Source organism: Mucilaginibacter sp. JRF (assembly GCF_015223065.1).
GTDB lineage: Bacteria > Bacteroidota > Bacteroidia > Sphingobacteriales > Sphingobacteriaceae > Mucilaginibacter.
This window is the reverse complement of record NZ_JADFBY010000001.1, coordinates 1095104-1210446: the sequence shown is the minus strand read 5'-3', so window position 1 is coordinate 1210446 and position 115343 is coordinate 1095104. Positions and strand designations below refer to the sequence as shown.

Here is a 115343-nt window from a genome sequence, read left to right as displayed (position 1 = left end):
TAGCTTCGCCAGGTCCGCCGGGTCTTAATGTCTTTCTTGCTTTATCAAAATCCGCATATTTATCAAAAGTTACACCCGGGTTAGATGGTAAACTCAAATTACTTAAAGTTTGCTCAGTAAGGCCAAAATAAAGATTGGCAGGGTTTTGTTGTAGTTTCAGATCTACCCGGAAACGCCAGCGAGTGCCTTTATAATAAGGTATATCCAGGCCCAAAACTAATTCCCGGGCATTTGAGGTATAATAAGCGGCATTAGCCTTTAACTTCATCAGATACGGCGTATATGGAAACAGCGGATTATTTCGCTGCCCGTTAAAGAACACATTGGTACGTAGCCCAAATCCAAAACCAGTTACCGGGTCGGATGACAGATCGGGCAAACCCGTTATAAAACTGCCCTCTTTCTTTTTCTCCAGATCAGCATCAGACATGCGTTTTGACTTGATGAATGACAGGCTGTCGATTGTTTGCGCGCTAACCAAAATAGGAATGGTCAGGAACATGATCAGTGTAAAGTAATTTTTCATAGGAATAATAATTTATCCTAATCTGCCGGTCAATACTGGAGAAATTCTGAATTATGGTACTTTTATTAATGATTTTGTAAAATATACTTACATTGATTGTAAGTATTAAAAAATTACTAGAAATTATTAAGAAAATAATAAGAATTCGATTTTTAAGTGGATAGTTGAATTATGATAATATTCGACCTGCTATTGCCTTGTTTCTATAAAAACCAATTCAAAATTCATACAGATTTATGATATATCTTTGATTTTATGAAGATACTTGTGCTGGAAGATAACCGGGAGCTTGCGGATAGCATACTCAACTTCTTTTCGTCCGAAGGGTATGTTTGCGAGCTTGCGCCTACTTTTAGCGAGGCGAAAGATAAACTCATATCATTCTCGTACGATTGTATTTTGCTGGATATTATGCTGCCCGATGGTAACGGTATCGATCTGTTGAAGTTTATAAAGGACGAGAATATAGAAAGTGGCGTACTCATCATCTCGGCAAAGGATGCGCTTGACGATAAGATAAAGGGCCTCGAAACCGGTGCCGACGATTATATAACTAAACCCTTCCATCTCTCTGAACTTCATGCCCGCTTACGTGCCATATATCGTCGTAAAAAGCTCAATGGCAATAATACTGAGCTGATCAGCTATAATGAGATCAGTTTGAACACAGCTACTTTTGAGGCATTTATAAATGGTCAGCTACTTGATATTACCCGCAAGGAATTTGAGTTGTTGATGTACTTTCTGGTGAACCGTAACAGGGTATTGTCAAAACAAGCCATTGCGGCACACCTTTGGGGTGATTATACTGATAATTTAGCTAATTTAGATTTTGTATATCAGCATGTTAAAAATCTTCGCCGTAAAATAAACCTGTTGAATGGCAACGATTATATTGATACCATTTACGGTTTAGGCTATAAATTCCGCTCGGCGGATGCAGTGTTATGAAATTAGTAGATAAACTTACCCTTTGGCTGGTGGTAGTGTTGTTTTTGGCGACACCGCTCAGCATGGTCATATCATACAATAGTATTCGCGGTAATATTTATAACTCCGAAGTGGAGCGCATGACGGATGTTAATGATAAGGTTGCTCAGCAATTAAAGGCCGGCCAGCCTCCTCACCGTTATATGCTCGACAGGCCGATAGCCATTAATAAGGTGCGAAGCATGCCTGCTCAAGCCACCAAAACAACCAAGTTCTGTTTCTACAATAAACACCTCAAACGCGACGAAACCCGGTTAGATGTAGCATCATTTTATAAAATTAATAATGATGTTTACCGCGTATCAACCTATAATTACATTGCACCGGGTGAGTTGATCATCAGCGGGATGTTAAAGGCGCTTTTTTGGAAGATGCTGCTCATTACCGCATGTGTGGCTTTAACCGGCAGATTGATCTCAAAACTGGTGCTGTCATCATTCCAAAAAACATTGCATAATATTCAGAATTTTAGTCTGCATCAAAAAGAGAAATTAGAGTTCGCGAACACCAATACCAAGGAATTTAAGGAGTTGAATTTCTTTCTGAAAAAAATGACCGACAAGGCTATTGAAGATTATGGCCACATGAAGGAGTTTAGCGAAAATGCCTCGCACGAAGTGCAAACCCCATTAGCCGTTATTCATAGTAAGCTTGAGTTGCTGGCCGATACCCCGATAAATGAGAACCAGGCCTTGCTGATAAACGATATGCAGAACGCTATTGATAAATTAGTGAAGATAAATCGCTCGTTATTATTGCTTTGCAAGCTTGATAATCAGGAGTACGAAACGCAGGAGAATGTGCGTTTCTGCACCATCACCAATTCGGTTATCAGCCAGTACGAAAACTGGATTCAGCTGAAAAACCTATCGGTTACTAAAAATGTAGATAAACGGGTTTATGTACAGATACATCCTGTACTGGCCGAGATATTGGTAAGCAACCTATTAAGCAATGCTATACGTTATAATATTGATAATGGCGATCTAAGTATAACACTTACCAAAAACAGCCTTACTGTAAGCAACACCGGTTTACCACCAGAAGCGGAACCCGAAGAATTATTCCAGCGGTTTAAAAAGAGTAATCAAAGCGCCGATAGTATTGGGCTTGGCTTATCTATTGTTAAACAGATATGTGCTGTAAATAATCTGGACGTTACCTATACATATTTGGATGGAATACACACCCTGCATGTGGTATTCGCTGAACCCAGCATGGTAATAGAAGAACAGTCGACAGAAACGGAGATCGTGTTTGATAAAAACACAGCAATTGCGTAATATTTTTGTCAGATTGATAAATGGGTAGTCAATTTGGTATCAAGCTTCAAATTTGCTTCAAAAACGTAAAGTAACCTTGCTTAAGGATCAACCTTGATTCCGCAATTGGTTGCTTTACATGAATATCACAAGATCACTGTTAATTTTTATGGCCATGCTTTTGGCCATCCGGGCATCAGCCCAACAAAAACTCACTTTAAGGGATGCCCTGCAACAAGCCGTAGCCAACTACGGTACCATCAAGGCCAAGGCTAACTATGCCGATGCCTCAAAGGCAGGTGTTGCACAGGCTAAACGCGAGTACCTGCCCAACTTAAACATTGGTGCCCAGCAGGACTATGGAACTGTTAACGGACAAAATGGCCCATTGTATGGTTTTGGCGGTTTAGGTGTAGCCTCATCGGGCTTACCACTCGCCAATCAAAACTGGAATGCCGCTTTTGGTGCCTTGTACCTGGCTAACGTTAACTGGGATTTCTTTGCTTTCGGTCGCTTTAGCGAGCGTATTAAAACCGCACAGGCAGTTGCACAGCGCGACAGTAACGATTTAAAGCAGGAAATTTTCCAGCACCAGGTTAAGGTTGCCGGGGCTTACTTAAACCTGCTTGCCGCACAACGCCTTACAAGTTCGTACCGAAAAAATCTAAGTCGAGCCGATACCTTCAGACAGGTTGTTGTAGCCCGTGCCAAAGGTGGCATGATAGCCGGTGTTGATTCATCGCAGGCTAATGCCGAAGTGTCAGGCGCGCGGATTGTATTACAACAAGCCGTTGATGCCGAGCAGGAGCAGGCCAAGCGTTTGGCTGTATTGATAGGCAGCGATAATCAGGATTTTGCACTGGATACCGTTTTTGTTGGCCGTATACCACAAGGCCTTTCAGCTACTAACGGGATAAACGGTACTGATGCCGACGAGAATCACCCTTTACTAAAATGGTATAAAAGTCGTGTTGATGTAAGCGACAGGCAGGCGGCATATTACCGTACATTCAATTATCCTACATTTTCGTTAGTTGGCGTATTCCAAACAAGGGGCTCAGGTTTTTCAAGTACTTACGCATCCGATCAGAGTGTTTATACTACTAATTATTACGATGGTATCAAGCCTGTTCGGTCTAACTATCTTATTGGTGTAGGTGTTACCTGGAACTTAACGCAGCCATTGCGGGTATCAAAGCAGGTAAAAGCGCAGCGTTTTATCAGTCGTGGCTTGCAGGATGAGTATAATTTGGCCAGGCAGGAGATAAGCGCGCAGCTTTCCCTGTCCGACAAAAAAATAGTTAACGCCCTCACTAATTACCGCGAAGTACCGGTGCAGATCAAAGCCGCATCAGATGCCTGGCTGCAAAAATCAGTGATGTATCGTAGCGGATTATCAAATCTGGTAGATGTTGTGCAGGCTCGATACGCGTTAACCCGTGCTGAAACTGATCGCGATATCGCTTACAATAACGTGTGGCAGGCACTATTACTAAAATCAGCCGCCAATGGAGATTTCAACCTGTTTTTAAATGAACTTTAATATATACTGATGAATTTAATTCGTTTTGCGCTTCGTAAACCCATCACTATTATGGTGCTTGTGGCCGGGCTGCTGTTTTTCGGCATCAAATCGGCTACTACCATAAAGGTTGATATATTCCCAAAGCTTGATCTGCCGGTTATTTACCTGTCGCACCCGTTTTCGGGCTATACTCCATCGCAAATGGAGGCCATGTTTGGTAAGCAGTACATTAATATATTGCTGTTTGTAAACGGTGTAAAAAGCATCGAAACCAAAAATATACAGGGTTTAACCCTCATGAAGATCAACTTTTACCCAGGCACCAATATGGCGCAAGCCGCTGCCGAGGTAAGCGCTTTTGCCAACCGTATTCAGGCTATCTTCCCACCGGGATCAAACCCGCCATTTATCATTCGTTTTGATGCCTCAACATTGCCGGTAGGGCAGTTGGTATTGAGCAGTAACAAACGCGGTAATAACGAGTTGCTCGACCTGGCTAACGTATACGTAAGGGCATCATTCACTACAATTCCGGGTTTGGTGGCGCCACCTCCGTTTGGTGGTAACGTGCGCACAGTGGTGATCAAGGCCGACCCGGAGATGCTGCGCTCACACAACATGACCACTGATCAGTTGGTTGAAGCATTGCGGGTAAATAACTTAACAGCGCCATCGGGCAACGTTCGTATTGGCGATAAAAACTATATCACCCCAACCAATACCACCGAGCATACAATTAAGGATTTTGAGAACATACCGCTGTTTAAAGGAGGCGTACAAAACCTTTACCTGCGCGATGTTGCCAAGGTTGAGGATGGTGCCGACGTTACCGTAGGCTATGGCTTAGTGAATGGCAAGCGTTCGGTTTATCTTAACGTAGCCAAAAGTGCTGATGCCTCTACCTGGGAGGTGGTTCAAAATCTTAAAAAAGCCATTCCTCGCATCCAAAGTCAGCTACCGGATGATGTTAAAGTAAGCTACGAGTTTGACCAGAGTACCTACGTGATCAACTCGGTGAAAAGCCTATTGAGCGAGGGAGCCATTGGCGCTATACTTACCGGCTTAATGGTATTGCTGTTTTTGGGTGATGTTCGCGGTGCCTGTATCGTGATATTGACCATACCTATCGCTATTATTTCGGCGGTGTTGTTCTTGAGCTTGTTTGGCCAAACCATCAACATCATGACGCTTAGCGGACTGGCATTGGCCATCGGTATTTTGGTTGATGAAAGCACAGTTACTATCGAGAATATTCACCAGCATTTTGATATGGGTAAACCCAAGGCCTTAGCTATATGGGATGCCTGTAAGGAGATCGCTTTCCCTAAGTTGCTCATTCTGTTCTGTATTTTGGCGGTATTCGCGCCTGCGTTCTCAATGGGTGGTATACCGGGTTCATTGTTTTTGCCGTTAGCGCTGGCTATTGGTTTCAGTATGGTTGTGTCGTATTTTTTGGCGCAAACCTTTGTGCCGGTAATGGCCAACTGGATAATGACAGTTAAGCACCACAAAAAACCATCAGGTGAGGATATGACCGATGCTGAGGAATTCGCTGCATCCGGATTGAACGGTGATGGCGAACACGATACCTGGGCGCAAAAAGAACAGCTGTTTAAGCACAACGAGGGAGAAAAAGTAAGCCGGTTTGAGCGTATCCGCCAGCGTTATATGAGCTTTATTGAACGAATACTGCCATACAGGCGCAGCATAGTTATCGGCTACCTGCTTATCTCCATTTTAGCCGCAGGGCTAATGATGGGCAGCATTGGTCGTGATGTGTTACCAAAGGTGAACGGCGGGCAATTTCAGGTTCGATTACGTGCCGCCGAAGGTACCCGTATCGAAACAACCGAGAATAAAACCCTCAATGCCATTAACGCTATAAAGAGCATTACCGGCCCTGAAAATATATCCATAACATCTGCTTACGTGGGTACGCACCCGTCGTTGTTTTCTATAAGCCCGATATTTTTATGGATGGCACAACCGCACGAGGCTGTAATTCAAGTGGCATTAAAGGAGGACTATCACGCCAATTTGGATGAATTGAAAGAAAAGATCCGCGCCCGTATAGGTAAGGATATGCCCGAGCTTAAACTATCATTCGAGCCGATAGAACTTACTGATAAGATTCTGAGTCAGGGTTCGCCAACACCGGTTGAGGTACGTGTATCAGGTCGAAACAAAACACTTAATGAGGCTTATGCCCAAAAGGTGATAGATAAGCTGAAGCAAATTGAATATCTGCGTGATGTGCAGCTGGGGCAATCAACCAAATACCCGTCAATAAATGTAGAGGTTGATCGTGTACGTGCAGCCCAGTTAGGGGTTGATATGAATGATATCTCACGTTCGCTTGTCGCTTCAACCTCATCATCCCGTTTTACCGAGAAAAATATATGGGTTGATGAAAAATCGGGCTACAGCTACAGTGTACAAATACAAGTACCCGAAAGCAAAATGAGCAGCCTGACCGATATTGGCGAAACTCCATTACTAAAAAATGCAGCCCGCCCGGTACTAAGCGATGTAGCTACTATTACACCAAGCACTACTTATGGTGAGAATGACAACCTTGGTGCTATGCCGGTACTATCAGTAACAGCAAACCTGAATGATAAGGACTTAGGCCATGCTACTAAGGATGTTCAAAAAGCCATAGCATCCCTTGGCGAATTACCTCGTGGTTTGAATGTGGAAATGATAGGCCTTAGCCAAACCCTTACCGATACTATGGATAGCTTAGAAAGTGGTTTGATAGTGGCCATTGTGGTTATCTTTTTAATGCTGGCCGCCAACTTCCAGTCCTTTAAAGTATCAGCGGTGGTATTGGCTACCGTGCCCGCTGTAATTTTAGGGTCGCTTGCATTGCTGATGCTTACCGGGTCAACACTTAACCTGCAATCGTACATGGGTATGATCATGTCGGTAGGTGTATCTATATCAAACGCGGTACTGCTTATTACCAATGCTGAGCAGTTGCGTAAACATAATGGCGATTCGACAAAATCAGCTCTCGAAGCCGCCGCCTTGCGTATGCGCCCCATCCTGATGACAGCACTGGCTATGGTGGTGGGTATGATACCAATGGCTAGCGGATTAGGTGAAGCGGGCGATCAATCGTCGCCATTGGGCAGGGCGGTAGTAGGCGGACTTATCGCTTCGACATTCGCAGCCTTATTTATACTACCACTGGCATTTGCCTGGGGGCAGGGTAAGGCAACTACCCAAAGCGTATCGCTCGACCCTGAAGATGAAGAAAGCAAGTTTTATGTAAACACCAACAAAGCCAACAACAACACAATATGAACAAGTTAAAAGTATTAAATATAATTAGTTTCCTGGCGTTTTCCGTGGCTGTACAGTCCTGCGCGTCGCATGCTACCGAGGAGAAAAAGGAAGGCGCTACTGAAGAAGCCGCAACGCAGGAAATAGTATCATTAAAAAAAGGCGTACTCAACAGCTCATTCTCTGTACCGGGTGAACTGGTGGCCTACCAACAGGTGGACCTTTATGCCAAGGTAAGCAGTTTTATCAAAAAGCTTTATGTTGATATAGGTTCAGAGGTTAAGGCGGGACAGTTATTAGCTGTGATGGAAGCACCGGAATATAACTCGCAACTATCCGGGGCCCAATCACGCCTGCGCTCACAGGAGGCGGTTTATCAGGCCAGCAAAGCTACTTATGAGCGTTTGCTCGAAACCAGCAAAACACCGGGCACGGTATCGCCCAATGAGCTTGATCTGGCATTAGCAAAACAAAACTCGGACCTTGCACAGCTTGAATCGGCCAAGGCAGCTTATCGCGAGGTGGGCGATAACCGCAACTATTTACAAATACGCGCCCCTTTTGATGGTGTGATAACCGCGCGTAATGTTAGCGCGGGTGCCTATGTAGGCCCATCAGGTAAGGGATCGGAATTGCCTGTGTTTACTTTGCAGGAGCAAGGCAAGTTACGCTTAGCCATAAGCGTGCCCGAAAGCTACACCGGTGCTTTGGCCGGTAAAAGCGAGGTTAGCTTTACCATTAAGGCATTCCCCGGCGAAACATTTACAGCTAAAGTAAGTCGCCTTTCGGGCGCTTTAGATGCACGCCTGCGTGCCCAACGTACCGAGATGGACGTGATCAACAAAGACAAAAAGCTATTACCCGGTATGGTGGCCGAGGTGCATGTGCCACTAAATGGCACCGAAGCTTTTATAGTGCCTACAAAGGCGGTGCTTAATTCAACCAAAGGTGTTTATGTAATACGTGTATCAGGAGGTAAAGCTTACTGGGTGCCTGTTGAAACCGGTAGGGAAGCTAATGATCAAACCGAGGTTTTTGGCAGCCTTAACGCGGGCGACAATATCATTAAAACCGCGTCAGAAGAATTACGTGATAGCAGCGAGGTAAAGATAGCCTCGGCAAAATAAAATACAGAAAGATAAACCAACCTGTAAATATGTTGGCGTTGTGTGTTGAATCTCCGGTAGGCAAGTTCTATCCGGAGATTTTTTGTTTGTGGCGATACTTGAGTATTAAAAAGGAAAAGCATTTTAGCATTGAGCAAGCATCAAATAATTATATTTGGTAGATACTCTCCATTATCTATCTAATTTATAACCTAATATGCGCTTCAAAAACCGGCTCATTATCTCATTATTTGTTGCATTTCAAGTTATACTAACCGCCTACACATTATTCGCACAGGTTAGCCCCATAGTGCCACCAGCTGCGCAGCTTAACAGCGCTTTTAGCGATAATGATAAGATTGCCTTTCGCTCGCCCGATAAGGTTTATTATCCCGAAACCTGGTTTCACCTGATAGGCGGGAATGTTTCTAAACCGGGCTTAACGGCTGATCTGGAGGCTATCCAACGGTCGGGTATTTCGGGTATACAACTCTTTCATGGTCAGTTTGGTGGCCCCTGGCCGGGTGTTACACCTCAGATAGCTTGTCTTAGTCCGTTGTGGGAGGATGCCATTCACCATGCCGCGGTAGAGAGCCAGCGTTTAGGCTTACGGTTTACTATGCAAAACTGCCCGGGTTGGGCTATGGCCGGTGGCCCGTGGATAAAACCGGCCAACGCTATGCGCCATCTGGCCTGGAGCAGAACCGACATAACCGGAGGCAAAGGTGTGTTAACCATTCATTTAGATAAACCACAACCCAGTACCGAAGCCTGGCGCGATTATAAGGATATTACCGTATTGGCTTTCCCGACACCCGCCGGAGATTCAGGCAAACCACTTATGCCACAACAGGCACAGGGTAGCGGCAACATTGCATGGGCCGATGTACTAACAAGCAGTACCGAAAAAACTGTACGCCTGGCTGCTGCCGAAAACGGGGAACCATATACAGCCGAGGCCACATTTGCCGATACAGTAACTATCCGTACCATTGAATTGCCCAGTGTGAACAGCATGAGCCATGCCTGGAACTATGCTCCCGGCGTCAGGATAAAGGTTGAAGCTTTGCTGGCTAATGGCAAAACAGCACAGATGTTGAGCACCGATGTCCCGGCGGCTAATTTTCAGGATGGGCAGCCGGTTACGCTTGCCTGTTCGGAAACAAAGGGAGTTAAGAAAGTTAAAATATGGATAGAGAACAAGCACGATATGACGCTTAAGTATATCCGTTTCTTTTCGGCATCACGCAAAAACAACTGGGAGGCCGAGGCCGGGTGGACGCTGCGAAACATTGACCGCGATGGCGTAAAATATAATCAATCGAAAAAAACATATATCGACCCTGCGCAGATCATCGATATAACTAAAATGACCGATACCGACGGCAACCTGAAATGGAAAGCCCCGGCAGGGAAATGGACAATACTGCGCATAGGCCACGTAAACACAGGTAAGCAAAACGGTCCCGCGCCGCCGGAAGGTACCGGATGGGAATCAAACAAACTTTCGGAAGCTGGGGCAAACGCTCATTTTGCAGGGTACATTGGTAAGCTTTCGGGTAATAATGGTGCCTTGAGCGGAGGTTTGTTAAAGGGTATGCTGATGGATAGCTGGGAATGCGAAACACAAACCTGGACGGATAATATGGAGGCTGAGTTTAGCCGCATATCGGGCTATCAACTAAGGAAGTGGCTGCCCGCTATATTTGGCTATGTGCTAAAGGATCAGGAAACCACCTTTCGTTTCTTGCACGACTGGCGCTATACCATCAACGATCTGTACACCAATAAGTTCTACGGGCGTATGTCGCAATTGGCCAAAGCCAACAACCTGGCCGTATCCTACGAAACAGCCGCGGGAGATGTTTTTCCTGCCGATATTTTAGAGTATTATAAGTTCGCTGATGTGCCCATGTGCGAATTTTGGCAGCCCTTTAACAATTACTTTGTAGGCTCGCTCAACTTTAAACCTATAAAACCGGCAGCATCGGCAGCGCGCATGTATGGTAAACCCCGCTTAGGTGCCGAAGCATTTACCTCATTTGAACTTACCTGGGATGAGCAGTGGCCTATGCTGAAAGAGGTGGCTAACATTAATATGGTTGAAGGAGTGACGCATTTAGTTTATCATACCTACACCCACAACCCCAAAGCCGATTCGCTCAAGCCGGGTACATCTTTTGGATCAAACATCGGCACACCGTTTTTAAGGCAGCAAACCTGGTGGAAACATATGCCGCAACTCAACGCGTATTTTGCCCGTTGCAGCTATATGCAGGAGCGGGGCAAGCCGGTATCAGATGTGCTTTGGTATCTGGGTGACGAGATCGGCCATAAACCCGATCAGCATGCGCCTTTTCCGGATGGTTTTAAGTATGATTATTGTAATCCTGATGTTTTGCTTAACAGGCTTAACGTAGCAAATGGTATGCTGGTTACTCCCGAGGGTATACAATACCGTGTATTGTGGCTGCCCGAAACAACGCACATGCTACCCCAAACCCTCGAAAAGCTGTATGACCTGATACGTGCCGGTGCAACTGTAATTGGCAATGCTCCAAAAGAATTAGTAACCCTTAGCGGTGGCATCAAAGCTCAGGTGCGATTTAATATTGCTGTAAAAAATATTTGGGGTGATACAAAAACAACAGGTATGCGACGGATAGGCAAGGGGGCGATATTCTCCCGGATGAGCTTAAATGATGCATTAGTAAAGTTAAATATCAGCCCTGATGTTACAGGAGGCAATGCGCTTTGGACGCACCGCAAAACAGAGGGTGCCGACTGGTATTTTGTGACCGCGCCTAAAGGAGGGCCATTCACCGGAACGCTCAGTTTCAGAAACACCGGAAATATTGAACTATGGGACCCTGTGACGGGCAAGGTAACTCCACTCGAGAGTAAAGTAAACGGAGATAGAACATCTTTGCAACTTGATCTGCCGCAGGCGGGTTCTTGCTTTGTTGTTTTTGACCATAATTCCAAATCAGGCAATATCCGGAATTTGAAAACGGCCTCCGTTATAAAGTTTACAGATGGTTGGAATATCGCTTTCCCGGATGGATGGGGCGCGCCAAAAGCTATACAAGTGAATGAATTAAAACCTTGGAAGGATATGGATATGTCAGCCGAAGCTAAAGCATTTTCGGGTACGGCAGTCTACTCAACAACCTTTAATGTACAAGCGGATCAAAAGGCAGATCATTATTCAATTGACCTGGGCAATGTTGCCATGATAGCTAAAGTAACCCTGAACGGAAAGGATATGGGCACGGTATGGTCGGCACCTTACCGGTTGGATGTTAGCGATGCCATTGTTAACGGCAAAAACTCATTACAGGTTGAAGTAACCAGTACCTGGTTCAACAGGTTGGTTTATGATGCCGCCCTGCCCGAAGATCAACGAAAAACATGGACCATAAGCGGCCCCGATAAAGCTGCACCGCTAAGAAACAGCGGATTGCTTGGCCCGGTAACTATATCGGTTGAAAAGTGATCAAACGAAGAACCCTTCAAGTTATCGCCTGAAGGGTTCTTCGTTTATGGAATTGAGTTGCTTATTCTTCTTCCTTTCTTCCTGCAATTCATCTTCTTTCTTACCTCTGCCCAAGCGTATCTTAGGTTTTTCCTGAGTTCCGGTAATGGTCATCGGTATGCCTAATATACCAAAGGGTGGTAAGCCAAGCCTGAATTTAAGGTTAAGGTTACCGCTGAAACTTATCTGTCCCTCAATACGCGGACGGAAACCTGCCATGCGCATCTTGGTACGTTCAATGGTGATTATATTGTTGGCGATGGTTGTTTTAACATCCACCTTGGTTATATCGCCACGACCTAAACTATCGCGCCCGGTTTTTTTGCCCACCGCGCTGAATAGTTTAAACCCACGCACCTTTACCTTTTTTACTGATAAGACACCGCCACCTTTTAATGATGGGTATATCGGCATCATATCGCCATTAAGCTTACCGCTTAACTGGTAATTTAATGATACTATACCATGCACATAAGCCGCTGATGAAGCCATATCATGAAACAATTTTACCTCGCGATATGCTCTTTGTATATCAAATTCTTTGGCATCAATATGGTAATCAAAATGTGCTTTTTGCGGACTAAGGCTGCCATAGGTTGCATCCATCACTACCGGTGCGCCTATCATTGTAAAACCTGTTTCTTTAAGCATCAGCTTACCGTTGCTGATGTTCATCTGGCCTTTGGCATCGTTAATATCAAGTCCGTTGTATTTAACTTTCTTTACGTTGGCGGTAAAACCAAGATCAAGGTTTTCAGGTATTAAAATAACACCTGTGCCGTTTGTCTTGCTCGGCTTCTCTGTAGCTGGTGTCCCTGCAAAAGCCATAAAATCATCGGCTATAATTAAATCGCTGTTTAGCTTAAATTCGCCCTTAAGTGGCGATTTAGGTTGAAGTGCATAACCAATAACATTTGACAAGGCACCGTTAAGCACCAGGGTTGATTTACCATACTTAGCCCTGAACTGGTCAAAGTTCATTTTATCCTGGTTGAAGCTAAATACTCCTGTTTTTATAACGAATGGTTTAGGGAACAATTCCGATCGTAATGTAATGTTACGCACCTTCATGCTGCCCGAGTTATCAAGCTTATCGTATCTCCCCGCTGTGGCATCGCTTTGTTTGCCTTTTAACGAAAAGTTGGTGCTGATGAAACCCTTAACATCATAACCCTTCATGGCGAATACTCGATATATTTTACCAATATCAAGGCTACCCCTTGAGCTAAGCTGATAGTCCAGATCATCAAAGTTGCGGAGGTTGGCTCGCAGTAAAAATGGCTGCCCCTCAAAATTGAATGATACTGGTTTGATGTTAACCTTTAAGCCTTTCAACGAGCCTGTATTGTTATAAATATCAGTATTTACCTGTATGTTTTGTACCGGGTTTGGGTAGTATTGAGTTTTAAAATAACCGTTAACCCATGCAATGTGAGCATTAGTAACCGGGAATACTCTACGAGCCGGAATGTAATGGCCTTTAGTTTGCAGATCGGCATTAATATCACCCCGTACGTCTATACTCTTATCCAGCGGATAGAATTTTTTAATATCATCCAGTTTAAATTTGGCTTTGATGCCCGCGTTAATAAGTGCACCCGCTTTATTGCTAAAGTTGAGATAGCCTTTAATGTAATTATTAAGCGCTTCGGCATTCAGGCTGCTTATCTCAACTTTGGCGTTTGAGATATCATTATCGGGGCAGGATGCATTAAGGTCAAAGCTGATATTCTTTAGTGCTTCGGGGAGTATGGTGTATTTAACGTAGCCGTTTCTGAACTTTGAACGTATTGTGAATTTAGGAATGCTGGTTATTACGGTGTCCACCTTTTGCCTTAAGCCTGTTCGTTTTATGCCGGTGGTGTACTTGCCATCGGCCAATAGATGCATACCAAACCGACCCTTAACCTGGAACGGTTTAATGCCAAACGCCTTATACCATTGCTCCAGATCGATCTCGGTATTTACCTTGGCAAAAATATATGGCGATTGTATACCTCTCACTTTTAATACCGAACCAAAATAATCTTTACCGATGTTGAAGTAGATCGAGTCAACATTCAGGTTCAAGCTATCAGGGTTTAAGGCGGGTAGCTTAACATCCATATTAAGGTACAGGTTTTTAACAGGGGCAGGAGTGCTTTTATTGCCCACGTAACCATTCCTGATGTTCATACTCAGGCTCAGATCGGGCATAATGTTTTTGGCGGCTATGTATTTACCGATAAGGTTGAGTTGAATAATTCCATTACCTCTAACATCAATTCCGTGGGCCAGTTTGGCGTACTCATCGGGTATGGCGGTGAAAATATCGCTCAGGTTGTTTTGGTCAGATCGTATCTTGAAACTCATATCGTAACCATCCTTCAAAAACTCGAACCGCCCCTTGAAATTCACCGGAAGCTGGTTGATCAGCAGGTCATTCTTTTGAAATGCAAACGCTAAAGATTTGGTATTGATGCTGGTTACCAGATCGGCGTTAACCTTTTTGTTGAGCACGTAAGCCTTGCCGCCATAATAAAAATCAACAGATGTGGCATCGGTATGTGAATACAGGTCGAATACGTCTTTACTCAGATCGCCATTGCCTTTATAGTTAAAGCCTCGGGCATTGATCTGCATCGGCATAGAGCGGTCATTATATACCAAACGACTATTCTCAACCAATATCTGCTCTATTCCTAATGATGCGCTCGCCGTATCAGCCGGGTTATTAGCTTTAGCCCCGGTTGATTTATACACGTTGTAATTGGCATTGCCGGTGCTATCAACCTGAATGTTAAACAACGCGTTGCTCAGGTATATTTTGTTGATGTTGATCTTGCTTTTAAATACCGATGAAATATCAATTGCCAATGATATTTCCTTCGCCGAAACCAATGTGTCCTTTGTGAACGGAGCACTGCCGTTCAATACAAAATCATTCAGCGTAAGGGTTAACGATGGGAATTTTTTAAAGAATGACAAGCGTGTGTCGGTAAATGATATTTTACCGTTGATGCTGTTGCCTGCCCATTGTTTTATTTTCTGCGTAACCGTTTCAGGAAACAGGTAGGGCAGCAGAAACATCAGAGCCAACAAACTTACAATAGTGATAGCGCTTATTTTAAGCGTTTTTAGCAGTATTTTTTTTACAGGCACCGGCATATATGTAATTGCAAAAAGGTGCATGAAGATACTGATAAATGCCAAATGCTATGCACATGAATGCCTGTTGTTTTATATTTTGTAACCCTTAAGCTTTATTTGCTGGTGCCAATTCATCAGAAAACCATTATTTTAGGCAACAAACCAAGTTCAATAAAACCAATTAAACTAACTTGTTAAGTACAGCATTTACCAGGGCTGCCAGCAACAAAAACTATACGCTTATGAAAAAAATATTACTTCTGTTATCACTTACATGGCAAGCAAACTTATTTGCACAGCAGGTTAAAATTGATTCTATTAAATGGGATTCAAAGATACTGGTGAATAACGAGCCCGTTTTTACAGATGCTGGCAATGTAAAGGGTGCCAATGGCGCTAATATCCGTCGCCATGGTATGTATGGTTCGCAATACTGCCGTTTGTTGCAGCTTAAGGATGGCAGATGGATAGCCGGGTATACCATATCACGCAATAATGGTTATAAAAATGACCCTAAAGGGGGGCTTGAGTTACAGTTTTCAGAAAGTAAGGACAATGGGCGTACATGGAAACCCGTCAGCATAATATCAGACCCGGGACGTGATCTGGACAATGCCCAGATGATAGAACTTCCTAACGGGAATATCCTGCTGTCATGTCGGTCAGTACGTTGGCAGGAATCGTATGTGTTGCCTAGTTTACAAAAGTACCGATAAGGGCAGGCACTGGAAAAAACTGAGTATTATTGATGAAACACATGGCAAACCCGGCGAACTGGGTAAACCCGATAAAGGCATTTACGAACCTCATTTTTATTTTTTAGCTGATGGCAGATTGGCCGTAATGTACGCCAATGAAAAACATGTGGTTGAAAATCCATCATATAGCCAGATCATCTCGCAAAAAATAAGTCCGGATATGGGTAAAAGCTGGGGTAATGAAATTTGGGTAGCCCACACGCCGGGTAACAGTGCTTCAAGGCCGGGCATGCCGGTGTGGACAAAGATGAAAAACGGCAAATACATTGTTGTGTATGAAATATGCGGCCCCGAAGCTTGCAACATATACAGCAAAATAAGTGATGATGGTTTTAACTGGCCGGTAGGCTTGGGCGATAAGATTGCTGATCAGCTTGGTGGGCCGTATGTGCTTTCGCTTAAAAGCGGTGCTTTAGTGGTGACATCAAATTCAAGCAATATATCCATAAGTAATGATCTTGGTAAAAGCTGGAAAACCGTAGCCCCGGCCTGGGACAAAACATTATGGCCCGCGTTGTATGAAATTAACGAAAACGAAGTAGGTGCCGTCAATTCCGTACACCGTGCAGAGGGAGGCAACAACATCCAGATACGCCTTGGGAAGACTGCTCAGTAACATAATACCCTTATAACGACGCCCGCAAATTCACGGTAAAAGGTATAGCGTAGCGTGTTTGCTCATTGTTGAGGATGGTTTCGGCTGTTTTTTCGCCAAGCATCCTGAAATTGGTTGAGATGGTGGTTATGCCATTTAATATGATCTGTTTTATAGCGGTTTCATTATAGGATATGATGCCTATATCTTCACCAATTTTATGATCGGTTTTTTGTAGCCGTTGGATCAGTAGAACAAGGTCATCCTCAACAATATTGATGTAAACCGTCCCCGGCTTAAAAACCTCATTCTCAATACCGGGTATTACCTCATGTGCAAAATAATGATCCACACAAAAATTCTTAAACCCACGAATAATGCCTTCCGAATAATAGGTGCTCTCCGGAAAGATGATCTTGATAGTTTCGTACTTTGTAAGCGCGCTAAGTAATTCGGTTAGGGCGTTATAAATATCTTGTTCAAAATCCTCATAAACTGCTGCGTACTCACCATTAAGGTTGGCTATCAGTTTATCCATAACAACCAATTTTTCTTTAGGTATCGAGTCTATTAATTGGGCAGCCTTTTCTTCGTTATCTAAAAAATACGGCACCACTACTATCTTGTTATAATCCTTATCTATCTTATCGCTCAGTATCTTTTTGAATAGTAAAAAATCGTTGTTATATACATAAAAATCTATGGCCGCGCGTTCATGCAAGGTTTCAGCAAAGGCATCGTATATGATTTTTTTGTGGGCACTCAACTTGTTGAATAGCAAAAGTATCTTCAACTTATGGTGCAGTGTAAGGTCGAGTACAAATGCGCCTTTGCCCGGTACGGTGCCAATGATGTTGTTGCGCTTTAGTTCATTATAAAAACGTTCAATAGTATTCCTGGAGGCATCAAGCGCAAAACTCAGATCGTTGATAGAGGGCAGCACATCACCGGGTTGTATCAGTCTGGCTGTAATGCCGGCAATAAAGCCATTTACCAGTTGCAGGTATTTAGGTGTAATGCTGTACTCGTCAATAGTAAGTATTTTAAGATAGTTGCGCATTAATTATAGGTTATATTGGTTTGGTGCAGGGCAAAGTAATAAATAAAAAAGTGAATGTAAACCATCTATTGGGGACAGTTAAGGATAGTTGGCATATTTATTAAATTTACCTTGGCATTGTGCCTTTAACCGGGGCATACCTATTAAAATCAATTTATACCTAACACTACATGCAAATTATCTTCGGTATTATTTACCACTTTATAGGTGGTTTTGCTTCGGGAAGTTTTTACATCCCTTATAAAAAAGTAAAAGGCTGGGCCTGGGAGAGTTTTTGGATAGTAGGAGGTATATTTTCGTGGTTAATAGTACCACCCATAGCAGCATGGTTAACCATACCCAACTACAGCCAAATAATAGCGCAAACCAACGGACAAATACTTTTCCTGACTTACTTTTTCGGCCTACTATGGGGTATAGGTGGCTTAACGTATGGTTTAGGTGTACGTTATTTGGGGGTATCATTAGGCAGCACTATAATATTAGGGCTATGCGCGGTATTTGGGTCGATAATACCATCGTTATATTATAACATATTCCCGGAGGAAGACAAAACCAGTATCACCGAAATGATCAATACGCATTGGGGCCAAATGGTGCTGCTGGGTATACTGATATGTGTATTGGGCATTATAATTTGCGGCAGGGCAGGTACGTTAAAAGAGCGTGACCTGAACGCAAAAGGTCAGGTTGATTCTGGTAATAAAGAATACCGTTTTGGCCTGGGAATATTGGTAGCCATTGTGTCGGGCGTATTAAGTGCCTGCTTTAACTTTGGTATTGAGGCCGGTAAAAGTATGGCCGATGTAGCCAATGCCGCATGGCAGTTGCAGCACCCCGGGGAGGGCAACTTTTTATTCTCAAACAATGTTACTTATATAGTGATTTTGTGGGGAGGTTTAACCACCAACTTTATATGGTGCATGATATTGAACACCCGTAACAAAACATTTTCAAATTATACTGATAGCAATACGCCGTTATTTAAAAACTATCTTTTTTCGGCCCTGGCAGGTACAACATGGTTTTTGCAATTCTTTTTTTATGGCATGGGCGAAAGTAAGCTGGGTAATGGAGCCAGTTCGTGGATATTGCACATGGCATCAATTATACTGATAGCCAATTTATGGGGCCTTGCCTTAAAGGAATGGAAAGGCGTAAGTAAAAAAGCCGTAACAACATTGGTAGCCGGTATACTAACCATTGTTATATCGGTATTATTTGTTGGTTACGGTAACTCATTAAAATAAATAAGTAAAATAAAACAATACAGAATATATGTCGATCAGCACAACTCAATTTAAGCATGTAAGTTATTTATGGGACGAAGCCGAGGCCGCTAAATTGGCCGGGGATGAAGTTGCCCTTTTAATATATCGCTCCAACCTGTTAGGGGCCGATTTGCGGCTTACCAATTATGGTGGCGGCAATACATCGTGCAAGGTTATAGCTAAAGATCCGCTAACGGGTGCCGATGTAGAAGTGATGTGGGTTAAAGGTTCGGGCGGTGACCTGGGCACATTAAAGAAAAGCGGACTGGCCGCTTTATATGTTGACAGGTTACGTAGCCTGAAAAATATTTACCGTGGTGTTGAATTTGAGGATGAGATGGTTGAATTGTTTAACCATTGCATATTTGATCTGTCATCAAAAGCTCCGTCAATTGATACACCGCTGCACGGCTTTTTACCGTTTAAACATATTGACCACCTGCACCCCGACGCAGCAATTGCAATCGCGGCAGCAAAGGATGGTAAAAAAATAACTGAAGAACTGTTTGGTGGTACCATAGGCTGGGTTGAGTGGAAAAAACCCGGTTTTGAGCTTGGCTTGCAACTTAAAGCCTGCCTTGATGCTAACCCGGGTATACGTGGTATAATGCTTGGCTCGCATGGTTTATTTACCTGGGGCGATACCGCTTACGAAAGCTATATCAATACCCTTGAGGTAATTGAAAAATGCGCTGAATATCTGGAGCAGAACTACGGCAAGAAAGGCCCTGTTTTTGGTGGTCAAAAAATTGAAAGTTTGGATGAGGCTGATCGTAAAAAACAGGCTGCTGCATTAGCGCCGGTATTACGTGGTTTTTGCTCATCAAAAACATGTATGGTTGGTCATTTTACTGATGACATACGTGTGCTGGAATTCATCAACTCAAATGATCAGGAACGTTTAGCGCCGCTGGGTACCAGTTGCCCCGACCACTTTTTACGTACCAAGATAAGTCCGCTGGTACTGGAACTGGACAAAACAGCCGACCTGAGCGATGTGGAAGCCATAAAGGCTCAACTAAACCCGGCGTTTGAGGCTTATCGCCAAATGTATACCGATTACTATAACACCTGTAAGCACGACAATAGCCCGGCCATCAGAGATGCTAACCCGGTGGTTATATTATACCCAGGGGTGGGTATGTTCACCTTCGCTAAGGATAAGCAAACCGCACGCGTTGCCGCTGAATTTTATATCAATGCTATTAATGTGATGAAAGGAGCGGAGGCTATTTCTGAATATACCTCACTGCCACGCCAGGAAGCTTTTGATATTGAATACTGGTTGCTTGAGGAGGCAAAGTTGCAGCGTATGCCTAAGCCAAAAATATTATCAGGCCGTATAGCGCTAGTTACCGGTAGCGCGGGCGGTATAGGCAAGGCTATAGCCAAAAAGTTTGTGCAGGAAGGAGCCGTGGTGATCTTGAACGACATGAATGCCGAACGCCTTGATGGTGCCGCTGAGGAATTTAAAACCCAGTTTGGCAAGGATAGTTATGCTACCGCCGTTATGGACGTTACCGCAGCCGACCAGATACAGGCCGCGTTTGATACCGCTGCCCTTGCATTTGGCGGGGTTGATATTGTGGTGAACAATGCCGGCCTATCCATCTCAAAAACCATAGCCGATCATACCGAAAAAGATTGGGACCTGCTGTATGATGTATTGGTAAAAGGCCAGTTCTTTGTTACACAGGCGGCCGTTGCTGTTATGAAAAAACAAGCCATAGGTGGCGATGTTATCAATATTGTAAGCAAAAATGCTTTGGTTAGCGGCCCTAACAACGCGGGTTATGGCAGCGCCAAATCGGCACAATTGCATTTAAGTAGATTGAATGCTGCCGAACTGGGTGCCGACAAGATACGTGTGAACGTGATAAACCCCGACGCGGTTATAAGCGACAGTAACATTTGGGCAGGCGGCTGGGCCGAAGGTCGTGCCAAGGCCTATGGCATTACTGTAGATGAGTTACCGGCTTATTATGCTAAACGTACCTTACTTAACGAGGTTATATTGCCTGATGATATTGCCAATGCCTGTATTGCCATTACGGGCGGTTTGTTAAATAAATCAACCGGGAATGTGATCAATGTTGATGGTGGCGTGGCTGCCGGTTTTGTGCGTTAAATTGTAAATTACACCGGGCAGAACCACCAATTTTCTGCCCGGCTAATATTCTAATAAATACCTATATGCAATTAGAGAAGCAAGTAATACAAGATATGAATAGCGATGCGCTCTCCGCGCATCAGCGTAAATACAATTATATATCGGGCGAGATTGCCAATGCCGCTAAAGTTGTTGAGAAACTCGAAGCATTTAATATCGCTATACCCAGCTGGGCGCTTGGTACGGGCGGTACACGTTTTGGTCGTTTTTCGGGAGGGGGGGAGCCTCGCAGTTTGGAGGAAAAAATTGAGGATGTGGGTTTGATACACGCCCTTAACCGTTCAAGCAATTCTATATCATTGCATATCCCTTGGGATATTCCGGATAATGCATCGTCAATAAAATTCCTGGCCTCGCAGTTAGGCCTGCATTTCGACGCGGTAAACTCCAATACCTTTCAGGATCAGAAAGATCAGGCGCTGAGTTATAAATTCGGCTCACTGCATCATGTAGATAAGGCTGTACGCAGGCAGGCGGTTGAGCATAATATAGAGGTTATAAAGTACGGTGTTGAGCTTGGCTCAAAAGCACTTTCAGTTTGGCTGGCCGATGGTTCAAACTTTCCGGGTCAGTTAAATTTCCGCGGGGCGTTTCAAAATACTTTCGAAAGCTTGCAGGAGATATACGATGCACTGCCCGATGACTGGAAGGTGTGGATAGAATACAAACCGTTTGAACCCAACTTTTACTCAACCACTATTGGCGATTGGGGGCAATCGTACCTGTTAGCAAACAAGCTTGGCCAAAAGGCAAGTACGTTGGTTGATCTGGGTCATCATTTACCTAATACCAATATCGAGCAAATAGTATCGCTATTACTGATGGAGGGTAAGCTGGCAGGTTTCCATTTTAACGATTCAAAGTATGGCGATGATGATTTGACCGTAGGTAGCATCAACCCATATCAACTATTCCTGATATTTAACGAATTGGTTGAGGGTATGGATGCACGCGGATTAGATCACGCAACAGGTATAGGCTGGATGATAGATGCATCGCACAATGTTAAAGATCCTATTGAGGATCTGCTACAATCAGTAGAAGCTATCAAGATAGCTTATGCGCAGGCATTACTGATTGATCAGGCTGAACTTAAAGCTGCTCAGCAAAATAATGATGTGGCCAAAGCGCAGGAAATATTACAGCAAGCCTATCGTACCGATGTGCGCCCATTACTTGCCGAAGCTCGTTTGCGTGCAGGTGGGGCTATTGATCCGATAGCGGCATTCCGTAAGCTGAGTGTGCGCGATGAACTGGTGAAAGAAAGGGGATTGAAAACCGTAGCTACCGGCCTATGATAAAGCAGCCGCAACCTGTTATAGCTATTTTTGACATCGGCAAGACCAATAAAAAGCTCTTTCTGTTTGACGATGACTATAAGATTGTACATGAGCGCTGTGTAAAGTTTGACGAGATCACGGATGAAGATGGTATGCCATGCGAAGACCTTGCACGTTTGCGCCAATGGGTAACTATCTCTTTGCAGGATGCGCTAAGCTTACCCGATTTTGAGATAAAGGCCGTTAACTTTGCTACCTATGGCGCCAGTTTAGTTTATATAGATGAACAGGGCGCTCCTTTAACCCAGCTGTATAACTATCTGAAACCGTTTCCGGATGAATTAAAGGAGCGATTTTATAGCACTTATGGCGATGAAGACCAATTAGCTGAGCAAACGGCTTCACCGGCATTGGGTAGCCTTAATTCAGGTTTTCAACTGTATCGCTTTAAACATGAGCAGCCGGAGTTATTTGAACGTATGCAATATGCGTTGCATCTGCCGCAATACATGAGCTATTTGTTAACCGCTAAACCGGCAACGGATATGACCAGCATTGGCTGCCATACCGCCTTATGGAATTTTGCTGATGATCAATATCATGATTGGATTTATGCGGAGGGCCTTGAAGATAAACTCGCGCCGATATTACCCGGCGATAAGATTTTTGATACCACATTTCACGATCATAATATTAAAACCGGCATCGGTTTGCACGATAGTTCATCGGCGTTGATACCTTATCTGGTAAGCTTTAATGAGCCTTTTGTACTGCTTTCAACAGGTACCTGGAATATCTGCCTCAATCCTTTTGATCATACACCATTAACAGCGGAGGCTTTGCATAATGATTGCCTTAATTACATACAGTATGAGGGTTTGCCGGTAAAGGCATCTCGCTTATTCGCCGGGCACGAGTGCGAGGTGCAAACACAGCGTATAGCCAAACACTTTGGCCAATCAGCAGATAAATATCAAAATATAGCGTTTGATACAGATCTGGTAAATCAGTTAAATAAAAAGGTTCCGGTTGAAGCGGATCAAAATGGTAATGTTAACCCAATAGCCTTTAATGATCGTGATTTGGAACAATTTGCTAATGATATAGAGGCCTATCACCAATTGCTGATAGATATAATGCAACAGCAAACCGCGTCAATAAAATGGGTGATGAATGGCGCGCCGGTTAAACATATTTTTGTGGATGGCGGCTTCAGCAAAAACCGGGTATTTATGCAATTAATGTCTATGGCTTATCCTGATATAAAAGTTTGCGCGGCATCGGTTGCACAGGCTACGGCATTGGGGGCAGCCTTATCAATACACCAACATTGGAATAGTAAACCGCAACCAAACGGACTTATCGCCATAAAGCAATACAGTGTTATTGCTGATGATGCGATAAAAATGACTACGTAACGCAAAAAGTTTTTACAGGAAAATCTGAGAAGATTTGATTGGAATTGGTGGACGATGGAGGCGCATCCGAACCAAATCAGTGCGCCTCATCTAAGCTCTCATAAGCACAATACTGACATAGAACACCAGTAATCGAGGAAAGTTTGATGGTTCGAAAATTAAATTAACAATTGTTCAAATTGTAGTAATTCAAAGTAATTCTGTAAGCGAAAGATTACTGCTACAAATTGAAAGAATAGTGCTACTGTACAACTTTGCCGGGCGATAACTTTGGTTTGTTAATTAAAACCAAACCCAGTTATGAGTATAATAGCACGTCCATCCTTTAAGGATAAGTATGACAATTTTATTGGAGGCAAATTTGTTCCGCCTGTTAAGGGAGAGTATTTCGATAATACATCGCCCATTGATGGTAAACTGATAGCCAAAGCTGCTCGCTCAACAAAAGAGGATGTTGATTTGGCTTTGGAAGCCGCGCATCAGGCGTTTGCCACATGGAGCAAATCCTCACCGGCTTACCGTAGTGGTATATTGAACAAAATAGCTGATACCATTGAGGCCAACCTTGAATACCTGGCCGCTGTAGAAACTATTGATAACGGCAAACCCGTACGCGAAACCCTTGCCGCCGATCTGCCGCTGTGCGTTGACCATTTCAGATACTTCGCAAGCGTTATCCGTGCCGAAGAAGGTACCATAAGCGAGCACGACGAAAATACTATCAGTATAGTATTACATGAGCCGATAGGTGTTGTAGGGCAGATCATCCCGTGGAACTTCCCGCTGCTAATGGCCACATGGAAAATAGCTCCGGCAATTGCTGCCGGTTGTTGTACCGTGGTTAAAGCCGCTGAGCAAACTCCGGTATCTATCATCGTTTTAATGGAGCTGTTGCAGGATGTTGTACCTCCCGGTGTTATCAATATAATTAACGGCTTTGGGGTAGAGGCCGGTAAACCATTGGCTACATCGCCACGTATCTCCAAGGTATCATTCACCGGCGAAACAACAACCGGTCGCCTGATTATGCAGTATGCCGCCGAAAACATAATTCCGAGTACAATGGAGCTTGGCGGTAAATCGCCTAACATCTTCTTTAAATCAGTTGGCGATGCCAATGATGCATTCTTTGACAAGGCTATTGAGGGGGCTGTAATGTTCGCGCTTAATCAGGGTGAGATATGTACTTGCCCATCGCGCATTTTAGTGCATGAGGATATTTACGACAAATTCATCAGTCGGGTTATTGAGCGTACAAAGGGCATTAAAGTAGGCCATCCGCTCGATAAAACTACCATGATAGGTGCACAGGCCAGTAACGATCAGTACGAAAAGATACAATCGTACCTTAAAATTGGTAAAGAAGAAGGTGCTGAATTGCTAACCGGTGGCGAGATAAACCGCCTGGAAGGCGAACTTGAGGGAGGCTATTACATACAGCCAACCATATTTAAGGGCAACAACAAAATGCGCATTTTTCAGGAGGAAATATTTGGCCCGGTGGTGTGCGTTACCACCTTTAAAACTACCGAGGAGGCTATCGAAATAGCTAACGATACACTGTATGGTTTAGGCGCCGGTGTTTGGACACGAGATGCGCATGAACTATATCAAGTACCCCGAGCCATTAAGGCAGGCCGTGTGTGGGTAAACAACTATCATGCTTACCCGGCACATGCGCCGTTTGGCGGCTACAAAAAATCGGGCTTTGGTCGCGAAAACCACAAGATGATGCTGGAACACTATCGCCAAACCAAAAACATGCTGGTAAGCTACGATAAAAACAAACTGGGCTTCTTTTAATTAATATATAGCTGTAATATCAACATGCCGCAGGTGTATAACCTGTGGCGTGTTATTTTTTAATAATTTACTATGGAGTATAACCGAATTGATGTTACACCGAAAGCTGTAGCGCTGATAGCCGAATTAAAAGAACGTAATGGCGAACTCATGTTTCACCAAAGTGGCGGTTGTTGTGATGGTAGCCAGCCCATGTGTTTCCCGAAAGGAGATTTTAAATTGGGCTATAGTGATGTTTGCCTGGGCGAGATAGAGGGCTGCGAATTTTGGATGAGCCGCGATCAGTTTGAGTACTGGCAGCATACGCATCTTACCATTAACGTGGTTGATGGGCGGGGAGCCAGTTTTTCGCTGGAGATACCTATGGGCAAACGCTTTATTATCGAGTCGCGGTTATTTACCGAGGAGGAGCAAGGCAACCTCACTCCGTTACGATACATCGAAGAATAATATTAACTAAGATGCCTGTGTGTTGCACAATAGCTGATATTGCTTTGGCGTAACACCCTCATGTTTTTTAAACAGACGGATAAAGTAATTACAATCCTTAAATCCGCTGGTAAAGCAAACTTCATTAATGCGTATCGCCGGGTCTTTCAATAAGTTTTTGGCGAATCTCAATTTCTCCGTCAATACAAATTCCATCGGACTTACACCCAGTTCGCGCTTAAAGTATCGGTATATTGATACGCTGCTCATACACGCCTTTTCGCTGATGCTCTTAAGGTTGATGTTGTCGGTTATATGATCACGTACAAATTCGCCTATGGTATGTACTAATCCTAATTTATTACCCGGCGCTGATTGTGCCGCCTGGCTTTGAATAACGCGGACCAATAATTCGCTCAATGTAATATCAACCAACGCATCTTTAGCTACCGAGTTACTCATGCACTCATAAGTAAGCTTATTAATGGTTGTAGCCAGATGGGTGTTATTATACAGATAGTATTTATCAAAATTAAGCTCCCAATGTGAACCGTTTTGTTTTGGATAACGCTCGTTCAAAAAGTTGAGTGTAGCTATTATCTTTTCAGGACTTATGGCTAATGCCAGGCATTGCGTAGGGTTTTGTTCGGTAGCTTCGGGGAAGTCTATCTCCATGCCTACATTGCCGGGTATCAGCACACTTTCGCCGGGTATGTATTCAAAGCCCGGTTCATCAAACAAATGCATCACCTTTTTACCACGCAGCATGCTGGTGATAACCACGTCATTAAATTTAAGCGGCACAAGCAAGCCATGCTGGTAAGTTTCAAACAAGTTTAGTTCGCACTTATCCAGGCAATATACTGTCCGGTTTTCTATTAACGTTTTAAGAGAGTTCTTATCGGTTAATTTAGGTGATCTGAGGGGAATTCTGTTACTATTCATCCATGATCTTGGTTAGTCAAATGTATCGTACCTGATCGTAATAATCAAGAGCGATATTGAAGAAACCGATAAATATGCCGCAATGTTTAATCAACTCACAGCTTAATACCTGATGTTCGTCATAGTATTAAACTGTGCAGCGGCAACTTTATTTTACAAGATGTTTTAATAATATTCAGAGCGCTGATCAATCCGCCTCGACAGCCACATGCTCAAGTATAGTTTTTTCGCTTGTTCTGCGTTTTATCAGCATTACAGCGAAACCCACACCACACAAGGCCATCACCATACCAACTAATGATGGTGTGGCATAACCCAAACCTGCCGCAATAGGTAAGCCACCGAAGAAAGCGCCTAATGCGTTACCAATGTTAAAAGCAGCTTGTGTAACCGCGGCACCCAGCATTTCGGCACCTTTGGCGGTGTTGATCATGAGTATTTGTATTGGCGATGCCAACGCGATAGATAATGCACCGGCAATAAATGTTAATGCCAATGAAAGTACTTGATTACCCGAGAAGAAATAAATACAAAGCAATGTTAAAGCCATAGCGGTAAGCAACCATGCGCAGGCTTTTACAGGCTGAATTCTGTCGGCCAGCCAGCCGCCGATTATATTACCTACTACCATACCAAAGCCAGCCAATACTAATATACCCGATACGCTGCCGCTCAAGAAGCGAGAAACTTCTGTCATTAGCGGCGCTATATAACTTATCCAGGCGAACAAGCCGCCGGTGCCAATGGCTGTAATGAGGATGATCAGCCAGGCTTCAGGATTTTTGAATAGCTGCATTTCTGATCTGGTATCGCCGCTTCTGTTAACAGAAAGTGGAGGTAACCATATAGCGATGAACAGCAATGTTATTAAACCAATGGCGGCAACTATACCAAAGGTGTATCGCCATAAAAAAGTATGCCCAACCCAGGTACCCAGCGGCACCATAGCCAAATTAGCGATAGTTAAACCGGCAAACATCATAGAAATAGCCTGAGCCTGTTTGCCTTTATCAGCCAACCGGCTTGCTACTACCGAACCTACACCAAAAAAGGCACCGTGTGGTAATCCTGCAAAAAAACGGGCAAGTAACAAGGTAACATGGCTTGGCGCGAAAGCCGAAACAGTGTTAAACACCGTAAAAATTAGCATTAAAGCAAGCAATACTTTTTTAGGCGGATAATTGCTACTCATCATAACCAATAGGGGAGCACCAACTACCACACCCAACGCGTAAGCTGATATAAGGTGACCGGCCGATGGTATGCTGATGTGCATGTTTGCGGCAATATCAGGCAGCAAGCCCATCATTACAAATTCGGTAGTGCCTATACCTAAACCGCCAAGCATTAAGGGGAATAAACTCTTTTTCATCAGTGGGGCTAATTTTATCATCCCAAAAATAGCGGTTTAAACATCATGTTTTGCCAATAAAGTGTAAAAAACACACTATTTGTTTTTTTGCAAATGGGCATTACTTTATCTGATAAATTGTAGGTATAAGATCGATTATTGATTTCTAATAATTTTCTAATTCTATTTCACTGAAAATTAAATTTCATAGTATACAAGTTACACGATTGTGTATCACAATATGTCATAATGATTAATTGTTGAGAAATGGGCAATAATTATGTACCTGTTTGTGTGATGGACTCATCTCGCCTCTCCGTGCTAATTGTAGTATTTTCACTTCTGATAAAATAATTAAATATTTTACCAGCCGGTTTTGTGAAAATTGCAACAGAAATCCGGATAAAACACCACTATCTAAATGATTAGCAAACCAACATTGTCAGGTAATCGACTCCAATGGGTTGATTATTCAAAGGGTATAGGTATTATACTCGTAGTTTATGGTCACGTACTCAGAGGACTAAACAGCGCGGGTATGGTGAATGCCTCTTTCTTTGATATCTCAGATACCTTTGTTTATAGCTTTCATATGCCGCTGTTCTTCATAGTATCCGGACTGTTTTTTGAAAGCTCATTCAGGAAGGATAGCAATGGCTTTATGCTGAAAAAAGCAAAAACGTTGTTGCATCCATTCATCATCTGGTCGCTTATTCAAACCATGGTTCAGGTAGTGCTGAGTAATTACACTAATGATAAGGTACCGTTTTCAGCGCTATTTACCTGTCTGATCATTCCCCGAGCACAATTCTGGTTCTTATATACATTGTTCTTTATCAATGTTATTAATTACCTGATATACCGGTTTGCTCCTAAATTCGCCTTGCTAATATCATGCCTGGTATGGTTGGTTAGTTATGTGATACATGCTGATATTGATCCATTTACAACTGTATTCCAATACCTTGCCTTCTTTAACTTTGGTATAGCTATCGGCCAAAACAAAGATCAATTAGCAAAACTGGCAAGGGGTAAATGGGCGTTTCCGTTGGTAGTTTTGTTTGGCGTAGCCGAATACTTTTATTTCATCAATCAGCATACAACAGCTTATGTAACCGATCTGCTTTTGGTGTTTACAGGCATTGTCGGTACATTATTGATCGCTCAAATATCATACAGAGCTCAAAAGATTAGGATGTTCAACTTCTTAGAAGCATATGGCAAGGCATCCATCGGTATATATTTGATGCACATTTTGGTGGCCAGCGGTTCAAGAATAGTACTGAGCAAATTTTTAAAGATAAGCGATCCCACTATCCATATTGTTGCAGGTACCGTTTTAGGATTGGTGATACCTTATTACGTATATCAATTCTGTATGAAAAGCGCTTACCTGTCATGGTTCTTCCAGGTTAACGATAAAAGGGACGAACGCCAGAAAGCTCAGGCTTTGGCTTAAACTTCAATATTGACACAACTATTTGAAACATAAGTATTAGCTCCAATTAAAGGGTTAATACTTATGTTTTTTTTATGGATGAAATTCTGATGCTATAAAGCGGTTTCAAAGCTTTTCTTTTTTGATAAGCTTATCAATTTTTTACCCATGTAGATGAATGGTTTTTCGATCAGGAAATAACTGATTGAAGATGCTGTTAAAACACATATCCAAAAACTTATTATAAGTATATATGGATGATCCTGAAGATAAGTCTTTGGCCATATTTTAAGGGGCAGGATGATACCAAATACAGGGTGCAATAAATACATGGAATAACTTATCGATCCTAAATAGATCAATACCCTGCCGGGATAATTTACTAATGAAAATAGTTTGAATACGGCCAACGCAGTTAGGTACGATACATAGTAGCTGTACCAAGTTTCATTATTCCCGAAGTTTTTAGAGTACGCCAGTATTGATATTGGTAGAAAAGCGGCAATAAATGCGAATATGGCACTACTCAATACATTGTCTGAAATAGTGTTACTTGCACCCGAGTCATTCTTTCGCCAAAGCATACCTAAAAACATGATCGTTAATCCTGTAAATAACGATACGGGTAATTTTACATGCAAAACAAATCTTAACGCAGCCATAACAATACTTAGCACCAACAGAATGTAATAGGTTTTTAGTACGAATTTACTGTTTCGTAAAAGATTATAGTGATGTAGTGTTATACAAATGATGTAGAATACCAGCTCGATTTGCAAGGTCCAGAATACTCCAATAATATCTTTCACCCCAAAAAACTTTTGGAACATGGTGATATTAAATAGCAACTTTTCAAATGAGGGTGATGTTGTAGACAATACACAAAAGCACAATATTGATACCCAGTATGCCGGATATAGCCTGAACAAGCGATTGATTATAAAATTCTTGTTATTCGATCTGTATAAGCTTTGAGGTATAACATAGCCACTGATCAGGAAGAAGATGACGACGCCAATCTTACCCCAATTAAAGAAATCTGTTACTATAAAGTAATAAGCCGCAGAGGGGTGAGTGACAATACTCTCTTTAACAAATAGCGATAAATGAACCACAGCGACCATGATCGCGGCGATACCCCTTAAGGCATCTATCCACTGTAGTCTTTTACCCGCTTGTTTTGTCATTTAAGTTTAAACAGGTAGTACCAAAAGCCAAGTTTAGCTTTTGGTGTTGTGACAGGAGGAGAAGTACTTACAAACTCTGCAATTTTACTTTTGCAGCGGCAATTGCATCTCGCAGTTTAGGCAAATCCTTAGCGGCCATGTAGGCTTTTGAGCCTGATCTGTATTGTTTAAGTTGTAACACCAGGTAGCCAGTCATTTTATTGCCTGACTCGTTAAATGTAGTAGCTAAAAAGCCGCCTTTTGACATGTAGCAGCATTCGCCGTTGGCAAAAGTGTTGGTTTTGTCAATTGACTCTGTTGTCAGGTTTTCAATTACTTTTTGCAGTTCATTCAGTTCATCCATATCTAAAACAGTATTGTACGAGCTCCTTGAACCTCCCGAACCTAAACGGGCAGCAATGCGTAATCCGGCCTTATAATCGTTGTTTGTTGTGTTGGTTAACTTGAGCACCTGGAAATCAATACCCCTCACGTTGGCCACATCAAATATCTCCTGCTTTATCTTATTGCCCGCTGTTTCCGAAAAGTTTTCGAAACTACCTTTAGGTGCTTCAACTGCTGTTTTGGCGGTTTGAGCATGTGCAAATTGAATGCTCAATATAGCTGCTGTGAGTAAAACTAACTTTTTCATTGTGACCGGGGTTGAATGAATACTGTACAAACATAACTACCTTAATTACATGTATATAGTACCTATGCTCTGTTGGTAATTAATTGTGTAACCAATGTGAAATTTTGATGGATTTAGTCTGTGCATTTTTCTCGTGAAAGTTATATTTCGTCAATTTTATCTGCTTAGGATTAAGTCAAGTGAATTTTACTCAAGGAGGCATATTTGTGGGCAAAACAGTTGTAGCCACATTTGTGAATAGATGATTTTGATTTAAACATTAGGTTTGCTTTAACCAATAATTACAAACCAAATAACCAGTTAAAACCTAAAATTGTATCGCTATGAAAAACAATCTGTTGATCGCGCTCGCGATCGTTACTTTTCTATTTGTAACATCATGTAAAAAAGATGGTGCAAACAAGGTCGCTACATCAGATGAGGAAGGCCCGCTTATTCCTGTCGACCCTGATGTAAACATGTCTGATGTGCTTTATGCCCACGCGCTCACCCCGGGTCAATACCGCATCATTGCCGGTCAGGCCGGTCAGTATGGTAGTGTTGATGGTAATGGCGCTAATGCACGCTTTGCCGGGCCTTACGGCATATTTGTTAAAAGAGATGGTTCGTTACTTGTGGCTGATTTTGATGGGCCTGTTCGTCATTTAAAGAATGATACAGTTGTTACATCAATCAACTTTCCGCCCAATGCTGATGGCTTAGTTTACCGGGAAGGGCGTGATATTGCCGCAACTAAAGATGGCAGTATTGGTGTACAAGGTGAAAATGATTACTGGGTTTATCGCCCTGATGGTACATTGATACACTCCTGGGCTGATATTCATGATAAGTTTGGAGGAATTGATGTAGATCCCACCGGAAATTATTTTTGGCGCGCGGTATTTGGTGGACTAACCCCGCAATATCCAAACGGAGATGTACCACCTTATCCACCATTTACAGTACCAAGCAGCGCTACTGTTGTTGATGCAATAAGTGCCGCAAACAATGGCGTTAAATACTTTGCCACTTATCACAGTATGTATAAGCTTACCAAAACAGGCGTGTGCCAGCAGATATTTACAAATTTTACCTTTACTAATATATCTTCAATTGTAAGTAGTCGCGATGGTTATAAAATATATGTTGTTGATAGTGGCGATATCAAGGTGATCGCTAACCATCCTAATTATCCTAAAACCATTACTACATTATTATCTAACCCTAAAGCTGCTTGTATAGCACTATCAAACAGCGAGAAGTATATATACTTTACTACAACCCAAAGTACAGTTGGTAAGCTTGCGCTTTAGATCATAAAAAAGCAGCCGGAACATATAGCCCCGGCTGCTCATTTATTATATGATGGTGAAATTATAGTACTTAGAATGCGTTTGTGGCACCTTTGTTAGCCCATGTTGTGTATTGAGCTGTCCATTTGTACAAACCGTAGTTTGACTCCTGGTAGCTTTTGTAAGGCTCATCAAACAACTCGTAAGTCATGGCAACTTTTACCCTTGGGTTATTGCGGCATTTTGTTACAAAATTATTGATGAAAGTATTTTGATTTGTTTCGTTAACGCTAAGGCTGTTTGTTGATTTGTAGCGGAAACCGTACTCAGTGAACCAGATCTCTTTAGTAGGGAAGGTATTAGCAAGGGTTACAGTGATATCGCTTATGCTGTAACTTTTTGCAGCACCTTCCATATCAGAGTACCAGTGGTAACCAATAGCGTCGAAATTTACACCATAGTTAGCGCAGAAGGTTAAGAAACCCCAGTGTAACCAACCGGCATCAATCATGGTTTTGGCACCCGGGTCTTTCTCTTTGATACCTTCGTCCATACCTTTAAGGTAGGCAGCTACCGATTGGCTTTTTGCTACATCGTAATGTGATGCTTCACGACCGGTTTTGCCAGCTAATAAAAGGTCAAGTTCAAGGTCATTACCCAGGTCATAGTAATCAAAGTAAGCGCCATATTTTCCGGCGAAGTTAGCGCCCAAGGTACGGCCTTTCTCGTACGATGAATCAGGAGTATCATCTTCATCCAGTGTTCTGGTGTGAAGCATTGGCAGCAGGTTAAGCGAACCATTTTTAGCAGCATCACGCAATGATGTCCACAAGCTTGATGACGAAGCTGAGATAGTACCATCAGATGTAGTGATCACGTTGATGCGGTACCAGTTCATACCCATACCTTTTATCAACTGTACTTGCTGGGTTGCGGGTGTGGCCAGGTAAGGTGCATCGCCAAATGGGTGACCGTTGATACCGGTTTGCAGGGTAGAAGCTGCCGCGGTTTTTAAAGTTGTTTGTGATTGATTTGAAGCTACAGCTTCAGCAGGAACAACATCATTTTGCTTTGAGCAAGAGGCGAAGATGAATCCAGCAGCGCATACCGCAACTGCTAAACTCTTGGTGTAGTTTTTAATCATTAGGTGTTTTTTAATCAATAGTTATGGTCTTTTACGCCGGTGTTTCGTAATGGTTACAACTTTTAGCTATATTTTTTGAAAATTTTTTAATGGGATAAAAACATTGCGTTTACAGCAAATAATGGCGCTTTTTAAAACGAAAAAAAATTACCGTGAGAGATAGTTATTGCACACTTTGGGAAATTAGTACCATCATTATACTCAATTAAACTATTAGTATAATATCATTTCAGCTTAGAAATGTCAATGGAACACTATTCGCATATGTTATTACGAAACATTTACGAGTACCTAATTTATCAATCAATGAAAATACAATGGAGTTATACAAAAGATCTTTTCGGCCTGCCGGATTTTGTGCCTAACGAACTACTTAATCAAAAACACGCTTTAAACAACTACGGCGAAACGCTTGAAAAAATAGATGAACGCGGTGGGATGAATATTGATGAAATAGTATGCAACATAATGGGGCTATCGCTTGAGGTGAGATTAGTGATGCAGGAAAACACTTTTGCTGATCTGCTCAAAAAATATCTTCATCTAAAAGGATTGTTGGATAAGGCTGATCTGAATGGATAAACCTTTGTTGTAATCGAAATAGCATAAAATAAAAAAATCCTTAGGACCACTCGCTGCTCATAAGGATTTATAACTATTGATTAAAAAACTTATTTCTGATTATTCAATCTCTATACCAAAAGCCATTTTAATAAATTCAAGATTTGTTGTAATTGGTAAATCATATATAATTATCTCTTTTTCAATTACATGTGTTTTTTGATCAAGATGTAGTATTGGTTAAATTATTGCATCAATGCCCAATAAAATGTACTTTATTCTGAATATTGTATTATTTAAAAGACATTTTTTTAATTATCAGATTATAAATTCTAATATTGTCTTTTCTGTAGAGTTCGTTTGACAAGTCGAATAAAGATCAACCCCGAATCCAACGCTAATACACCAAAAAAATCTTTTTGTTTTATCTGATTATCAACTGTGGTTTTTAAGATATGTTAAAAACTAAATAAGTGATGTTCAACACAATTTAAGGCCTAATAGTGTTCATTTGTGGACTGTTTATGTGTATTTGATACACATTTTCATAATGTATGAACACATTATTATCATCATAAATCCGGGCCTTATTAAAATGGATAAACATTTACAACAACATGGTCAGCTGGTTGAAGCAGCTGTACGCAGGCGGGGGATAAACCTTAGCGACCTGGCAAAAGAATTGGGCGTAAACAGACGTACCATTTACAATTGGTTTCAAAGCCCCAACTTAAAACGAGATGTCATTTATAGGATAGGCTTGAGGATCGGGCATGATTTCTCAGTTGAATTCCCTGAACTGTTTACATCAGATATGTTCAGTAATGAGCGTATGCGAACCCTCGCTTATTCAAACACAATTACAGGCAATGAAGGCAGTGATTGGAAAGAAAAGTACATCACGCTGTTAGAAAAATACAACGAAATTTTGTCGCAACAATTACGCTAAAGTTCTGTGCTTTGCTACTTCAATATCAATCCGCAACATAATGTGCCGGAAATTGATATTGAAGTTATATTAAAGCTATCTCGCTAAACTGCCCGCTGTAGCAATTTAGTTGACCAATAGGATAGCCTGCTAAGCAGATCGTCAGTTTTCAATGGTTTTGAAAGGTAATCGTCCATACCTTTTTCCAAACATTCATCTTTATCTCCACTTAGGGCGTTAGCGGTAAGCGCTATAATTACAGGTTGTTTAAGCTCACTTTCTCTGATCAATGCCGTGGCCTCAAGCCCATCCATGTTAGGCATTTGAATATCCATCAGTATCAGGTTATAATTACCCGCCATAACCGCGGCTACCGCCATAACGCCATCGCCTGCTATACCCGCGTCATACCCCAGCTTTTTAAGCATGTGTAATATCACTTTCTGATTGATCTTATTGTCCTCAGCAACCAATATGCTCAAAGGGTACAAGGTGGCAAAGTTCTCAGGTATCTTACTGATCACTTTGGCCGAGTTATCAGTACGTTTTGGAGCCTTAAAGCATGACAGGATATATTTGATCAATATCTGATGCTTTATAGGCTTGGTCAGGATATGATCGAACAGGTTAAGATTTTCAGCCTGACGTTCTTCACCCACCGAGCTTAACAGAATAACAGGAATTGAAGGATGATTAGCCTTTATTAAACGAGTTAGTTCAACGCCATCCATTTCAGGCATTTGGTAATCAGTAATGATCAAGTCGTATTTAGCGCCGCCTGCTAACAGGTCGATTGCTTCAGGCCCTGATGCCACGGTTTCGGGCACCAGCCTCCAGGCATTTAACTGATACATCAGTATGTTGCGGTTGGTCAGGTTATCATCAATTATTAATACCCTTTTACCGGCATAATTCAGCATATCCTTTTCAAACAACGGCTCAGATGCTGTAGCCCCAACAGGCGCGATAACGGTGAACGCGAAAATAGAACCTTTGCCAACCTCGCTGGTCACGGTGATCTCGCCACGCATCAGGGTCACCAGTTTTTCGGATATAACAAGACCTAAGCCCGTACCGCCATATTTACGTGTGGTTGATGAATCAACCTGGCTAAAGGCTTTGAACAGGCGCTCACGTTTTTCAGCAGGAATACCAATACCTGTATCCTGAACTTCGAATTTCAGTTTTACTTCGTCGCCGGCATATTGATCGCGACTAACCCTTACCACAACTTCACCTTTTTGGGTAAACTTTACTGCGTTACCTACCAGGTTAGTTAATACTTGTTGCACACGTATCTTATCGCCTTTAACACTTGGCGGCACATCTTCAGCTAATATGTAAGCTATCTCGATGCCGGTATCGGCTATGCGGGTGCCAAATATATCCAGCACTTCTTCAATACACTGGCGCAGGTTAAAGTCGGCTGCTTCCAGTTCCATACCACCGGCCTCTATCTTCGAGAAATCAAGAATGTTATTGATAACGTTCAGTAGGTTATCACCGCAATTGGTAATGGTATCAGTATACATACGTTGCTGATCGGTCAGCGCTGTTTCTGATAATAACGACGACATACCAATAATGCCATTCATCGGTGTGCGTATCTCATGGCTCATGGTAGCCAGGAAAACACTCTTGGCCCGGTTGGCTTTTTCAGCCTCGGTACGAGAAAGATCAAGCTCGGCATTTGATACCATCAACTCCTCGTTCAATTCTTCTAATACCTCCTGGTTTCGTTTGCGCTCAAGGCTCAGGGCAGCTTCCTGTTGCAGCTCTTTCATGGCCAAGGTTTGCTTTATTTGCCATGTACCCGCTTGCTTAAGCTTGTGCGACCATAAACCCGATACAAAATATATCACCGTTGTAAGCAGCAGGTGTATGATCAGGGTTTGCAGGTCAAAGTAATCTAACTGGGTAAAGTAAACACCTTTTACCCCGGTATTTTGCAGATAGCTAAATATGGCATGGTGAATACCTACTACAATTAATATGGGTAGCTGCAAACGCCAGTTGCGGTATATAATAAGTATAGCCCCGCCGATGAATGCGAAAAAGTGCATCTCGAACAAGCCATGCATCTGGTAAATAAACAGCGCCACAAATACTCCCAGTATCACACTCAGTACATATTGATACAGATCAGACTCCGGTAACAATATCTTGGTGGAGTAATAGGCCAATAAACAAAGGCTGCTTACTGATAGGGCGATGAACCAGGTATCGTAAAAAAGAGCCAATATCATACTAACCGCAAAAAAACAGCCCAGGAAATAATCCATAGTGCGGTCGGCGTTTTTGCGTATAGCTTTCCAAAGGGCTATATCATACGTAAGTTCATCGTTATTTAAAAAGTTGATCGGAGTCATATTGTTACTATTTGTCGCAGTTTGGCAGACTACAGCCATATGCGGTAAGCGCGAGCGCGTTAAATTTTAAGGGGTTATGTTTTTGCAATAAGGCATCCAAGGCGATGCGTGCAAATTCAGTTTTTGTGTTGGTGCAGTACCTGCTTGTATTATAATTACCGCGATAGTACAAGCGGCCACGTGTATCAATTACAGCGGCCTGCGGGGTTGAGTATACACCACAAGCCTCGGCCATTTTGGGGGCGTATAGCACGGGTACATTCAGGTCGAATTTATCTTTTACTTCTTCAGGAGTGTAGTTTTCATCCATTAGTATCACCATAAAATCAGCTTTGTCACTATAGGTTTTAACAAGCTTTTTAAAATGATCAATATTAAAGCGGGAGCAAGGGCATTTGGGGTTGAAAAAGTGCAGTAGCATCGGCCGGTCTTTTGCCATTGTTACACCGGGTACCGCATGTATTTGCTGACCGATGGCTACGTCCTTGTAATTATCTGGCACCGGAGTAGGTAAGGTATACCTGTACTCATTATACCAGAACAAGCAACCAACTACACCGAATAGCAAACATAACCATACAATGGTCAGTATTTTTTTCATTTTGTAATGTGATTTAAAAGCACTTAGTTCATTCTCAATAGTCCGTCAATACCACGGAATGATTTTCCGGAAAAGCAAAGAATACAATTAAGGCGCAAATTATATTCCCTGCGCACCGAAAGCAAAAAATACCTTATAGCTTGTATGTTTATTGTTTGTTTATGTGTTTGATAATCAGAAATTACCGATAGCTATATTTGAGTGTAAACTATTTATAGATGTAAAAAATATGAATAAGTAAATCGATTTAAATTTAAATAAACGGGGTTTTTATTGCTCACAACGGGGCTAAAATTGCACTTGGGATAATACTGGCTTAATTAAACAGTTTAGCAGTTTCTTTAAAGTTAGAATCAATTAGTTTTAAGGCAGGCCCGGTCATGCAGGTGGTTATAATGGCCATAAGCACAAGCATGGTGAAAATTTGCGGAGTGATTACGCCCAGCTCATAGCCGATATTAAGCGCTACAAGTTCCATTAATCCGCGCGTATTCATTAACGCGCCAATGGTAAGGCTTGATCGCCAATTTTGCCCCACGGCCCGGGCGGCTAATGCGCTGCCTAAAAATTTACCGGTAATGGCTACTAATAGTATTAATAGTAATATAACCAATTGCCCGCCGCCATTCAATAAACCAATTTGAGTGCGTAGGCCTGTAAAAACAAAAAACAGAGGTAACAATAGGTTCATGGCTACATCTTCGATTTTGTTCTTAAGCGTATCTCTTAACTGGCCGTCATTAGGCATAATAACACCCGCCATAAAGGCACCAAAGAGTGCATGAATGCCAATAAGTTCGGTACAATAGCCTGAAAGTAACAGGATGAGAATACACAGCGCAGTATTTAATTTAGGTGATCGATGCAATATCGGTCTTACTATCTTCAACATCACCAATACATAAATTATTGAAAGGCTGATAGTGTATAATGCCGACAACATTGATCCTGCCTTAACCAAACCTACCACAGCGGCAAGTATGCACCATGCGGTAATATCATCAGCAGCGGCGCAGGTAATGGCCAGAGTGCCCATAGGGGTACTGTCTAATCCTCGCTCTTTTAGTATGCGTACTAATACCGGGAATGCCGTTATACTCATGGATATACCCAGGAATAAAGCATACGATGTAAAATTGACTCCCGCGGGCGACGTATGCTCATAAATAAAATAAGCAAGTGCCACACCAAGCATAAATGGCATAACAATACTGGCATGACTGATCACTACTGCCTGACTGGCTTTGTTTTTCAGCATATTAAAATCCAACTCCAAGCCTACAATAAACATAAACAGCAGCAGGCCCAACTGACTCATCATCCCTAAATTACCTAATGATGCCTTTGGGAAAAGTATGCCTGAAACTTCTGGCAGGTAATTACCTAACAGCGATGGGCCTAACGCTATGCCCGCCAATATTTCACCAATAACCCGTGGCTGGCCAATCTTGGTACATAAATAACCCAATACCCTTGCCACAAGCAGTATGGTTACAATTTGCAGTAATAATGTACTTAATGGCGATGAAAAGCTTTCGGCAAGGCCATTTAAAAATTGTGTTGCAGCAGGGAGAGGAATAGTGGCAGCCTCTGTTATGTTGTGAGTGTTTAAGCTTTTGCCTGCTATAAGTAACGATATGATTATTAGCAGTGTGCTGCTTATAAATAGTATATAATAAAAAAGCCTGCGCTTATTGTTCATAAAAATTAAGGGAGTGGATGTTATTTTTTGCAAATGTGATCAAATAGTCTTGTAATTTTGGTGCTCATCGTCACTTTTACAGCAACGAATATTTTATTCATGAGAGAACAATTAATTACGCTTATCAACGATTTGAAAAACAACGAGATAAGCTTTAAAGAAGTTATAGAATTTATAGAAACTTACTACCAGCATCAGCCTACAGCATTTAAAAATGGTGATGCTTATAACGAGGCTACACAAAATCAGGGCAGCGCTAAGGTATTTGCATTCGCGCAGCTTAATGAGCTTAGCGAGGCTGATACGCTGTATCTGTTTGCCGAACATTATCAGGCCGTACTGAATACTCCGGATGGTACCGACCACCAAAATATCAGGCAGTTTATGGCCAATGGCTGGGCGGGTATCAGCTTTGAAGGACAGGCGTTAACAGCTAAGTAATATTTAAGGGCGCTAAACAAAGCGCCTTTTTTTATTAGGAATTAAATCACCGTCGTCACAAATTCCGAAGGCCGCATACCTGTAACCTGTTTAAAGGTAGAGCTAAAGGCCGCCAAACTATTATAGCCACTCTCGTAAGCTATCTGGGTAAGATTAGCGCCGCTTTGCATCATCATTTCCATAGCCTTAATAATGCGGCGTTGTTTAAGGTACTGCAAAAAGGATATACTTAATTCGGACTGAAACAACCTGAGCATTGAGCGCTCGCTCATGTTAAACCGACTGCTTACCTTGCCCAAAGTAAGCGGTTGAGATAGGTTATCGGTCAAAAAATCGATCACCGGCCTCAGCCTGATGTTGTGCGTAGTAGGCAATACAAAGGGCAAACTTATTTTACTTACCCGCGGCAGCAAATTCTTTAAGCTGGTTAAAAACTGGTAATCGTTGGTATCGGGTTTGTTTTCGCCGTTAAAGTTGCTGGTGTATATGATCATTTCGTGCAGTAAGGCCGTGATGGGATAGATACCCAGTTTGGAGTAGAATGCATCCCGGTCATCATCCAAACTATAAAAATAAATGCTGCGAACGGCTGTGGCTGCATGACGTACCTGTAAACGATGCTCAATGCCCTGTGGTATCCATATATAATGGCGGGCGGGTATCACATACGTTTTATCGTTAATATGCAAGTAGGCGATACCACCCTCAACATAAGTGAGCTGCCCTTTTATATGCCGGTGCATGGCAAATTTCCTTTCCTTTTTTTCGTGCAATACAAAAACCGAATCAGGTTCGCTGTCGATTAAAAGTAGGTAAGCTTTATCTTCTTCGTTCATGCGTGGCGGGATTCAGCTAATTTAAGTCAATTTTCATAAAATACGAAAGCTGCCGTGTTACGAAATTTGTAGCCGTAATGAAACATATAATTTTTTTGGCACTTCCGCTCGGTATATCTCTGTTACCGCGAGCGGCAGTTGCGCAGGATGCACCGCACATTGCCCATCCTTTCACTCTCGCCCAGGTATGGGAAAAAGCAATACAAAACAACAAGAGAATACAAATTCAGCAATTGCAAACCGATGCAAGCGATGAAGAAGTAAAAGACGCTGTTACCGACAGGCTGCCCGAAATAACCGCCGACGGCGAGTATGCCCGTGTAAGCAAAATGCCTATTTACGAAAAAGGCCTGTTCAACGCGCCGGCGCAATACCCTGTATTGCATTCAACCTATGGTGTGGGTATTGATGCCTATTTGAATTTGTACAATGGCAACAAAACCAATTTAAACATAGCTCAAAAAAAGACGACCGCCAAAATGCGCCGACTGCAAACCGCGCAAACAACGGCCGATGTAAAGCTGGCCGTCGCGGTGGCATTTTTGCAGTTAAAGCGAAGCCTTGTTTTTAAGGATCTATTGCTGAGTGATATTATATCGCAACAAAAGCAACTTGCTAAAATTGAGCAATTACGCAAAAATGGTGTGGTACTTAAAAGCGATGTATTGCGGGCACAGTTGCAACTATCGCGTCAGCAATTACAGTTAAATACTATTGATAATGATATTGCCATAGCCAATCAGCGCCTGGATGTAGCTATTGGTGAGCCTGATGATTTCAGCATAACCCCACAGGGCGATGTGCAGGCCGATTCGGTTAAGGTTGATACTTACGATAACTGTTTGGTGCAGGCTAATGCCCATGCTTACAAGGAGAAAATATCCGAAGAAGAAACACACTTGCATGAGTTACAGCTTAAACAGGCCAAAGGTGCGTATATGCCAAAAGTGGGGCTGTTTGCCAACTACACCTTTTCATACCCGCAAATATTGTTTTATCCATACTCACCATATCTGTACAGTTTCGGCATGGCGGGGGTAAAGGCCTCATTCTCCATATCGGGGTTATATACCAATAAACACAAGGTAAAGGCCACCGAAATCGAGCTTAAACAGCAGGAAATTGAGCATCAGGACACGCGCGATGCGATAAGTTTGAGTGTAAATAGTTATTACCTGCGCTTGCAGGAAGCTATGCACCGCGTAAATGTAGCCCAAACCAATGTGCAGCAGGCTATCGAAAACTCACGCATTGTAAACAACACTTACTTTAATCAAACTTCGCTTATTACCGATCTGCTTGATGCCAACAACGCCTTGTTGCAAACCCGCTTTGAGCTGGCTTCAGCCAAAATTGAGGTGCAGATACAATACTATCAACTACAAAACGCCATAGGAAACTTATAATGAAAAAGACCGACCATATATCAAAAACCGATAAGCTGATAACGCGCATTTCTGCCGGCATAGCTTTAATAGTATTAGCAGCCCTTGCGGTTTGGGGTATAATATTTTGTTACGATACTTATAAGTACGAAGAAACTAACGATGCCCAGGTTCAGGAGTATATTAACCCGATCACATCAAGGGTAGGTGGCTATATCACCAAAATATATTATGATGAAAATCAGGATGTAAAGCAGGGGGATACATTGCTGGTGATAGACAATAGCGAGTATGAATTGCAAAAGCAGGAGTCGGCAGCGGCATTGGCTAACGCGCAGGCTCAGCTTAGCGCGCTGGGCAGCAATGCGGAAACTTTGGAATCCATGTCGCAGGTTAGCCATTCGGCTATAGCGGCCGCTAAAGCCCGATTGTTGAACAAGCAACAAGAATATGATCGTTATAAAAGATTGTACGATGTAGAATCAGCCACTAAACAACAACTGGAAAATACCGAAGCCGCGCTTGCCGTAGCACGGTCGGAGTATGAGGCATCGATACAAAGCTACGAATCATCCCTATCAAAGGTTAATGATGTAAAAGTGCAGCGTGCCGTTATCAATGCCGAAATAAAAAGGCGTCAGACTCTGCTTAAACGCAGCAATATCGATCTGGGCTATACCGTTATCCGTGCGCCATATGATGGTAAGATGGGGCGCCGAACTATACAGCAAGGTCAATCCATACAACCCGGCCAAACGCTGGCTTTTATTGTAGATAAAGCTTCGGGAAAATGGGTGGTGGCCAATTTTAAGGAAACTCAGCTGGCCGACATGAAAGAGGGCGACGAAGCTGCTATTTATGCCGATGCCTATCCTGATAAGCAGTTTAAGGGAACCATCGTTTCCATATCAGGGGCAACAGGTTCAAGCTTTTCATTACTACCGCCCGATAATTCATCAGGTAATTTTGTAAAGATTGTGCAACGTGTGCCGGTACGTATCAGGCTTACTGAGGATGGCTCAATAACCGGCCCGCTGCGGTCGGGCATGAACGTGAATGTGGCTATACCTAAACATCATGGCAGCAGAGGGTAATCAGCAGGTATTTAAATCGTGGGTGCCTGAATGGGGTGCCCGCGGACTGATATTTCTGGTAATGCTGCCATCGTTAGGATTGTTCGGCCTGTCAATGGCCAACAGCAGTGCCGCAGCCGGTTTTTATGGCATTGAACCTACCGATGTGCAGTATTCCATGATACTATTTTATGCGGCGGTGGCAAGCTTTTACAGTTTTGAAACACGCATATTTAGTTATATCGATGTAAAAACCTATCTGATCATAAGTACCCTGGTCGAAATCGTTACATCATATATATGCTACAGTACGCATAATATTATAGTGTTATTTATATTCAGGTTTATACAGGGCCTGGGTAGTTGCGCTTGTACAAGTATCAGTATTAGTTTAATATTCAGTCGTTTAAAAAGTGAAAGGGCGAGGGAGATAGGCTATTCTGTATTTTATGGCGTTTTGCAACTGATCGCGCAGTTTACAACACTTATATCAGCCCCAGTTATTGATGCTGCGGACTATAATGTGCTGTATAAATGCGTCATATTTTTATACTTACCCGGAACCATAGCGCTGTACTTCATCCTTAACAATGTGAGATTACAGAAGCGCATACCACTTTATGGCTTAGATTGGGTGAGCTTTGTGTTGTACGCGGCAGCTATTGCATTAACCGGTTTTGTGCTTATTTATGGGCAGCAACGCTATTGGTTTCATGATAAATTGATCAGCATGGCTGTGCTTATGTCCATATTTATTTTTATAGTTTATGGATTCAGGCAACGTAGTTTGTACAGGCCTTATCTGTCATTAAACATATTCAAATACAAAAACTATTGGGCAGGGGTAATACTGTTGTTCGTATTATACCTGTGTCGTGGCGCGCTTAATGTAACAACGGGTTATTTTGCCGGGGTGTTGGGGCTTGATCCGCAACATACAGGTTATATGCTAATCAGTAATATTATCGGGGTGATTTTGGGCGTATTGGTATCATCCCGACTTACATTAATGAAACTTAACATCCGCTTTGTATGGATGGTGGGTTTTGTAATGCTGCTGACTTTCCAGTTATGGATGATGACACTCTTTACAACGCAGGCCAATACCAGCGAATTTATTATTCCGCTGTTATTGCATGGCTTTGGTGCCGGTATACTGATGGTGCCTATTATACTGTTCATGGTATCATCAGTACCCAAAAAACTGGCTAAGGATGCTTCGGGCACAGGGGTACTGATACGGTTTGCCGGGTTTTGTACAAGTATAGCCTTAATAAATATTTATACCGATTATGGTAAAAATCAACATTACAATCGCTTTTTGCAAGGTATTGAAGCCGGTAACGTAAATGTTGGTCAGCGCATCGCGGCTTATACCAATGCGGTGCAAGCACGAGGATTATCTGCCGACCGTGCCGGTCAGGCGGCTAATGCTATCTTATATAAAAGTATGAACGTACAAATGCAGATCAGAACAGCGATGGAATACTATCAATGGTTAAGTTGCCTGGTATTGGCGGTACTTATTTTCATTGCTATTTATCCGTACGTAAACCGAACCACTATCAACGTAAAACAAGCCGAACCGGCATCGGCAGGCATATAATGTTGTTGTTTTAAGCGCCGATAAATCTAACCTGTGAATTATATTTGTGATGCCGTACAACCAGTATGGCATCACAAATACTATGAACAAATTTTACCAGTACTTTATCGCCACGGTATTTGCCGTTACTACCGTATCATGTTTAGCGCAGGATGTAGTTATCAAGAATAACGATCCGCATATACTTTATACCGGCAGGGTAGCGGTTACCGATAGCAATACCATGCTATCGTGGACGGCAACCACCGTAAAGCTGAACTTTAAAGGTACCGGTGTTAAAGTACTTTTAAATGATGAGGCGGGCGATAATTTCTACAACGTAATTATTGATGGTAAAATAACCTCTGTTCTGCATCCCGAAAAAGGTAAAAAGGAATATATACTCGCTGCTGATCTGCCAAACATTAAGCACGATCTGGAATTGTTTAAACGTACCGAATGGTCAATGGGGCGCACCTGGTTGTATCAGTTCTCGTTTGATAAGGGTACATTAGTATTAGCTGCTCCGAAATCTAAAAAACGCAAGATAGAAGTGTTTGGTAACTCTATTACCTGTGGTTACGCGGTAGAGGATTCAACAGGGCAGGATAGGGGCACCGCTCCTTATGAAAATGGTTATATCAGCTATGCTGCCATAACAGCCCGTCATTTTAATGCCGATTATTATAGTACATCCAAAAGCGGCATAGGTATTACCATAAGCTGGTTCCCGTTGGTCATGCCGGAGATGTATGATCGTTTGTATGCCAATGATGCCGCAGTAAAATGGGATTTTTCAAAATACACGCCTGATCTGGTGATCATCAATCTTTTTCAAAATGATTCGTGGCTTACACAGCGACCTGAACATAAGGAGTTCATATCTCGCTTCGGTACTACAGCGCCGACACCCGAACAGATCACTACGGCTTACCTTGATTTCTTAAAATCGGTACGTGCCAAATATCCAAAGGCTGATATTATTTGCGCCCTTGGTAATATGGATGCAACAAGGGATGGTTCGCCATGGCCGGGATATATAAAAAAAGCAGCGGAGGCTATCAATGACAAAAAAGTTTACACCTGCTTTTTTCCATACAAAAAAACACCGGGGCACCCTAACCCTGCCGAGCAACAAGCTATGGCCGATCAGCTGATAAGCTTCATCGAAAAAACCATTAAATGGTAATAAATATTGATTATGTGAAATAGTGCACATATATTGTGGCATGTAGTGTGTAACCATTTTATGTGCATATTAGTATAAGGTTCTATCTACTCGATAAAATTTTAACTCAATGATACTATTTGGGGATGCTTTTCTTCCGAGCCGTATTTATTTGTTCTATATTGAACCGTTTTTTTCTATAATTTATATGTTGTTTTTCCCGCAAAACGCTTCAAAGCCATTCATCTTTAACGCCCATTCATGAGAAAATTATACACATTCAAGATATTCTTATTCCTTGTAGCTATATTTTTTTGTAGTGTTGACGCGCGTGCGCAATATGCTATTGGTGGAGAGGCAGGTACAAATCTTGTTAATTCAGTTTATTGGCTTACCTGGGACAGAACCCAGACCGGCAGTACTTTAGTTACTGCACCTACCGGTGCCGATGCTCAGCATATACTGGCTGGTAATTACGTTTGGCAGTTTTCGCCAACCGTACAGATCAGGGCTACCATCAGTAACCTTACTACTACTGATAGCCAGCCTATGCAGTCATATACTCCGGGTAGCTATGCCAGCGACGGGCTCGATCTGATGTATTCGGGCAATAATCAGCCTAAGCCCAATTCACGTGGTGTGGCTGCCTCAGCTATAGTAACACCATACGGTGGTACTGCTACTTTTGATATCGATATTAAGGTATTTATACTAATAAATGGTACTTGGACTGATGTTGTTTACCCGGGTATGATCATTGCCGACGCCGAATCAATTGACGCGGGCGGTGAATATATCTCGGCTAACACACCAAATCCTATAGCCTGGCAATTATTGAATAAACGTACGCAAAGTAACGCGGCCGATAACGAGTACAAATTGCAGTTGAGTAATAGTGGTCGTTCGTTCAGGTTATTCGCTAACCTGGCGCCAGGTAACTTTGGTGTACAGGCCGTAATGTTTGCACGTGGCGCTCGCAATCTTACCAATGTAAGTATGAAGGGCTCCGGTTTAACAGCTATGGCCATTGGTTTTGTACTTCCGTTTGACCTTGGTGATGATCCGTTGAAATATGGTAATACCGGCCATTATATGGATGATTTTCAAATAACTAACTATTTTGATGGTGATGGTACGTTCGCTGTGGTGAATTATCCAACCACGCCCTTAGTTGCCAAAGCAACCGTATTTATAGGTGAAGATAATGTTGACCCCGATGGTGAACCTAAAGGCACCGTAAATGCTGATAGCGATGATGCAACCGGTAATAACGATGAAAACACCATAACTCCGGCTAACTTACCGGCTGTAAAGGTAAATCAGGCTGGAAATATCGTTTTCAGCGTACCGGTAACTAACCGGAAATCTGTAGCTGCTACCTTACGTGTATGGCTTGATTTTAATGGCAACGGTATTTTTGAACCTAATGAAATGGTGAGTGCCAATGTGCCGGCAAATACCAATAACCAAACACTTACCATAACATTCCCTAATTCGCAATTCGCTGGTATAATCAGGGTTGGTTTGCTGTATGCCCGTATGCGTATAACTACCACTGAGTTAATAGATGATACCTCAACACCGGTTGACGAACGCAGCACCTCATTCGCTGCCGATGGTGAAACTGAGGATTACAGGTTGCAGGATATTACAGGTATTTCCATCTCAGGTACAGTATTTAACGATGGCAATGGTGGCAATAACGGGCAGATATCGGGCAATCCCTTACAGCAGGTTTCCGGCTCGCCATTGTATGCTTACCTGGTTAACAGAAATGCAGGTACAGTGGTACAAAAAGTTGCTGTAGGCACTAACGGAGCTTATTCGCTTAGTAATAATAATAATGGCGCTTACATAGTGGCCATATCAACCAATAATGTTGATTCGGGGGCTACGCTAACTGCTGTTGCAGCTAACTTACCTGCAAACTGGAAACCATCCGGCGAAGCCTATGGTACCAACAACACCAGCGGATCAGGTATTGAAACAGGTACGCCAAACCTGCAAGTAAATGTTACTACGCCTGGCACAAGTCTTAATATTAGTGGAGTTAATTTTGGCATCAATCAAATACCGGTAGCTGTAGCTGATGCCGGAACCACTACCGCTGGTGTAGCGATCACGCTCAATATCCCGAGTAATGATACGGATGCTGATGGTACCATTGACCCCACTCAGGTTTTTCTGGTCGATCCGATAGATAATACTAAGAAACGCACTGTTACCGTATCAGGACAGGGCACGTATGTTGTAAACGTTACAACAGGCGCTGTAACCTTTACCCCGGTAGCGTCTTTCGCAGGTAAGGCCATTCCGTTAAATTATACTATTAAGGATAATTACGGGTCAGAAAGCTTACCGGCCTTAATATCAATCACCGTGAAACCTACAGGCGTAAACGATACTGATAACACAGCCATCGGCACACCGGTAACCACAATAGTTAAAGCTAATGATGGCGATGATGCTGTAGCAACTATAATTACAGCTACCAACGGCACACGTGGTACTACTACGGTTAACGCACAGGGTGCGGTTACTTACACGCCACAGGCCGGCTTCGCGGGTACTGATACCTATACTTATATACTAACTACAACAGACGGCATAGCATCTGACCCTATCACGGTAACTATCAATATTACTCCGGATGGCGCTGATGATATTGCGATAACTAATATAAACACGCCTATACCCACCAATGTTAAGGCTAATGATGGTTCGGCGGCTACCGGTGCTACTGTTACCCCAACAGCGGGTACGCATGGCACCACAACAGTTGATGCGCAAGGCAATGTTACTTACACCCCGGCAACCGGATATATAGGCCGTGATACTTATACCTATACACTAACCCGTGATGGTATTACATCGGCGCCTATAACCGTTTATGTTACAGTAAAACCGGTACCGATTAGCGATGTTGATATTACCCCGGTAAACACTCCGGTTACTACAACCGTAAAATCTAACGATGGTGCAAGCGGCACGGGTACAACGGTCACCAGCACTGCCGGTCAGCATGGTGTAACAACTGTTAATGCGCAGGGGCAGGTTGTTTATTCTCCGGTATCGGGCTATACGGGTGTTGATACCTATACCTACACGCTTACCACGGCTGATGGTGTGGTGTCTGATCCGGTTACCGTAACCATTACCATCTACTCAACATCAGTTAACCTGACCAAGCGTGCCAACAATACAGGCACCAAGGCGGGCGATGTGATCAACTATACCTTAGTGGTAACCAACACAGGCCAAACACCGCTTACTAACCTTGTAGTTACAGATGTGGGTGCCGATGCAGGCAGCATATCACCGGCAACTATACCTACTTTAGCGGCAGGTGCATCGCGCACGGTTACAGCAAGGCATACGCTTACCCAGGTTGATGTAAACAACCGCCGTTACAGTAACCAGGCAAGTGTAAGTGGTACCGACCAAACAGGCAGAACAGTTAGCGATAATCAATCAGACGACCCGACGACACCAGCGGCTGATGACCCTACCATTGTTGAAATTAACCCGATAGGTGGCATCACTTTAGATAAAACAGGTGTTTTCACTGCCAACTACATTACTTATACGTTTACCATCACCAACACCGGTAACGCAACATTAACCAATGTAACGCTTACAGATACCAACCTTGGGCTTACCAATACGGCGGTTACCATACCTACCGGCGGATTGATTCCCGGCGGAACGGCAACGCTTACCTTCAGGTATACACTTACACAGGCTGATAAGAATGCCGGTAGCGTAACTAACAACGCGTCAGTTAACAGTACAGATCCGGTAGGTAATGTAATAACCGATAACGCGAGTGTTGTAGTTCCGGTTGATCCGGCTCCGATAGCGGTTAATGATAATGCTTCGACACAAAGGAATGTACCGGTTACTATTGATGTTGACCGCAATGACCTGCCGGGCAATTCAAGCTTCGATCAGCAATCAATCGAGATACTTACCCAGCCATTGCATGGTACGGTACAGGTAGGCGCTGATGGTACGGTAACCTACACGCCAAATGATGGTTATACTGGTACCGACTCATTTACTTACAGGATAAAAGATCTGTATGGTTACTACACTAACCCGGCTACAGTTAACCTGACCATAAATGCCAACGCGCCGTTTAAAATACCAACCCTGTTTACACCTAACGGCGATGGTATTAACGATGTATTTGAGATACGTGGCATTGAACAATACAGCCAAACCAAACTATCAATAATTAACCGTTGGGGTAACGAGGTATATAAAGCCACCAATTATCAAAATACCTGGGCAGGTACCGGCTTAAACGAGGGTACTTATTACTACATACTACGTGTATTAGATAGCCAGGGTAAGTGGAATGTATACAAAGGCTATGTTACATTAATGAGGAGTTTAAAGAAATAAGCTGATTGATATATCTGCCACTTATGTGGCGGTGAAGAAGACAACATGAAAAGATTTTTAACGATATTATTACTACTTATCAATACCGGCTTAGTGTATGCCCAGCAGGATGCACAGCAGAGTCAGTATATGTTCAATGGTGTTTATATAAATCCGGCTTATGCGGGTTATAAGGAGATATTGAACCTGCATGCTTATTACCGTTCGCAGTGGACCGGGGTTGAGGGTTCGCCGCGCAGTATGTCGTTAGCGGTTGATGCTACGGCCAATAACGGCAATGTGGGTTTTGCCTTCCAGGTAGCGAGTGATAAACTGGGCGCGCAGGAGTATCTGTCAGCCTACGCTAACTATGCTTACCGCTTGCGCATGAACGAGGATGGCAGTTCACGGTTAGCATTTGGTTTAGGCGCCGGCTTTATGCAGTTAGGCATGAACGGCTCAAAACTTGACCCGAACGATCCCGAACCTGATATGTTTACCGGTACGCAAAGTACCATTGTACCCGATGCCCGTTTAGGTGTTTACTATTCTGACAACAAATTTTACGCGGGTCTATCGGCCGATAACCTCATAGCTCAGCATATTAATGTGCGTAAGGATGGTTACATCGCGCAGCCTAAAGCACACTATTACTTGACGGGTGGTATGCTTTTCCCGTTAAGCCAGGATGTAATGCTGAAGCCAAGCTTTTTATTAAAGGATGATCGTGGTGGCCCTACAAGTTTAGATATTAATGCCTTTGTGTTGCTTGGCGAAAAACTTTGGCTGGGTGGATCATACCGTACCGCGGTAAAGTTGTATGATAAAAGCTATCTGCAAAATGATCTGACACCGTTGAACTCCATCACTGCTGCTGCCGAATTTTTCCCGAACCCGTATTTACGTATAGGTTACGGTTACGATTTTTCTATCGGCCCGCTGCGTGGTTACGATGGTGGCACGCATGAGATATCTATTGGTATCTACTTCAAAACCAAACAAAGCAGAATGTTAACGCCAAGATATTTCTAAAAGCAGATGAAAAGAACATTAATTAAGATCGGACTTTTTGCAACGCTGCTTTTTAGTGTTGAGGCTGCCAGTGCGCAAAGTGCGCTTAAGCAGGCTGATGATCAATATAACCTCTATAATTACAAAAAAGCGGCAGAACTGTATCTGAATGCTTACAAGCGCGATTCATCATCACTGCACATAGTTGAGCGCTTGGCCAATTCATACCGCATGATGCACGATTATCCCGAAGCAGAGATATGGTATGAAAAAACGGTATTGATACCCGAAAGTAATAATGCCAACATTTATCGTTATGCCGAGGTGTTAAAGAACAATGGCAAGTATGCCGAAGCCAAAAGACAGTTTGGTAAGTATTATTCATCAGACAAAGTAGTTGATAAAACACAGCTCAAATTCTGGACCGAGTCGTGCGATTCGGCGTTGAAGTGGATGAAGAATCCAACAGCGGTACAGGTTAAAAACGAGCAGTTGTTGAATAGTTCTTATTCTGATTGGGGTGCGCGTACTTTGAATGGTCAGCTGGTTTTTGTATCAGACAGGGAGAGCCGTTTTAGCCGTAACACCATCCGTAATGATGAGCCTTTCTTTAAGTTTGATGGTGCTAAGGCTCCTAATAAAAAAACTTATGGATGGACAGGTAACAGCTACCTGCACCTGTACGAATCAGCAACTGCTGATAGCGGGCGCTTATTCCCGATAGTAAATAATATCGCTTATCATACCGGCCCGGCTTCGTTCACCGCTGATGGTAACGAGATGTATTTTACTATTACCCGTGTACCGCGAAACTGGAATAAGGACCTGTCAGGAATTAAAACCTTCAAGCTTGAAATATATTCGAGCAAAAAAGATGGTGCCGGTAACTGGACGAAACCTGTAGCATTTAAATTCAATAACGAGAAAAAATATTCAGTAGGCGACCCGTTCATTTCCGCAGATGGCAATACTCTGTATTTCGTGTCGGACATGCCGGGCGGTGCCGGAGCGACCGATATTTATTATTGTGTTAAGGATGAAAACGGAGCCTGGCAATTGCCTGTAAACCTGCAAAGTGTGAACACCGCCGGTAGCGAACGTACGCCGTTTATTGATGGTGAGGGTAACCTTTATTTCTCAACTGATGGGTTGATAGGCATGGGCGGACTTGATGTATACCGAGCGCTTAAGTCAGGTGATTTTACATTTGCCAAAGCTGAAAACCTGCAATATCCTACCAACTCACCTCGTGATGATTTTTCGTATGTGCTGCTTAACGGCCGCACAGGGTATTTATCATCAAACCGCTTGGGCGGTGTGGGTAGCGATGATATTTACAGCTTTGTGCAACAGCCCGAGCTTAATTTACGCCTTGAAGGTATAGTTTACGAAAAGGGTACCCGCCAACCACTGTACAATGCTAAAGTTGGCTTAAGTGGCGGTGCTATTGTTATTACCAGCAACACGGGTTTTTACAGCTTCGGCATCAAGCAAAACAGCAACTATAATTTACGTGGAGAAAAGCAAGGTTATCTGAGCGACAACCAACAGATTACCACCCGTGGTTTAACCACTTCGCAAACCTTAAAGAAAGATCTTTACCTGGATAGGATTGTACTGAACAAAGCTATCAGGCTGGAAAATATCTATTACGATTTTGACCGTTGGGAGATAAGGCCGGATGCAGCTGTTGAGCTGGATAAGCTGATCAAGATATTACAGGAAAACCCAACCATACAAATAGAATTGGGCTCGCATACCGATAGTCGTGGTGATGATGATTATAATATGGATCTGTCGCGCAAACGTGCCAATGCAGCAGTTGATTATATATTGGATAAAGGCAATATTGACGAGGGTCGGATAATAGCACGTGGCTATGGCGAAACACGCTTGCTTAACCGCTGTGCCAATGGAGTGAAATGCAGCGAGGTTGATCATCAACTGAACCGCCGCACCGAGTTCACCATTATAAAAATGTAAAGAAACACCGCCGCAACCTTGAAGCCTTACTGCACCACAGTAAGGCTTTTTTTTGTTAGTTATTGCGCCAGTAAAACTTCAGGCTGATTACGGAACTTGCCGATATAATAGCTTGAAAATAAGGCTACGATCTTGGTGATATAGAATATAAAGAATATAACCCTTGCTTCTTCGTTCATCACGCAGCCCATCAATAAAATGAATAATGGTGCTACCTGAGCGGCAGCGATGTTGCCAATGCCGTTTTTTGAATAGCTCAGCATCCAGCCGATGATCGAGAATAATATTACCGAAAGACTTATAATGATGGTCATGCGTACGGTATCATCACCACTAAATATATGCGAAAACTGTATAGGGGTTTGCGCTAATAAACCAAGTATCACCGCGTGTTTCCAGTTTATATTGCGATTGAATTCTTTGAATGATACACTCTCTCGCGCATAATATCTGATGGTAGCGAATGCGGCAACAAATATCAGCGGGAAATAAAAACCGAACATCAGTACGCTAAAGGCGGTACGGGTATCATCGCTATAGCCATTAATGGTGGCGGCCATAGGGTATTTAACAAAGGTAATATAGCTGCAAAAGCCCGCCCATAAACCCGCTATGATAGCCACTATAGCGTATAGTGAGGCGTTTTTAGTAAGCGAGTTGGTAAAGCGGTTAATAAAATATCCGCTGCGCAGTGTAACCAGAATAAACAGTACAAATAGTATTACGGCCATGGCGTAATACTCATTCTTTATAAAGCTGTCGCTATCATCAGGCTGAAGTACACTGATGACGGTTTGGTTGAAAACCTGCGGCATCACTATAAAAATGGCTTGCAGTATCAATACACCAACAGCACCCCAAAGCATCATCATCCAATTGCGGTTGGCATTACCGGCTGATGGTTTTTCGAGCGGTTCGACAACAGGTTCAGGTTGGCCTACACGATGGGTGGCTACTAACCATGCTTCTTCATCACTTAAATTAGTGGCACGTAGTTCCAGGTAAGTATCTTTTAGCAGGGTTGCCAGTTCATCAATATCAGCTTCGGTTAATTGCGAACCTGCGAAATGCTGTTTCCAGTTTTGTATGCGGGCATCCAGTGCGGCAGTTTGATAAGTATCCATAAGGGCATTTATAATGGTTTATAAATGTAGCAGAAAATACAATTATGCAAATGTTTTTTAAATATTGATTATAAAAAATGCTTTAACTAACTTAAAAGCGGCATAATTACAAACATAACCACAAAATATGGAGCATACTCCGGCCGAACAATTAAAACGGGTATTAAAACCTATACACTTATGGGCAATAGCCGTAGGTTTAGTTATATCGGGCGAGTATTTTGGCTGGAACTATGGCTGGCAGGATGCCGGTACAGTTGGTTTTTTGATAACAACCGCTGTGGTAACTGTAATGTATATCACCTTTATATTCAGTTATACCGAACTTACTACTGCCATACCACATGCCGGTGGCGCTTTCGCTTATGCCTATCGCGCTATGGGGCCTTTCGGGGGATTGATAGCCGGTTATGCCACGTTGGTTGAATTCTTATTCGCCACACCCGGTATTGCTTTCGCGCTGGGGAGTTACCTACATTTTCTATATCCCGATATATCTGTTTTGGGTTCAGCATTATTTTTTAATGTGGTATTCATTCTGCTTAATATATCAGGGGTGAAGGAGTCGGCGGCCTTTTCGGTATTCATCACGCTGTTGGCAGTTGCCGAGTTGTTGCTTTTTATGGGTATCATAGCCCCATCATTCAAAATGGAAAATTACCTGGCTAATTCCATGCCCCTGAACTGGGGAGGGATGATAGCCGCTTTGCCATTTGCTGTATGGTTTTATTTAGCCATAGAGGGCGTAGCACAGGTAGCCGAGGAGGTTAAAGATCCTAAACGAAACATCCCCAAAGGATATATATCAGCCATGCTTACCCTGGTGTTGTTGGCAATTGGCGTTATGGTACTTACCGGTGGTATAACCGATTGGCGCAAACTTAGCAATCTTGATTATCCATTACCCGAAGCCATAGCCATAGTTTTAGGCCGCAGCAGTGGCTGGACAAAGATATTTGCCAGCATTGGTCTGTTCGGGTTGATCGCCTCGTTTCATGGCACTATACTGGCATCATCGCGACAAGTATTCGCTATGGCGCGCAGCGGATATTTACCTAAAAGATTATCTGTAGTAAATGCAAAATTTAAAACACCGCATTGGGCTATTGTCGCGGGTGGTGTGGTGAGTTTTATCGCCCTGATGACAGGCACCACCAGCCAGATCATCATCCTGTCAGTAATGGGAGCCGTGCTAATGTATATGATGAGCATGGTAAGCTTGTTCATCCTCCGGAAAAAAGAACCTGAGTTGGAGCGGCCTTTTAAGTCGCCTGTCTATCCATTATTCCCGGCCATCGCGCTCGTCATATCCACCTTGTGCCTGTTAACCATTATGTATTTTAATTTGATGATAAGCCTGATATTTATTGCCGGCTTGTTGCTATCGATATTAATATTTATAGCGATGGGCAAGCATAAGGTTAAGATATTGAACGATGATATGCTGGAGATGCCTGCCACACTAATTAAATCAGAATAACGTGAGTTACCGGTATACCATAAAAGATAAAGTTTACCGGTTTAACAGCCTTAAAGAGCTATTGGCCAAAGCATCGCCATATCGAAGCGGTGATGTATTGGCCGGTATAGCCGCCGAAACTTACGAAGAACGTGTGGCCGCGCAAATCGCTTTAAGTGATGTGCCTTTAAGTAATTTCCTGGATGAAGCCATTATTCCTTACGAAACGGATGATGTTACCCGGTTGATAATTGATACCCATGATAAGGAAGCATTCGCTCACATCAGCCATTTAACTGTTGGTGGTTTTAGAGATTGGTTATTGAGTGATACTACAGATTGCGATATATTAAAAAGGATAAACAAAGGTATCACACCCGAAATGATAGCCGCGGTATCAAAACTGATGCGCAACCAGGATCTGATAGCGGCCGCCAGTAAATGCGAGGTGGTAACCAGCTTTCGCAATACTATTGGTTTAAAGGGGCATTTCTCTACCCGTTTACAACCCAATCACCCAACGGATGATGCACGTGGAATAGCTGCCAGCATTATCGACGGATTGCTTTATGGCAGTGGTGATGCCGTTATTGGTATTAACCCGGCTACCGATAGCCCGGCTATAAGCGCTAATCTGCTTAACCTGATGGATGAATTACGCCAACGTTTTGAAATCCCTATACAAACCTGTGTGCTCAACCATATCACTACCACCATTGGCTTGATGGCAAGCGGCGCACCGGTCGATCTGTGTTTTCAATCTATAGGTGGTACTGAACTGACTAACAAAAGCTTTGGTATCAGCCTGAACATGATAGAGGATGCTTACCAGGCGGCGTTATCTTTAAACCGAGGTACGGTTGGCCAAAATGTAATGTATTTTGAAACCGGGCAGGGGAGCGCGTTATCGGCAAACGCTCATCATGGTGTTGATCAGCAAACCTGCGAAGCACGTGCCTATGCCATAGCACGAAAGTTTAACCCGCTACTGGTTAATACGGTGGTTGGGTTTATCGGTCCCGAATATTTGTATGATGGCAAGCAGATCATCCGTGCGGCGCTCGAAGATCATTTTTGTGGTAAGATGCTGGGTTTACCGATGGGGGTAGATGTTTGTTATACCAACCATGCCGAGGCTGATCAGGATGATATGGATAACCTGCTAACCCTTTTGGGCGTAGCCGGTTGCAATTTTATTATGGGTATACCGGGCTCCGATGATATAATGCTGAATTATCAATCCACCTCATTTCATGATGCTTTGTACATCCGTAAAATGCTCGGCTTGAGGCCGGCGCCTGAGTTTGAACAATGGTTGTTACAGCATGATATCATCGATGATAAAGGCTGGCTGATATCCGACAGCCGGAACCGTTTACTCAAAGCCACCAACTTATGAGTGAGGAGTTGAACAAACGTAACCTGTGGGATAAGCTGAAGGAATATACCTCGGCACGTATAGCTATTGGCCGCACGGGTAATAGCATACCCGTTCAAAACTCATTGGAATTTAAATTGGCGCATGCACACGCACGGGATGCCGTTTATTCAAAGCTCGATACAGATGAGTTACATAAAGATTTAGCTAAGCATAATTTATCCATCATCAATATAAAAAGCCAGGCAGATTACCGGGAGCAATACCTGCAACGGCCTGATCTGGGCAGACGAATAGATGCGGAATCAAATGATCTACTTAAAACACACAAAGGCGACTATGATATAGCCATAATTATTGCTGACGGACTTTCGGCTACGGCCATTAATCAAAACATTGTACCCTTGCTGGATATCTTGATACCGATGTTCAATATGGGCAAATTCAAACTATCGCCATTGTGTTTGGTTGAGCAAGGCCGCGTAGCCATTGCTGATGATATTGGCGGGATATTGAATGCTAAACTTTCGCTGATATTGATAGGGGAGCGCCCCGGGCTAAGCTCGGCTGATAGTATGGGAGCATATATAACGTACGCTCCACGTACAGGGTTGACCGATGAAAGCCGTAATTGTATATCCAATATCCGTCCGCAAGGTTTACCGGTACAATTGGCTGCCGAAAAGATATACTATCTTATTCAACAATCATTACGCAGGCACTTATCGGGCGTACATTTGAAAGATGATACTGACGACAAGTATTTCCCCTGAATTATATCTGTATATCAATATTCCCCTGGAAGTAAATCGGGTCGCGCGTATCGCTGATGATGTTGGCAGTAGCGGTACCATTCTTGAACACGTCCATAGTTAAACGGCGGGCCTTGCGGGTATCCTTAAAATTGATGATCACCTGCCAGCGGTCTTTCTTAAGCGTTACTTTATAATCAAACTTTGTTGAAGTGAATTTGATACCACCATCATCGCCACCAACCGGCGGACTCATAAACACACGGCCAAAATAGGGCAGGAATGCTATTACCGAATCCTTACGTATTTTGATATCATACATATTGGCCGGGGTTAAAAACACCTGGTTGCCACCAAGTGGGTTCATCCACTGCGCTACAAAGGTGTATTTGGTAGAGTCGATCTTGCCTTTTACCGCTGTTTCTTGCTTAGCTTTTTTATCAGCCTTTTTGTTTTGGGCGAAGCCGGTGTATACAGCCAATCCTAAAAAGGCCATAAACAATATTTTGATGGTAGTTTTCATGGGTTTATAGTTGTTTAGATTATGATTACAACAAATGGTTTAACCATAAGTTGCTGGCAGGCTGATTTCTATTAAATATACCAACAAAATATCATATAAAAACAAAGGCCTTTCAATTACGAAAGGCCTTTGCACTATTATGTTATTCGCTTATATCAAATTAACACTGCGGTTAACAAACTCGGTCAGCTCAGGGCCGGTTAGTAAACCTTGTGATAGCAAAGCCAGATCAAACGCCTGCTTAGCCAGCTGCGATTGTGTATCATCGCTTTCGGCTTCCAGTATACGGCTGATCAGTTTGTGGTTACCGTTCACTATCACCTTGTAATTATCAGGCATGTTGCCATAAAAGCCCATACCACCACCCATGGCTGCCATGTCCTTCATACGGCGCATAAACTCGTCCATAGTAACGGTTACCGGTAATTCATCCGGGCTTAAGCTTTCCAGTTCAACACGGTAAGCCGGTTTGTTAATGGCCTTGGTGAAGATATCCTTGACCTTTGTGGTTTGCTCCTCGGTCAATACGGTTTCAGGTGCCTCGTCTTTTTTGATCAGCTTATCGGCAACATCAGCGTCAACACGTTTAAGTGATGTTTTATCCAGCTTTTGCTCCAGGTGACTGATGAAGTGATTGTCAATAGGCGAGTTCATCAACAGCACATCATAACCTTTTTTATTGGCAGATTGAATGAACGAATCCTGCTTGGCGGCATCATTGGTGTATAGATATATCAACTGGCCATCTTTATCAGTTTGGGTAGCTTCAACCTTTTCTTTGTATTCGTTAAGAGTAAAGTTTTCGTTCGCGGTATTGCTTAACAATACAAAATCCTTCGCTTTTTCGTAGAATTTCTCCTCGCTTACAAAACCGTATTTAACAAACAGGCCGATGTCGCTCCATTTTTCTTCGTAAGCCTGGCGGTCTTGCTTAAATATCTCGGTCAGCTTGTCAGCTACTTTTTTGGTGATGTAATTATTGATCTTTTTAACGTTGCTATCGGCCTGTAAAAAGCTGCGCGATACGTTAAGCGGAATATCAGGTGAATCAATAACACCGTGCAGCAGCATCAAAAATTCAGGAACGATATCCTTAACCTCATCAGTAATAAATACCTGGCGCGAGAATAATTTGATCTTGTTGCGTTGTATCTCAAAATCATTTTTCAGTTTCGGGAAATACAATACACCTGTCAGGTTGAACGGATAATCAACATTCAGGTGAATCCAGAACAATGGATCTTCAGAGAACGGATAAAGCTCTTTATAGAATTTCAGGTAATCTTCGTCCTTTAATTCGTTAGGCGATTTTGTCCATATCGGGTTGGTATCATTAATAATGTTATCAACCTCAATGGTTTTATATTTTGGTTTACCTTCTTCGTCAACACCATCTTCTTCTTCCTGTTCGTTAGTGCCGAATTTAATAGGCACCGGCAAAAATTTGCAGTATTTATCTAATATCTGTTGAAGCTTGTGTTTATCCAGGAATTCTTCTGATTCGCTGTTGATATATAGGGTGATCTCGGTGCCGCGTTCTTCTAAAACGCCATCGCCAATTTCAAATTCGGTGCTGCCATCGCATACCCAAAAAGCGGGCTTGGCGTCATCTTGGTATGATAGGGTCTGAATCTCAACCTTATCAGCCACCATGAAAGCAGAATAAAAGCCCAAACCAAAACGACCAATGATCTCATTTGCATCCTTAGCTTCCTTGAATTTCTCCATAAATTCGGTAGCGCCTGAGAATGCTATCTGGTTGATATATTTCTTGATCTCCTCAGCGGTCATACCGATACCATTATCAGATATGGTGATGGTTTTGGCATCCTTATCAAACGATACCTCAACACGCAGGTCATCAACCGGGCCGTTGTACTGACCTAATGACGACAAGCGTTTTAGCTTTTGAGTAGCATCAACCGCGTTTGATACCAGCTCGCGTAAAAAGATCTCGTTGTCTGAATAAAGGAATTTCTTGATTATCGGGAAAATGTTCTCGGTGTGGATTGAAATTGTGCCTTTTTCTTGCATAATTCTATAATGTTATAATTTTAATAATGATCGGTAACTGGCAAACATCAATGCCTGTTCCAAAGTAGGGTACATTGTCAAATTGGCAGAGATGTCAATCAATATAAAATAGTTCAACCAAAATATCACACATTTTTCATGTATTTGATGTTACTTAGCACAAAATTTCAATCTCTTTGTTAAACAACAAAAACCTCTCATGAAAAAATTTACACTCATGTTGGCCTTCTTTTTTGGGGCTACTTATTTTGCTTCGGCGCAGCTTATTCCAAATTTTCAATTTGGTGCAAAGGCTGGTGTCAACTTGTCGAGCTTTAATCTATCAAACAACACTTTTGATGCAGGCAACCGTGCCGGTTACCTTGGCGGTTTTTGGGCGAGAGTAGGTGGTTTAGGCTTCCACTTTCAGCCTGAGCTTTACCTAACCGGTAAAAACGTTAAAATAGAACAAAGCGAAGGTGGAGTAACTGCCGTAAATAATGTAAAATTCACCAGTATTGACCTGCCTTTGTTAGTTGGTACTAAGGTTGGCGCATTTGGTTTCGGTGGTCGTTTTTACACAGGCCCATTAGTGTCATTCAAAATAAATGATGATCAGAGCTTTGGTAACGCCGTAGGCAATGCTGTAACCTTAACCGATATCAAAAACCAAAACTTTGCATGGCAGGTAGGTGCGGGCGTTGATATCCGCGATCTATCTATCGACCTACGTTACGAGTATGGCTTAACTAAACAAACCTACAACGATGGCGCATCAAACGCTCGTGTAAACCTGTTCAACCTTACTTTAGCTTACAAGATATTCTCGCTATAATCTACCATCTTAACAGACAGTTGCAAACAAGAAAGGCTCCCGCTAAAGGAGCCTTTCTTGTTTTATAGTATTTTCAACTTAAGCATGTTCAATAGCGTGTTTAAGCGCCGCATTATGTTTGTACTTAAATACAAACGGGAATATTACCGCTATAACCAAAGCATAGCCTGCAAAGGTTAGCCAGATTCCATGCCAGTCCTTTGTGTTATCCGGATTGGTGAAGAACTTATCGATCAGGAAACCGCTGGCCAGGCTGCCGAATACCGCGCCAAAGCCGTTAACCATCATCATGAATAAACCTTGCGCGCTGCCACGAATTTCGGGCGTGGTTTGGGTTTCTACAAACAGTGAGCCTGATATATTGAAAAAGTCGAATGCCATACCATACACAATGCACGACAGGATGATCATCCATAAACCATCGTCAGGATTACCAAAAGCGAATAGCCCGAAACGCAATACCCAGGCCAGCATACTAAATAGCATTACGTATTTAATGCCAAACTTTCGCAAAAAGAAAGGTATGGCTAAAATAAATCCCGTTTCAGAGAACTGAGATATCGACATGATGATAGCCGGATATTTTACAGCCCAGGTATCCTTATACTGCGCCATTTCAGCGAACCCGTGTATGTAGGTATCGCCATAAGCATTGGTTAGTTGCAAAGCAGCGCCAAGAAGTAAGGAGAAAGCGAAAAATATAGCAAAACGGGGATCACGCAGTAATTTGAACGCGTTTAAGCCTAAGCTGCCTGATGCAAGCACTCCTGTGGCTTTATTAAGCATTGGCCTGGCTTTAGGCAGGGTGAAAGCATATAAACCTAAAGCTAACGCTACGGCACAGGCAATATAAAATTGATTGGCTGAAGTTTCATTATGGCTGATGCTCACTGTCCATAAGGCTGCAATAAAACCTACTGTGCCCCAAAAACGGATAGGGGGGTAATCTTTCACTACATCTTTCTTTTCATTTTTAAGTGCCGAGTAAGCAACCGTTATTGATAATGAAAGGGTGGGCATGTAAAAAAACATATTGATCAGCATCACCCAAAAAAACGTTACCGGGTTGGTAACCATTGGCAGGCAAAAAAGTACTGCTGCGCCGCCAATGTGCATAATGCCATATAATTTTTCAGCGTTAATGTATCTGTCGGATATGATACCGGCCAGTGCAGGCATAAATATGGCCGAGATACCCATGGTTGAAAAGATAGCGCCAAATTGCGCGCCCGACCATTGTTTGTTTTGAAACCAATATGCACCGATAGTGAGTAGCCAGGCTCCCCAAATAAAGAACTGCATAAAGTTCATCAGTATTAAGCGGAACTTAATATTCATAAAGTATTGAGTAGTAAAATAATAGTCAGTTAAGTATTTAAAAGCGGAAAGTAGCGAAATATTGCGATATAATAAAACGCGAAAATAGTTATTCTAAAAAGAAAAACGCCACCAATTATGGCAGCGTTCATCATATCATTTATGTCGTAATATTTATCAGGATGATTTACGACGATTTAATTCGTCGCGTAGTTTGGCGGCCTTTTCGTAGGCTTCTTCGTTCAGGGCTTCCTGCAAGCGGGTGCGCAACTCATCTTCACTTAACGATGCATAATTACTTGCCGATGCGGTAACAGTAGGCTTATCTTCAGTAACACCCTCGTTAATATTCTCAAGATAAACAAACTCGTTGCCTTCTATAACAATACCAGCGGTTGAGAGGATAAATTCGTAAGTATAAATAGGGCAGCTAAACCTTACCGAAATGGCAATAGCGTCTGACGTACGGGCATCTATCTCCATAGTACGTTTGCCATCGCTGCATATCAGTTTGGCATAAAAAATACCATCAACCAGGTTGTAAATAATAACCTCTTGTACGTTGATGTTGAATGATTGCGCAAAGGTTTTAAAAAGATCGTGCGTTAAGGGACGACTGGGGGTCATCTTCTCGATCTCGATAGCTATGGCCTGTGCCTCAAAACTACCGATGATGATCGGTAACCTGCGCCTGCCGTTTATTTCGCCCAAAACAAGGGCATACGCGCCGGATTGTGTTTGGCTGTATGACAGCCCTACAATATCCAGCTCAATTTTCTTCATGTTGTTTCCCATCGCAAAACCCTTCGGCCTGTGCCGTGTGTATCTGTATGCTTTACTTTTTAAGGCATTAACTCAAGCCATCACCTGCCCCGAAACTGTATACTTTTATTTGCAAAAAACGATGCTCAGGCATGTTTGTTTAAAATAATTACAGTTAAGGTTTTTTGTTATAGCTTACCCGAACTAAAATTGAGCCGAATATACAAAATTGCCCCGACAAAGCGGGCTGCTTTATTCGGGGTTTAGTACTTAAAAGCTATTTTTGCGCTTTACTGAAATAAGCAACTTATAAAAAACATCATCATAATATGGAAGCGAGCAGGTTAGAGAAACTGTTGGAATTTATAAAGAATGAGCCGAACGACGAATTTTTGAAATACGCCCTGGCTACCGAATATTTGAGATTGAATGATACCGAAAAGGCGCTGGCTTATTATGAGGATCTGACAACCAATCACCCCGGCTATACCGGCACTTACTACCATCTGGGTAAATTATACGAAGCACTTAACCGTAAGGATGATGCTATTGAAACTTACCAAACCGGTATGCGCATTACCCGCGAAAAGCGCGACAATCATGCTTACTCAGAATTGCAGGCTGCCTATAGTCAGGCTTCTGGCTTGTTTGATGACGACGATGAAGACTATTGATTTTCAATAAATTAACGTTTTTAAGATTTTTTGATCAGATGCATTTGAGCCAATTTTTAGCTGTAAGCTGATTTTGTGTGAATAAGATAGATGTTTGTAAGCTATCAAAAATGGCAATATCTATCTAAATATCAGTTGATTGTGATGTTTGAAAAATTGTGCATAACCTGTTAATAAAAACATTCAAAAAATACTTGACACGGGTTAACATTGTGACTACCTTAGTATTATCAAGAACGACGTACTTTGACAACCTCACAGGAAAACGGAATTGGATCGGGCGAATCTTAGGAGGAGCGAAAGATGCAAGGAAGTACCTGAACTGAACAAACAGATTAATGATCGAAAGTGATTTAAACAAAACGTACAGTTAGCGAGGTGTTACGGAGATCGTGGCGCTCTACGGAGTAAAAACGACGCGAAGTAATGACCGTGAGAGTAGTTGTAACCTGCGAAGGTATACAGCGAGGGCCGGTCGGTGAAAGATCACACAAAACTTGGTGCCTTGAGGCGGCTACGGCTGGCGAGAGGTTAAAAACGGAAGTTGAATCGAACAGAGGAAGCTTCCGTTTTGCTTTTTATAGCAATTTAAACTCCATATTATCTTTAGGTTGATTTTATTGCTTCACAAAATAAAACCAACTGTTTGATGGTTATAATGTTATCTATTACCAAAACATTATATCATGAAAACCATCATCTTATCTTTTTTAATAGCTTTCGTGTTAATTGTTGGAATCAGCAATCCGGGCTATTCATCTAACAAAAACATTTATCCCAAAACAAACAATGCTGCACCGGCTGTTGAGGGCTGGTACTTTAGGGCTATAAGCGGCTACCCGGCGGCTATTACGTTTGAACTGGTTGTGCTATTTAAAAATGGCGAGTACTTAGAGGTAGGCGAGGAGCCAATTGACAATATTGATGTAGCCGCATCAAAAAGCGCACGCCCAAAAGCCTGGGGCACCTGGAAAAAAACAGGGGCGGTATTTTACCTCACCAACTATAAAAATAAAACCCACGATTATAAACTGGGTGCAGGCAACTGGTTTCCGGCGTTTGCATACAGCCCATCATTACCTTTAAAAAAGGAATACAAGAAAACCACAGGCGGCGATTATGGCAATGGCACCATGGCGTTAACCATCAACAAAATACAATTTGTTGATGCCACGCATTTCACTACAGGTAGCAACAGCGGCATATCAACACCAAACGCCACTGCGGGCAAAGTCACCAAGGGAGGCGGCACTTATAAAATATCGGCACATAGCATTACATTCACTTATGATGGTGGCAAAACCATCACCCAATCATTCGCTATGGGTGCATCGGGCACACCGCCAAAGGCTACCAATACCATGATATTTATTGGAGGCGATCCGTTTGTTGATACCGAATAATTTATACTCCACATCATCAACCCATGAAAAAGATACTCTTAATAATATTGGTGAGCATAATATGTAGTGCCCGTATAAAGGCGCAGGATGTTATGCAAACCATGATAGATAATAGCTTTGCTACCCAGCAAGCATATTTAACCGGCCATATCAATGGCTTGGTAATGAAAAACATCACCGGCAAAAACTACAAGGCAACCAAACGTACCGATAGGCTCACTTATAACCCGCACCATAAAATAAAGGCCGAGGTTATGGATGCCATGCTTAAACGGGCCAAACTAACAGAAGGTACCGAAACGTTCAGGAATACTGACTTTGATAAGATATTCACCACTGTAACCGCTAAATATAATTTTAGTTATAAGGATGCCGGTGATATTGTTACAGCCTACCAGGTACTCAACTGGATGATAGCTAACAAGGTTAATACCGAGCCAGCTGTAGCCGCAGTTGCCGCCACCCGCATTAAGGTTGGCGCCAGCATGATGCAAAACGAAAAGATAAATCATGATGCTTATGAGCGTGCTAAACTGGGCGAGGAGATGAAGATGCTATTTGCCGTGGTACACGCAGGTTGGCAAAACGCGCTAAAAAGCGGCGGCCTGAATAAGTATAGCGATAGTATCGCCAAACAATATCAACAACAATACGGAGTTGATCTGCGTAAGCTAAAACTCGACGAGCAGGGTATGCACCTTTAGGCGGTTTAAAAACTTGCTTTTCTGCAACATAAATACCTAATTTAGTAGGATATGGCAAAGGAAGGCAGGAGCAGGCAGGCTGCGCAAAAAAAAATATTCGTACTTGATACCTCGGTTATACTGTATGATCATAACGCGTTCGAGAGCTTTAAGGAGCATGATGTAGCCATCCCGGTAGAGGTGCTTGAGGAGCTCGATAATAAAAAGAACGGTAATGATACCCGCAACTTTGAAGCCCGCAGCTTTTTAAGATTGATAGATGATGTATCGCGCGATAACCTGCTTAACGAGTGGACTCCGCTTAAAAAGAAAGGCCTCGGCAGCTTTAAGGTGATCATGGATAACAAGGCCACCAAAGATGCTGAAGAAATATTCGGTTCCGAAAAAACTGACCACCGTATACTGAATGCCGCGCTAAGTGTTCAGGAAGAATATCCGCAAAAAAAGGTGGTATTGGTATCAAAGGATATTTGCCTGCGCCTTAAAGCGAAATCGTTAAACATTAATGCTGAGGATTACGAAACCGGTAAGGTTAAAAATGTTGGCGAGCTTTATACCGGCGTAACCGCTGTTGATAAAACTACCGAGAAATTCATCGGTCAGCTGAATAAACAGCTAACCCTGTCAAATGGAATGCTCGACCCACAGATATATAAAAGCAATCACTTTTATATATTCAATAGCAAAAAAGCATCATCGGCAGCGTTTTACAATGCCAATAATCATCAGCTTGAAAAAGTAACCGAGCAACCTGTGCTCAACATATTCCCGCGTAATACAGAGCAGGCGCTGGCCATTCATGCTTTGTTGCACCCGGATATTAAACTGGTGACTATACAAGGCAATGCCGGTACAGGTAAAACCTTGCTTGCCTTAGCCAGCGCGCTCGAACAACGTAAGTTTTACAGGCAGATATATGTTACCCGCCCCATAGTGCCCCTGAGTAACAAGGACATAGGCTTTTTGCCCGGCGATGTAAAATCAAAGATAGATCCATATATGGCTCCTATATGGGATAACCTGAAATTTATTAAAGATCAGTTCGCGGGAGATGAAAAGATGCAGGCCAAGATCGATGAATTGGTGAGTAACGATAAAATAACCATTACGCCGTTGGCATTTATTCGTGGCCGTACGCTGAGTAAGATATTTTTTATAGTAGACGAAGCACAGAACCTTACCCCGCACGAGGTAAAAACAATCATATCAAGGGCGGGAGAGAATAGCAAATTTGTATTCACTGGCGATATTTACCAGATAGACACGCCTTATATGGATGCAGAGAGTAATGGCCTATCGTACCTTATTGATAAGGCTAAAGATCATCCGCTGTATGCGCACATCACCCTGCAAAAGGGTGAACGCAGCGAGTTGGCAAATCTGGCTACGCAGTTATTGTAAAATACTATCAGTTATTTTAATAACGTCGTTGCTTATTTTATTGATAAAGTCCAGCTGTTCTTTAAGCAGGTTATCATCTGCTGAGGGCATGGTGATCTCGCCCGATGGTTCGTCGGTAAGTTGTTTTTCTATCTTGAATTCGGCAACCGGGCCAAACAGTTTTTTACTGGCATCATTAAGCAAGGCAATACTTTTCTTTACTGATCGTATGGCTTCGGGCCTTGCACGGCGCGCAGGCTTACCCATTATTGAGGCAGCAATGGTAGCTGTATACGATGAAAGGATATGATTAAGTACTACGAATTTATGTACATCCTTGATTTTTATCTGCTTGCTCTTAGGCTCGGATGTCATGCGCTGGAAAGCTGCCGATAAATTGGCCGATTGAACAAACACATCCTTACGGGCCAGTTTGTACTCCGTAACATCAATATTATTACCGGCAATGCTATAACCTATTTTAGCCAAATAATTGGCGTTAGCATGAATAACATCGCGCAAGTTCTCCTTGATCTGCTCAAACTCCCAGGATGGAAATACAAAATAGCTGGCAATAAAGGCTACCGATGACCCTATTATAGTATCCAATATCCGTTCCTGAACTATGTTATAGCCCCCAATGCCTATAAACTTAAGCATGATGAGCACAAAGGGTGTCATGAATATTACGCTGACAATGTAGTTGAGTCTTGTAAAGCTGTAAGTACCTATCATCAATACAACCATCAGCCCGAACAATACATTGTTGTTATTTACCAAAGCCAGTATCAAAACACCTATCAATCCACCGACTATGGTGCCTATTAATCTGTGGTAATTGCGTTCTTTTGAGAGGCTAAAGCCTGGCTTTAGTATAACGATGATGGTAAGCAATATCCAGTAACTGTGATGGCTTGGCGCGATAAACTTAGCTATTACAAAACCCACAAAACATACCAGCGATACCCTTAACGCGTGCTTAAAGGCTGATGAATTCATGCTCAGGTTATCAGAGAAAATATGAGCCGCGTAATCCTGATGGGTTACAAATTTTGAGTACTCTATTTTGCCCTTATTCTCGAATAATAGCTTTGATGAGCTTGAATTATAGTAATCGTATATGTTATGTATCTTTTGGTTAAGAGCGCGTATGTTGATGAGTATCTTTTTTAGTACGAGGGTACTGGCGCTGTTGTTTTTAGTTCTGGCTTCATCAATCAATTGCTTAATATGTTCCAGATCCTTACTCAGATCAAGCACCCGTTTATTGCGCAAGTTAGAGAGTACCATAAAGGCAACATTATCTACCTCATCAGCCATTTTGTAGATGATCTTGTTAACGGCAGCCAATACGCCGGTATCCTTAAAGTTTTCGCGAATGTGCCCGTAGTCGTAATGGGTAGCCATCACCTGCTCAAACATATCTACCAGATCAACAAAGGTCAGAACTAAAATACGACTGGCGTTGGTTGATTCCTTAACCGTTATACGGCTTTTAAACAGTATTTCCCGCACAGCGTCCTGATGTATGCTGACATGCACCTGCTGAGCAACAAGCTTGCGATAGTTCTCGTCAATATCAGTATTAACATCATAAAAATCGGCCTTAATACGCAGAAATTTGGCAATGTCGCCAATGCTTTCGCCCAGGGTTTGCTGCGCTGCACGATATGGCCGTATCCTGAAGAATAGCAAACTGAACAGCATATACCACACACCACCGGCAAGCAGTGTAAGGCTCACTTGTAATACCTCGTTAGGGTGGGTATCCTTACCCATCATAAATACCATAGCCAGCAAGGCCGCCGTACCTACTGATGCGGCACGGTTACCATACACTATAAGTAACGAGAACAGAAAGCTGAACAGCGTGATCTCAACCCCAAGCGCGATGATATTTAACCGGGCAAAGCCTGTAATTAACGATACCAGGAATAGGCACACATTACCAAGCCCCATGGCGTTACGTTTATGGATAACCGGTCCCGGGCTATCAATTACCGACATACACAGTGCACCTAATGACAGGGTGAAGCCAACATCTAATAAACCAAATTGAAGAAAAGCGAGGGAGGGGAATAGTATACCGGCAGTATAACGCAACCCATCCGAAAAATATTGGCTGTAAAAAAAGCTTTTTACCTCGCGTTGTTGCGAATCGTTAATAGGATTGGGTATACTGAGTGCCACCGTGCAAATTTAAGTATTTTATTTATTGATACTATTTATACCATAATTATGTCTTTTTGATTGATGATTGACCATAAATATTCACAAACTGACCGTTTTTTGCCGAATTTATTTAAATTCACGCCGATAATGGTCGGCTGCAATACTGTACCGGCTTGTTTTGCCCCAAACTTTCAACAATAACTATGTCCGCATCGTTAAAATTAAGCCAAAGAGAAGCAACTTTTAATAATGAGGTTGTTGCCCGCTTTGAGTTATATAACAGTTTATTTCAAACACTTCCGTTTTACCAGGTAAAGGAGATCGGCATTTTGCTGCCGTTTTTTACTGCTCATTGTGAGGAAGGAGTAAACGAAGGCTTATCTCCCGAGGAGATCATCAATTCGTTTTTTAGCAAGAACGTGCCCGATATTGATCATGAGGAGCAGATCAACCGTATGTTCCGCCTGTTGCAGTATATAGAGCGCCAGGTTGTGCTTTTTGATGCCATTGAGGATTCTTCATTCGGTAAGATAGGTCGTGCTGCTGATGCAGGTACATTACAAAGTTTGTTACAGCAAGCTAACATCAGCGATCAGGCACGTAAGGATATCAGCGATAAGCTGAAGGAAATGTCGTTACGATTAGTGCTTACCGCACACCCAACTCAGTTTTATCCGGGTACGGTGCTTGGCATCATGACGGATTTAATTGAAGCTTTAAAACACAATGATATTAATACCATTGATGAATTATTGCAGCAATTAGGCAAAACGCCTTTCTTCAATAAAACATCGCCAACACCGGTTGATGAGGCTACCAGCCTGATCTGGTTCATGGAGAATATTTTTTACCATGCCTTATCAAATATCCAAACCACACTTGAGGATGAATTTGATATAGATATCGCCGCCAAAAACCAAATACTTGAATTGGGCTTTTGGCCGGGTGGCGACCGTGATGGTAACCCAAATGTGGTAACCGAAACCACACGTTCGGTAGTACGAATATTGAGGCAGGTGCTGTTCAGATGTTACTACCGCGATTACCGGGTTTTAAAACGCCGTATAACTTTCCGTGGGGTTGAAAAAAAGTTAGATAACCTGGAGAAGGTATTATATCAAAATGCCTTTAACCCGCAGCGTGACCCTCATGATGTGCAAGGTGAATTACTTGACCTGTTAAACTCAATACGTGATACCCTGATCAAAGATCACGACAGTCTGTTTTTAGATATTGTAGAGGGAATGATACGCAAGGTGCGCTTGTTCGGCTGTTACTTTGCTACGCTTGATATAAGGCAGGATAGCCGTGTGTTACGCAACGTATTTAAATATGGCAGCGAACAGATCAGCGAAACCGGCATCAAGCCTGAGTACTTTGATCTTGATGAAGCTAAAAAGTTAAAGAGCATCAAATTCAACGAGGCTGACTTTATTTGCCCTGATGATGCTGATGAACTAACAAAGGATACGCTGAATACTATCCGCCTGGTTAAAAAGATACAGCATAATAACGGCGAAAAGGCTTGTCAGCGTTTCATTATCAGTAACTGTCAGCAAGCATCAGATATTTTACAGCTGATAGACCTGTTTTTATGGAGCGGCTGGGAAAAAGATCACCTAACCATTGATTTTGTGCCGCTGTTTGAAACCGTTAACGATTTGAAACATGCCGCCGGTGTAATGGAGAAACTTTATACTCATCCATTCTACAAAGAGCAGCTTAAGCAGCGCGATAACTCACAAACCATTATGCTTGGTTTCTCTGACAGTACCAAGGATGGTGGTTACCTGATGGCCAACTGGTCGATCTACAAAGCTAAGGTTGAACTTACCGCTATGGCTCGTAAATACGGTATTGACCTATCATTCTTTGATGGCAGGGGCGGCCCACCGGCACGTGGTGGTGGTAAAACGCATCGTTTCTATTCATCAATGGGGCAGGAGATCGCTAACAAACATATACAGCTTACTATACAAGGTCAAACGGTTAGCTCACAATACGGCTCGGTTGAAACTGCAAGGTTCAATATGGAGCAATTGATACATGCGGGCATTGTATCGGCACTGCATCCTAATCAACACGATCTGCTGGATGCTAATCATAAAGCCCTAATAGGCGACATGGCCGATGAGAGCTATAAATTGTTTATGGAGTTACGTGAGCACCCGTTGTTTACCGAGTATCTTGAACAATTTAGTCCGATAAAACTTTTATCGCTGGTTAACATTAGCAGTCGCCCAACTAAACGTAATTCCGACTCAAAACTACGCCTTGAAGATCTGCGTGCCATTAGCTTTGTAACCGCCTGGAGCCAGTTAAAACAGAGTATACCTGGCTTTTACGGTGTAGGCACAGCTCTTAAAAAAATGAAGAATGAGGGCAAGTGGGAGCAGGTTAAAGAATTGTACAACGGCTCAGGGTTTTTCCGTACCATGCTGGATAACTGCATGATGTCTATGTCGAAATCAGATTTCAGGGTTACCGCGCATTTAGAGAAAGACGAAAAATTCGGCGATTTCTGGAAAATGCTGAAAGGCGAATTTGAACTAACCAAAAGTATGCTGCTTGACCTTACCGGCGCTGATGTTTTGATGGCCGATTATCCGGTTGAGCGCCGTTCAATAGCCATACGCGAAAAAATAGTTCTGCCGCTGGTGGTGATACAACATTACGCACTTAATCTGCTTAATAAAAATAACAATAGCGAGTTAACTGATGTGTATAATAAATTGGCTATCAGGACAGTGTATGGTATAGTTAACGCTGGGCGTAACCTGGCATAACATGTAAACTAATTGTCATGCTTTTGTAAACCGAAGTAGTGTAAAATTGTTATGTAATATTAATGCGTATACAATTTTACACTATGAGGAGAACGGTTGCCATCGGTTTATTAATATCAGCAGTAATAGGGTTTAGCGCGTGCAGAGATAAACGAAGGGCAAATAATTATAATATGCATGCAATGATTGATGGTGATGGCCTTGCGTTTTTACGTAAAGCAGCCGAATCGGGCATTGCAGAGGTTGAAGCATCAAACATTGCCAAATCAACATCTAAAAATCCACGAGTAGTAAAGTTCGCTACCATGCTTGCCGAACAGCAAGCGAATATGAGTGAGGATCTGAAAGCCTTGCAAACCCGAAACATGGTTTCAGGCAATGACACCATCAGCCTCGAAAAACAACAAGCCATTGCCGATTTGGCTAAAAATACCGGAGTTGATTTTGATCGTGCTTACATCAACATGGTAGTTAAAGATCACGAAGAAGCCGTTAAACTTTTTAGTAGCGGTGCAGATGCCAAGATATCATCGGTCAAAAAATTCGCTAAAAAATATCTGCCCGAAATAAAATCCCACCTTGATACAGCCAAACAAATAAGCGCCAGCTTAAAATAGGCCGAATCAATCCTTTACTTTCAATCAGTACAGAAAGAATATTCCGTATAAACTTTAACTAATATTCCTTTGGTTAAAGGGTAACTTATATATTAGGGCATTGAATATTCTACCATGAAAACCGAACTACAAAAGATGCTCGACGGCGAGTTATATGTTGCCGCAGATGAAGAACTAACCCAAATGCGACAGCATGCCAGGGAATTGCTGCATCAATACAACCAAATGATAGCATCGCCAATGGATGAAAAAACCGCGGTTTTAAAACAACTTTTCGGCAAATGCTCAACCATTGATATCCAGCCTCCATTTTTTTGCGATTATGGCAGCAATATTATAGCCGGTGATAACTTGTTCATGAACTTTAATTGTGTGGTGTTGGATTGTGCCTTAGTTACCATAGGCAACAATGTACAATTTGGGCCTTACGTTCAGGTATATACCGCAACCCATCCCTTGGTTGCTGCCGAACGCATTAAAGGTCCCGAATTAGCAAAGTCGATTACCATTGGCGATAATGTTTGGATAGGTGGCGGAGCTATTATTTGCCCGGGAGTGACTATTGGCGATAATACAACCATAGGCTCGGGGAGTGTAGTAACCAAGGATATACCTGCCAATGTTTTTGCCGCCGGAAACCCGTGCCGCGTTATCAAGAACCTTTAAATTATATCAATATATTTTATGAAAAGACGCATTACCTTATTGATTTGTGGCCTCGCTTTAGTTAGCCCGTTTATTAGCAAAGCGCAGCAAAAGCCGTTGTATGATACCACGCAGAAGCCAACATTAGTTTCGCGCCAATTTGAATTTACCGAAGGCCCTGCTACCGATAAAAACGGCGACGTATATTTTACCGATCAGCCTAACGATAAAATATGGAAATACAGCGCCGATGGTAAACTGACCGTGTTTATGGATAAAACCGGCCGTAGCAATGGCCTGTTCTTTGACAAAAAAGGCAGGCTGTTAGCCTGTGCCGACGAAAAGAACGAGCTATGGGTAATTGATAAAAAGGGCGGGCACGAAGTACTGCTATCAAACTTTAACGGCAAGCGGTTTAATGGCCCTAATGATGGCTGGGTGCTTCCTAACGGCGATATGTATTTTACCGACCCATACTATCAGCGCGATTACTGGCAACATAAGTCATCTGAATTGGATGGCGAAAAACTTTACTTCGTGAAAAAAGGCAGCAAACAAGCTGTTGTAGCTAACGATCAGTTTAAACAACCCAACGGTATTGTAGGTACCGCTGATGGTAAATTCCTGTACGTGGCAGACATCGGCGATAATAAAACTTACCGCTTCAATATTGAAAAGGATGGCACGCTTACCAACCGTGTGCTCATCATAAAACAAGGATCAGACGGTATGACATTGGATGGCCAGGGCAATGTTTATCTAACCGGTAAAGGCGTAACGGTATACAATCCGCAAGGCGAAAAGCTATATAATATTCCAATTCCCGAGCAATGGACGGGTAATGTTTGCTTCGCCGGAAAAAACAGGGATGTGCTGTTTATCACGGCGTCAAAAGGTATTTATACCTTGAAAATGAATGTAAAAGGTCAGTGACATTATTACTGGTAGGATCGCCTGGAGGTTGACGCGCGAATGATAAGCTTAGGCTTAACGCTAATGGTTCGCGGCACCACAGGCGATTCTTTATTTTCCGACTCCTGGAAATATAAGTTGGCTATGGTTTTACCCATGTAATGGCTAAACTGATCAATAGTAGTTATTGAAGGGCTGGTTAGTTCGGTAAACGGTTCGTTAGAGTAACCCAAAATCCCAAGCTCTGATGGTACTTTAATACCCATTGAAGTAGCAACCTCTAATACCCCTAAAGCAGAGAAATCCGATGTTGATGCAAATATCGCATCTGGTGGTTCAGCAAGGCTTAACAGTTTACGTGTAGCATCGGCACCTAACTCTTTTGTCCAGGCATTTTCAATGATCAGTTCATCAATTACCGGCAGATTGTGCAACTTTAATGCTTCAAGATAGCCTTGCTTACGCTGCCTGAATATATCGAGATTTTGAGGACCTTCGAGCAAGGCAATACGTTTGTAACCCTGTTCGATCATATGGGTGATACCTTCTAACGATGCCTGGTGATTATCATTCAGTACCTTAAGTGTTTCCAATTCATCAGCCACACGGTCAAACTGTATCAGCTTTATACCATGATCTATTACATTTTGTAGATGCGAATAATCATTACCCTCAGCAGCTACAGATATTACTATACAATCAACATGCTGATTGATAAGCGCATTAATTGATTTTACTTCCTTTTCATGCGATTCGTTGGACTGGCAGATGATGAGGTTATAATCTTTACTATAAGTAGTTTCTTCAATACCGGCAATTACGTTCGAGAATATATTTTGGTTGATGCGTGGTACAACTATACCAATTGTTTTTGATTCGCCTTTGCGCAGGTTAGAGGCAAGTATATTTCGCTTATAATTCAGCTCGGCGGCGGTTTTTAAAACCAGCTTTTTGGTTTCCTCATTTACATGGCTGCTATTATTAAGCGCACGCGATACTGACGATGCGGTAATGTTAAGCTTTTCGGCAATATCGTATATAGTTGTTCTCTTTTTTGGTTTCATGGTTGTGCTAAAAGTAATGAATAAAATTATGTGCAATCGATTGCATTTATAAAAAATTAATTTAAATTCGTTGCTAAATAACCAGATTAACCAAAACCAATTAATAAACCAAGCCAAAATGCTGCTATTAGGTATTGATATAGGCACGTCATCCATTAAAGTTTGTATTGTAGATGCTGATACACAGGCAGTGATAACCGCTGCGCAATATCCTGATGAGGAGTCGCCCATAAAATCGGTAAAACCCGGCTGGGCAGAGCAGGACACTGCCATGTGGTGGGAGCATGTAAAACTGGCATTAGCCAGGTGCCATGCCACAGGCAAGTATGATTCACAACAGATAGCCGCCATAGGTATTGCTTACCAAATGCACGGTTTGGTTTTGGTAGATAAAGATCAGAACGTACTGCGTGACAGTATTATATGGTGCGATAGCCGTGCTGTTAAAATTGGGGACGATGCCTTTGAAAGTATTGGTGCCGATGTTTGCCTAAGCAATATGCTTAACTCTCCCGGCAACTTCACGGCATCAAAGCTGGCTTGGGTAAAACAAAATGAACCTGATGTTTACAGCAAGATAGATAAGATCATGCTACCGGGCGATTATATCGCCATGAAGCTGACTGGTGAAGTGAGTACCTCAATCTCCGCATTATCAGAAGGTATATTCTGGGATTTTAAGAATGATCAATTATCACAAAAGGTAAAGGAATACTTTGGCTTTGATGATGATCTGTTTCCACCGGTACATCCATTATTTTCTTCGCATGGTTCGGTAACTGAACACATAGCCCAGGAACTAAATATTCCGGCCGGTATTCAGGTAGCTTATAAATCAGGCGATCAGCCTAATAATGCTTTATCACTTAACGTACTTAATCCCGGCGAAGTAGCCGCCACTGCCGGTACCTCTGGCGTAATATATGGCGTTACTGATAGCCTGGAATACGATCAGCAATCGCGTGTAAATGCCTTTGCGCATGTAAATTACACCGATGACTTGAAGCGATTAGGCATTTTGCTTTGCATTAACGGTACGGGCAGTATGTATAGTTGGGCTAAAAAAATGTTTGGCCAAACGTTGAGCTATCCTCAAATGAATGCCGAAGCCGAACAGATTGCCGAAGGTAGCGACGGGTTACGAATATTACCTTTTGGTAATGGCGCTGAACGTATGCTTACCAATAAACTTGTGGGTGCTCAGTTTGATAATATCGATCTGAATATTCATACCCGCGGGCATATATTTCGTGCGGTACAGGAGGGGATCGCCTGTTCATTCCGTTACGGATTGGATATTATGCGCGGCAACGGCATGAACCCTACGGTGATCCGTGCAGGTAAAAACAACCTGTTCTTGAGCGATCTGTTTACCCAAATATTTGTGAATGTAACCGGCGTACCTGTTGAGCTATACAGTAATGATGGCAGCGCGGGTGCCGCTTTAGGTGCAGGTATTGGCGCGGGCATATTTAAATCACCTGCTGAAGCCTTTACCAATATGCAGGTATTGAAGCGTGTTGAACCACAGCCCGATCACAATATGGAGGAAATCTATAATGAATGGAAACAATTGTTAGACAGACAACTTACAGCAACCAACTAAACAGAAAATCTAATATAAAACACAATATTTATGAGCATAGTAACAGGTAATACCGAGTTTTTTAAAGGCATTGGCCAGGTAAAATTTGAGGGACTTGAATCAGATAATCCATTAGCATTCAGGTGGTATGATGCTGAGCGCGTTGTGGCCGGCAAAACTATGAAAGAGCATTTACGTTTCGCTTGTGCTTACTGGCATTCATTCTGTGGTAACGGTGGCGATCCGTTTGGTGGTGCTACGCATGTTTTCCCCTGGGATGAAAAAGCTGACGCTGTTGAACGCGCTAAAGACAAAATGGATGCGGCATTTGAGTTCATCACTAAAATGAACTTGCCTTACTATTGTTTTCATGATGTTGACGTGGTTGACTATACCAATGATGTGAACGAGAATGATCGTCGCTTACAAGCACTCGTTGATTATGCCAAACAAAAACAAGCCGAAAGTGGCGTAAAATTACTTTGGGGTACAGCTAACCTGTTCAGCCATAAACGTTATATGAATGGCGCTTCAACCAATCCTGATTTTCATGTGTTGGCTCATGGTGCAGCACAGGTTAAGGCAGCTTTAGATGCTACTATTGCATTAGGTGGTGAGAATTACGTTTTTTGGGGTGGGCGTGAAGGTTACATGACCTTGCTTAACACTGATATGAAACGTGAGCAGGAGCATTTCGCACGCTTTTTACATACTGCTAAGGATTATGCCCGCAAACAAGGCTTTAAAGGTACATTCTTTATCGAACCAAAACCATGTGAGCCAACCAAGCACCAATATGATTATGATGCGGCTACAGTATTAGGCTTTTTACAGAAATACGATCTGTTAAACGATTTCAAACTAAACCTTGAGGTTAACCACGCTACTTTAGCCGGCCATACATTCCAGCATGAATTGCAAGTTGCTGTTGATTCGGGTTTATTAGGTTCAATTGATGCTAACCGCGGTGATTACCAGAATGGTTGGGATACCGATCAATTCCCGAATGATATTAATGAACTAACCGAAGCCATGCTGATCATACTTGAAGGAGGTGGTTTCCAGGGCGGTGGTATTAATTTTGATGCCAAGATACGCCGTAACTCAACTGATCCGGCTGATCTGTTCTACGCACACGTTGGCGGTATGGACATATTCGCCCGCGCACTGATCACAGCTGACAACATCCTGCAAAAATCAGACTATAAAAAAATACGTGAGGAGCGTTATGCCTCATTTGATAGCGGTAAAGGTAAAGAGTACGAAGAAGGCAAATTATCGTTAGAAGAATTGAGGAACTACGCCGCCGAAAACGGCGAGCCACAGGTGATCAGCGGAAAACAGGAATACCTGGAAAACCTGATAAACCGCTACATATAACGAGTTTTTTGAGTGTGTTATAATGGCCCTGTGTAGTTTATCTGTACAGGGCTTTTTTACATCTAACGGTCAACCTCACCCAACACAAAGTCGATAGAACCAATAATGGCTATCAGGTCGGCGATCATCACGCCTTTGGAAATTTCGGGTAGTACAGACAAATTGTTAAAGCTCGGTCCGCGCGATTTGGCACGGAAGGGTATCTCTGATTTCCCATCAGCAATAAAATAAAAACCGAGTTCGCCTTTAGCCCCTTCGCCACGTATGTAGTAATCTTGAGCTTTAGGCGTGATCTTACGAGGAAGCTTAGCCCGCGGATCAAAATCAGGGGTACGTTTTAGTTCTTTTTGCAAGCGTTCGAGGCACTGCTCAACAATTTTTACTGATTCGGCTATTTCGTCAACACGTACTTTGTATCTGTCCCAGCAATCGCCAAGTGTACCCATTTCGCCTTTGCCAACCGGGATATCAAAATCAAGTTCAGGATATGCGGAGTAATTATCAATACGGCGCAAATCCCACTTTAAACCTGAACCACGCAACATAGGACCCGAGCAACCATAGTTAATGGCCACATCCATTGGCAATACACCTACGTTGGCGGTGCGTTCAATAAATACTTGGTTATCGGTAAGCAATTGATTAAGCTCGACCATCTTGGGCTTAAAGTACTCTACAAACTCCTTGCAGCGTTCCTCAAAACCAACCGGCAGATCATAAAATAAACCACCTATCCAGATATAGTTGTAAAGCATCCGGGAGCCTGATGCCCATTCCAACAACCCCATAATATGTTCACGATCACGGAAACACCAGAGAAAAGGAGTGAAGGCACCAATATCAATGCCGTAAGTACCAATAGCTATCAGGTGCGAGGCGATACGGTTAAGTTCGCACATCAGCACCCTGATATATTCAATACGCTTAGGTATATCCTTATCAATACCCATCATGCGCTCAACACCCATCACCCAAACATGGCTGTTGTTCATGGATGCCAGGTAGTCCATACGGTCAGTAAACGGTATAGTTTGCTGATATGTAAGGCTTTCCGCATGTTTCTCAAAGCAACGATGCAGATAACCCAAATGGGGGATCACCTCCTTAACAATCTCGCCGTCAGTTATCAACTCCAACCGCAAAACGCCATGCGTTGACGGGTGCTGCGGCCCCATGTTCAGCACCATATCCTCGGTAGCAGCGTCGGCTATTTTTTCGTTGTAACGTTGAAGTGCTTGTTCGTATTTAGAATTTACTGTGATCAAAGTTCTAATTATATCAGTTGATAATATTTAAAATCTTATTCCCCTTTAGGGGTTAGGGGCATCAATCAATCTTTATCCCCTTATAATACTCAGCCGTTTTATAATCCTTTCTTAGCGGGTAACCCTCCCAATCGTCGGGCAATAGTATCCTCCTCAGATCGGGGTGGCCTTCAAAATAGATGCCCAGCATATCATAGGCTTCTCGTTCGTGCCAGTCGGCTGTGCGATATATGGTAGATACGGTTTTGAAAGTTGGTAGTTCTTCGCTGTTTCTATCGTGCTCAACACTCACCTTAAGGGTAAGCTGCAAACGATAGGGGATTGATGCCAGGTGATACACCACACCAAAACGACCGGCATCCACGCCATAATCAACACCACTTAAGTTCGACAGAAAATCAAAGTAGGTTTTGGGATTATCGCGCAGTTCACGGCAAACATCAACTATGCTATCAGGAGCGATCAATAATGCTGGTTGCATGCCTGAACGTTCTTCGCCGGTAATAACATCGTCACCAAATTTGGCTACCAATAATTCCTTTATGTCATCAAACGTCATGGTGCCAAACGTACTTTTTTCCACGTTTTTTTATCGGTCTTTTTATATACGATGCGGTCATGCAGACGACTGCGGCGTCCCTGCCAAAACTCGATCAGCGTTGGCTTTAACACATAACCACCCCAGTGCGATGGTTTCGGCACTTCTTTGCTTTCGTACTCAGCCTCTAATTGCTGCATTTTGCTTTCAAGTATTTCACGACCTGTAATTTCCTGGCTTTGCGGAGATGCTACGGCGCCAATCTGGCTTGCTTTAGGGCGTGAATGAAAATATTGTTCAGATTCACCCTTACCCAACTTTTCAATAGTACCCTCAATACGAATTTGTCGTTCAAGCGGTCCCCAAAAAAACACCAGCGTAGCCAGTGGATTTTTAGCCATTTCACGACCTTTACGGCTCAGGTAGTTGGTGTAAAACTTAAAACCATCAACATTATAGCCTTTTAATAAAACTATGCGTGCCGATGGTCGTCCATCACTTGTGGCGGTTGCCAGGGTCATGGCATTGGGCTCGTACATTTCGGCAGCAAGGGCTTCATTAAACCATTTGTCGAACTGTTTTATCGGGTCATCATTAGTGCTATCTTCGTTTAAAGTGGCAGCACTATATTCCTGACGTAAATTTTGTATCCTTTCGTTATCCATCAATGCAAACTTACAAATTAATTATACCGTACATATTGTTATAGTGTAATTTAGTGTGCGAACATAAATTTCCGATTATTGTTAAACAGTTAAGTAAATGTAAACCTTATGCTTAATACGATATCAGCAGCGGCAGGGCGATTACTAATATCCGAGCCCTTTATGATGGACCCGAACTTTAAACGTTCGGTAATACTGCTCACTGAGTATTCAGAGGAGGGAGCTGTAGGCTTTGTACTTAATCACCAAACCGATATGTTGCTTGGCGATATATTACCCGAAGTATCATACTCCGATCTGCCGGTTTACGAGGGAGGCCCAGTGGCTAAAAATACGCTGCATTTTATACATCGTTGTCCGCAAAAAATATCAGGCGGTATCGAGATATGGGATAATATGTTTTGGGGTGGTGATTTTGAGGAAGTGAAACAACTGATAAACGGTTATCAGTTAGATGAGAGCGAGATAAAATTCTTTGCAGGCTATTCGGGATGGACGCAGGGACAATTGGATGATGAACTGAAAGAAGATACGTGGATAGTAGCCAACCGCCTAAACGCCGACCTGATATTTGCAAACAGCGAACAAAATTTATGGCGAGAGGTAGTGATCAGCCTGGGGAGCCGATACGCGCATATCGCTAATTTTCCGGAAAATCCGTCGTTGAATTGACCCCACCCAACCCTCCCCAAGAGGGGAGGGCTTTAAGAAGTCTTCCCTCTCGGGGAAGATTCAGAAGGGGTTAATTCCCCTCCATCTCCCTTGCTGATTCTTCTACTTTTTTAGCTAATTCCTGTTTGTAAGCTATCAGATTGTTAGTCACAGTTTCGTTTGCTGTACCGATGATCTGGGCGGCTAATAAGCCTGCGTTTTTGGCTGCATTAAGCGCTACAGTAGCTACAGGTATACCATTCGGCATTTGCAGGATAGACAGGATAGAATCCCATCCATCAATAGAGTTACTTGATTTTACCGGAACACCAATTACCGGCAAATGCGTTAACGAGGCTACCATACCCGGCAAATGCGCGGCACCACCTGCACCGGCAATAATTACTTTGATACCACGGCCGGCTGCTTCTTTAGCATAGCTGAACATACGGTCGGGTGTGCGGTGCGCCGATACAACGGTGATCTCGTAAGCTACACCTAATTCCTTTAAAACGTCGGCAGCATCCTGCATCACTACAAGATCTGATTTGCTGCCCATTATTATTGCTATTTGGGGATTCATTTTTGGGTCGATGGTCCATAGTCGATGGTCCATAGCTTTGTTTAAGTTATTAATATTACGTTTATGGACTATCGACTATCATCCATGGACTAAACAAATCAACTAACTACTTTAAGCGTTTTCTGCACGTATCGTGCTTTCTCTATCGCTTTCTCACGGTCAGCGTCAACAATAGTAACGTGCCCCATTTTGCGAAATGGTTTTGTTAATGCCTTGCCATAAAGGTGGATGTATACTCCGGGGCATTTCAGTACCTTTTCGATACCTTGATAAACTGCCGGACCTTCGTGGCCAGCTTCGCCTAATACGTTGATCATGATGGCATTATTCAAACAAGCAGTATCGCCAAGGGGCTGATTGAAGATGGCGCGCAAATGCTGCTCAAACTGCGATACGGTATTACCCTCAATACTTTGATGCCCGCTGTTATGAGGGCGCGGAGCGAGCTCGTTAACCAGTATCTTACCATTCTTATCTAAAAACATTTCTACCGCTAATAAACCGACTATTTTCAGATCGTCGGCTATCTTTTTAGCTATCTTTTCGGCTTCCTGTTGTACCTCAAATGGTAGGGTAGATGGGGCTATTAAAAACTCCACCAGGTTAGCTTGCGGATTAAATTCCATCTCCACCATCGGGAAGGTTTTGATCTCGCCGCTTTCGTTACGGGCAACTATAACAGCTATTTCCTTTTCAAAGTCAACCCAACGTTCTACAAGGCTTGGCTCAGTAAAAGCACCGGACAGATCGTCCTCACTTACTACCTTATATACGCCTTTGCCATCGTAACCATCCTTACGTAGTTTTTGAATGTACGGGAATGGGATAACGCTGTTTTTTAATTGTTCGGGCGTAGAAATGATCTGGAACTCCGCGGTAGGAATGTCGTTCTCCTTAAAAAACTGTTTTTGCAATCCTTTATCCTGAATCAGCCTGATCACACGCGATTGCGGGTAAACCTGTACGCCTTCGCGTTCCAGTTGCTCAAGGGCATCAACGTTCACCTTTTCAATTTCGATGGTTAAAAGGTCAACCTTTTTACCAAAATTATAAACGGTAGCGTAGTCGCTTAGCGAACCTACCGTAAATTCTTCACAAAGCTTGCGGCATGGCGCCTCACGGTCTGGGTCGAGTACCTTAACCGTAACATTGTAGTTTATAGCTTGTTGTATAAGCATGCGCCCAAGCTGGCCGCCGCCTAATATTCCTAATTTTAAATCGCCGTAAAATGCTTTCATTATCAAAATGCAAATTAAAGCATTTTAGTTTAGCTATTAGGCATCTGTTTTATATATTGCGGTTCCATTCTTATTGTAACAATTGGAACATATTTGTTACAACACTAAAATATTTGGATTTACAGGCCAAACATATCATTATCTGATACTTTCTTAACATTTTCTTATCAAAACCTTATACTAATTTGACCGTTCGGCCTTCAATCCGAGGCTTAAAAAGCCTATATTTGCAGCAATTTTCCAACCTTAATTGTTTCAATTAAACAAAATAAATAGTCAATGAATACAAAAATAGCAGTAGCCAATGGTGACGGTATCGGTCCGGAGATAATGGACGCCGTATTAAAAATTTTTAACGCGGCAAATGTTCAGTTAGAATATGAATTTGTTGAAATGGGCAAATCATATTTTGATGCAGGACACTCAACCGGCATGACCGAGCAGGCTAAAGCTACTATTGAAAACCTGGGTATTTTATTTAAAGGCCCCATGGAAACCCCAAAAGGCAAAGGTGTTAAAAGTATAAATGTTACCGCCCGTAAAGTATGGAACACTTATGCTAATCAACGCGATTTCCGTACGTTGAATGGTGTTGATACCGTTTTCTCAAAAGCAGGTATGAATATTAATATCACCATCATCCGCGAAAATATTGAGGATACCTATGGCGGTATCGAGCATATGCTTACCAATGATGTTGCTGTTGGTCGTCGTATAATCACCCGTCCGGGTTCAGCACAGGTTATACGTTATGCCTTTGAAATGGCTAAACGTAAAGGCCTTAAAAAACTGGCTTGTGGCCACAAAGCCAACATCATGAAGCTTACTGACGGCATGTTCCTTGAAACATTTTATCAGATAGCTAAAGATTACCCGGAGATCGAAGTGTCAGACATTATTGTTGACGATCTATGTATGAAGCTGGTATCCCGTCCGGAAATATTTGAATCAATCGTATTAACCAACCTGCAAGGCGATATCGTGTCAGATCTTTGTGCCGGTTTGGTAGGCGGTTTAGGCTTTGCGCCATCAGCTAACATTGGCGATAACATTTCAATTTTCGAGGCTGTACACGGTACCGCGCCTGATATTGCCGGTCGTGGTATTGCTAACCCTACCGCCTTATTGCTTTCAGGTATATCAATGCTGCGTTTCCTGGGTTTAACCGAACATGCTGCCACTATTGAAAACTCATTGCTTTACACGCTTGAGCAAGGTGTACATACCGGCGATTTTGGCGACCGCTCAACACAATCAGTAAATACACAAGGTTTTGCTGATGCCATTATAGCTAACTTAGGTCAGGTACCTGCAAACGGTAGCGTAGTAGCTCAACCTAATTTTGAAACCCGTAAACCGGTTAGTCGCCCCGAGAAAAATAAGATAACCGATACCGCGCCAAACATCACCAAGGAAATTCAAGGTGTTGACGTATTTGTTGAAACTGCTTTACAGCCAGCCGAGATAGCTGAGATAGCCAAATCAAAATTGAATGATAAATTCAAATTGGTAATGATATCAAATCGTGGTACACAGGTTTGGCCTACGGGTTCAATATTTACTGAGTTGGTTAACCAATCGCGTATCCGTTACGAAAAAACTGATGGTACTACATTAACAGCTCGTGATGTATTTGCCATTGCTGCCGAATTATCTGACAGCATTAAAGTTTGTTCAACAGAGATGTTGAGTGTGTTTGACGGCAAACCGGGTTACTCATTAGCACAAGGACAGTAATTTAAATATCATATAAGAAAATGCCGGCTAACCACCGGCATTTTTTGTTTAGGTAATAATTCAGTTTTATTACTTTTAAATCCCGTATCGGTCAGCATTTATGTAAAATGTATTTGTTGATGATACGTTATAAATACATCAGATAAAACAATATGAAATTCGCGACCAAAGCAATACATGCAGGGCAAGAGCCCGACCCAACAACCGGCGCCATCATGACGCCTATATATCAAACATCAACTTACTGGCAGGCTTCGCCGGGTGATAATAAAGGTTTTGAATATTCGCGCGGTACCAACCCAACCCGTAAAGCGCTTGAAGATTGTTTGGCCGCTTTAGAGAATGCCAAATATGGCTTAGCTTTTTCAAGCGGTATGGGCGCTACCGATGCCGTAATGAAGTTGTTGCAACCGGGTGATGAAGTAATTACAGGTGATGATCTATACGGTGGATCATACCGTATATTCACCAAGATATTTGCTAATTATGGCATCAAGTTCCATTTTATCAGCTTTGCTGATCCGGAAAATATACGCAAGTATGTTAACGAGAACACCAAACTGATATGGGTTGAAACGCCAACTAACCCAACCATGCAGATAGTGGATATTGAGGCTGTTGGCAAAATAGCTAATGAGAATAATGTAAAGCTGGTGGTGGATAACACCTTTGCTTCGCCATACTTGCAAAACCCTATTGATCTGGGTGCTGATATTGTGATGCACTCGGTAACCAAATACATCGGCGGCCACTCGGATGTAGTAATGGGCGCATTGATGCTGAATGATGAGGAACTGTATAAAAAACTTTGGTTCATTTACAATGCCTGTGGTGCTACACCGGGCCCTATGGATAGCTTTTTAGTATTACGTGGTATAAAAACATTGCACCTGCGCATGAAGGCTCATTGCGAAAACGGCCGTAAAGTGGCAGAATTCTTAAAGGATCATCCTAAAGTGGGTAAAATATACTGGCCTGGCTTTGAAGATGCTCCCGGTCATGCAGTAGCTAAAAAACAAATGCGTGACTTTGGCGGCATGATATCTATCACCCTAAAAGATGCCACGCTGGAAGATACCTTTAAGATCGCATCGTCATTCAAAGTATTTTCGTTAGCTGAATCATTGGGTGGTGTTGAATCGTTAATAAACCACCCGGCTACCATGACGCATGGCTCTATACCCAAAGAGGTACGCGAAAAAGTAGGCGTGGTTGACAGCCTGTTGCGCCTAAGCGTAGGGGTAGAGGATATTGATGATCTGCTGGAGGATTTGAAGCAAGCACTAAACCCCTAACCCCTAAAGGGGAACTTAGAATTTATGTTCAAAAGTAAATTTCAAGAACTCCCCCTTCAGGGGAAAGGGGGGCTAAAAGTATTTCTCGATTCAAAGGTCGCCCAGTATAATCGTCCTGAATTTATTACAGCTGACCCGGTTAGTATACCACATATGTTCAGCAAAAAGCAGGATATTGAGATAATGGGCTTTTGGGCAGCAACGTTAGCATGGGGGCAAAGGGTTACTATCATTAAAAAATGTAAGGAATTGATCAGCCTGATGGATGGGGCGCCGTATGATTTTATCATAAATCATGAGGAACCTGACCTGAAAAAGCTACTTAATTTTAAGCATCGTACATTTAATGATATAGATACGCTGTACTTTATCGCTTTTTTCAGGCAACATTACGAGCGCTTTGATTCGTTAGAGGATGCATTTGTGCCGGCCCATTCAACCGATTGGAATGCCGAGAAGGCTTTAAATTATTTCAGAGCATACTTTTTTTCACTGCCTGATCATCCGCATCGCACTAAAAAGCATGTATCATCCCCATCGCAAAAATCGACCTGTAAACGGTTGAATATGTTTTTGCGCTGGATGGTTAGAAAAGATAATTGCGGTGTTGATTTTGGCATTTGGGACAGAATTAAACCAGCTGATCTGATCTGTCCATGCGATCTGCATGTTGATCGTGTGGCTCGTAAGTTATTACTGATCAATCGTAAACAAACCGACTGGCAAACAGCTGTCGAACTAACAGAACATTTAAAAGCATTTGACCCAACTGATCCGGTAAAATATGATTTCGCTTTGTTTGGTTTAGGGATAGAGGAGAAGTTTTAAGCGGCAATATCAATATTTAAAGTATTAACCCTGCCATGAAAGCTTGCTTAAAACGCAATAAATAATAATTTATTGCATTAACCTATTGTAAATATTATATGTAATATGCATATTTACAGCGTAATCCAATCGCAAACCTAATAATAAAGGCACATCTTCTATGTGTCTTTTATTTTCCCGAGTAGCTAAATCGTTCTAAGTGTTTAAAACGGCATAAAATAAAAAATGCCCGTAAAACATTACGGGCATTTGTGGGTGTTGTTAGAAATAAATATTATTCCCAGCCAGTACCTTTTTTGGCTGCACCATTTTTAATGTGCTCTTCAGCCTTAGCCTTACCAAGTATTGCAGCAAGCTTGTTGCCGTCTTTATCTTTACCAGTCGCAATATAACGACCAGCTTTTACGTCGATTACCGGATCAATGATAGGAACGTTTTTGGTTTTGGTTTTTACTGAATAGGCTGTGATTGCGCCTTCGCTTTTTGTTGCCATAACTAGATTTTAAATTGTTTTACTAAGTAAATGTCTATACTGACGTTATTTGTTAAAAGCAAACATAAACCTTTGTATCAAACAAAAGAATAGTTGAACACATTTTTGTCATCTTTTTTATGAACAAAAGGTCATTTTTAACAAATTTTAGCCCTTTTTAATTAATGTGTACATACCCGATATAGCTATTTGTAGTAAAAAGCGATGACTGCTTACTTGCAGACACCGCTTCACAATATAACTAAATGAGGTTACTCATTATTTCTGAGGTGACATTCCACCACCTGTGCCCGTGCCTGTTGGCGACGTTGTTGGACTTGTAGTTGGTGCCGTTGGGCTGGTTGTAGGAGGAGGTGTAGTCGGACTTGTAGGACTTGTGGTCGGCGAAGTCGGACTGGTTGTTGGTGGAGGTGTAGATGGGCTTGACGGACTGGTCGGCGGCGGCGTAGTATTTGGCGTCGTTGTCGGTGCAGTCGGGTTAGCCGGATTTACGGGGTTAGTGGTCGGGCTGGTTGAACCAGGGCTCGATGTTTTAGCCGTATCAGTAGCTCCACCTGAACTTTTCTTTTTAGCAGGAACAGTATCCTGTTGTGTTTGATCAACTTGATAATATGCTATTGGTGTACGGTTGATATTATTGTTCTGATCTGTCGTAACTTTTGCATAGCCAAACGCACATGTGGCGCTCACTGCTAATGCTATCAAACTTACTCTTTTCATAATATTATTTCCTTTTAGTTATTTGTATTAATCAATACTATAACCATGCCAAACATCTAACATACGTCAAATTATAGTTGATCAACAAAATGAACAAATTGCGGTACTTGATTGTATGAGTAGAGTATTTAACCACGAATAACATGAATATCAAATCGCTCCATATTTTAGCTATAGCTGCTATGTTTGCAGCATGTAATTCCAACCCGAATACTAAAACGGCAGACAGTATTGCAGCCGATAGCTCTGCTAATGATACTACAGCGCAAACCACTGCCGCACCCGGCCAGGCCTGTTTTTTACTTACCGAAGGCACCCAAAAGCAGGATAGCACTAAAATTCACCTGACCATAGAGGGTAGTGAGGTAACCGGCGATATGCAATGGCTCCCAAAAGAAAAAGATGCCCGTAAAGGAACTTTAGAAGGTACCCAGGAGGGTAACATAATTAAAGCCGTATGGACTTTTAACCAGGAAGGTACCAAAGATACTATGGCTGTTGAATTTAACTTTCCGGGAGATAAGCTGATGCAGAAACCTTATAAGGTAAACCCAAAAGATGGCCGCCAATTTACTGACGCTAAAGCAGATTATACAATTGTATATGATAAGGTCAATTGCGAATAATATCAGATACAATAATCATAACAACAAAAACGCCGTTTCGTATTCAGAAACGGCATTTTTTATTTATCGGTATTTACATAAATAGGATACCTGCTGATCGGCCTTGACCTTGAATTGCTTATTAGCCTCTATCTCGAACGATTGGCCGTTTGTGTAAGCCAACCAGGTTTCACTATCGCCGGGTAGCAGGGCATGCAATGTGCCTTCTAATACTATCATGGTTTCGTGTTGCGACGTACCGAACTCATATTCGCCGGGTTCAATAACACCGATAGTTGATTTGCCTTCGGCAGATGTATAGGCCAGCGATTTTACCGCGCCCTCAAAATATTCATTAACGTTTATCATATCATTACATATAAATGAAACTCAATATGTAAATTATATATGATATATAGCGCAAAAGTGTTGCAAAAGGGGACAGACTGGCCTTTATTGCTTCAGCTTTTCTTTGAATATCTTTTCCAGCTTATCCATTTTAGGTTTAATAACTATACGACAGTATGGTTTTGAGCCATTCAGCTTGTAATAGTTTTGATGATAATCCTCAGCCTTATAAAAGTTTTTAAGCGCAGCTATCTGAGTGACTACCGGTTTGCCAAAAGCGTTTTGGTCGTTAAGTTCCTTTTTGTATTTCTCGGCTAAGGCTTTCTGATCAGCATTGCTGTAAAATATTACCGAACGATATTGTGTACCAACATCAGCGCCCTGGCGGTTGAGGGTAGTAGCATCGTGCATTTTCCAGAATACCTCAAGCAGATCTTTATAACTGATCACAGCCGGATCATAAGTAACCTGTATCACCTCGGCATGGCCGGTTTGTCCTGAACCTACATCCTCATAAGTAGGGTTAGCTACCGTACCGCCAGAATAGCCTGACTCTACCTTTTTTACCCCCTTCAGCTGCTGAAATATAGCTTCGGTACACCAAAAGCATCCCATGCCAAAGGTAGCTTTTTCGGTAGCGGTTTTTGGTTTGGCTTGGGTATTTACAGTGGCTATCATAAGTATGATCACCATTAAGGTATTTGCTATTAACTTCTTCATCACAATAAAATGTTTATACTCATTTACGGTGTACAAGATACTTTAGTTTACCGGTTAATTAGTATGACAAATGACAGACACTACCGTACATTCAACTGAGCTATTTGCTGCTTGTATTTAATGGGTAATAGCATGTTCTTGATTATATCCGTAAGATTAATGTGTCTTAAGTTTTTATATAAATACAATACTGGTTTTATCCAGTCTTTGTTACTTAAAGATAACAAACGTTTTACCCTACGTGGCACTAAAACGTACTGAACGCTGAGCACAATATTGTAACGTAGAAAGCCTAAATGCTTTTTGTATTGTTTGTATAAGTCGACAGTAAAGTCACTCTTTTTCATGTTTTGAGCAAGATGATACTGCCTTGCAAGCAACCATTCTGAATAGCAGCCCGGTAATTCCTTTAAACCCATTTGCTGACCCATGCGATAAAAAACATCAAACACATCTTGCTTTTCATGTAGGGTAAGTTTACGCTCCAATAATTCAAACGAGCGGATAGAATAATCTATCAGCATAAAAAGCACATCGCGGTAGGCCCAGTCAGGTATTTGCGCGCCACGGCTTTTTTCCACTCCCTGATGTATGGCCGTTATCTTATTAATGGCCTGCAATGCCACATCCTCATTGGCGAAAATGATAGAGCGGGAGTAGGCCACAGTAGAAAACAACCTATCTAACGGATCGGCGGGTAACTTGCCTGTATAATAAAGCCAGTCTACCGCCTTATTTAACGCGAACTCAGCCGCCGCACCAGCGAATATGAATAATACAGTATCGGCATTGCCCCATATTTGACGCACTATCGAGGTTTTAGCTACAAATGTTCTCATGCTTCTAAAACAGTTTTATTTTTTAAGCGCTGTTGTTCAATAATTATAATGGTGATGGTGCCGAGGGTATAAGCCAGCATATCAATCCAGTTGAATGATGAGCCCATAACCGTCATGGCCAGTTTTGAATGACCAAGCCTCAGCCGTACAGCAAGGTTGAGGTATTGAGTAAATTCAACCAGGTAAGCAAATAGCAGTGATGCCAAAGCAACCTTTACAGGCGGCTTGTTGATGAATGCCATTGCAAAACAGTAAACTAACATTACCACCAAATAATCACCACCATAAGGGCGAATAATAGCATCATTAACATACAAAGCTATCAGGCACTCCACCACAAACATTAGCAGGAATAATAAGAAATACCATTTATTAAATTTCATATTTAAAAAGTACTTTCAAATACAAAGTAAATGAAAATTATTTATCTATGCAAATCATAATTATTATCATCTACTTAAAATAACTCAGATATTCAGCAGGTAGGGATTGGATAGGTTTTATGTAGATACTCTTATAATACACCTCGGCAGCTTCGCTTTGTATTTGCAGCTTGCCACTGGTTAGGGGTTTATATACGTTGCCGTCTTTGTATGATGAACCGCTTAAGGCCATTACTACATGACCATTTAATATGTGCAGACTTTTATCGCCGAAGCAGATGAGTTCGAGAGTATTCCATCCATTGTTGGGTTTTTCGTAATTGTGGCTTTGCTGTACAAAATTGTTACCGGCGCCCATAAAGGTTTTTATCCCTGCCGGATCATAAACCATGGTGTCTTTTTTAGCAGGCGTTTTTTTGGCAGTGATATATCCGGCAGATGAGGCAATGCACCAATAATCGCCACATCCGCCCTCCATCACCTGCATTTCCTGACCCAGCATCCACGATCGCCAGTAGTCGATACCAGCCGTGCCATTAGAATGATAGATAATACCCGAATCTTTGGGTTCGTTTAACCGGGGTACCCATTTCTTGTCGCCCCATTTCACCATTAGTTTAAGGTGATAGTTTTTAAAGGATTGTTTAGTATACAGGCAGCCATATATCTCGCCGCTAACATGCAGCAAAGTTTCGTTATTAAGCTTAGTAATAGTGAATACACCGGTTTTATCGTTATTGTAACCAATGGGCTTAATAGGTTTGCCTTTTTCATCCAAAGGCATGGCGCCTTTATAACCATTTTTATGGCGATAGCTCAGGTAGGTTTCCCATTTGCTTAGTTTGGCATCAAGCAGGGGTACCCATTCGTCATTATTAATAAATGAAGTGAATAATAGTATTAATAACGGAGCAACCAGATAGTAAGGACGTTTCATTTATACAGATTTATTGATCGCCATTAAATTACCTTGTTACAGCATTACTATTTTACCAAAACATGGTGTTATATTAACAAGTGAGGGGAGGTGAACTCTATGTATGCGCCGCGATTCAAGCACAAATCGCGGAGCATTACATAGTAGTTATAGGTAGATGAGAGAAAACTGCTATATGTGATGGGTATTAGGTATTACCACGATGTAAAATTACAACCAAAGACATTATCAGACACGAGTTCAATAACCCATTATACTTATACTTTATACGGGAATAAAAAGGGTGAAAACACCTATTGCATCCGTAGAATACCAATTTTACAGAGCCACTTGTTAATAAAAACCTTTTTTCAACAGCCGTAATAAAGTCGGGGTAAGAAGCTAACTTTATCGGGTTAAAAACTGAGGTAATAGATTTGGCAAAAGCAACTACAAAAGAAACCCCTTTAATGCAGCAGTACAACGCCATAAAGGCAAAGTACCCGGGCGCGCTGCTGCTGTTCCGTGTGGGTGATTTTTACGAAACATTTGGTGAGGATGCTGTAAAAGCGGCTGGTATTTTAGGTATAGTACTTACCAAGCGTGCTAACGGCGCGGCTACACATATTGAGTTGGCCGGTTTTCCGCACCACTCACTCGAAACTTATTTGCCAAAACTGGTGCGTGCCGGTCAGCGTGTTGCTATATGTGATCAGCTGGAAGATCCCAAAACCACTAAAACCATTGTTAAGCGCGGCGTTACCGAACTGGTTACCCCGGGCGTTGCCATTAGTGATAACATCCTCCAGCAAAAAAGTAATAATTACTTAGCCTCACTTTATTTTGAGAAAAACACGATCGGCATAGCGCTGATCGATATTTCAACAGGCGAATTTCTGACCGCGCAGGGTAATAGCGGATACATTGATAAATTATTACAAAGCTTTTCGCCAAGTGAGGTGATCTACCCTAAAAGTCGTCAGCACGATTTTAAAGATACTTATGGCGACCGCTTTTATACCTATTCGCTTGATGAATGGCCCTACAGTGGTGATTACGCTTACGAAACATTACTTAAACACTTTGGCGTACAGTCACTTAAAGGTTTTGGTATTGATAAACTAAATCTGGGTATCGTGGCCGCAGGTGTGGCCATACATTATTTAAATGAAACCGAGCATCGCAATCTACAGCATATATCGGCTATTAGTCGTATTGAGGAGGACCGTTACCTGTGGCTCGATCGCTTTAGTATTCGTAACCTTGAGTTGGTAGGCTCGGCTAATGAGAATGCGCATACGCTGGTTGATGTGCTGGATAATACCTGCTCGCCGATGGGCGCCCGCTTACTGCGTCGCTGGATAGTAATGCCGCTAAAGGAACTGAAGCCTATTACCGACAGACTTAACGTTGTTGAGCACTTAATCGAACACGAAGATCTGCGTGAGAACCTGCAACAACACCTGCGCCAGATAGGCGATCTGGAGCGTTTAATATCAAAGATAGGTTTACAAAAGGCCAATCCCCGGGAGATATGTCAGCTTAAGAAAGCATTACAAGCCATTGCTGAAATTAAGAAGATAAGTGAAGCTTCGGGCAGCCAGCCATTGCAAACCATTGGCGCGCAGTTGAACCCTTGCGCTTATATATGCGAGAAGATAGAAAGAGAGCTTTACCCTGAACCTCCTGTAGCCCTGATAAAAGGCTCGGTAATAAACGAGGGTATCAACGAGGAGCTTGACCGCTTGCGTAAGATAGCCTTTGGTGGTAAGGGTTATTTGTTAGAGATACAAAAGCGTGAAGCTGAGATAACCGGTATACCATCGCTAAAGGTATCGTTCAATAATGTTTTTGGGTATTATCTGGAAGTAACACACGCACATCGTGATAAAGTACCTACTGAATGGATACGCAAACAAACCCTGGTAAATGCCGAGCGTTACATCACCCCTGAATTAAAGGAATATGAGGAACAGATTTTAGGTGCCGAGGAGAAGATATTGGTACTTGAAACGCAATTATATAACGATCTGCTTTACTCGCTTGCCGAATACATTAAGCCGATACAGCTTAACGCGCAGCTGATAGCGAGATTGGATGTGTTGCTGAACTTCGCGCACATCTCCATCAAAAACCACTATGCCAAGCCAATAATCAACGAGGGCAGGCTGATAGATATTAAAGGTGGCCGTCACCCGGTTATTGAAAAAACCTTGCCCTTGGGCGAGTCATATATTACCAATGATGTTTACCTCGATTCAGAAACGCAGCAGGTGATCATTATTACCGGCCCCAACATGGCGGGTAAATCGGCATTGTTAAGGCAAACCGGCCTTATAGTGCTAATGGCACAGATGGGTTGTTTTGTGCCGGCAAAAGACGCGGTGATAGGTTTGGTGGATAAGATATTCACCAGGGTAGGTGCATCGGATAATCTATCATCAGGGGAATCAACCTTTATGGTGGAAATGAACGAAACGGCCAGCATTTTGAACAATATATCTGACCGTAGCTTGATCCTGTTAGATGAGATCGGTCGTGGTACATCAACTTATGATGGTATCTCTATTGCCTGGGCTATTGCCGAGTATCTGCATAATCACCCTGCGGCTAAGGCAAAAACCTTGTTTGCTACGCACTACCATGAGCTGAATGAATTGAGCAACTCATTTAATCGTATTAAAAACTTTAATGTATCGGTAAAAGAGGTTGGCCAGCAAATCATCTTCCTGCGTAAACTGGTGCCTGGTGGTAGTGAGCATAGCTTTGGTATACACGTGGCCAAGCTGGCCGGTATGCCTCCAAAGGTATTAAGCCGCGCTAACGATATATTGAAGAAACTGGAAGCCGAACGAACAGGAGGGGAGCATATTAAGGAAAGCATCCGCAAGGTGCAAAAGCAAGCCGTACAAATGCAAATGTTCTCTATTGACGATCCGGTTCTGGTTAAAATAAGGGATACTTTGAACAACCTCGACGTTAATACCCTAACCCCGGTTGAGGCATTAATGAAACTGGATGAAATACAGCGATTGATAAAAAGCTGATAAAAAACAAAAGCTCCGACTAATCGGAGCTTTTGTGCTTCACAGACAGCCGGATTGGTTATGCCAATTCGGCCTCTTGCTTAGTTTCCGTAGCTAAACTGACCCCTGTTAGCTGATCGGCGAAAGCGATGAACGCTTTACTGTCAGATATACGGGATTGGTTATCGATCAGATTTTGTAAGTTAACTTTTCCGATAACATATTTAAACCCGTCAGATACATAGCGCTCAAAGATGTGTTCAAAGCCCAGTTCGTCTACAAGGCTTTCATCATCATAACGCAGGTAAACGGTAAGCTCAATGTTGTTGGTAAATGTAAGGCTTCCTTTTTGCTTTGTTTTTTTGTACTCGTATTGGTAATCGTAACGCAGGGCCGCAACATCCGACAATACTGCCGCACCCGTAGGGTGACCACCGGCTCCCTTGCCGAAAAAGAATTGCTGATCGGCAAAGGCAGCTTGTACTATAACGCCGTTATATTCGTACTCTACATTATATAAAAACTCACTTTCGCTCACCAGTTTCGGTAATACGAATAAGGCTACATGGCTTTCGTCAAGCTCTTTAGCTACGGGTACCAGCTTTATCTTCAGGTTCTTCTCACGGGTGTATTGCAGATCGTTAGCCGAAAGATTTTGTATACCAATATTCAGTACTTCATCAGGATTAACAACCACACCGTAAGCGTGTACAGCGGCAATAACCAGTTTAAATTTGGCATCGTAACCACCAACGTCCATAGTCGGGTCGGTTTCAGCAAAACCCAGATCCTGGGCTTGCTTTAACGCGCTGGCGTAATCAAGGTTTTCCAGATAACCTTTTGACAGTATATAGTTTGATGAACCATTGAATATACCGCAGATAGAGTGCAGCAACTCGTTATCATAATATTCCTCTAAATTACGGATGATGGGTATACTACCGCAAACCGCGCCCTCATATAATAATGATGTACCGTATTCCTCTTGAATAGCTAATAATTCATTCAAATACAAGGCTATCATTTTTTTGCTGGCTGATACCACGTTTTTTCCTGATTTTAGCGCAGTAGATACGATCTCGAAAGCGGCATCAGTTTCGTTGATCAACTCGATAACGGTATTAATTTCAGGGTTATTCAGTATTTCATCCCTGTCAGTAGTAAATAGCTCGGCAGGTAGTGTACGTTTTTTCTCCGGGTTTTTAATGGCGATCTTAACGATCTCCAGGTTAAGGTTCTTTGTTTTGATGATGTCATATAAACCTTGTCCAACTACGCCAAATCCAAATAGTCCTATAGTAAGTTTTTTGCTCATTATGCTATACGTTGCAATTCAATAATTTTTCCCCTAACGTCAGTTTTCAGGAATGATTTGATAATATTAGTTAATGCTTCTGTTTCAATTAAAAATCCGTCGTGCCCGTAAAAAGAGTCGAACTCAGCGAATGCCGCTTTAGGAATGTGTTGAAATAAGTAACGCTGCTCATCTATCGGGAACAACACATCTGATGTTATACCGATAACCAAAGTTTTAGCCTTGATCAGGCTCAGGGCTTTATCAACGCCGCCACGGTTGCGGCCTACGTTGTGCGAATCCATCACCTTGCTTAAATACCAATAGCTGTAGGCATTGTAACGATTAACCAGTTTTTGGCCCTGGTAATTTTGATAACTGGCGGATTTATATCCATCGGTCAGGCTATCGCTGTCTTCCTGCTGGGTAATGTTGTAAGTTTTATATCCACGGTATGATAGCAGGGCTATGCTGCGTGCAGCCTTTAGGCCGTTGGCACCACCTTGCGGGGTATTCTCGTAAAATGTAGGGTCGGCACTGATAGCCAGGCGTTGCGACTCGTTAAAGGCAATGCCCCATGCTGAGTGTTTGGCATTTGTGGCGATAAGAACCAGGTTCTTTATCCTTTTAGGCTCAACAATAGCCCATTCCATAGCCTGTTGCCCGCCTAATGATCCGCCTATTAATACATCAATTTTATCTATTCCCAAATGCTCGGCCAACAGGCGGTGTGCCTGCACCATATCACGAATGGTTATCTCAGGGAAAGTAAGGTAATACGGTTCGCCGGTTTCAGGATCAATATCAAGGGGGTGCGTAGTACCATAAGGAGAACCCAGAATATTGGCACACACAATAAAATGCTCATCCGGATTAAAGAAATCCTCAGCGCCAAAAAGCCCTTTCCACCAATCCAAAACATCCGAATTAGCTGTTAGCGCGTGGCATACCCATATTACATTATCGCGGTTGGGGTTAAGTTTACCATAGGTATTAAAGCCAATTTCAAGTTGCTGCAACTCCTTGCCACATTCAAAAGTAAATTTATTTGTATACCTATATATCTCAGTACTCATTTGTTGTTATTACGCTCCCGGTTTTGCACCGGGAGCACAGTATAAAAAAACTATAATCAATAAGCCTACACGAGGCTTGGTTCTGCTTGTTTAATTTTGGCTAACGCCTGTTCAAAATCAGCTTTAATATCATCAATATGTTCAATGCCAACAGCCACCCGTAACAAACCTGGTGTAACGCCCGCGGCAATCTGCTCGGCATCACTTAACTGCTGGTGTGTGGTTGCCGATGGTTGGATGATCAATGTTTTGGCATCGCCAACATTAGCTAAATGACTAACCAGTTGCAGCGCATCAATCACGGCCGAAGCATTGGCCTTGTCGCCTTTTACTTCAAATGATAACACAGCGCCAAAGCCATTGCGCAGATATTTTTTAGCAAGATCATGGTAAGGTGATGATGTAAGGCCGGGATAATTTACTTTAGCTACCAACGGGTGCTGCTCGAGCCATTTAGCCAGTTCGAGCGCGTTATCTACATGGCGTTGTACACGTAACGATAAGGTTTCTAAACCCTGAATCAGCAACCATGAATTAAATGGTGATTGCGACGGACCGAAATCGCGCAGGCCTTCAACACGTGCACGAATGATATATTGAATATTACCGAACGGGCCGCCAATACCAAATACACTATTAAAAACTAAACCGTGATAACCGTCGGATGGTTCAGTAAACTGCGGGAACTTACCATTGCCCCAGTTGTAATTGCCGCCATCAACAATTACACCCCCAATGCTGGTACCATGGCCGCCTATCCATTTAGTGGCTGATTGAACCACCACATGTGCGCCATGCTCCAACGGGCGAAACAGGTAACCGGCTGCACCAAAGGTATTATCCACTATTAAAGGCAGATCATGCTTATTGGCTACAGCCGCTATCTTTTCAAAATCAGGAATATTAAATTCAGGATTGCCGATTGTTTCCAGATAGATGGCTTTGGTACCGGCATCTATTAATGCTTCAATACTTTCGGCAGTATCATTTTTAGCGAAGCGAGCCTCAATACCCAGGCGTTTAAACGATACTTTGAACTGATTGTAGGTACCACCATACAAAAACGGTGAGGTAACAAAGTTATCGCCGGTTTGCAAAATATTGTTTAACGCTAAAAACTGAGCCGCCTGACCTGATGAGGTAGCTAATGCAGCAACACCGCCCTCTAATGCCGCTACACGTTTCTCAAAAACGTCGGTAGTAGGGTTCATCAGGCGGGTATATATGTTACCGAACTCCTTTAGCGCAAATAAATTCGCGCCATGCTCGGCATTATGAAATACGTAAGAGGTGGTTTGATACAATGGCACGGCGCGTGAGCCTGTAGTGGCATCAACTTCCTGACCGGCGTGTAGTTGTAATGTTTCGAATTTAAGGTTTGTAGCAGACATGGTTTTAAGATTTGATTTTTTAAAAAGGTTAATGTTTTGTTGTTTAGCACAGGATGTATCGAATCCTGAAAGAAATACACGCAATCATAGTTAAGCGGAACGCGTGTAGGGTGTGGCTTAGCAGCAACACATGCACATACAGCAACAACGGTTTAAACCATATTGATTATACTGTAGTACGTTTTTGAGAATGCTAAATAAACTTTTCATTTCGTTTGTTAATTTATATTTCCCGGGGTTATTCTTCCGGGGCAGGAATTGGCACCTTCTTCATTTGCTGAAGGGTTGCCAGCGGGTAATTGAGCCTGTTCTCTCGCCGCTTCTTTATAAACCAAACCTTTTGAGGGGATTGATCTTAAATATTTGCTACCAAATATTATTGCAAATGTATGCTAAAAAAACATTCATCTCCAAATTTAATTTGTTTTAACACTTAAATACTATCAAGCGCCTGTTGCAAATCAGCTATTAAATCATCGATATGTTCCAGCCCTACCGATACACGCAAAAGGTTTCGAGGCGTTTTGCTGTCGGGGCCTTCAACCAAGGCACGGTGCTCTATCAGGCTTTCAACACCACCTAAACTGGTAGCTTGGGTAAATAGTTGTAAACTATTTATTACTTTGCTCGCTTCCTGCTGCCCGCCCTCTACCAGGAACGATAGCATACCGCCATACAAATTCATTTGCTTTGAAGCTAATTGATGTTGCGGGTGCGAGGCTAAGCCGGGGTACATAACCTGTTCAACGTTTTTATGGTTCTCTAAAAACTCAGCCAATTGCACAGCATTAACTACATGCCCGCGTACACGGTATGGTAATGTTTTAATACTCCTCACTAAATAATAGCAATCAGCAGGTGAGGGGATAGCGCCGCCCATTTCCTGCACCTGGCGTATCTTTTGCCACCATTCGCTTTTTTCGGCCGTGATCAGTGCGCCACCCATTAGATCGCTGTGGCCACCAAAATATTTCGTACTTGAGTGCATCACCAGGTCGGCCTCCAGGGCAAGTGGTTGCTGGCACAATGGTGTAGCAAAGGTATTATCGCATACTACCTTTATACCTTTAGCATGGGCGATATCGACTACTTTTTTAATATCGGTAAGCTTTAACAACGGGTTTGATGGTGTTTCAATCCAAATGATACCTGTATTTGGTTTGATGTGCTGCTGTAAAACGGCATCGTCATTAACATCAATAAAATCGAACTCTAAAATACCGGCAAACAGGTTTTTGATCTGGTTACGCAAACCATGATACATATCATCAGGTAAAATAATATGCGTACCGGGTTGTAATGATTGAAATACGGCCATGCCCGCCGCGTTGCCTGATGAAAAGGCCGCTGAATCCGCACCACCTTCAATTTGCGTAAGTACATTCTCTAACGATGTACGGTTAGGGTTTGATGAACGGCTATAAATATGACCTGAAGGATATTCACCATCGGCATTACGTGTAAAGGTTGTTGATGTGGTAATAGGCTGTATCACCAAACCCGAAGTTTTGTCAGGATGGTTGCCGGCATGTATGGCAATAGTTTCTATCTTCATAGTAATAATTGTAGCGTTCGGCGGTAAATGTACGTATTGATAAAAAACCTGAATAATGAAAAATGCAATATTCGCTGTTTTAATAGCGGTTTCTCTATTTGCATGTAAAGCAACACAGGTATCAAAGGATGAAAAACCTATCGATATCAAGAGCCTGAGCGGCCAATGGGATTGGAAGAAAACAACCGGAGGCATTGCCGGTATCACCATTACTCCCGAAACGGCACGTTATATATTGCATATCGAATTTAAGAACAGCGAGATGCTGTATTACAAAAATGGCGAAGTAACGCAGCATTTTCATTATGATATAACAAGGGACAAAACCATCTACTCAACCGACTCTCTATATATCATCAAACCTGACACTACCACTAATGCCATGCCCCTGGTTATAACTAAGGCCGTTAATGATACTTTGGTTTTAGCAGATAATGTACATGATGGCTTTACCACCACTTATATCAAAAAGAATAACTAAACCATATTTAAACCATGAAACCTAAATTTATCGTCAGCGCATTAACTATAGTGGTTGTTTTATTTGCCATATCGTGCTCAAAGGATAGCGGTGGGAATGCTGTTCAATACAAAGCATACGAACGTAGCTACAAAACCTGGTTGAGTTACAAGGGCACTGTAAATAACTCCTATATCTACACGGTTACAAGTGGATCGGTATTTGGCTACAAATCAAAAACAGTTTTAACGGTCATCAACGGAAAGGCTGATAACAGAAGTTTTATTGCTGAAAGAGAAAAGCAAAATACTACCGGAGCTGCGCCTGAATACGAGGTATATGAACAATGGAATGAAAGTAGCGCAAGCATTGGCAGCCACCATAGTGGTGCCAATGCTTTAACTATTGATCAGGTTTATGATAAATACCGTACCGAATGGCTAAAAGTAAGCAGTAAGGACAATGATGTGTTTTTTGAGGCCAAAAACGACGGCTTAATTACCATGTGTGGCTATGTACCAAAGGGTTGCATGGATGATTGCTTTGTGGGGATTAGAATTTCGGAGATAAAGCCTCTGTAAAATTATTGTCAATAACGGCCACGTTTACGGAATAAGGCCGCCTTATCACTGTAAATTTTCTGCATTTTGCTACCTTTGATAAAACTTTTATTGAATGCAAAACTCAGATAGTTTACAGGTATTACTGAATGATCCAAACTTATCTGCTGATTTAAAAGACATTGCACAAAAGGTACTCAACCTGCAACGCATCAGCTTTGACGAAGGTGTGCTGTTATATGAAAAAGCTGAACTTGGCTATCTTGGCACTTTAGCGAATTATATACGCAACGCCAAACACGGCGACAAAACTTATTTTAACCGTAACTTTCATATCGAACCCACAAACCTTTGTGTTTACGATTGTAAATTCTGCTCGTACTCGCGCCTGATAAAACAACGTACCGAGGGTTGGGAATATACTATGGATGAGATGCTCGACATCGTTAAAAAATACGATGATGAGCCCGTTACCGAAGTACACATTGTAGGTGGAGTTTTACCGCAATACGATGTGCCGTTTTACACCCAGCTTTTTACCCGCATAAAACAACACAGGCCCGACCTGCATGTTAAGGCTCTTACCCCGGTTGAATATCATTATATATTTAAAAAGGCTAAGATAGATTATGCTACCGGTATGCAATTAATGAAAGATGCCGGATTAGAATCAATGCCGGGCGGTGGTGCGGAGATATTCCATCCCGAGGTGCGCGACCTGATAGCTAAGGATAAATGTACCGGCGACCAATGGTTGCAGATACACGAAGAATGGCATAAGCTGGGCATGCGCTCAAACGCTACCATGCTTTATGGCCATATTGAAAAATACTGGCACCGACTTGACCACATGGAGCAATTGCGACAATTACAGGATCGTACGGGTGGTTTCCAAACTTTTATTCCACTGAAATTCCGCAATCAGGATAATCAAATGTCTGATGTGCCGGAATCAACCGTGATCGAAGATCTGCGTAATTATGCAATCGCACGCATTTACCTGGATAACTTTGATCATATCAAAGCTTACTGGGCCATGATCAGCAGGAATACCGCGCAGCTATCATTAAACTTTGGTGTTGATGATATTGATGGTACACTTGATGATACCACCAAAATATACTCAATGGCAGGTGCCGAAGAACAAACCCCGGCCATGAGTACTAAGGAATTGGTTGAACTAATAAAACAAGTTGGTCGCCATCCTATTGAGCGCGATACATTATATAATGTAGTTACCGACTACAACGACCATGTATTTGCCGAAGAAAGCAAACCAAGGTTTTATAAGTTACCGGTAGTTAATTAAGCTGAAAGGCAAAAGCTTAAAGCAAAAAGCTGTATTAAAAATCAAGCTAAGAAAAGCTTTATGCTTTGGACTATATGCTTTAAGCAAAAATCGCTTTCAGCTCTCAAAAAAGAATGATACAAAAAACACTATACATTGTCCGCCATGGGCAAACCGATCTGAATAAGCAGGGGATTGTGCAGGGCAGGGGAATGAACACCGATCTTAACGAAGAAGGACGTGTGCAAGCCGCTTTATTTTTTAAAGCGTATAACCAAGTGCCTTTTGATAAGATCTATATATCTGAATTAAAGCGCACCCAGCAAAGTATTCAAAAGTTTATTGATCTGGGCATACCTTACGAGAAGCTTGCCGGTTTAGACGAATTAGCATGGGGGATACTTGAAGGTCAGCCCAGTACGCCCGAAAACAAATCGGCTTTTTTGGATTTGATGCGCAACTGGATGGATGGTAACCTCGATGCTAAAATTGAAGGCGGCGAAAGCCCTAACGAAGTTAAGCTAAGGCAGGAGGAAGCCCTGAAAGTGATCATTTCGCATCCCGATGAAAAAAACGTATTAGTTTGCATGCATGGCCGCGCTATGAGGTTGCTGATGTGCCTGCTTACCGAGCGCCCGCTTACCGAGATGGACACCTTTCCGCACCAAAACCTTGTGCTGTACAAAGTTACCTTTGACGGCCAAAAATTTGAGATTGTTGACTTTAATAATGCCCTGCATTTAAAGCAGGCCTGAGCTACTTGTGAAAAAGATTAGAATTTCGGCTGTTAGCTACACTAACACCACGCCCTTTATATATGGTATACAACATACCGACTTCATTAATAAAATAGATCTTAGTTTAGATATACCGGCTGATTGCGCCCAGAAACTAATTGACGATGAGGCCGATATTGGCCTGATACCTGTGGCCGCCACCTTGAACATGCCTGAATGGCACATCGTATCTGATTATTGTATAGGTGCCGAAGGCCCGGTGGCTTCGGTGTTTATATTCAGTAACTGTGAGATACACGATGTAAAGTACCTACAGCTCGATCCGCAATCGCGTAGTTCAAATAACCTGGCACGCGTACTGTTAAAAAACTTTTGGAAGGTAAAACCTGAGCTGATTGATAACGCTGAAGATTATACGCTATCCACCGATGCTAATACCGCCTTTGTACAGATAGGGGACAGAACATTTGGTAAGGCCGACAAATATCCGTATGTGTATGACCTTGCTGAAGAATGGCAAAAATTCACAGGCCTGCCTTTTACTTTCGCGGCCTGGATATCAAACAAACCTATATCTGCTGAATTTATTGAAGAATTTAACACGACGCTAAAATTCGGATTAGATAACAGGCCTCAATTATTTAAAGAATTACCACATCGCCACGACTTTGATATAGAGGATTATCTGCTGAATAAAATTGATTATAACCTCACTGACAAAAAACGAGAAGCATTACACATGTTTTTGAACTATATAAAACAGCTTGAAAATTAGTGTTTTGCAAAATTTCTGACAGGAAAATTCAATATTGATCATTTTCAGTCTGCTAAAACTGTTAATCTAACAGGTACTTTACAATTTGCAGACATACTTATTGTACTAAGTACACTAACATAAGTGTGAAATTTTTGTGATATTGTAAATTATACACTATCTAAAGCCTATTATTTTAGAATATTTAAAACAAAAATCATATAATTATTAATTTATCATAATAGTTGTTCAATGTTTACATAATTCATATTAATATTCGATATTTGTTATGGATTTAAAATTTAATACAACAAGACAATGAAAAAGTTATTAATTATACCAGCAATCATCGGTTTATTAACCACAGGTGCTTTCGCAGCTGATAAAAAAGTAGCAGCAGACGACGACAAAAACGCTAACGTGTCTTACGCTGTTATCAATCAATTTAAAACTGATTACCGTGGTGCAGAAAATGTTACCTGGACTGTAACTGAAAGCACTCAAAAAGCTGAGTTCACTTTAGAAGGTGTTAAAATGACAGCTTTCTACAACCTGAATGGCGAATACCTTGGTACAACCAGACAAGTTGCTTACAAAGCTATTTCAGCTCGTGCTCAAAAAGAGATCGCTACACGTTACAAAGCTTACACTGTAGGTCAGGTTATTGAACTGAACACCGGTGATGGCATACAACACTTTGTTGATCTGAAAAACGACAAAAGCGAGATCTTAGTTCGCGTTGCTCCAACTTCAGCAGTATACTACTTTCAACAAGTAAAATAAACTACAACCCATAACATATATAGCTAAAGGCTGCACCAATCAGGTGCAGCCTTTTTTTGTTGTTAAAGCTTTTACAAAAGCTAAAGCTGTAATTAAAACATCAGTAAATACAATGCATAAAAAGCAGTGATCAAAAATCAGATAAAACTGATCTCAATCACCGCTCTCTAATCTCTATAAATACAACTAATCTACCGCTGAACGCAGCATTAACGCGCCCACGGTAACATTGGTACGGCTGTCAATAATAATTGCGCCGCCATTTGCTTTGTTTGATTGATATGGATCAAACGCTAAAGCATCGGCTGTTTTTATAACGATGCGACCAATATCGTTCAGTTTAAAATCTTCATCGTACTGCTTTTCAAGCGTGTTGATGTTTACCTTGTACAACAGTTCGCTTATGCGGCAACGGGTTACCTTGCTGTTGTGCTGTACTAAATAAGTATGTGCAGTATCCAGCGGGCGGGTATCCATCCAGCAAAGGTCGGCCTCTATTAGCTGGGCTACGTGCGGTTGTTGCGCGCTGCTCACCAATACATCGCCACGGCTAACATCAATATCATCGGCCAAGTGTATAGTTACCGACATGCCGGTGATAGCTTCTGCCGGTTCTTTATCTAACTGTTCAATTTTGGCAATAACACTTGTAAAGCCTGATGGCAATACAGTAACCTGATCATTCACTCTAAAGCTACCACTGGCCACACGACCGGCATAACCACGGTAATCGTGTAATTCATCAGTTTGCGGGCGAATAACCCATTGTACTGGCAAGCGTGCATGCGAGGCTGCTGTATCCACTTTTATGTCGACACTTTCCAGATAACTTAATAGGCTTTCGCCATTATACCAAGGCATGTTTATTGAGGTGTGTACAATATTATCGCCCTTTAAAGCACTGACTGGTATGAATTTAACATTGCTTAGCTCAACCTTTGCGGCAAGTGCTTTGTAGTCCTCAACTATTTTATTATAGGCATCCTCATTATAATCGAGCATATCCATCTTATTAACGCAAACCACCACTTGGGGAATGCCTAATAATGATACCAGGAATGAGTGACGTATAGTTTGCTCAATAACACCCTTACGCGCATCTATCAATATAATGGCCAAACCAGCATTGCTTGCACCGGTAACCATGTTACGGGTGTATTGTATATGGCCTGGCGCATCAGCTATAATAAACTTACGCTTATCGGTATTGAAATATTTGTAGGCAACATCAATGGTAATGCCCTGCTCACGCTCGGCTTTAAGGCCATCAGTTAAAATAGCCAGATCGATAGTGCCGTCATCGTTTTTACGGTTTGAGGCATGCAGCGCCTCCAGCTGATCGGCTAAAATAGCTTCACTATCATATAACAGGCGGCCAATAAGGGTGCTTTTACCATCATCAACACTACCCGCGGTTATAAACTTTAAAATATCCATATTAAAAATACCCCCCTTTCTTACGGTCTTCCATGGCCGCTTCTGATACCTTGTCGTCCATACGTGCACCACGCTCGCTTATTTTTGACTTGCTGATCTCGTTGATGATATCATCAATATGATAAGCATATGATTCAACAGCGGCAGTACAGGTCATATCGCCCACAGTGCGGAAACGCACATTGCGGCGTTCCACAATATCCTCCTCATCCATATTCAGGAAAGGAGAGGCCGCCATTAACTGGCCATTGCGGGTGATACAATCGCGCTCGTGCGCAAAGTATATGGAAGGGAGTTCTATTTTTTCGCGACGGATGTAGTTCCAAACATCAAGCTCGGTCCAGTTACTGATAGGGAATACCCTTACATTTTCGCCTTTGTGTATTTTACCATTGTATAGGTTCCATAACTCTGGGCGCTGGCGTTTCGGGTCCCATTGACCGAACTCATCACGTACCGAGAAAATACGCTCTTTAGCGCGCGCCTTTTCTTCATCACGGCGGGCACCGCCAATACAGGCATCAAACTGGTGCTTGGCTATAGTATCTAATAAAGTGACTGTTTGCAGCGCGTTACGGCTGGCATTTTTGCCTTTTTGCTCAACTACTTTACCCTCATCAATAGAATCCTGAACATGACCGATGATCAATTTTTCGCCAAGGCGTTCAATCATTCTGTCGCGGTAATCAATGGTTTCAACAAAGTTGTGGCCGGTATCAATATGTACCAGCGGAAAAGGGAATTTACCCGGACGAAAAGCCTTTTCGGCCAATCGAACCAAAGTGATAGAATCCTTACCGCCCGAAAAAAGGAGCGCGGGTTTTTCAAATTGCCCGGCCACCTCTCGCAGAATGTATATTGCTTCTGCTTCAAGCTCATCTAAGTAATCCAGGTGGTTGTTAGTACTCATTTGGTGGTTATATATTATTTTACTGCATGCAGTCCGCATTCCTTTTTTGATTGATCTTCCCACCACCAGCGGCCGGCACGAAAATCCTCGCCTTCTTGTACGGCGCGGGTGCAAGGCTGGCAGCCAATGCTTGGGAAACCCCTGTCATGCAATGTATTGTACGGTACGTTGTATTTTTTGATGTAAGCTTTTACATCATTCAGTGTCCAGCTGTAAATAGGGTGATATTTCAGGATGTTATTTCCTGCATCCCATTCCACATTTTCCATATCCTGGCGGTTGGCTGATTGATCGGCGCGAATGCCGGTTACCCAGCATTTATTACCTGCAAGGGCACGCTTTAATGGTTCTATCTTACGGATGCCGCAGCATTCCTTACGGTTTTCAACCGACTCGTAAAAACTGCTCGGACCTTTTTGGTTCACCATAGCCTCAACCAATGCGTGGTTAGGGTAGTAGGCAAAAATAGGCTTGCCATACATTTCCATAGTGCGATTCCAAACGTAATAGGTTTCAGGGAACATTCTGCCGGTTTCGAGCGTAAATACTTTTATAGGCAGATCATTAGTGAAGATCATGTGTGTGATCACCTGATCTTCCCATCCAAAACTTGTAGAAAAAACTACTTCACCAGGAAACTGCTCTGCCAATGTGCGCAGTGCTTCAACCGGTTCAAGTCCGCTTATTTCATTTTTTATATATTGAGTTATTTCACTCATTTTAACTCAGTATTTTTTCAATAAAACCATAAATATTTTTAAAACTGACAAGCACAACAATGATACCTACGGCAACCATGATTACCTTTGCTGAGATTTTATTGGATATTTTAGCAGCTATGGGAGATGCTACTGCGCTGCCAATAATTAAACCTGCTACAGCATTCCATTGTATGCCGCTAAGCATAAAAATAAAGGTTGCTGAACTTAATATAGCTATAAAAAACCTTGATAATTTTACTGTGCCTAAAGAAAAGCGAGGGTGTCTGCCTCCTGCTATCAGTGAAGATAAAACGATAGAGCCCCAACCACCGCCACCTACAGCATCTATAAAACCACCACCCAAGCCTAATAAACCAATCTTCTTTATTTTATCAGCCGATTTTTTGGTGGCACTTTTAAATGCTTTTGATAGTATAACCAAACCTAATATCAATGTATATAAAGATACAAAAGGCTTTGTGTATTGGCTGTAGTGCTCTAATGATGACAACAAATAGGCGCCTGTCGTAGCCCCGATAATGCCTGGGATAATCAGCAGCTTAAATAATTTCCAGTTTACATTCCCCATGCGATAATGCATCCAGCCTGCTATACCGCAACTTAATATTTCTGATAAATGCACACCCATGCTTGCCGAAGCCGGTGGTATGCCCATAGATATAGAAAAAGTCTGCGAGGTTACGCCGTATGACATTCCGATAGATCCATCAATCATAGCAAAAACAAAACCGGCACCCAGGAAATAATAGAACATCGGGTCGATATTCTCTACATAGTTTTGGAAGCCAGGTTCCTTGTTCCAAACCGAGATCAGGGCGATAATAATACAAACTATAGATGTTAGCCAAATTAGCCAGCGTACAAAAAGCCTGTTGCTCGGTTTAGCTTTCTTCGATTCAACCAATACAGCCGTAGCGGCATTTAGTTGGCGTACTTTATAGGCAAAATCTCCTTTAAGCGAATCTCGCAACTCGTTCATCTGCTTTAAGGTATCATCTATTTCGTCAGGTATCTCACGATTAAGAAATTCTTTGATACGCTTAGCTACGGTTGGCGATTTGCCGTTGGTTGAGATAGCTATTTTAAGATCACCTTTTTGTACAATGGAACTCAGATAGAAATCGCACAGATCAGGTTTGTCGGCAACGTTCACCAACAATTTACGATCGTGCGCTGCCTGGCAGATATAGTTATTCAGATCGCTATCATTAGTAGCGGCAATAACCAGGTCGGCATTATCCAGATCGTACTCGGCAAAAGTTTTGTTGATCACTGTAACGGCAGGATATTGAGCCGCAAGTGCATGTATTTCGGGTAATATTGCCTTGGCAATAACGGTAACCTTTGCCTGCGGACTATTTTTTAACACGGCTGTCAGTTTTTCTAAACCAACATTACCCGCGCCAATTAGCACCGTATGCAATTTATTAAGCTTGATAAAAACAGGGAACAGTTGGTTGCCTTTGTCTTTATTTTGCTCAACAGGTTTTACGCTATTATCTTCAGGCAGTTGTGTCATACAAAGCTTTGATCTGTTTAAAGTCGGGGTGTAGCGATACTACTTCGCCAAACACAATAAGTGCCGGTGAAGTGATCTGTTTTTCGGCAACCGCGTCAACAATAGTGTCAACGGTAGCTATAGCCACTTTTTCGTTAGCGGTTGTACCGCTTTGTATTACAGCTGCCGGTAAATTAGTTTTACCTTCTGCCTTGAATACTTCTGCTATCTCTGCCAGTTTATGAATGCCCATCAATACCACTACAGTAGCTTTACTTTTAGCGGCATCTATAAGGTCTGATGATATTTTACCGCTTGCAGTAGTACCGGTAACTACCCAAAAACTTTCGCTTAAGCCACGGTGAGTAACAGGTATTTGCTGCAATTCAGGCACTCCAATAGAGCTCGAAATACCAGGCACTACCTGCGCCTGAATATTATGCTGAGCGGCAAATTTGATCTCCTCAAATCCACGACCAAATACAAACGGATCGCCACCTTTAAGGCGCACCACATGGCCATAGTTAAAGGCATAGTCAACCATTAATTGGTTGATACTTGCCTGAGAATGTGTTTGATCGCCCGAACGTTTACCTACATATATTTTGATAACATGGGCAGGAGCAAGGTCAAGCAGTTCATCGTTCACCAAAGCATCATACAAAACCACATCAGCGGTTTGTAATGCTTTAATGCCTTTTATAGTAATCAGATCGGCATCACCCGGGCCTGCGCCAACTAAAGTGATACGCGGAGTAATATTTTGTGTGTTGTTAGTCATTATTTTACCAAAGCCTCCCTTTTCGCTTTGCTGTCATTTAAAAATTGAGTGGCTTGTGCCAGGTAGCTGGTCGCAAACTCTTCAGATGGTTCATTTTTGTTGATCTGCAAAACCAAATCAGTAAAGGTTGAATCAAGTGTAATTTCGCCTGTTTCAACATACTGCGCGTCAAACTCTTTAATAACACCCGCCTGTGTGCTGCTGTTTATACCTTTATCGAGCAACAATGCTTTGGCTGAACTTACAAATACACTATAAGCGTGATAAATAGCGTCGGCCCAGCGGCTTTCGGCATACGCATCATTAGCCCAACCCAGCTTTTCTTCTGATTCGTATAGCAGGGTAGCTACCAAATCAATAACCACACCGGCACATTCGCCTACGCCAATGGCGGTAACAAATGTTTCTTCGTGGCCCCAATCAACAAATTCTTCTTCTGTTAAGTTGGTCAGGTCTGCAAGTGGTTTCAACAGGCGGTAAAAATAATCCTTACCCTGACGATCGTAATAGTTGTGGTATGTTTCGTCGGTTATTGAGTTGGTCTTATAATCATCAAGTAACGAACGTAAAACACTTGTAGCCCTTTTTGCAGGAACCTTAACCACACGCTCCGCAACACGGCCAACGCCATTACCTACGGTACCACCACCAAGCATAACCTGTACTGATGGTAAAACCTTGGTGCCCGCTTTCAGTGAACTGCCATGCAGGCCGATATGCGCTAAACCATGCTGACCACATGAATTCATACAACCGCTTATTTTGATCTTGATCTCACGGTTATAAATGAAATCTTCATACTCTGTATAGATCACATTCTCCAACACACGAGCCATGGTCATGCTGTTTGATATACCCAGGTTACAGGTATCGGTACCGGGGCAGGTGGTTACATCAGCAACGCTATCAAAACCGGGGGCCGAAAGCTCCAACTCAGTTAAACCATTATATAAAGCCGTTAAAGCTTCTTTACGTACATATTTTAACAGCAACCCTTGGTTTTGGGTGATGCGCAATTCATCAGCAACTAATGGCTTTAAAACATCAACCAATTTACGGGCGGTAGCCGTATCAATATCGCCGACCGGTACTTTGATATATACACCATAAAAACCTTCCTGCTTTTGCTCAAATACGTTGGTAGCCAGCCATTGCTCGTAACGCAACGGGTTAGCCGGTTGCGCATCAGCATAAACAGTAGTATCAGGCAGAGCAGGTTGAGGAAGTGCTTCGCGGTTAATTGCGTAAGTTTTTACCTTGTTGGCAACACGCTCTTCTTTAGCTAAGCGCAATACCTCATCCAATCCTAATTTTTGTACCAGGTATTTTAAACGAGCTTTATTACGGTTATTACGTTCGCCGTAACGATCGAATACACGGATAACCGACTCGATGTATGGGATTAATTGATCTTCGGGCAGAAACTCCTCAACTGCGCTTGCCAAAAATGGCTGTGCACCAAGTCCGCCGGCTAAAAGTACTTTAAAACCACGCTCGCCATTGGCATTTACTTTAGGTATAAAACCCAGATCGTGGATATAGCTGAATGCTTCATCGCTATCAGTAGCCGAAAACGACATTTTGAATTTACGACCCATTTCCTGACAGATAGGGTTACGCAAAAAATATTCAAACGTAGCATGCGCGTACGGCGATACATCAAAAGGTTCCTTTGGGTCGATGCCGGCAGTAGGGGCGGCAGTTACGTTACGAACGGTATTACCGCAAGCTTCGCGCAGGGTAATATCATCCTGCTCAAGCCTTGCCCAAAGCTCGGGCGTACGGTCAAGACTTACATAATGTATCTGAATATCCTGGCGTGTGGTTAAATGCAGGTTGCTGCTGCCATACTCGTCGGATATATCGGCAATGGTAAGCAATTGCTTAAACGTAACTTTACCGAATGGTAATTTGATGCGCACCATTTGCACACCCGGCTGTCGCTGGCCATAAACACCGCGCGCAAGGCGCAGGCTCCTGAACTTTTCGTCGTGTATCTTACCTTCCCTAAACAGACGTATCTTCCGTTCAAGATCAATAATATCTTTTTCAACTACAGGGTTCTCCAGTTCTGTTCTGAAGCTTTGCATAATTAAAAGTTGGTGGTTATATTATAAAAAAGCCTCTTTTTGCTTTTGGCTAAAAGAGGCGTTAATATCGCTTGTTTTATACTTATAGCCCATTATCTGCACTTTGCCAGCAGCAGCACATCAATTGCATATAAATATAAGTAATTTTCATAATGTCACAAATATATATATTCTATAGGGAAATAATAGACTTTAATTCAAAATTACAATAGCATGAATTATGCAATTCATACTATATATTGGTAATGAGCGTGTTCTCTCTTGCTATAATATCCGCTACGCTTGTTTCTGAGAGTATTTTTAGCGTAGCATCGCGCACATCAACAAAAACACTACGTATACCACAGGTAGTTTCCTGGTGGCATTCATCGCATTTATGGTAAAAGTTGAGGCTTGCGCAAGGCACCATGGCAATAGGGCCATCGGTAATACGCATAATGCTTACCAGGTAAATGTCTTTCGGGTCTTTGTTAAGACTGTAACCACCTCCGGCACCTTTTTTACTATACAAAAAACCAGCGTTTCGCAGGTCGAGCAGTATTTGTTCAAGGAATTTTTTAGGTATGCGTTCTTCCTCCGCGATCTTTGAGATCTGCATAGGTGGTTTGTCTGTGTTTTTACCCAGAACAACCAAAGCTTTAATAGCGTACTTTGTTTTTTTCGACAGCATCGTTTAAAGATACAATTTGCAAAGATATAAGATATATGTTATATATAAAGAATACCTTTTTTGTAGAATAATGGCTATAAGAAGGGTTTTCGGTGAATTCAACGAACTTTTATCATACTAAAAAACGTTCTTCATTATGTAAGCTAATGTTCGTCAGTTCATCGCCAACACTGATAATTCCGGTACCTTTATGTATAACGTTTTGCCCGAATAATATCTTTTGTCCCTTACGGCGATAACCGGCAAGCGTTTTAAGTGGCTCTTTATTTTTCACGCCTGTTTCCTGGTCAATGGTGGTCATAACACAACGGGCACAAAGCTTTACACCCTGAAAACGGATATGGTTTATAGTGAATTTATTGATGATATCTTCAGCATAAGGTTCACCACCGCTGAACACGATATTCGGGCGAAAGCGGTTCATGGGCAATGGCTCAACCAAACGACTATTCAGATCGTTAAGTGATTCTTCGCCGATCAATAGAAATGGATAATCATCAGCAAAGGTGGTGATCTCGCCGCTATGGGCATACCTGATGTCAACCTTACGGTGTGTATCCTCGGGCATGTGTACCAGTTTGCAGGGCATGTTTAATATACGGCTAAACCAGGCATCTACCTCATCACTCACCCTTATGGCCGGGCAAACACTTTCCCAAATGGTTACATCAAACTTATCATCGGTTTGTGGTTCAAACGGTACGGTTATGGTAGCAGCATCGGGCGTGTGGGTTACCTGCAAACCATCAGGAGTAATAGCTACTTTTAACAGAGCCATTGGTGCAAAGTCGCGCTGGGTCATAAAACGATTCTCGGCGTCAACAAGTAGCCAGCGGCGGTCGTACTTCAAACCCCGGTCGG

At 42.5% G+C, this 115343-nt stretch carries 94 protein-coding genes and 1 riboswitch (2 of these 95 running past the window's edge); of the genes, 52 read left to right on the top strand and 42 right to left on the bottom strand.

Translation table 11 applies throughout. The features are described 5' to 3' along the window. Positions 1–526 carry the start of a DUF5982 domain-containing protein gene (locus tag IM792_RS04960; RefSeq protein ID WP_194100672.1) on the bottom strand. It extends 866 nt beyond the left edge of the window, so 526 of the gene's 1392 nt are visible here — the first part of the coding sequence; it begins with the start codon at positions 524–526; its stop codon lies beyond the left edge, outside the window. A gap of 255 nt (positions 527–781) precedes the next feature. On the opposite strand from IM792_RS04960, the gene IM792_RS04955 reads away from it, so the two are divergent. From IM792_RS04955 to IM792_RS04930, 6 genes are all read left to right on the top strand, one after another. After that, positions 782–1477: a response regulator transcription factor gene (locus IM792_RS04955; RefSeq protein ID WP_194100671.1), complete on the top strand. Its 696-nt coding sequence runs from the start codon at positions 782–784 to the stop codon at positions 1475–1477. Beyond that, entirely contained in the window at positions 1474–2799 is a 1326-nt protein-coding gene (locus IM792_RS04950) for a HAMP domain-containing sensor histidine kinase (protein ID WP_194100670.1), read from the top strand. Before IM792_RS04955 ends, IM792_RS04950 begins: the two co-directional genes overlap by 4 nt. A gap of 118 nt (positions 2800–2917) precedes the next feature. Beyond that, positions 2918–4321 (top strand): TolC family protein, encoded by a 1404-nt coding sequence (locus IM792_RS04945; RefSeq protein ID WP_194100669.1) that lies wholly within the window; start codon positions 2918–2920, stop codon positions 4319–4321. Positions 4322–4330: 9 nt separating this feature from the next. Next, complete coding sequence (locus tag IM792_RS04940; protein WP_194100668.1) at positions 4331–7612, top strand: efflux RND transporter permease subunit; 3282 nt, start codon at positions 4331–4333, stop codon at positions 7610–7612. Next, positions 7609–8718: an efflux RND transporter periplasmic adaptor subunit gene (locus tag IM792_RS04935; RefSeq protein WP_194100667.1), complete on the top strand. Its 1110-nt coding sequence runs from the start codon at positions 7609–7611 to the stop codon at positions 8716–8718. The genes IM792_RS04940 and IM792_RS04935 overlap by 4 nt, the downstream gene beginning before the upstream one ends. A 196-nt stretch (positions 8719–8914) precedes the next feature. Further along, positions 8915–12193, top strand: coding sequence for a glycosyl hydrolase (locus IM792_RS04930; RefSeq protein ID WP_194100666.1), 3279 nt, complete (start codon positions 8915–8917; stop codon positions 12191–12193). A gap of 21 nt (positions 12194–12214) precedes the next feature. Here the strand turns inward: IM792_RS04930 and IM792_RS04925 are convergent, their stop codons facing one another. Next, complete coding sequence (locus tag IM792_RS04925; protein ID WP_194100665.1) at positions 12215–15403, bottom strand: AsmA family protein; 3189 nt, start codon at positions 15401–15403, stop codon at positions 12215–12217. A gap of 200 nt (positions 15404–15603) precedes the next feature. Between IM792_RS04925 and IM792_RS04920 the strand changes: the two genes are divergently transcribed. Further along, entirely contained in the window at positions 15604–16077 is a 474-nt protein-coding gene (locus IM792_RS04920; RefSeq protein ID WP_194100664.1) for a sialidase family protein, read from the top strand. Then, complete coding sequence (locus IM792_RS04915; RefSeq protein WP_194100663.1) at positions 16046–16735, top strand: sialidase family protein; 690 nt, start codon at positions 16046–16048, stop codon at positions 16733–16735. The genes IM792_RS04920 and IM792_RS04915 overlap by 32 nt, the downstream gene beginning before the upstream one ends. 10 nt (positions 16736–16745) lie before the next feature. Here the strand turns inward: IM792_RS04915 and IM792_RS04910 are convergent, their stop codons facing one another. After that, complete coding sequence (locus IM792_RS04910; protein WP_194100662.1) at positions 16746–17774, bottom strand: GntR family transcriptional regulator; 1029 nt, start codon at positions 17772–17774, stop codon at positions 16746–16748. 170 nt (positions 17775–17944) lie between these two features. On the opposite strand from IM792_RS04910, the gene rhaT reads away from it, so the two are divergent. The 6 genes from rhaT to IM792_RS04880 all read left to right on the top strand — a co-directional run bounded on the left by rhaT (position 17945) and on the right by IM792_RS04880 (position 26166). Further along, a complete protein-coding gene (gene rhaT, locus IM792_RS04905; RefSeq protein WP_194100661.1) occupies positions 17945–19024 on the top strand; it encodes an L-rhamnose/proton symporter RhaT in 1080 nt (359 codons plus the stop codon). 28 nt (positions 19025–19052) lie between these two features. Further along, on the top strand, positions 19053–21173 hold the full coding sequence (locus IM792_RS04900) for a bifunctional aldolase/short-chain dehydrogenase (RefSeq protein WP_194100660.1): 2121 nt from the start codon (positions 19053–19055) through the stop codon (positions 21171–21173). Positions 21174–21238: 65 nt separating this feature from the next. Continuing rightward, positions 21239–22513 carry a TIM barrel protein gene (locus IM792_RS04895; RefSeq protein ID WP_194100659.1) on the top strand — a complete coding sequence of 425 codons (1275 nt, stop codon included), beginning with the start codon at positions 21239–21241 and terminating at the stop codon, positions 22511–22513. After that, positions 22510–23913 carry an FGGY family carbohydrate kinase gene (locus tag IM792_RS04890; RefSeq protein ID WP_194100658.1) on the top strand — a complete coding sequence of 468 codons (1404 nt, stop codon included), beginning with the start codon at positions 22510–22512 and terminating at the stop codon, positions 23911–23913. Before IM792_RS04895 ends, IM792_RS04890 begins: the two co-directional genes overlap by 4 nt. A gap of 300 nt (positions 23914–24213) precedes the next feature. Continuing rightward, positions 24214–25716 carry an aldehyde dehydrogenase family protein gene (locus IM792_RS04885; protein WP_194100657.1) on the top strand — a complete coding sequence of 501 codons (1503 nt, stop codon included), beginning with the start codon at positions 24214–24216 and terminating at the stop codon, positions 25714–25716. 72 nt (positions 25717–25788) lie between these two features. Beyond that, entirely contained in the window at positions 25789–26166 is a 378-nt protein-coding gene (locus IM792_RS04880) for a DUF779 domain-containing protein (protein ID WP_194100656.1), read from the top strand. A gap of 6 nt (positions 26167–26172) precedes the next feature. Here IM792_RS04880 and IM792_RS04875 read toward each other — a convergent pair whose 3' ends face one another. Beyond that, the gene (locus IM792_RS04875) at positions 26173–26979 is read right to left on the bottom strand and encodes a helix-turn-helix domain-containing protein (RefSeq protein WP_255521443.1); all 807 of its coding nucleotides are present in this window, start codon (positions 26977–26979) and stop codon (positions 26173–26175) included. A gap of 298 nt (positions 26980–27277) precedes the next feature. After that, on the bottom strand, positions 27278–28462 hold the full coding sequence (locus IM792_RS04870; protein ID WP_194100654.1) for an MFS transporter: 1185 nt from the start codon (positions 28460–28462) through the stop codon (positions 27278–27280). 400 nt (positions 28463–28862) lie between these two features. On the opposite strand from IM792_RS04870, the gene IM792_RS04865 reads away from it, so the two are divergent. Further along, positions 28863–29900, top strand: coding sequence for an acyltransferase (locus IM792_RS04865; protein ID WP_194100653.1), 1038 nt, complete (start codon positions 28863–28865; stop codon positions 29898–29900). 92 nt (positions 29901–29992) lie between these two features. On the opposite strand, the gene IM792_RS04860 is transcribed toward IM792_RS04865, so the two are convergent. After that, on the bottom strand, positions 29993–31066 hold the full coding sequence (locus IM792_RS04860; protein ID WP_194100652.1) for an acyltransferase: 1074 nt from the start codon (positions 31064–31066) through the stop codon (positions 29993–29995). Between the two features lie 67 nt (positions 31067–31133). After that, entirely contained in the window at positions 31134–31697 is a 564-nt protein-coding gene (locus tag IM792_RS04855; protein WP_194100651.1) for a hypothetical protein, read from the bottom strand. A 323-nt stretch (positions 31698–32020) separates the two neighbouring features. Between IM792_RS04855 and IM792_RS04850 the strand changes: the two genes are divergently transcribed. After that, on the top strand, positions 32021–32989 hold the full coding sequence (locus IM792_RS04850) for a hypothetical protein (RefSeq protein ID WP_194100650.1): 969 nt from the start codon (positions 32021–32023) through the stop codon (positions 32987–32989). A 70-nt stretch (positions 32990–33059) separates the two neighbouring features. Here the strand turns inward: IM792_RS04850 and IM792_RS04845 are convergent, their stop codons facing one another. Further along, positions 33060–34112, bottom strand: a complete 1053-nt coding sequence (locus IM792_RS04845) for a hypothetical protein (protein ID WP_194100649.1) — start codon at positions 34110–34112, stop codon at positions 33060–33062. 306 nt (positions 34113–34418) lie between these two features. Between IM792_RS04845 and IM792_RS04840 the strand changes: the two genes are divergently transcribed. Together IM792_RS04840 and IM792_RS04835 are read left to right on the top strand one after the other, a co-directional pair. After that, a complete protein-coding gene (locus IM792_RS04840; RefSeq protein ID WP_194100648.1) occupies positions 34419–34694 on the top strand; it encodes a hypothetical protein in 276 nt (91 codons plus the stop codon). A gap of 574 nt (positions 34695–35268) precedes the next feature. Next, positions 35269–35622, top strand: a complete 354-nt coding sequence (locus tag IM792_RS04835) for a helix-turn-helix domain-containing protein (RefSeq protein WP_194100647.1) — start codon at positions 35269–35271, stop codon at positions 35620–35622. A gap of 83 nt (positions 35623–35705) precedes the next feature. Here IM792_RS04835 and IM792_RS04830 read toward each other — a convergent pair whose 3' ends face one another. The 3 genes from IM792_RS04830 to IM792_RS04820 form a co-directional block, all read right to left on the bottom strand. Further along, the gene (locus IM792_RS04830; protein WP_194100646.1) at positions 35706–37970 is read right to left on the bottom strand and encodes a response regulator; all 2265 of its coding nucleotides are present in this window, start codon (positions 37968–37970) and stop codon (positions 35706–35708) included. A 7-nt stretch (positions 37971–37977) separates the two neighbouring features. Then, complete coding sequence (locus IM792_RS04825) at positions 37978–38571, bottom strand: deiodinase-like protein (RefSeq protein ID WP_194100645.1); 594 nt, start codon at positions 38569–38571, stop codon at positions 37978–37980. Between the two features lie 316 nt (positions 38572–38887). Further along, on the bottom strand, positions 38888–40273 hold the full coding sequence (locus tag IM792_RS04820) for a cation:proton antiporter (RefSeq protein WP_194100644.1): 1386 nt from the start codon (positions 40271–40273) through the stop codon (positions 38888–38890). 99 nt (positions 40274–40372) lie between these two features. Here IM792_RS04820 and IM792_RS04815 point away from each other — a divergent pair, with 99 nt between their 5' ends. Continuing rightward, complete coding sequence (locus IM792_RS04815) at positions 40373–40714, top strand: HopJ type III effector protein (RefSeq protein ID WP_194100643.1); 342 nt, start codon at positions 40373–40375, stop codon at positions 40712–40714. Positions 40715–40755: 41 nt separating this feature from the next. On the opposite strand, the gene IM792_RS04810 is transcribed toward IM792_RS04815, so the two are convergent. After that, a complete protein-coding gene (locus IM792_RS04810; RefSeq protein WP_194100642.1) occupies positions 40756–41550 on the bottom strand; it encodes an AraC family transcriptional regulator in 795 nt (264 codons plus the stop codon). Positions 41551–41627: 77 nt separating this feature from the next. Here IM792_RS04810 and IM792_RS04805 point away from each other — a divergent pair, with 77 nt between their 5' ends. The 7 genes from IM792_RS04805 (at position 41628) to IM792_RS04775 (ending at position 54141) form a co-directional block, all read left to right on the top strand. Then, positions 41628–42956 carry a TolC family protein gene (locus IM792_RS04805; RefSeq protein WP_194100641.1) on the top strand — a complete coding sequence of 443 codons (1329 nt, stop codon included), beginning with the start codon at positions 41628–41630 and terminating at the stop codon, positions 42954–42956. Continuing rightward, positions 42956–44029, top strand: a complete 1074-nt coding sequence (locus IM792_RS04800; protein ID WP_194100640.1) for an HlyD family secretion protein — start codon at positions 42956–42958, stop codon at positions 44027–44029. Before IM792_RS04805 ends, IM792_RS04800 begins: the two co-directional genes overlap by 1 nt. Further along, entirely contained in the window at positions 44013–45614 is a 1602-nt protein-coding gene (locus tag IM792_RS04795) for an MFS transporter (protein WP_194100639.1), read from the top strand. The genes IM792_RS04800 and IM792_RS04795 overlap by 17 nt, the downstream gene beginning before the upstream one ends. 82 nt (positions 45615–45696) lie before the next feature. Beyond that, positions 45697–46782 carry an SGNH/GDSL hydrolase family protein gene (locus tag IM792_RS04790; RefSeq protein WP_194100638.1) on the top strand — a complete coding sequence of 362 codons (1086 nt, stop codon included), beginning with the start codon at positions 45697–45699 and terminating at the stop codon, positions 46780–46782. 240 nt (positions 46783–47022) lie between these two features. Further along, positions 47023–51168 (top strand): CshA/CshB family fibrillar adhesin-related protein, encoded by a 4146-nt coding sequence (locus IM792_RS04785; RefSeq protein WP_194100637.1) that lies wholly within the window; start codon positions 47023–47025, stop codon positions 51166–51168. Positions 51169–51213: 45 nt separating this feature from the next. Beyond that, on the top strand, positions 51214–52179 hold the full coding sequence (locus IM792_RS04780) for a type IX secretion system membrane protein PorP/SprF (RefSeq protein WP_194100636.1): 966 nt from the start codon (positions 51214–51216) through the stop codon (positions 52177–52179). Positions 52180–52185: 6 nt separating this feature from the next. Then, a complete protein-coding gene (locus IM792_RS04775; protein ID WP_194100635.1) occupies positions 52186–54141 on the top strand; it encodes an OmpA family protein in 1956 nt (651 codons plus the stop codon). A 59-nt stretch (positions 54142–54200) separates the two neighbouring features. Here the strand turns inward: IM792_RS04775 and IM792_RS04770 are convergent, their stop codons facing one another. After that, positions 54201–55265: a hypothetical protein gene (locus tag IM792_RS04770; RefSeq protein WP_194100634.1), complete on the bottom strand. Its 1065-nt coding sequence runs from the start codon at positions 55263–55265 to the stop codon at positions 54201–54203. A 127-nt stretch (positions 55266–55392) separates the two neighbouring features. On the opposite strand from IM792_RS04770, the gene eat reads away from it, so the two are divergent. From eat to eutC, 3 genes are read left to right on the top strand one after another with little or no spacing between them, the layout of a single operon-like run. Next, complete coding sequence (eat, locus tag IM792_RS04765; RefSeq protein ID WP_194100633.1) at positions 55393–56745, top strand: ethanolamine permease; 1353 nt, start codon at positions 55393–55395, stop codon at positions 56743–56745. A 1-nt stretch (position 56746) separates the two neighbouring features. Continuing rightward, on the top strand, positions 56747–58123 hold the full coding sequence (locus IM792_RS04760; RefSeq protein ID WP_194100632.1) for an ethanolamine ammonia-lyase subunit EutB: 1377 nt from the start codon (positions 56747–56749) through the stop codon (positions 58121–58123). Further along, the gene (gene eutC, locus IM792_RS04755) at positions 58120–58875 is read left to right on the top strand and encodes an ethanolamine ammonia-lyase subunit EutC (RefSeq protein ID WP_194100631.1); all 756 of its coding nucleotides are present in this window, start codon (positions 58120–58122) and stop codon (positions 58873–58875) included. The genes IM792_RS04760 and eutC overlap by 4 nt, the downstream gene beginning before the upstream one ends. Position 58876: 1 nt before the next feature. Here eutC and IM792_RS04750 read toward each other — a convergent pair whose 3' ends face one another. Together IM792_RS04750 and htpG are read right to left on the bottom strand one after the other, a co-directional pair. After that, positions 58877–59377: a DUF4251 domain-containing protein gene (locus IM792_RS04750; RefSeq protein WP_194100630.1), complete on the bottom strand. Its 501-nt coding sequence runs from the start codon at positions 59375–59377 to the stop codon at positions 58877–58879. Positions 59378–59527: 150 nt separating this feature from the next. Then, complete coding sequence (gene htpG / locus IM792_RS04745) at positions 59528–61411, bottom strand: molecular chaperone HtpG (RefSeq protein WP_194100629.1); 1884 nt, start codon at positions 61409–61411, stop codon at positions 59528–59530. Between the two features lie 199 nt (positions 61412–61610). Between htpG and IM792_RS04740 the strand changes: the two genes are divergently transcribed. After that, positions 61611–62225, top strand: a complete 615-nt coding sequence (locus IM792_RS04740; RefSeq protein ID WP_194100628.1) for a porin family protein — start codon at positions 61611–61613, stop codon at positions 62223–62225. Positions 62226–62303: 78 nt separating this feature from the next. On the opposite strand, the gene IM792_RS04735 is transcribed toward IM792_RS04740, so the two are convergent. Together IM792_RS04735 and IM792_RS04730 are read right to left on the bottom strand one after the other, a co-directional pair. Further along, entirely contained in the window at positions 62304–63563 is a 1260-nt protein-coding gene (locus tag IM792_RS04735) for a nucleoside permease (RefSeq protein WP_194100627.1), read from the bottom strand. Positions 63564–63719: 156 nt separating this feature from the next. Next, a complete protein-coding gene (locus IM792_RS04730; protein WP_194100626.1) occupies positions 63720–64325 on the bottom strand; it encodes a bifunctional nuclease family protein in 606 nt (201 codons plus the stop codon). A gap of 308 nt (positions 64326–64633) precedes the next feature. Between IM792_RS04730 and IM792_RS04725 the strand changes: the two genes are divergently transcribed. The 4 genes from IM792_RS04725 (at position 64634) to IM792_RS04710 (ending at position 68486) form a co-directional block, all read left to right on the top strand. Further along, a complete protein-coding gene (locus IM792_RS04725; RefSeq protein ID WP_194100625.1) occupies positions 64634–64978 on the top strand; it encodes a tetratricopeptide repeat protein in 345 nt (114 codons plus the stop codon). A 686-nt stretch (positions 64979–65664) separates the two neighbouring features. Then, positions 65665–66381: a hypothetical protein gene (locus tag IM792_RS04720; protein WP_194100624.1), complete on the top strand. Its 717-nt coding sequence runs from the start codon at positions 65665–65667 to the stop codon at positions 66379–66381. 23 nt (positions 66382–66404) lie between these two features. After that, positions 66405–67085, top strand: coding sequence for a hypothetical protein (locus IM792_RS04715; RefSeq protein WP_194100623.1), 681 nt, complete (start codon positions 66405–66407; stop codon positions 67083–67085). Positions 67086–67136: 51 nt separating this feature from the next. After that, complete coding sequence (locus IM792_RS04710; RefSeq protein WP_194100622.1) at positions 67137–68486, top strand: PhoH family protein; 1350 nt, start codon at positions 67137–67139, stop codon at positions 68484–68486. On the opposite strand, the gene IM792_RS04705 is transcribed toward IM792_RS04710, so the two are convergent. After that, entirely contained in the window at positions 68478–70655 is a 2178-nt protein-coding gene (locus IM792_RS04705; protein WP_347343792.1) for an FUSC family membrane protein, read from the bottom strand. The two genes, IM792_RS04710 and IM792_RS04705, sit on opposite strands and share 9 nt — an antisense overlap. Positions 70656–70840: 185 nt before the next feature. On the opposite strand from IM792_RS04705, the gene IM792_RS04700 reads away from it, so the two are divergent. The 4 genes from IM792_RS04700 (at position 70841) to IM792_RS04685 (ending at position 75618) form a co-directional block, all read left to right on the top strand. Beyond that, the gene (locus IM792_RS04700; RefSeq protein ID WP_194100621.1) at positions 70841–73423 is read left to right on the top strand and encodes a phosphoenolpyruvate carboxylase; all 2583 of its coding nucleotides are present in this window, start codon (positions 70841–70843) and stop codon (positions 73421–73423) included. 173 nt (positions 73424–73596) lie between these two features. Beyond that, the gene (locus IM792_RS04695; RefSeq protein ID WP_194100620.1) at positions 73597–74040 is read left to right on the top strand and encodes a DUF4142 domain-containing protein; all 444 of its coding nucleotides are present in this window, start codon (positions 73597–73599) and stop codon (positions 74038–74040) included. A 114-nt stretch (positions 74041–74154) separates the two neighbouring features. Further along, positions 74155–74706: a sugar O-acetyltransferase gene (locus tag IM792_RS04690; protein ID WP_194100619.1), complete on the top strand. Its 552-nt coding sequence runs from the start codon at positions 74155–74157 to the stop codon at positions 74704–74706. A gap of 18 nt (positions 74707–74724) precedes the next feature. Then, positions 74725–75618, top strand: a complete 894-nt coding sequence (locus IM792_RS04685) for an SMP-30/gluconolactonase/LRE family protein (RefSeq protein WP_194100618.1) — start codon at positions 74725–74727, stop codon at positions 75616–75618. Between the two features lie 5 nt (positions 75619–75623). On the opposite strand, the gene IM792_RS04680 is transcribed toward IM792_RS04685, so the two are convergent. Next, positions 75624–76661, bottom strand: a complete 1038-nt coding sequence (locus IM792_RS04680; protein WP_194100617.1) for a LacI family DNA-binding transcriptional regulator — start codon at positions 76659–76661, stop codon at positions 75624–75626. Positions 76662–76779: 118 nt separating this feature from the next. Between IM792_RS04680 and IM792_RS04675 the strand changes: the two genes are divergently transcribed. Beyond that, complete coding sequence (locus tag IM792_RS04675; RefSeq protein WP_194100616.1) at positions 76780–78267, top strand: FGGY family carbohydrate kinase; 1488 nt, start codon at positions 76780–76782, stop codon at positions 78265–78267. A 30-nt stretch (positions 78268–78297) separates the two neighbouring features. After that, a complete protein-coding gene (xylA, locus tag IM792_RS04670; protein ID WP_194100615.1) occupies positions 78298–79626 on the top strand; it encodes a xylose isomerase in 1329 nt (442 codons plus the stop codon). Between the two features lie 62 nt (positions 79627–79688). On the opposite strand, the gene IM792_RS04665 is transcribed toward xylA, so the two are convergent. The 3 genes from IM792_RS04665 to pdxH all read right to left on the bottom strand — a co-directional run bounded on the left by IM792_RS04665 (position 79689) and on the right by pdxH (position 82094). Then, entirely contained in the window at positions 79689–80813 is a 1125-nt protein-coding gene (locus IM792_RS04665; protein ID WP_255521446.1) for an NADH-quinone oxidoreductase subunit D, read from the bottom strand. 139 nt (positions 80814–80952) lie between these two features. Then, complete coding sequence (locus IM792_RS04660) at positions 80953–81450, bottom strand: NADH-quinone oxidoreductase subunit C (protein ID WP_194100808.1); 498 nt, start codon at positions 81448–81450, stop codon at positions 80953–80955. Then, positions 81447–82094, bottom strand: coding sequence for a pyridoxamine 5'-phosphate oxidase (pdxH, locus tag IM792_RS04655; RefSeq protein WP_194100614.1), 648 nt, complete (start codon positions 82092–82094; stop codon positions 81447–81449). Before pdxH ends, IM792_RS04660 begins: the two co-directional genes overlap by 4 nt. Before the next feature lie 108 nt (positions 82095–82202). Here pdxH and IM792_RS04650 point away from each other — a divergent pair, with 108 nt between their 5' ends. Further along, the gene (locus IM792_RS04650) at positions 82203–82766 is read left to right on the top strand and encodes a YqgE/AlgH family protein (protein ID WP_194100613.1); all 564 of its coding nucleotides are present in this window, start codon (positions 82203–82205) and stop codon (positions 82764–82766) included. A 70-nt stretch (positions 82767–82836) separates the two neighbouring features. Here IM792_RS04650 and purE read toward each other — a convergent pair whose 3' ends face one another. After that, a complete protein-coding gene (purE, locus tag IM792_RS04645) occupies positions 82837–83361 on the bottom strand; it encodes a 5-(carboxyamino)imidazole ribonucleotide mutase (protein ID WP_228084928.1) in 525 nt (174 codons plus the stop codon). 65 nt (positions 83362–83426) lie between these two features. Further along, a complete protein-coding gene (locus IM792_RS04640) occupies positions 83427–84566 on the bottom strand; it encodes a 5-(carboxyamino)imidazole ribonucleotide synthase (protein ID WP_194100612.1) in 1140 nt (379 codons plus the stop codon). A gap of 279 nt (positions 84567–84845) precedes the next feature. On the opposite strand from IM792_RS04640, the gene IM792_RS04635 reads away from it, so the two are divergent. From IM792_RS04635 to IM792_RS04625, 3 genes are all read left to right on the top strand, one after another. Beyond that, on the top strand, positions 84846–86303 hold the full coding sequence (locus tag IM792_RS04635; protein WP_194100611.1) for an NADP-dependent isocitrate dehydrogenase: 1458 nt from the start codon (positions 84846–84848) through the stop codon (positions 86301–86303). Positions 86304–86455: 152 nt separating this feature from the next. Next, positions 86456–87598 carry a cystathionine gamma-synthase gene (locus IM792_RS04630; protein ID WP_194100610.1) on the top strand — a complete coding sequence of 381 codons (1143 nt, stop codon included), beginning with the start codon at positions 86456–86458 and terminating at the stop codon, positions 87596–87598. A 24-nt stretch (positions 87599–87622) separates the two neighbouring features. Next, complete coding sequence (locus IM792_RS04625; RefSeq protein WP_194100609.1) at positions 87623–88426, top strand: TIGR02757 family protein; 804 nt, start codon at positions 87623–87625, stop codon at positions 88424–88426. A gap of 274 nt (positions 88427–88700) precedes the next feature. Here the strand turns inward: IM792_RS04625 and IM792_RS04620 are convergent, their stop codons facing one another. After that, positions 88701–88919 carry a hypothetical protein gene (locus IM792_RS04620; RefSeq protein ID WP_194100608.1) on the bottom strand — a complete coding sequence of 73 codons (219 nt, stop codon included), beginning with the start codon at positions 88917–88919 and terminating at the stop codon, positions 88701–88703. An 863-nt stretch (positions 88920–89782) separates the two neighbouring features. Between IM792_RS04620 and IM792_RS04615 the strand changes: the two genes are divergently transcribed. Next, complete coding sequence (locus IM792_RS04615; RefSeq protein WP_194100607.1) at positions 89783–90265, top strand: hypothetical protein; 483 nt, start codon at positions 89783–89785, stop codon at positions 90263–90265. A gap of 63 nt (positions 90266–90328) precedes the next feature. Here IM792_RS04615 and IM792_RS04610 read toward each other — a convergent pair whose 3' ends face one another. The 5 genes from IM792_RS04610 to IM792_RS04590 form a co-directional block, all read right to left on the bottom strand. Next, a complete protein-coding gene (locus IM792_RS04610) occupies positions 90329–90613 on the bottom strand; it encodes a pyrimidine/purine nucleoside phosphorylase (RefSeq protein WP_194100606.1) in 285 nt (94 codons plus the stop codon). A gap of 84 nt (positions 90614–90697) precedes the next feature. Then, positions 90698–91312, bottom strand: coding sequence for a peptide-methionine (S)-S-oxide reductase MsrA (gene msrA, locus IM792_RS04605; protein ID WP_194100605.1), 615 nt, complete (start codon positions 91310–91312; stop codon positions 90698–90700). Positions 91313–91392: 80 nt separating this feature from the next. Beyond that, positions 91393–92151 carry an oxygenase MpaB family protein gene (locus tag IM792_RS04600; RefSeq protein WP_194100604.1) on the bottom strand — a complete coding sequence of 253 codons (759 nt, stop codon included), beginning with the start codon at positions 92149–92151 and terminating at the stop codon, positions 91393–91395. Then, entirely contained in the window at positions 92148–92534 is a 387-nt protein-coding gene (locus tag IM792_RS04595) for a DUF2809 domain-containing protein (protein WP_194100603.1), read from the bottom strand. Before IM792_RS04595 ends, IM792_RS04600 begins: the two co-directional genes overlap by 4 nt. A gap of 70 nt (positions 92535–92604) precedes the next feature. Further along, positions 92605–93471: a DUF1080 domain-containing protein gene (locus tag IM792_RS04590; RefSeq protein ID WP_194100602.1), complete on the bottom strand. Its 867-nt coding sequence runs from the start codon at positions 93469–93471 to the stop codon at positions 92605–92607. Positions 93472–93920: 449 nt separating this feature from the next. Between IM792_RS04590 and mutS the strand changes: the two genes are divergently transcribed. Continuing rightward, entirely contained in the window at positions 93921–96497 is a 2577-nt protein-coding gene (mutS, locus tag IM792_RS04585) for a DNA mismatch repair protein MutS (protein WP_194100601.1), read from the top strand. Positions 96498–96555: 58 nt separating this feature from the next. Here the strand turns inward: mutS and IM792_RS04580 are convergent, their stop codons facing one another. From IM792_RS04580 to IM792_RS04565, 4 genes are all read right to left on the bottom strand, one after another. Then, positions 96556–97791, bottom strand: coding sequence for a homoserine dehydrogenase (locus IM792_RS04580; protein WP_194100600.1), 1236 nt, complete (start codon positions 97789–97791; stop codon positions 96556–96558). After that, positions 97791–98846: a homoserine O-acetyltransferase gene (metX, locus tag IM792_RS04575; protein WP_194100599.1), complete on the bottom strand. Its 1056-nt coding sequence runs from the start codon at positions 98844–98846 to the stop codon at positions 97791–97793. Before metX ends, IM792_RS04580 begins: the two co-directional genes overlap by 1 nt. A 65-nt stretch (positions 98847–98911) precedes the next feature. Beyond that, entirely contained in the window at positions 98912–100237 is a 1326-nt protein-coding gene (locus tag IM792_RS04570) for an O-acetylhomoserine aminocarboxypropyltransferase/cysteine synthase (RefSeq protein WP_194100598.1), read from the bottom strand. A gap of 220 nt (positions 100238–100457) precedes the next feature. Further along, a riboswitch (SAM riboswitch) is annotated at positions 100458–100570 on the bottom strand. Positions 100571–100670: 100 nt separating this feature from the next. Continuing rightward, complete coding sequence (locus IM792_RS04565) at positions 100671–101792, bottom strand: PLP-dependent aspartate aminotransferase family protein (RefSeq protein ID WP_194100597.1); 1122 nt, start codon at positions 101790–101792, stop codon at positions 100671–100673. A gap of 55 nt (positions 101793–101847) precedes the next feature. Here IM792_RS04565 and IM792_RS04560 point away from each other — a divergent pair, with 55 nt between their 5' ends. The 6 genes from IM792_RS04560 to IM792_RS04535 all read left to right on the top strand — a co-directional run bounded on the left by IM792_RS04560 (position 101848) and on the right by IM792_RS04535 (position 106374). Then, positions 101848–102273, top strand: a complete 426-nt coding sequence (locus IM792_RS04560; RefSeq protein ID WP_194100596.1) for a hypothetical protein — start codon at positions 101848–101850, stop codon at positions 102271–102273. Between the two features lie 14 nt (positions 102274–102287). Further along, on the top strand, positions 102288–102833 hold the full coding sequence (locus IM792_RS04555) for a hypothetical protein (RefSeq protein WP_194100595.1): 546 nt from the start codon (positions 102288–102290) through the stop codon (positions 102831–102833). 94 nt (positions 102834–102927) lie between these two features. Next, positions 102928–104121 carry an aminofutalosine synthase MqnE gene (gene mqnE / locus IM792_RS04550; RefSeq protein ID WP_194100594.1) on the top strand — a complete coding sequence of 398 codons (1194 nt, stop codon included), beginning with the start codon at positions 102928–102930 and terminating at the stop codon, positions 104119–104121. 113 nt (positions 104122–104234) lie between these two features. Next, on the top strand, positions 104235–104855 hold the full coding sequence (locus IM792_RS04545) for a histidine phosphatase family protein (RefSeq protein WP_194100593.1): 621 nt from the start codon (positions 104235–104237) through the stop codon (positions 104853–104855). Between the two features lie 7 nt (positions 104856–104862). Then, positions 104863–105612, top strand: a complete 750-nt coding sequence (locus IM792_RS04540) for a menaquinone biosynthesis protein (protein ID WP_194100592.1) — start codon at positions 104863–104865, stop codon at positions 105610–105612. A gap of 297 nt (positions 105613–105909) precedes the next feature. After that, entirely contained in the window at positions 105910–106374 is a 465-nt protein-coding gene (locus IM792_RS04535; protein ID WP_194100591.1) for a hypothetical protein, read from the top strand. Positions 106375–106560: 186 nt separating this feature from the next. Here IM792_RS04535 and IM792_RS04530 read toward each other — a convergent pair whose 3' ends face one another. The 8 genes from IM792_RS04530 to IM792_RS04495 form a co-directional block, all read right to left on the bottom strand. Continuing rightward, positions 106561–107811: a GTP-binding protein gene (locus IM792_RS04530; protein ID WP_194100590.1), complete on the bottom strand. Its 1251-nt coding sequence runs from the start codon at positions 107809–107811 to the stop codon at positions 106561–106563. A gap of 1 nt (position 107812) precedes the next feature. Beyond that, the gene (gene cysD, locus IM792_RS04525; protein WP_194100589.1) at positions 107813–108721 is read right to left on the bottom strand and encodes a sulfate adenylyltransferase subunit CysD; all 909 of its coding nucleotides are present in this window, start codon (positions 108719–108721) and stop codon (positions 107813–107815) included. Positions 108722–108735: 14 nt separating this feature from the next. Next, on the bottom strand, positions 108736–109440 hold the full coding sequence (locus IM792_RS04520) for a phosphoadenylyl-sulfate reductase (protein WP_194100588.1): 705 nt from the start codon (positions 109438–109440) through the stop codon (positions 108736–108738). A 1-nt stretch (position 109441) separates the two neighbouring features. Beyond that, positions 109442–110962 (bottom strand): TSUP family transporter, encoded by a 1521-nt coding sequence (locus IM792_RS04515; protein ID WP_194100587.1) that lies wholly within the window; start codon positions 110960–110962, stop codon positions 109442–109444. Continuing rightward, positions 110946–111722, bottom strand: coding sequence for a uroporphyrinogen-III C-methyltransferase (cobA, locus tag IM792_RS04510; protein ID WP_194100586.1), 777 nt, complete (start codon positions 111720–111722; stop codon positions 110946–110948). The genes IM792_RS04515 and cobA overlap by 17 nt, the downstream gene beginning before the upstream one ends. Further along, positions 111722–113812 carry a HEPN domain-containing protein gene (locus IM792_RS04505; protein ID WP_194100585.1) on the bottom strand — a complete coding sequence of 697 codons (2091 nt, stop codon included), beginning with the start codon at positions 113810–113812 and terminating at the stop codon, positions 111722–111724. Before IM792_RS04505 ends, cobA begins: the two co-directional genes overlap by 1 nt. 232 nt (positions 113813–114044) lie before the next feature. Continuing rightward, positions 114045–114482 (bottom strand): Rrf2 family transcriptional regulator, encoded by a 438-nt coding sequence (locus tag IM792_RS04500; protein ID WP_194100584.1) that lies wholly within the window; start codon positions 114480–114482, stop codon positions 114045–114047. 112 nt (positions 114483–114594) lie between these two features. After that, positions 114595–115343: the 3' portion of an MOSC N-terminal beta barrel domain-containing protein gene (locus tag IM792_RS04495; protein WP_194100583.1), read on the bottom strand. 76 nt of this gene lie beyond the right edge of the window; the window shows 749 of its 825 coding nt (coding positions 77–825); the start codon falls outside the window, past its right edge; the stop codon is at positions 114595–114597.

Excerpts from the sequence above, each read along its gene's own strand:
- IM792_RS04620 (WP_194100608.1), bottom strand. The coding sequence starts at position 88,919 with ATGGCAACAAAAAGCGAAGGCGCAATCACAGCCTATTCAGTAAAAACC.
- IM792_RS04815 (WP_194100643.1), top strand. The coding sequence starts at position 40,373 with ATGAGAGAACAATTAATTACGCTTATCAACGATTTGAAAAACAACGAG.
- IM792_RS04835 (WP_194100647.1), top strand. The coding sequence starts at position 35,269 with ATGGATAAACATTTACAACAACATGGTCAGCTGGTTGAAGCAGCTGTA.
- mutS (WP_194100601.1), top strand. The coding sequence starts at position 93,921 with ATGCAGCAGTACAACGCCATAAAGGCAAAGTACCCGGGCGCGCTGCTG.
- IM792_RS04925 (WP_194100665.1), bottom strand. The coding sequence starts at position 15,403 with ATGCACCTTTTTGCAATTACATATATGCCGGTGCCTGTAAAAAAAATA.
- IM792_RS04880 (WP_194100656.1), top strand. The coding sequence starts at position 25,789 with ATGGAGTATAACCGAATTGATGTTACACCGAAAGCTGTAGCGCTGATA.
- IM792_RS04830 (WP_194100646.1), bottom strand. The coding sequence starts at position 37,970 with ATGACTCCGATCAACTTTTTAAATAACGATGAACTTACGTATGATATA.
- IM792_RS04750 (WP_194100630.1), bottom strand. The coding sequence starts at position 59,377 with ATGAAAACTACCATCAAAATATTGTTTATGGCCTTTTTAGGATTGGCT.
- IM792_RS04840 (WP_194100648.1), top strand. The coding sequence starts at position 34,419 with ATGAAAATACAATGGAGTTATACAAAAGATCTTTTCGGCCTGCCGGAT.
- IM792_RS04535 (WP_194100591.1), top strand. The coding sequence starts at position 105,910 with ATGAAAAAGTTATTAATTATACCAGCAATCATCGGTTTATTAACCACA.
- IM792_RS04910 (WP_194100662.1), bottom strand. The coding sequence starts at position 17,774 with ATGCGCAACTATCTTAAAATACTTACTATTGACGAGTACAGCATTACA.
- IM792_RS04640 (WP_194100612.1), bottom strand. The coding sequence starts at position 84,566 with ATGAAAGCATTTTACGGCGATTTAAAATTAGGAATATTAGGCGGCGGC.
- IM792_RS04730 (WP_194100626.1), bottom strand. The coding sequence starts at position 64,325 with ATGAAGAAAATTGAGCTGGATATTGTAGGGCTGTCATACAGCCAAACA.
- IM792_RS04795 (WP_194100639.1), top strand. The coding sequence starts at position 44,013 with ATGGCAGCAGAGGGTAATCAGCAGGTATTTAAATCGTGGGTGCCTGAA.
- IM792_RS04770 (WP_194100634.1), bottom strand. The coding sequence starts at position 55,265 with ATGGATACTTATCAAACTGCCGCACTGGATGCCCGCATACAAAACTGG.
- IM792_RS04505 (WP_194100585.1), bottom strand. The coding sequence starts at position 113,812 with ATGCAAAGCTTCAGAACAGAACTGGAGAACCCTGTAGTTGAAAAAGAT.
- IM792_RS04610 (WP_194100606.1), bottom strand. The coding sequence starts at position 90,613 with ATGATAAACGTTAATGAATATTTTGAGGGCGCGGTAAAATCGCTGGCC.
- IM792_RS04555 (WP_194100595.1), top strand. The coding sequence starts at position 102,288 with ATGAAACCTAAATTTATCGTCAGCGCATTAACTATAGTGGTTGTTTTA.
- purE (WP_228084928.1), bottom strand. The coding sequence starts at position 83,361 with ATGGACCATCGACTATGGACCATCGACCCAAAAATGAATCCCCAAATA.
- IM792_RS04565 (WP_194100597.1), bottom strand. The coding sequence starts at position 101,792 with ATGAAGATAGAAACTATTGCCATACATGCCGGCAACCATCCTGACAAA.
- IM792_RS04810 (WP_194100642.1), bottom strand. The coding sequence starts at position 41,550 with ATGAACGAAGAAGATAAAGCTTACCTACTTTTAATCGACAGCGAACCT.
- IM792_RS04500 (WP_194100584.1), bottom strand. The coding sequence starts at position 114,482 with ATGCTGTCGAAAAAAACAAAGTACGCTATTAAAGCTTTGGTTGTTCTG.
- rhaT (WP_194100661.1), top strand. The coding sequence starts at position 17,945 with ATGCAAATTATCTTCGGTATTATTTACCACTTTATAGGTGGTTTTGCT.
- IM792_RS04635 (WP_194100611.1), top strand. The coding sequence starts at position 84,846 with ATGAATACAAAAATAGCAGTAGCCAATGGTGACGGTATCGGTCCGGAG.
- mqnE (WP_194100594.1), top strand. The coding sequence starts at position 102,928 with ATGCAAAACTCAGATAGTTTACAGGTATTACTGAATGATCCAAACTTA.
- IM792_RS04520 (WP_194100588.1), bottom strand. The coding sequence starts at position 109,440 with ATGAGTGAAATAACTCAATATATAAAAAATGAAATAAGCGGACTTGAA.
- IM792_RS04865 (WP_194100653.1), top strand. The coding sequence starts at position 28,863 with ATGATTAGCAAACCAACATTGTCAGGTAATCGACTCCAATGGGTTGAT.
- IM792_RS04660 (WP_194100808.1), bottom strand. The coding sequence starts at position 81,450 with ATGACGTTTGATGACATAAAGGAATTATTGGTAGCCAAATTTGGTGAC.
- IM792_RS04580 (WP_194100600.1), bottom strand. The coding sequence starts at position 97,791 with ATGAGCAAAAAACTTACTATAGGACTATTTGGATTTGGCGTAGTTGGA.
- IM792_RS04780 (WP_194100636.1), top strand. The coding sequence starts at position 51,214 with ATGAAAAGATTTTTAACGATATTATTACTACTTATCAATACCGGCTTA.
- IM792_RS04675 (WP_194100616.1), top strand. The coding sequence starts at position 76,780 with ATGCTGCTATTAGGTATTGATATAGGCACGTCATCCATTAAAGTTTGT.
- IM792_RS04570 (WP_194100598.1), bottom strand. The coding sequence starts at position 100,237 with ATGTCTGCTACAAACCTTAAATTCGAAACATTACAACTACACGCCGGT.
- IM792_RS04930 (WP_194100666.1), top strand. The coding sequence starts at position 8,915 with ATGCGCTTCAAAAACCGGCTCATTATCTCATTATTTGTTGCATTTCAA.
- IM792_RS04790 (WP_194100638.1), top strand. The coding sequence starts at position 45,697 with ATGAACAAATTTTACCAGTACTTTATCGCCACGGTATTTGCCGTTACT.
- metX (WP_194100599.1), bottom strand. The coding sequence starts at position 98,846 with ATGAGTACTGAGATATATAGGTATACAAATAAATTTACTTTTGAATGT.
- IM792_RS04690 (WP_194100619.1), top strand. The coding sequence starts at position 74,155 with ATGAAAACCGAACTACAAAAGATGCTCGACGGCGAGTTATATGTTGCC.
- IM792_RS04600 (WP_194100604.1), bottom strand. The coding sequence starts at position 92,151 with ATGAGAACATTTGTAGCTAAAACCTCGATAGTGCGTCAAATATGGGGC.
- xylA (WP_194100615.1), top strand. The coding sequence starts at position 78,298 with ATGAGCATAGTAACAGGTAATACCGAGTTTTTTAAAGGCATTGGCCAG.
- IM792_RS04700 (WP_194100621.1), top strand. The coding sequence starts at position 70,841 with ATGTCCGCATCGTTAAAATTAAGCCAAAGAGAAGCAACTTTTAATAAT.
- IM792_RS04530 (WP_194100590.1), bottom strand. The coding sequence starts at position 107,811 with ATGGATATTTTAAAGTTTATAACCGCGGGTAGTGTTGATGATGGTAAA.
- IM792_RS04725 (WP_194100625.1), top strand. The coding sequence starts at position 64,634 with ATGGAAGCGAGCAGGTTAGAGAAACTGTTGGAATTTATAAAGAATGAG.
- IM792_RS04855 (WP_194100651.1), bottom strand. The coding sequence starts at position 31,697 with ATGAAAAAGTTAGTTTTACTCACAGCAGCTATATTGAGCATTCAATTT.
- IM792_RS04625 (WP_194100609.1), top strand. The coding sequence starts at position 87,623 with ATGTTCAAAAGTAAATTTCAAGAACTCCCCCTTCAGGGGAAAGGGGGG.
- IM792_RS04900 (WP_194100660.1), top strand. The coding sequence starts at position 19,053 with ATGTCGATCAGCACAACTCAATTTAAGCATGTAAGTTATTTATGGGAC.
- eutC (WP_194100631.1), top strand. The coding sequence starts at position 58,120 with ATGAGTGAGGAGTTGAACAAACGTAACCTGTGGGATAAGCTGAAGGAA.
- IM792_RS04785 (WP_194100637.1), top strand. The coding sequence starts at position 47,023 with ATGAGAAAATTATACACATTCAAGATATTCTTATTCCTTGTAGCTATA.
- IM792_RS04740 (WP_194100628.1), top strand. The coding sequence starts at position 61,611 with ATGAAAAAATTTACACTCATGTTGGCCTTCTTTTTTGGGGCTACTTAT.
- IM792_RS04590 (WP_194100602.1), bottom strand. The coding sequence starts at position 93,471 with ATGAAACGTCCTTACTATCTGGTTGCTCCGTTATTAATACTATTATTC.
- eat (WP_194100633.1), top strand. The coding sequence starts at position 55,393 with ATGGAGCATACTCCGGCCGAACAATTAAAACGGGTATTAAAACCTATA.
- IM792_RS04870 (WP_194100654.1), bottom strand. The coding sequence starts at position 28,462 with ATGAAAAAGAGTTTATTCCCCTTAATGCTTGGCGGTTTAGGTATAGGC.
- IM792_RS04805 (WP_194100641.1), top strand. The coding sequence starts at position 41,628 with ATGAAACATATAATTTTTTTGGCACTTCCGCTCGGTATATCTCTGTTA.
- IM792_RS04735 (WP_194100627.1), bottom strand. The coding sequence starts at position 63,563 with ATGAATATTAAGTTCCGCTTAATACTGATGAACTTTATGCAGTTCTTT.
- cysD (WP_194100589.1), bottom strand. The coding sequence starts at position 108,721 with ATGAGTACTAACAACCACCTGGATTACTTAGATGAGCTTGAAGCAGAA.
- cobA (WP_194100586.1), bottom strand. The coding sequence starts at position 111,722 with ATGACTAACAACACACAAAATATTACTCCGCGTATCACTTTAGTTGGC.
- pdxH (WP_194100614.1), bottom strand. The coding sequence starts at position 82,094 with ATGGATAACGAAAGGATACAAAATTTACGTCAGGAATATAGTGCTGCC.
- IM792_RS04695 (WP_194100620.1), top strand. The coding sequence starts at position 73,597 with ATGCATGCAATGATTGATGGTGATGGCCTTGCGTTTTTACGTAAAGCA.
- IM792_RS04935 (WP_194100667.1), top strand. The coding sequence starts at position 7,609 with ATGAACAAGTTAAAAGTATTAAATATAATTAGTTTCCTGGCGTTTTCC.
- IM792_RS04800 (WP_194100640.1), top strand. The coding sequence starts at position 42,956 with ATGAAAAAGACCGACCATATATCAAAAACCGATAAGCTGATAACGCGC.
- IM792_RS04915 (WP_194100663.1), top strand. The coding sequence starts at position 16,046 with ATGTGTTGCCTAGTTTACAAAAGTACCGATAAGGGCAGGCACTGGAAA.
- IM792_RS04820 (WP_194100644.1), bottom strand. The coding sequence starts at position 40,273 with ATGAACAATAAGCGCAGGCTTTTTTATTATATACTATTTATAAGCAGC.
- IM792_RS04955 (WP_194100671.1), top strand. The coding sequence starts at position 782 with ATGAAGATACTTGTGCTGGAAGATAACCGGGAGCTTGCGGATAGCATA.
- IM792_RS04890 (WP_194100658.1), top strand. The coding sequence starts at position 22,510 with ATGATAAAGCAGCCGCAACCTGTTATAGCTATTTTTGACATCGGCAAG.
- IM792_RS04515 (WP_194100587.1), bottom strand. The coding sequence starts at position 110,962 with ATGACACAACTGCCTGAAGATAATAGCGTAAAACCTGTTGAGCAAAAT.
- IM792_RS04545 (WP_194100593.1), top strand. The coding sequence starts at position 104,235 with ATGATACAAAAAACACTATACATTGTCCGCCATGGGCAAACCGATCTG.
- IM792_RS04850 (WP_194100650.1), top strand. The coding sequence starts at position 32,021 with ATGAAAAACAATCTGTTGATCGCGCTCGCGATCGTTACTTTTCTATTT.
- htpG (WP_194100629.1), bottom strand. The coding sequence starts at position 61,411 with ATGCAAGAAAAAGGCACAATTTCAATCCACACCGAGAACATTTTCCCG.
- IM792_RS04775 (WP_194100635.1), top strand. The coding sequence starts at position 52,186 with ATGAAAAGAACATTAATTAAGATCGGACTTTTTGCAACGCTGCTTTTT.
- IM792_RS04940 (WP_194100668.1), top strand. The coding sequence starts at position 4,331 with ATGAATTTAATTCGTTTTGCGCTTCGTAAACCCATCACTATTATGGTG.
- IM792_RS04945 (WP_194100669.1), top strand. The coding sequence starts at position 2,918 with ATGAATATCACAAGATCACTGTTAATTTTTATGGCCATGCTTTTGGCC.
- IM792_RS04895 (WP_194100659.1), top strand. The coding sequence starts at position 21,239 with ATGCAATTAGAGAAGCAAGTAATACAAGATATGAATAGCGATGCGCTC.
- IM792_RS04715 (WP_194100623.1), top strand. The coding sequence starts at position 66,405 with ATGAAAAAGATACTCTTAATAATATTGGTGAGCATAATATGTAGTGCC.
- IM792_RS04860 (WP_194100652.1), bottom strand. The coding sequence starts at position 31,066 with ATGACAAAACAAGCGGGTAAAAGACTACAGTGGATAGATGCCTTAAGG.
- IM792_RS04885 (WP_194100657.1), top strand. The coding sequence starts at position 24,214 with ATGAGTATAATAGCACGTCCATCCTTTAAGGATAAGTATGACAATTTT.
- IM792_RS04650 (WP_194100613.1), top strand. The coding sequence starts at position 82,203 with ATGCTTAATACGATATCAGCAGCGGCAGGGCGATTACTAATATCCGAG.
- IM792_RS04665 (WP_255521446.1), bottom strand. The coding sequence starts at position 80,813 with ATGGTGCTGAACATGGGGCCGCAGCACCCGTCAACGCATGGCGTTTTG.
- msrA (WP_194100605.1), bottom strand. The coding sequence starts at position 91,312 with ATGAAGAAGTTAATAGCAAATACCTTAATGGTGATCATACTTATGATA.
- IM792_RS04685 (WP_194100618.1), top strand. The coding sequence starts at position 74,725 with ATGAAAAGACGCATTACCTTATTGATTTGTGGCCTCGCTTTAGTTAGC.
- IM792_RS04560 (WP_194100596.1), top strand. The coding sequence starts at position 101,848 with ATGAAAAATGCAATATTCGCTGTTTTAATAGCGGTTTCTCTATTTGCA.
- IM792_RS04825 (WP_194100645.1), bottom strand. The coding sequence starts at position 38,571 with ATGAAAAAAATACTGACCATTGTATGGTTATGTTTGCTATTCGGTGTA.
- IM792_RS04630 (WP_194100610.1), top strand. The coding sequence starts at position 86,456 with ATGAAATTCGCGACCAAAGCAATACATGCAGGGCAAGAGCCCGACCCA.
- IM792_RS04950 (WP_194100670.1), top strand. The coding sequence starts at position 1,474 with ATGAAATTAGTAGATAAACTTACCCTTTGGCTGGTGGTAGTGTTGTTT.
- IM792_RS04615 (WP_194100607.1), top strand. The coding sequence starts at position 89,783 with ATGAATATCAAATCGCTCCATATTTTAGCTATAGCTGCTATGTTTGCA.
- IM792_RS04595 (WP_194100603.1), bottom strand. The coding sequence starts at position 92,534 with ATGAAATTTAATAAATGGTATTTCTTATTATTCCTGCTAATGTTTGTG.
- IM792_RS04710 (WP_194100622.1), top strand. The coding sequence starts at position 67,137 with ATGGCAAAGGAAGGCAGGAGCAGGCAGGCTGCGCAAAAAAAAATATTC.
- IM792_RS04720 (WP_194100624.1), top strand. The coding sequence starts at position 65,665 with ATGAAAACCATCATCTTATCTTTTTTAATAGCTTTCGTGTTAATTGTT.
- IM792_RS04845 (WP_194100649.1), bottom strand. The coding sequence starts at position 34,112 with ATGATTAAAAACTACACCAAGAGTTTAGCAGTTGCGGTATGCGCTGCT.
- IM792_RS04680 (WP_194100617.1), bottom strand. The coding sequence starts at position 76,661 with ATGAAACCAAAAAAGAGAACAACTATATACGATATTGCCGAAAAGCTT.
- IM792_RS04920 (WP_194100664.1), top strand. The coding sequence starts at position 15,604 with ATGAAAAAAATATTACTTCTGTTATCACTTACATGGCAAGCAAACTTA.